Genomic DNA, 113,921 nt, shown 5'->3' with positions numbered 1-113,921 from the left:
GCTGATTGTGCAGCACAAGTCATTTTTTTCGTCGTGAAACGACTGCGACCAGCCGTGTTCCATCCTGTGATTTTGAAGCGCACTCCACATGAGCGGTGTCTTCGAGAAGGCTTTCCTGCTCCAGAGAAATGGCAGCATGGACTTGTGGCAGTATTCGGTTATCGGATCATTTGCGCTGAAATTGTTTTGATATTCCTCATTCCAAGCCGGTGTGAAGTTGTTGATACAAAAGGGTTTGAATGACGTAGTGCCAGGTCGCGAGACTTTAATGCCGCAATACTGGAATCCAATATTGTTGGCAAAATTTCTTAAAATCGGGAAAGCGTTATCGATTTCCTTCGCGCGAGTAATCTGTTCTATCTGGGACTCCTTCCACCTTTCCATTTTGGGATGTTCTCCATAAACCAGTTCGCGGGAGTGTCTATTGGATCCAAAGGGACGGACACGCAGACGAGTGTAGGACGCTTCTTACGAGTCGCTTGGATTTTTTTGTTCTTGGAGAGTGAATCTGTTTGGAATATCTATACCAGTCGTTTATATGGGGTTGTTCATATAAATGTTTGACCTTCAAGTTAGTAAGGTCTCTGTAATAGTGGCACTTTGAAATGCCATTACAAACTGTCGGTGTTCCATTACGTAATTATGAGTAACAATCGGTTCATTGTTGATGGAGTGAATCGATGACCGCCAGCAGCGAAAAATTCAGCCGCCAGACATTGCTCGATGTACAACCGCTGACCCCGAACCTGTTCACCCTGCGTACCACGCGCGATGCCGGTTTCCGCTTTCGCGCCGGCCAATTCGCCCGGATTGGCGTGACGCGCGCGGACGGCAGCACGGTGTGGCGCGCCTACTCGATGGTGTCTTCGCCGTTCGACGAGTTTCTTGAATTCTTTTCCATCGTAGTGCCGGGTGGTGAGTTCACCAGCGAACTGAGCCGGCTGAAGGCAGGGGATAGCTTGCTGATCGAGCGCCAGGCCTTTGGTTATCTGACGCTGGATCGCTTCATTGATGGCCGCGATCTGTGGCTGTTATCCACAGGCACGGGGGTGGCACCGTTTCTGTCGATCCTTCAGGACTTCGAAGTCTGGGAAAAGTTTGAACGAATCATTCTGGTCTACAGCGTGCGAGAGGCTCGAGAGCTGGCTTATCAAACACTGATTGCCGAGCTGACGCAGCGTGACTACCTGACCGAATATGCACACAAATTCCAGTTCATTCCGGTGGTCACCCGTGAACCGTATGCGGGCGCCCTCAACGGACGCATCACCACGCTGATCGAAAATGGCGAGCTGGAGAGGGTGGCAGGCGTCGAGCTGACCCCGGCGCATTCGCGGGTCATGCTTTGCGGTAATCCCCAGATGATCGATGACACCCGGGCCTTGCTGAAGCAACGCGGCATGACCTTGAGTCTGACGCGGCGACCGGGACAGGTGGCGGTGGAAAACTACTGGTAAGAAAACGGCGCCCTCGGGCGCCGTTTAAGTGTTCAAGGCCGATTGTTCTGGGCCTTGAGCAGATCGCGGATCTCGCCCAGCAGTTCTTCTTCCTTGGTCGGTACCGGCGGCAGGGTAGGCGCCACGGCTTCTTCGCGCTTCAGGCGGTTGATGGCTTTGACGCCCATGAAAATCGCGAAGGCTACGATCACGAAGTCAAGAACGCTCTGGATGAATTTGCCGTAGGCCAGCACCACCGCAGGGGCAGTGCCCTCGGCAGCTTTCAGCGTAATGGCCAGGTCACTGAAATCCACCCCGCCAATCAGCAGGCCGATGGGCGGCATGATCACGTCGCCGACGAACGACGAAACGATCTTGCCGAAGGCTGCGCCGATGATGATACCGACGGCCATGTCGACCACATTGCCTTTGACCGCGAAGGCCTTGAACTCGCTGAGCACGCCCATAGTTATTTCCTTGTTACAGATGAGTTTGGTGTACGCAGTGTAAATCAGCATAACGCGTCCTGCGCGTAACACCTTCTTACAAAGCCCGTTTTTATCGACACACCATTTCGCGATTAGTTTGCAAAGTGCCACTAATCGCGCGCGGAATACGCCTCAAACCGCTGATTCCGAAGAAAAAATATTCAATCACGGCGTTGTGATCTTTCTATTTAGGTTTGGCGAATCGAGCTTCTAGCCTCTGTCTGGCGCACCTGGATGCGCCTCAAAAAAACAGAGGAACCTGAAATGAATTCCACGCTTGGTTCAGGGGTTATTCCCCGTCGCACCGTTGGTGTATTGGCCGCCAGCCTGTTGACCCTTTCCGTGAATGCCGCGCCGCTGACCCGTGACAACGGTGCGGCAGTCGGTGACAACCAGAACTCGCAAACCGCCGGCGCCAACGGCCCGGTACTGTTGCAGGACGTGCAACTGATCCAGAAGCTGCAACGCTTCGACCGCGAGCGCATTCCCGAACGCGTTGTGCATGCCCGAGGCACTGGTGCCCATGGTACGTTCACTGCGACCAACGATCTGAGCGATCTGAGCAAGGCCAAGGTGTTTACCGCCGGCCAGGTCACGCCGGTGTTCGTGCGTTTCTCGGCGGTGGTTCACGGCAATCACTCTCCGGAAACCCTGCGTGACCCACGGGGTTTCGCGACCAAGTTCTACACCGCTGACGGTAATTGGGATCTGGTGGGTAACAATTTCCCGACGTTTTTCATCCGCGATGCGATCAAGTTCCCGGACATGGTGCACGCCTTCAAGCCCGATCCGCGTACCAACCTTGACGATGACTCGCGTCGCTTCGATTTCTTCTCCCATGTACCGGAAGCCACTCGCACATTGACGGAGCTGTATTCCAACTCGGGAACCCCGGCCAGTTATCGGGAGATGGATGGCAATAGTGTGCACGCCTACAAGTTGGTCAATGCCAAGGGCGATGTGCACTATGTGAAGTTTCACTGGAAAAGTTTGCAGGGCATCAAGAATCTCGATCCGCAACAAGTTGTGCAAGTTCAGGGCCGGGATTACAGTCACATGACCCACGATTTGGTAACAAATATTAACAAAGGTAATTTTCCCAAGTGGGACTTGTACGTCCAAGTCTTGAATTCGCAAGATTTGTCCAAGTTTGATTTCGATCCTCTTGATGCAACCAAGATCTGGCCAGGTATTCCTGAGCGAAAAGTTGGACAAATGGTCTTGAACCGCAATCCTGCGAATGTCTTCCAGGAAACCGAACAAGTGGCCATGGCACCATCGAATGTGGTGCCGGGCATCGAGCCTTCGGAAGACCGTCTGCTGCAAGGCCGGATATTTGCCTATGCCGATACACAAATGTATCGCCTCGGCGCCAACGCCCTGCAATTGCCGATCAATGCTGCCAAAACCGCCGTCAACAATGGCAATCAGGATGGCGCGATGAATGTTGGTGCGAGCAGCTCGGGTGTCAACTATCAGCCAAGCCGTCTGCAACCTCGTGAAGAGACGCCAAGTGCGCGATACAGCCAGATCGCGCTGCAGGGCAGCACGCAACAGGCGAAGATCCAGCGTGAGCAGAACTTCAAACAGGCCGGTGATCTGTATCGCTCGTTCAGCAAGAAGGAACGTCAGGATCTGATCGAGAGCTTCGGCGGTTCGCTGGCGGGCGCCGATGACGAGAGCAAGCACATCATGCTGTCCTTCCTCTATAAGGCGGATCCGGAATACGGCGCCGGTGTGACCAAAGTGGCCAAGGGTGATCTGGATCGGGTCAAGGCCCTGGCGGCCAAACTGGTCGACTGACAGCGGCCCTTTCAAGCCCGGCAATTGCCGGGGACTGACCGGCAGCAGCGCCGCGCGTCTGGCCAGCGGAGAAATCCGTCCCGGCGCGCCGCGCTGATCGGCGATGGCTGCGTTATCATCGCGGTTTTTGCCGGGGGTTCAGATGGCCAAGGCCAAGCGCATGTACGGCTGCACCGAGTGCGGCGCAACCTTTCCCAAGTGGGCCGGGCAGTGCGGCGAATGCGGCGCCTGGAACACCCTGACCGAAACCATGGTCGAGAGCGGCGGTGCCGCCGCCCCGAGCGGGCGTACCGGCTGGGCCGGGCAGCAGGCCCAGATCAAGACCCTGGCCGAAGTCAGCATCGAAGAGATTCCGCGTTTTTCCACAGCCTCCGGCGAGCTCGACCGAGTGCTCGGCGGTGGTCTGGTGGACGGTTCGGTGGTGCTGATCGGCGGCGACCCCGGCATCGGTAAATCGACGATTCTGTTACAGACCCTGTGCAACCTCGCCAAGAGCATGCCGGCGCTGTATGTCACCGGTGAGGAATCCCAGCAACAGGTCGCCATGCGCGCACGCCGCCTGGGCCTGCCGCAGGATCAACTGCGGGTCATGACCGAAACCTGTATCGAAACCATCATCGCCACCGCCCGTCAGGAAAAACCCAAGGTTATGGTGATCGACTCGATCCAGACGATTTTCACCGAACAACTGCAATCGGCCCCGGGCGGCGTGTCCCAGGTACGCGAGAGTGCGGCGTTGCTGGTGCGTTACGCCAAGCAAAGTGGTACGGCGATTTTCCTGGTCGGCCACGTGACCAAGGAAGGCGCGCTCGCAGGGCCGAGGGTTCTGGAGCACATGGTCGATACCGTGCTGTATTTCGAAGGCGAGTCCGACGGTCGGTTGCGTTTGCTGCGGGCGGTGAAAAACCGTTTCGGCGCGGTCAACGAGCTGGGCGTTTTCGGCATGACTGACAAGGGCCTGAAAGAAGTCTCCAACCCGTCGGCGATTTTTCTCACGCGCGCTCAGGAAGAAGTCCCGGGCAGTGTGGTGATGGCGACGTGGGAAGGCACCCGGCCGATGCTGGTGGAAGTCCAGGCGCTGGTGGACGACAGTCACTTGGCCAATCCGCGCCGGGTCACGCTGGGTCTGGATCAGAATCGTCTGGCGATGTTGCTGGCGGTGCTGCACCGGCATGGCGGCATTCCGACCCACGATCAGGACGTGTTCCTCAACGTGGTCGGCGGGGTGAAAGTACTGGAAACCGCGTCCGACCTGGCCTTGATGGCCGCCGTCATGTCGAGCCTGCGTAACCGGCCGTTGCCCCATGACTTGCTGGTGTTCGGTGAAGTCGGCCTGTCCGGCGAAGTGCGCCCGGTGCCGAGCGGTCAGGAGCGATTGAAGGAAGCCGCCAAGCACGGCTTCAAGCGTGCGATCGTGCCCAAGGGCAACGCGCCGAAGGAAGCACCGCCAGGCTTGCAGATCATTGCGGTGACACGTCTGGAGCAGGCGCTGGACTCGTTGTTCGAGTGATCAGACGTCTATCAGCGCCCCGAGCTCGCGTTCCAGTTCGGTTTCGTCGGCCAGATTGAGTTCGATCAAGCGGCGCAGGCGCTGAATCGACTCCAGGCTGATATGCCGGCACACGAAACCGAGCTGGCCGTGATCTTCATGAGCCAGTTGCACATCCATCTCGATGTGTACGTCCTCGCTCAAATGAATGTCGACGAAAAAATCCTGCTCGGGATTGCCCAGCCAGGGCTCGGGCCGCTCGATCAACAGCCCCTTGAGCGACAGGTCGGTCAGCTTCACCGGCCAGATGTACTCGCCCTGGCTCAATTCGGTTCTGGCATCGAACGCGATACGTTTGAAGCGGCGACGCTCGGACGGGTGCTCGCTCATGGCGCAATCCTCAGGAAGGTCAGCTGACTATAGACCCGACCGGCGGGGTGATGCCAACGAATGGACTGTCTAGACCAATGTCGGGGTATGGCCTTTGCCGTCAGTAGCGCTAAACTCGGGGTGGCTGTCTTTCTTGTCCACCCTGGCTGGAATAATAAAATGAAAAATAATAATAGCCTGCTACGCCACTTACCCTGGCTGCTGCTGGCAATCGTAGGAGCGTGCGCCCTTGGCGTAGTGGCATTGCGCCGAGGCGAGGCGATCAACGCCTTGTGGATTGTGGTCGCCGCCGTGGCCATTTATCTGGTTGCGTACCGTTACTACAGTCTGTTCATCGCTAACAATGTGATGCAACTCGATCCGCGTCGGGCCACCCCCGCCGTGCTCAACAACGACGGTCTGGACTACGTTCCAACCAACAAACACATTCTCTTCGGTCACCACTTCGCGGCCATCGCCGGCGCAGGTCCGCTGGTCGGCCCGGTACTGGCGGCGCAGATGGGCTATCTGCCCGGTACGCTGTGGCTGATCGCCGGCGTGGTGCTGGCGGGCGCGGTGCAGGACTTCATGGTCCTGTTCATGTCGACCCGTCGCAACGGCCGTTCCCTGGGCGACATGGTGCGAGAAGAAATGGGCCGTATCCCCGGCACCATCGCGCTGTTCGGCTGCTTCCTGATCATGATCATCATCCTCGCGGTGCTGGCGCTGATCGTGGTGAAAGCCCTGGCTGAAAGCCCGTGGGGCATCTTCACCGTGATGGCGACCATCCCGATCGCGATGTTCATGGGCATCTACATGCGCTACATCCGTCCGGGCCGCATCGGCGAGATCTCGGTAGTCGGCGTGTTGCTGCTGCTGGGTTCGATCTGGCTGGGTGGGCAGATTGCCGCCGATCCGGTCTGGGCCAAGGCCTTCACCTTCACTGGCGTGCAGATTACCTGGATGCTGGTCGGTTACGGTTTCGTCGCCGCTTCGCTACCGGTGTGGCTGATTCTGGCGCCACGTGACTACCTCTCCACTTTCCTCAAGATCGGTACCATCGTCGCCCTGGCGATCGGCATCCTGGTGACCATGCCCGAGCTGAAAATGCCGGCCCTGACCCAGTTCGTCGACGGCACCGGCCCGGTGTGGAAGGGCGGTCTGTTCCCGTTCCTGTTCATCACCATCGCTTGCGGTGCGGTCTCCGGTTTCCACGCGCTGATCTCTTCCGGGACCACGCCGAAGCTGCTGGATAACGAAACCAACGCCCGTTACATCGGTTACGGCGGCATGCTGATGGAATCGTTCGTGGCCATCATGGCCATGGTCGCTGCCTCGGTGATCGAGCCAGGCGTGTACTTCGCCATGAACAGCCCGGCCGCCGTGGTCGGCGGTGATGTGGTGTCCGTGGCAACCGCAGTCAGCAACTGGGGCTTTGCAATTACCCCAGAAGCCCTGCAAGCCGTGGCGCATGACATCGGCGAAACCACCATCCTGGCCCGTGCCGGTGGTGCGCCGACCCTGGCGGTCGGTATCGCGCAGATCCTGCACAGTGTGCTGCCGGGTGAAAACACCATGGCGTTCTGGTACCACTTCGCGATCCTGTTCGAAGCGCTGTTCATCCTGACCGCAGTCGATGCCGGTACCCGTGCCGGTCGCTTCATGCTGCAGGACCTGCTCGGCTCCTTCGTACCGGCGCTGAAACGTACCGAATCCTGGTCCGCCAACCTGATCGCCACCGCCGGTTGTGTGGCGATGTGGGGCTGGTTGCTGTATCAGGGCGTGGTCGATCCACTGGGCGGGATCAATACCTTGTGGCCGCTGTTCGGCATCTCCAACCAGATGCTTGCCGGTATCGCGCTGATGCTCGGCACCGTGGTCCTGATCAAGATGAAGCGCCAGCGCTACATCTGGGTCACCCTGCTGCCGGCCACCTGGCTGCTGATCTGCACCACGACCGCTGGCTTCATCAAGCTGTTCGACGCCAACCCGGCGATCGGCTTCCTGTCGCTGGCCAAAAAGTACAGCGATGCACTGGCCAACGGTCAGGTGCTGGCGCCGGCGAAAAGCGTCGAGCAGATGCAGCACGTGATTTTCAACGCCTACACCAACGCTACATTGACCGCGCTGTTCCTGTTCGTGGTATTCAGCATCCTGTTCTATGCGCTCAAGGTCGGCATCGCCGCCTGGGGCAAAAAAGAGCGTACGGACAAAGAATCGCCATTCCAGGCCCTGCCGGACGCGTAACCAGAGGATTGCAGCATGTTCAATGACCTGAGTCGCCTCGGTAAATACCTCGGTCAGGCCGCGCGCCTGATGGTCGGCATGCCCGACTACGACACCTACGTCGAGCATATGCAGACCAAACACCCGGACAAACCGGTGATGAGCTACGAGATGTTCTTTCGCGAACGTCAGGAAGCCCGTTACGGTGGCAAGGGTGGGCCGAAGTGCTGCTGAGCCGCTGATCGCGGTTTCAGCAGAGTTGAGGTGGGAGCAGGTCTTTCGGCCTGCTCCCATTTTTATTTGTGCAATTGAAGGAGATCGAGTTTGTCTTCTCCCATCCCGGTCACGGTGCTCAGCGGTTTCCTCGGCGCCGGCAAGACCACCTTGCTGCGCCATCTGTTGAAAGCCGAGCACGGCCTGAAAATCGCCGTGATCGAAAACGAATTCAGCGACGCCGGTATCGACACCCAATTGCTGGGCGACGAGCCGGTGCAAGTCATGACCCTGGCCAACGGCTGCGTCTGCTGCACCATCCACACCGATTTGACCAAGGCCTTGTACCTGCTGCTCGAACGGCTGGACAGCGGCGAAATCGCCTTCGATCGGCTGGTCATCGAATGCACCGGCCTGGCCGACCCGGCCCCGGTGGCACAGACCTTTTTCATCGACGAAGAACTGCGCGAGCGTTACCTGCTCGACGGCATCATCACCCTCGTCGACGCGGCCCACGCCGAACTGCACCTGACCCAGACCATCGCCCAGGCGCAGATCGGTTTTGCCGACCGCTTGCTGGTGAGCAAGACCGATCTGGTGGACGAGGCCGCGTTCACGGCGCTCAGCGAACGACTGACCCGCATCAACCGCCGTGCACCGATTCGCGTGGTCGAACACGGCAATATCGATCTGGCTGAATTGCTCGATGTGCGCGGTTTCAATCTGAACGCCGATCTCGGCGGCGGTGTGAGTCTGCGGCCCGTGAGCAAGGCGCCGTCCATCGACCGGATTTCCAGTTTGGTGCTGCGCACCGATCAGCCGCTGGATATCGATCAGCTCAGCGAGTTCATGAATGAATTGCTGGAAGAGCACGGCAAGCAACTGCTGCGCTACAAAGGCGTGTTGAACATTGCCGGTGAAGATCGGCGGCTGGTGTTTCAGGGCGTGCTGAAACTCTACGGCTTTGACTGGGACACGGAGTGGGCGGAAGGCGAGGAGCGGGAAAGCGTGATCGTGTTTATCGCCGACGATTTGCCGGAAGAGAAAATCCGGGCGGGGTTTGCCAAAGTAGCGGCGAACTGAGTCCGCCGCGCTTTCAGTGCGTGGAGCTGCTGAGAATCGTCTGCTCCAGGTGATCCAGATGACGGTTCATCAGCGACACCGCCTCGGCAGCATCATCACGCTCGATCGCCTCGACGATTCGGGCGTGATCCTGCCAGCCGCAACAGCTGTGCGTGGTTTCTGTGCATCGCGCAATCGCCAGTGAGGTCAGCGGCACCAACGTGCCGAGAAAATGCGCCAACGGTGCATTCCGCGCCATTTTCGCTACCTGCAAATGAAACTCTCCGGACAGACGAATCGCCGCCCCGCGCCGATCTTTATCCACGGCCTGACGCTCGCGTTCGATCAACGCTCGCAGGCGCTTCAAATCTTCAGCCTGCGCATGCTGACAAGCCAGCCGCACCAGCGTGCTCTCGGCCAGACGCCGGGCGTGCAGTGCCTGACGTGTCTGCTCGGCATCCGGCGCGGCCACTCGCGGTCGGTGGTTGGCCCGCAGCACGATGATCTGTTCGTGGGACAGCTGGGTCAGCACCCGACGCACATCGGCGCGGCTGACGCCGAACATCTGCTTGAGACTTTCTTCGGTGAAACGGCTGGCGGCATCGATGCGTTGCTCGAGAATCGCGTCGAGCAGGCGTGGATACAGATCGTCCACCGGCGCGTGCAGGCGGGAGAAGGGCAGGGCCGTCGAGGTCGGGCGAGGGTGCGACGGCGTGGCAAGACTGTTCATGGCCGGTCTCCAGTGTGAGGCGTTTCAGTGGCTCAGGTTGTCATCCGGAATATTCAGTTCGATGCCCATCCGTTGACCTTCGCGCAGGATGTGCCGGCGCATTTCGGCGCTGGCCTGGGCGCTGTTCTTGCTGCGGATCGCGCGCACCACGGCTTCGTTTTCTTCAAGGCGTTCGGCCAGGTGCTCCGGCGAATTGCGCAGTACTTCGGCGCTTTGCTTGAGGGCGTTGCTGGTCTGTTGCACCACGCTCTGGAAAATCGGGTTCGAGGTCAGGGTGAACAGTTCTTCGTGGAACGCGATGTAGGCGCTGACCCCGGCCTCGCTGTCGCCCGCTTCGAGGGCTTCGCGCATGTCCATCAGGGTCAGGCGCAGTTGCCCGACTTCCTTGCTGCTGATCGACTGCGCCACCAGACCAACGATGAACGGCTCGAGGGTGTAGCGCAGTTGCAGCACGTCTTCGAGGCTGGCGCCGGCCACTGCGCTTTCGTGGCTTTGACTGTCACTGGCCTGCGCGTCGAGGACCACCACGCCTTTGCCTGGCATTGAGCGCACCAGGCCGAGGGTTTCCAGTACGATCACCGCTTCGCGCAGGCTTGGGCGGCTGATGCCCAGTTGCTCGGCCAGCTCGCGCTGACCCGGCAGCATCTCGCCGGAGCGCCACTGACCACGGGCCAGCGCGGCCCGGAGTTTTTCCACCACTGAGTTGACGACGGTTGATGTAGTTATCACGTGTTCGCTCCATGAGCCGTGCCTGCATTGGCGCAGGCACGGCGCTCATTCAGAATTCTTTGGCCGCCGCTTGAGCGACCGTTTTTCTCGGCTGAAAGTTATAGCCCTGCTCGCCGTTGAGCACCTTGTTCGCCCGCTGCACGTCGATGTCTTTTTCCCAACGGGCGATGGCCACGGTGGCGACGCAGTTGCCAATCAGGTTGGTCAGCGCGCGACCGATGCCCATAAACCAGTCCACCGCCAGCACCAGCACCAGACCGACCACCGGAATCGCCGGGATGGCCGTCAGCGTGGCCGCCAGAATCACCAGCGCCGAACCCGGAATGCCGTGGGCACCTTTCGAGGTAATCAGCGACACCAGCAAAATCGTCAGCAGATCGGTCATGGCCAGCGGCGTACCGGTGGCGTTGGCGATGAACACGATGGCCAGGGTCAGGTAAATCGAAAAGCCGTCGAGGTTGAACGAGTAACCGGTCGGAATCACCAGCCCGACAGTCGAGCTGCCGATGCCCAGATGTTCAAGCTTGCGCATGATCTGCGGCAGCACGGCATCGGAGGAGGCGGTGCCCATGACGATCAGCAGTTCTTCACGCAGGTACTTGAGCAGCGGCCACATGCGCAGGCCAGACAGACGCATCACCAGACCGAGAATCAGCGCGACGAAGGCGATGCAGGTCAGGTAGAACAAGCCGACCAGGCTGCCCAGGTGTTGCAGGGAATCGAGGCCGTATTTGCTGGTGGTGAAGGCGATGGCGCCGAACACGCCGATCGGCGCCAGACGCACGATCATGCCCATGATCCGGAAGATCACATGGCTGAGCTCGTTGATCAGCCGCGAGATCCCGGAAGCCGCTTCACCCACCAGATTCAAGGCGCTGCCGAACAGCACCGAGAACAGCAGCACTTGCAGAATGTTGTTGTCAGCGAAGGCGCCGAGTACCGAGGTGGGGATCAGGTCCATCAGGAACTGAGTGGTGGTGTGCATGTGCTGGCCGCGTTCGGCGATGTCGCCCATGTCGGCGGCGGACAACTGCTCCAGATGGATGTTGGCGCCACTGCCGATTCCGGTGCTGAACGCGAACACCAGACCGATCACCAGCGCGATGGTGGTCAGCACTTCGAAGTAGATCACCGACTTGAGGCCGATGCGCCCGACCTTCTTCAGGTCGCCGGCGCCGCTGATGCCGCTGACCACCACGCAGAACACGATCAGGCCGATGAGCATCTTGATCAGTTTGATGAAACCGTCGCCGAGCGGTTTGAGCTGGGCCGAGTATTCAGGAAGGGTCAGCCCGCAGACGATGCCGAGCACCAGTCCGAGAACCACTTGGAGGAAGATTGAACGCGAGCACCATCTGAGCATGGGAGGAATCCTGGTCGGTGTCCTGGCTGCCGTGCGCAAGGCGCATCAGATTCAGGACTTAATTATTGTGGTCTTACCGGTATGTCCAGTGCGGGTGCAGTCTAGGCGCTGTTTTTTACGGATCGCAAGTGAAAAATGACGAATTGGCATGACCGGTCTGACCAGTTGGGCGCAAGGCCCCGACCTTGAGCCATTTAGCGTTCGAAACTTTTTTGCGGGCGAAAAAAAACCGGCCAATCACTTGGCCGGTTTTTCATGCTGCGGTTTTAACGTCGCAATTAAGCGCCGTATACCGGCAGTTTCTTGCAGATGGCTTTGACTTTCTCACGAACGGCGTCGATCACCGCTTCGTTGTTCAGGTCAGCCAGGATGTCGCAGATCCAGCCAGCCAGCTCTTTGCACTCAGCCTCTTTGAAGCCGCGAGTGGTCACAGCCGGAGTACCGAAACGCAGGCCGGAAGTGACGAACGGGGAACGTGGGTCGTTTGGCACGGAGTTCTTGTTCACGGTGATGAACGCTTTGCCCAGAGCGGCGTCGGCGTCTTTACCGGAGATTTCCTGCTTGATCAGCGACAGCAGGAACAGGTGGTTTTCAGTACCGCCGGAAACCACGTCGAAACCGCGCTCGATGAACACGCCGGCCATGGCCTGGGCGTTTTTCACCACTTGTTGCTGGTAAGCCTTGAACTCAGGCTGCAGTGCTTCCTTGAAGCAGATCGCTTTGGCGGCGATCACGTGTTCCAGCGGGCCACCCTGGGCGCCCGGGAATACGGCGGAGTTCAGCTTCTTCTCGATGTCGGCGTTGGCCTTGGCCAGGATCAGGCCACCACGTGGACCGCGCAGGGTCTTGTGGGTGGTGGTGGTCACGACGTCAGCGAACGGAACCGGGTTCGGGTAGACGCCAGCGGCGACCAGACCGGCCACGTGAGCCATGTCGACGAACAGGTAGGCGCCAACCTTGTCGGCGATGGCGCGGAAGCGTGGGAAGTCGAGGATCTGCGAGTAGGCAGAGAAACCGGCCACGATCATTTTCGGCTTGTGTTCAACAGCCAGACGCTCGACTTCGTCGTAGTCGATCAGGCCGTTGGCGTCAATGCCGTACTGGATGGCGTTGTACAGCTTGCCGGAGGAGGAAACGCTGGCGCCGTGGGTCAGGTGACCGCCGTGAGCCAGGCTCATGCCCAGGATGGTGTCACCGGCCGACAGCAGGGCCAGGTAAACAGCGGCGTTGGCTTGGGAACCAGCGTGCGGCTGAACGTTGGCGTAGTCGGCGCCGAACAGTTCCTTGGCGCGGTCGATGGCCAGTTGCTCAACGACGTCGACGTACTCGCAACCACCGTAGTAGCGCTTGCCCGGGTAGCCTTCGGCGTACTTGTTGGTCAGTACCGAGCCTTGAGCTTCCATCACCGCTGGGCTGGTGTAGTTCTCCGAAGCGATCAGCTCGATGTGTTCTTCCTGGCGCTGGGCTTCTTGCTCCATGGCGGCAAAAAGATCGGCGTCGTACTTGGCAATAGTCAAATCACGGCTGAACATGGCGGTCCTCAAGGATCGGGGGCAGAAAAGGGGGGCATTCTAACCCATCGGGTTTTGGATGGCATATGAAACGACATCATGTCGCAGACAAGTGGCGTTCATGACCAGATATGTGGCGTCCGTGCCGGCCTTCGCTGACCAGCCGGTTCGCACAATAACCGAGGCCGGCCCGCGATTTTGTGATCGACATCAATCCCTGTGGAAGCGAGCTTGCTCGCGAAGATCACGCCGCTGATCTTCAGTCGAACATGAACAGCGCATCATTGCTGAACTGCGCCTCGAACCGTCCCGCCGGCATCGGCCGCCCGAACAGATAGCCCTGAACCTCGTCGCAACCATGCTCGCGCAGGAAGTCCAGTTGTTCATGGGTTTCCACGCCCTCGGCGATCACCGCCAGATTCAGGCTGTGGGCCATGGCGATGATCGCCCGGGCGATCTGCGCGTCCTGCTCGCCGGACGGCAGGCCGTCGACGAAGGTGCGGTCGATCTTCAGCACGTCGATCGGGAATTGCTTGAGGTAGTTCAGCGATGAGTAACCGGTGCCGAAGTCGTCGACCGCGATGCTCAGGCCGAGGTTCTTCAGGCCTGCAAGGATCTGCATCGCCTCGCTGACTTCGCGCATCAGGATACTTTCGGTCAGTTCCAGCTCCAGGCACGCCGGCGGCAGGCCGGTTTCCTTGAGGATGGTAGCAATCCGCGTGCCGAGCTGGCCGTCGGAGAACTGCCGGGCGGAAATGTTCACCGAGACCTTCGGCACGCGCACGCGGCTCTGGTGCCAGGTCTTGAGCTGACGGCAGGCCTCGCTGATCACCCAGTCGCCGACGTCCACCACCAGCCCGAGTTCTTCGAGTACCGGGATGAAATCCCCCGGCGGCACCAGCCCGCGACGCGGATGACGCCAGCGCAGCAGGGCTTCGGCGCCGGTCAGGCGTTTGCCGTCGCCGCTGAACTGCGGCTGGTAATACAGCACGAATTCGTTTTGCTCGAGGGCATGGCGCAGATCGCTTTCCAGTTCCAGTCGTTCCAGCGCACTGGCGTTCATGTCGGCCTGGTAGAACTGGAAGTTGTTCTTGCCGCGTTCCTTGGCGTGGTACATCGCGGTGTCGGCGTTCTTCATAAGCTGGCTGAGTTCGTTGCCGTCCTGCGGGCTCAGGGCGATGCCGATACTGGCGGTGACGAAGAACTCGCGACCCTCCAGCACGAACGGTCGCACCAGACTGGCGAGGATTTGTTCGGCCACGTGGATCGCACGGTTCAGCGCCATCTCGCGGCTGGAGCGGTGTTGCAGCAACAGGGTGAATTCGTCGCCGCCCATCCGCGCCACGGTGTCGTCATCGTCGACGCAGGCCAGCAATCGCGTGGCCATGTCCTTGAGCATGCGGTCGCCGGCGGCGTGGCCGAGGGAGTCGTTGATCGGTTTGAATCGGTCGAGGTCGAGGAACATCAGCACCACCCACGACTTCTGCCGCTCGGCCGATTGCAGCGCGGTGTGCAGACGATCCTGGAACAGCGTGCGGTTTGGCAGGTGGGTCAGGGCGTCGTAGTAGGCGAGGCGGTGAATCCGCTGCTCGCTGGCCTTGCGCTCGCTGATGTCGCTGAAGAAGCACACGTAACTGGCCAGATCGCCCTCGTCATCGAGCACGGCGGTGATGCCGACCCACGCCGGGTAATGCTCGCCGTTGCGACGCTTGAGCCAGACTTCACCTTCCCAGGTGCTGTGCTGATGCAACTGCTTGAGCACGTAGCGCAGGTGCGCGTCCTGCTGTTCGTCGACGGTCAGCATGTTCGGCAACTGGTCGAGCACTTCGCTCACCGCGTAGCCGCTGACCCGGCTGAACGCCTCGTTGGCCTGGACGATGTAACCGGCCGGGTCGGTGATCAGGATCGCCGAGGTCGAGTGCTCGAATACCGTGGCCGCCATGCGCAGGTCTTTCTCGGCGCGGCGCTGCTGGCTGATGTCGCGACCGACCCCGAGCACGCCTTCGAAGGCGCCATGTTCGTCCCACACCAGCACCAGACGCAGTTCGATCGGGATCTTGCGGCCGTCGGCGCGCAGGCAGTCGAACAGGAACATCTGGGTCTGCACCTGGCTGCGCAAAATCACCAGTTGCTCGGGTTTGCCCAAGGCTTTGCTGACCCGATCCATCAGGTGATAGATGCCGCTCAGTTGCTGCGGGTTGGCGATGGTCGACTGCCAGCCGTTCTGGAAAATCCATTCGGCGTCATAGCCCAGCACCGCTTGCACCGACGGGCTGACGTAATTGAGCGACAGCTGGCTGTCGGTGGAGAAAATCACGTCGCTGATGCTTTCGGCGAGCATCCGGTAGCGCTGTTCGCTGTCGCGCAGGGATTCGCTGGCTTCGATCTGCTCGGTGATGTCCTTGGCCACGCCGATGATCCGCGTGACCTGATCGTGCTTGTCCCGGGCCAGCGCCTGTTCGCGAATGTCGAAGCGCCGCCACTTGCCGTCGCGATGACGGAAGCGCAGTTGGCATTGCAACAACTGGCTGTAACCGGCGTGACGCTGCATCTGCCGCGAGCGGTGGTAATAGTCGGCGTCTTCCGGGTGCAGGAGGATTTCCCAGAAGTACTCGCCCATCTGATGCAGTTCAGTACGGTTGTAACCGAGGGTCTGGCCGAGGTGGTGGTTGCTGAAAATCATCCGCTGGCTGATCACGTCCTGCACGTACAGATGATCCGGCACGGTGCGCACCACGTCCGACCAGAAACCTTCGCGCTCCAGCAGCGACAGCTCGATCAGCTTGCGACTGGTGATGTCGTTGATGCTCAGGATCACGGCCTTGTAGTCGTGCTGTTCCTGCGGCAGGCGCAGCACCAGCCACAGGTGCTGGTCGCGGCCATTGATGTCCGGCAGCTTGATTTCCAGTTCCAGCTGCTTTTGCTGCTGGAGCACGGCGTCGAGCACCTGATTGCCGATCGCGCACTGACTGTGTGGCTGACCGTCGATCAACAGTTGCCAGGCGTGGTCGCAGGAATTGACGTTGAGCAGTTGCAGCGCGACCTGGTTGACCTCGGTGACCCGCAGTTCGTGGAGCAATTGCTGGCGCTGCGCCGGCTGGTCGAGCCAGGCCTTGAGCTGGTCGCTGGTCTGGATCTGGGCCTTTTCGAAAACCTGCTTGAGCCCCGAAAGATCCAGTACGCACAACGCCACGCCGGTGCCTTCGAAAATATCCTGATATCGCCGACGCCCTTCATGCACCTGACGCTGACGGCGACGCATGTTGAGCAGCGCGATAAACGGCAGCAGCGAGAGTGCCAGGCCCAGCAGGCATTTGCCGATGAACGCCGGCAGCAGTTGTTCGAGCACATGCTGGCGGTCGAACAGGCCACGCAGTTGCCAGTCGCTGCTGCTCAGCGGCACGGTCAGCACGCTGTTGGCCAGATCGTCCGGGGTCAGGGTGCTGGTCTTGGAGGAAGGCAGGGCTTCGTCGCGGCTGATGATCTGATGGTTGACGCGGTTTTCCACCAGCCATAGCGGACGGATACCGCTGTCGCCTTGTTTGGTCAGTGCGTCGAAGAAGGTCGGCGTCAGGCGCAGCGCCCAGTAACCGCGAGTGCTACCGCTGGCCTGATGCAGCAACAGATGCACCACCGAACCGTCGTCGGCGTTGCTGAAGTAGTGGGCCTGAGCGCGACTGCGGCGTACCAGATCGCTGAGGTAATCGGCGTCGTGGCTGTCAGTGGCGCTGTCGCTGAGGATTTTTCCGGACGGGCTGAGCAGGGCCAGGCTGCGCAGGTCAGGCAGCGATTGCTGAAGCTTGCGCAGCAGCGCCTGCTGTTCGTCGGCCGACTGGGGCTGTTCGACGATCGGTAGCAGATTGAGGGCGATCTGCGCGTTCAGCGCCATGTTCAGGCTGACCTGAGCGGCGAGGTCGGCGGTGTAGTCGATGGTGTACTGACGCTGGTTTTTCTGGGTTTCGCGCAGTTGATCGAGCAGTTGCCAGAACAGCAACGCGAGCAGTAACAGCACCAGTGTCGCCAGCGCGCCTTTCAATGTTCCGCGCAGGGACGAGCCGGGCGCCGGTTGGGTGCTGCTCACAGAGGCTGGCGGAGTGACGTTGGACAAGCTGTAATCCTGCGGTCTGGCTGGACTGGCGCGACGTGCACTATAAGCCGGACGCCCAAGGGGCGGCTAGCATGCCTTGAGTTGTGGCGAAGTGCCAGCCCCACTCGGCTGGACTGCCTTCCGTCATTAAGGTAGCTTTGCCGGTTACGCGGGAGCGTTCCAGCTCCTAGACTCAGACTTTTTCAGCGCGCACGCATTGATGACCATCAAGTGAACGACGCGCATCGGTCTGGCCGGGCATCGCCTGCGCTCCAATCATTCATCTGTCACTGACCCAAGGTTCTCCATGGCTCAATACGTCTTCACCATGCATCGGCTGGGCAAAGTTGTTCCGCCGAAGCGGGAAATCCTGAAAAACATTTCGCTGTCTTTCTTCCCCGGCGCCAAGATCGGCGTACTCGGCCTCAACGGTTCGGGTAAATCCACGCTGCTGAAAATCATGGCCGGCGTCGACACCGAGTTCGAAGGCGAAGCGCGCCCGATGCCGGAGCTGAACATCGGTTACCTGCCGCAAGAGCCGCAACTGGATCCGACCAAGACCGTGCGTGAAGTGGTCGAGGAAGCGGTCAGTGTGATCAAGGATGCGCAAGCGCGTCTGGACGAGGTCTACGCCGCTTACGCCGACCCGGACGCCGACTTCGACAAGCTGGCCGCCGAACAGGCCAAGCTCGAAGCGATTCTGCAGGCCAGCGACGGTCACAACCTGGAGCGCCAGCTGGAAGTCGCCGCCGATGCGCTGCGTCTGCCGGCCTGGGACGCCAAGGTCGAGCACCTGTCCGGTGGTGAAAAACGTCGTGTGGCCCTGTGCCGTCTGCTGCTGTCCGCCCCGGACATGCTGCTGCTCGACGAACCGACCAACCACCTGGACGCCGACTCCGTTGCGTGGCTCGAACACTTCCTGCACGACTTCCCGGGCACTGTGGTAGCGATCACGCACGACCGTTACTTCCTGGACAACGTTGCTGGCTGGATTCTGGAACTCGACCGCGGCGCGGGCATTCCTTACGAGGGCAACTACTCGGGTTGGCTGGAAGCCAAGTCCGATCGTCTGGCCCAGGAATCCAAGCAGCAATCGGCTCACGAAAAAGCCATGAAGGAAGAACTGGAGTGGGTGCGCAAAGGCGCCAAGGCCCGCCAGTCGAAATCCAAGGCTCGTCTGCAACGCTTCGAAGAAATGCAGTCGCAGGAATTCCAGAAGCGTTCGGAAACCAACGAGATCTACATCCCGGCCGGTCCACGCCTGGGCGACAAGGTCATCGAATTCAAGAACGTCACCAAGGGCTACGGCGATCGCGTGTTGATCGACAACCTGTCGTTCTCCATGCCGAAAGGCGCCATCGTCGGCGTGATCGGCGGTAACGGTGCCGGTAAGTCGACCCTGTTCCGCATGCTGATGGGCAAGGAAACCCCGGACTCCGGCAGCATCGAGATCGGCGAAACCGTGCAACTGGCCTGCGTTGACCAGAGCCGTGAAGACCTGGACGGCAGCAAGACCGTGTTCCAGCAGATCTCCGACGGTTCCGACCAGATCCGCATCGGCAACTACGAGATCCCGTCGCGTACCTACGTCGGTCGCTTCAACTTCAAGGGCGGCGATCAGCAGAAGTTCGTCAAGGACCTGTCCGGTGGTGAGCGCGGTCGTCTGCACCTGGCGCTGACCCTGAAGGAGGGCGGCAACGTCCTGCTGCTCGACGAACCGTCCAACGACCTCGACGTTGAAACCCTGCGTTCCCTGGAAGAAGCCCTGCTGGACTTCCCGGGCGCCGCCATTGTGATCTCTCACGATCGGTGGTTCCTTGACCGCGTCGCGACTCACATCCTGGCGTACGAAGACGACTCGCAAGCAGTGTTCTTCGAGGGCAACTACACCGAGTACGAAGCCGATCGCAAAAAGCGCCTCGGCGAAGCAGCGGCCCAGCCACACCGGGTACGCCACAAGAAACTGGCCTGATAACAGGTTGGTTGCATGAAAAAGCGGGGCCTTCGGGCTCCGCTTTTTTTTGCCTGCAATGCAGACTGTTTTATAGCGTGTGTACTATTTGTTTGCATAAATGCGACATTTTTGTCTGTTGCTGTGTACATGTCGTTTGTTACAGTCCGGCTCAATCTCCTCCAACGACAACAAATTTGCCGAGACTTTTCCCATGATCGAATCCGTCGAATCCTTCCTCGCCCGTCTGAAAAAGCGCGATCCGGATCAACCCGAATTCCACCAGGCCGTCGAAGAGGTCCTGCGCAGCCTGTGGCCGTTTCTCGAAGCCAATCCGCACTATCTGACCTCGGGGATTCTGGAGCGCATTTGCGAGCCGGAGCGGGCGGTGGTGTTCCGGGTGTCGTGGGTCGACGATCAGGGCAAGGTCCAGGTCAATCGCGGTTTCCGCATCCAGATGAACAGCGCCATCGGGCCGTACAAGGGCGGCTTGCGCTTCCACCCTTCGGTGAACATGGGCGTGCTGAAATTCCTCGCCTTCGAACAGACCTTCAAGAACTCCCTGACCTCGTTGCCTATGGGCGGCGGCAAGGGCGGTTCGGACTTCGATCCGAAGGGCAAGAGCGACGCCGAAGTCATGCGTTTCTGCCAGGCGTTCATGAGTGAGCTGTACCGCCACATCGGTGCCGACGTGGACGTGCCGGCCGGAGATATCGGTGTCGGCGCACGGGAGATCGGATTCCTGTTCGGCCAATACAAACGCCTGAGCAACCAGTTCACCAGCGTGCTGACCGGCAAGGGCATGACCTACGGCGGCAGCCTGATCCGTCCGGAAGCCACCGGTTTCGGTTGCGTGTACTTCGCCGAGGAAATGCTCAAGCGACGCGAGCAGGCCGTCGAAGGCAAACGCGTGGCGATCTCCGGTTCCGGCAACGTTGCGCAATACGCGGCTCGCAAAGTGATGGATCTGGGCGGCAAGGTGATTTCCCTGTCTGACTCTGAAGGCACGCTGTATTGCGAGGCGGGTCTGAGCGAAGAACAGTGGCTGGCGCTGCTGGAACTGAAGAACGTCAAGCGCGGGCGGATCAGCGAATTGGCGGCTGCATTCGGCCTGGAGTTCCGCGCCGGTCAACTGCCATGGTCGTTGCCGTGCGACATCGCGCTGCCTTGCGCCACCCAGAACGAACTCGACGCGGAATCCGCCCGCACCTTGCTGCGCAACGGCTGCATCTGCGTGGCCGAGGGCGCGAACATGCCGACCACCCTCGATGCTGTGGATATCTTTATCGAGGCCGGCATTCTGTTCGCGCCGGGCAAGGCATCGAATGCCGGCGGCGTGGCGGTCAGCGGTCTGGAGATGTCGCAGAACGCCATGCGCCTGCTCTGGACCGGCGGCGAGGTGGACAGCAAGCTGCACGGAATCATGCAGTCGATCCACCACGCCTGCGTGCATTACGGTGAGGAAAACGGCCGGATCAACTACGTCAAGGGCGCGAACATCGCCGGCTTCGTCAAAGTCGCCGACGCGATGTTGGCGCAAGGCGTGGTTTAAGCAACGGGGCTCAAGAGCGCTCGATGCGGATCACTTCGATCAGTTGATCGCCAGCCGGGCGTTGCCACAGCACTTCATCGTTGAGCCGCGCGCCAAGCAGCGCACGGCCCAGCGGTGAGGCCCAGTTGATCAGGCCGTTGGCGGCATCGGCCTGATCTTCACCGACCAGTTGCACCCGGCGCTCGGTGTCGTGTTCGTCGGCGTAGGTCACCCAACTGCCGATCTGCACTTTGTCGTTCGACGTCGGGGCCGGGGCGACCTGCGCGCTGCCGACCCGTTGATTGAAATAACGCAAATCCCGTTCGAGATCGGCCAGCCGCTGCTTGTCGGCCTGTTCGCCCTTGGCGGACTGTTCGGCGTGCAGGGTTTGCAGCTCGGCGACTTTCGCCTGCAACTGGGCAAGGCCTTGCGGCGTGACGTAGTTGGGCTGCGTGCTGACCTGCCGTTCGACCGGCTGATCGGCTTGCGCAGCGGCATTGTCTTCGTTGACGAAAGCGCGACTCATGGTGGGCTCCTGTTATAGCCGTTGGGCCATGGTCGCAGGCAAAAGGTTTCGCTGGATGTCTGGAAGCGACCTACTGCGAACGATAAGCCCGCGCGGCGCCCTGATCCTTCTCCTGCTGCCAGGCGCGTTCGCGCTCGTCCCAGTGCTCGTTGCGATACTGTTCGCGATCCTTGTTTTCCAGCATCGCCTGGCACTGCCGAAAGCCATCGCTCCAGCCTTCGGCGTATTGCTTGTCCTTGAGATAGCGCGGCACGTTCTTGCGAAACTCGCCGCTGATCGAACCGGCCGCTTGCCGACCGCTGATGCAACCGTCATCGAAACCGTCGGCGAACGCCGGTGGATAACCCTTGGCAATCAGATCTTCGTGGGTGCTCTGACAGCCACCCAGCACCAGCAACACGCCCGCAAAAACCGCACACCGCCACATCACACTCTCCCGGGCCGTCAAACGGCTGATAGGGAAAGTCTAGAAGCGGATTCGTCGATGGGGCGTGAAAGAAAGATCAAAACCTCAGTAGTGATACCACTTCACTTCCAGCATCACCTCGGTCTCCGGCGTTGCCAGGTGGCTGAACTCGCGCTGGGCGCTCAGGCGCAGGCCGAGGTTGCGCGACAATTCCCACTGCTGATTCAGACTCAGGCTGCGGCGAACTTCACCATTGAAGAAGTAATCGCCTTTGGCCTCCAGGCTGAGATTGCCCAGCGGGTTTTTCCACAACACACCGGTATTGAAACCGCCTGCGGGTGAAACGAACTCGGCGAAATCATTGTTGTGTTCAACGCGCACCGTGCCGAGGGCAAAACCCAGCACATCGTCACCCAGCGCCCAGGTGCCGCCACCGCCACCATTGACGTGGCTGACCAACGTCTCGTCATCATGCTTGCCCGGTACACGTTCAAGACCACCGGTGACTTGCCACGACAGCGGCTGCAACAGCGCATTGCGCGGCGTCAGCGAGCGGATGGTCGCCAGGTCCAGTTGCTGGAATTGCCAGTGATTGCCTTCGTACTGGCGCAGCTTCATCTGCAGGATTTCGATCTGTGCGCCGAGGGGGAAACTCTCGGTGTTGTCGTTGAGGTCGTGATAGGCCATGCGCAAACCGTACTCGCCGAATGCGCGGTCACCGCGTGTGCCGAGACCGGCTTGCCAGGTGCGCGATTCATGGCCGTCTTCCGGCAGGCCCGGTTGTGGAATCTGCAGCTCCGGCGCCGGATTCTTGTTGATCGCCCGCAGCAATTCGAAACTGCGCTGGGCCCGTTGCGGATCACGTTCCTGGCCGTTGGCGCGGTAGCGCTCCAGTCTGTACGCGGCGTCGATGATCAGCGCTTGTCGGTCGCGGGGCAGGGCCTGGAAGGCAGGTTCCTGAAGTTGCTGCTGGTCGGCGCTGACTTTCAGCACCCAGTCCTGTTCTTCGCCGCTCAAGGGCTCGGCGCGGCTGAGCAGTTCGCGCTCGCGGGACGGGCGATACTCGATGTGCTCGACCAGCCCTGCTTCTTTCACCGCTTTGACGGTGTCGGTCGGGATCGCGGTCAGCGGGAATTGTTCGGTCAGGCGCAGGCTCGGGCGCGCCACCTGCAGCAGTTCGAGCAGGCGATAGGAGCAGTTTTCGTCGAAGAAGAAGTAGTCGAACTGGATCTGCTTCAACTCCCACACATGCTCGACCATGCGCGCGGTTTCGGCTTGCGTCAGATTGAGCCGGTATTCCCACAGGTCGCGGTTTTCCAGGCTGCGGTATTCCGAGAGTTTTTCCTGATAGGGCACCAGCGCGAACAGCCCCGGATAGCCGCCCATCAGGCCTTTCCAGGCGTACAGGATGCTGTTGTCCGAGCCTTCGATGTAGGCGCCGAAGTTGATCGCATAACTGAGCAGTGAAGTCTTGTCGCTCTGCACGTCAGCCTGGTCGATGCGCAGCAGGGTGTGGCCGAACATCGACGACGGGCTGTTGAGGTAGGCCGCCGGGAAAATCATCACCGCGCTGTGGGGCGAGACGTCCTTGAACCACTTCTTGAATTCGGCGCAGTCCGGCGTCGGCAGATCGGTCAGGTTGAGTTGATCCTTCAACCAGCGGGTGCGTGCCGGGTAGACGCACTGGGCGTGTTGCTCACCGAGACTGGCGGGGGCGTACAGCGCTTGCACGGTGGCCGCCAGTTCATGGTCGGGGTGTTCGTTGCCGTCGGCGGCAAGAAAGAATTTTTTGTCACTGACGTAGCTGCGCCAGCCTCCGAGCTTGGCGGTTTCGTAATGACCGAGGGAAATCCAGAAGCGGTCGTTGGCCAGTTGCTGCAAACGTTGAGGGTCAATGTGAGGCGCGGCGGACAGCGGGGCGCAGACACACAGCGCCAGCCAGGCAAGGCGTTTGAGCATAAATGGCAACTTAAGTCGAAAGAAACAAAGACCCAAGAAGGGCGGGTCGAAAAAATAAAACCCGCTTCCCGAAAGAAGCGGGTGGGTCGAGCTTAAGCCTGAGTCGCGTACTTGGCCAGACGTGGGTCTGCCTTCAGGACGGCCAGGGTGTTGGTATGCACGTCTTCGGCGGTCACGTCAGCCTTGCTGAAGATCTGCTGGAAGTGCTCGTGAGTGACGGCGGCGAAGTGCGCACGGTCTTCCGGCGCCACGCCCAGTACCACGGCATAGGTCGTCAGCGCTTCGCCGTTGCCCTTTGCCATGTCTTCGGACAGCTCGTTCATCATGCCATTCATGGCAAACCAGGACTTGCCGCCGTAGGTCAGCGATGCGTTGGTGGAGCAACCGTTGGTGCCGGACGTCATGCCGAACGTGGCGTTGCCGGAGGTGCCGTTGGTGGTGGATGCCAGGAAGTGAGCCGGGGTGCCACGCTGACCTTCGAACAGCATGTTGCCCCAACCGCAATCCGGGCCGCCTGGAGCTTGCGCCATTGCGTTGATGGATACAGCGGTGAAGAGAGTACCGAGAAGAATCCGTTTCATAGCTTTGTTCTCTTTGTGTGCATACCAATGGACAGGGTTCTGGCCCCCCAAGCTCTGTAGAAACAGATCCAAACGAAGCCAGTGGGCCGGTATTAGTTCCAGCCGCGCAGTTTGGAGTTTAGGCACGTTCCCGGGGTTCCGTGATTTTTTACAAAAGATTTGGCGATACCCCCGGTTTCACTGGGGCTGCGTCAAGGTTGGCCGGTTGTCTATGCTTTGTCGTATGGCGCGCCTTGCCAGTGGGGCTCGGGCAGCGCCAGAATGCCGCTATCTGCCCCGCCTGATTGTTAAGGAAGCCCGATGCCTGATCCTGTTGCTGCCAGCTTGCGTCTAGCGCCCGAAGCGCTGACCCGTCCGTTTTCCGCTGAACAGTTCAGCTTCACTACCACCAATGATCTGGAGCCCTTTCGCGGTGTGCTTGGCCAGGAACGTGCGGTCGAAGCCTTGCAGTTCGGTGTGGCCATGCCACGCCCCGGTTACAACGTATTCGTCATGGGCGAGCCCGGCACCGGCCGTTTCTCGTTCGTCAAACGCTACCTGAAGGCCGAAGGCAAACGCCTGCAGACCCCGGCGGACTGGGTCTACGTCAACAATTTCGATGAGCCGCGCGAGCCCCGCGCCCTGGAACTGCCGTCGGGCACTGCCGGTGCTTTCATCGGCGATATCAACGGCTTGATCGACAATCTGCTGTCGACCTTTCCGGCGGTGTTCGAACACCCGTCCTACCAGCAGAAGAAGAGCGCCATCGACCGCGCCTTCAACCAGCGCTACGACAAGGCGCTGGACGTCATCGAACGTCTGGCCCTGGAAAAAGACGTCGCCCTGTACCGCGACAGCAGCAACATCGCGTTTACTCCGATGCTTGAAGGCAAGGCGCTGGACGAAGCCGAATTCGCCCAGTTGCCGGAGGCCGAGCGCGAGCGTTTCCACGAGGATATTTCCGGCCTCGAAGAGCGCCTGAACGAAGAGCTCGCCAGCCTGCCGCAATGGAAGCGCGAGTCGAGCAACCAGCTGCGTCAGCTCAACGAAGAAACCATCACCCTGGCCCTGCAGCCTTTGCTCGCACCGCTGTCGGAAAAGTACGCGGAAAACGCGGCCGTCTGCGGTTACCTGCAAGCGATGCAGGTCTATCTGCTGAAAACCGTGGTCGAGCAACTGGTCGATGACAGCAAGACCGACGCTGTCGCGCGCAAGCTGCTGGAAGAGCAATACGCCCCGAGTCTGGTGGTTGGTCATCCGGCCAGCGGCGGTGCGCCGGTGGTGTTCGAGCCGCATCCGACCTACGAAAACCTGTTCGGCCGCATCGAGTACACCACCGATCAGGGCGCGCTCTACACCACCTATCGCCAGTTGCGTCCGGGTGCGTTGCACCGCGCCAACGGCGGTTTCCTGATCCTTGAAGCGGAAAAAATGCTTGGCGAGCCGTTCGTATGGGATGCGCTCAAGCGCGCCCTGCAATCGCGCAAGCTGAAGATGGAATCGCCGCTGGGCGAGATGGGCCGTTTCGCCACCGTGACGCTCAACCCGCAGCACATTCCGCTGCAGGTCAAAGTGATCATCATCGGCGCCCGTCAGCTGTATTACACGCTGCAGGACCTCGATCCGGACTTCCAGGAGATGTTCCGCGTTCTGGTGGACTTCGACGAAGACATCCCGATGGTCGACGAAAGCCTGGAGCAGTTCGCCCAGTTGCTGAAAACCCGCACTTCCGAAGAAGGCATGGCGCCGCTGACCGCCGACGCGGTAGCGCGTCTGGCGACTTACAGCGCGCGTCTGGCCGAGCATCAGGGGCGCTTGTCGGCGCGGATCGGCGATCTGTTCCAGCTGGTCAGCGAGGCGGATTTCATCCGGCACCTGGCCAACGATGAAATGACCGACGCCGGCCACATCGAGCGTGCGCTCAAGGCCAAGGCCACCCGCACCGGTCGTGTTTCGGCGCGGATTCTCGACGACATGCTGGCGGGGATCATCCTGATCGACACCGACGGCGCGGCGGTCGGCAAGTGCAACGGGCTGACCGTGCTCGAAGTCGGCGACTCGGCGTTTGGTGTGCCGGCGCGGATTTCCGCCACGGTGTACCCGGGCGGCAGCGGCATCGTCGACATCGAGCGCGAGGTCAACCTCGGTCAGCCGATCCACTCCAAAGGCGTGATGATTCTCACCGGGTATCTGGGCAGCCGTTACGCTCAGGAATTCCCGCTGGCGATTTCCGCGAGCATCGCGCTGGAGCAATCCTACGGCTACGTCGATGGCGACAGTGCGTCGCTGGGCGAGGCGTGCACGCTGATTTCGGCGTTGTCGAAAACCCCGCTCAAGCAATGCTTCGCGATTACCGGCTCGATCAACCAGTTCGGCGAAGTGCAGGCGGTGGGCGGGGTCAACGAGAAGATCGAAGGCTTCTTCCGTCTCTGCGAAGCGCGCGGGCTGACGGGCGAGCAGGGCGCGATCATTCCGCAGGCCAACGTCGCCACCTTGATGCTCGACGAGAAGGTGCTGGCAGCGGTGCGTGCCGGGCAGTTCCACGTTTACGCGGTGCGTCAGGCCGACGAAGCGTTGAGCCTGCTGGTGGGCGAGCCGGCCGGTGAGCCGAACGAAGAGGGCGAATTTCCGGAAGGCAGCGTCAACGCGCGGGTAGTGGAGCGCCTGCGAGTGATTGCCGAGATGATCAGCGAAGAGGATCTGAAAGAGGCCGAGAAGGAACTGGCGCAGGAGGCGCTGGCGGAGGCCAAACCGGCTTAAGCCAGGCAGCCTTCAAAAAAAACGGGAGCCTGGTGCTCCCTTTTTTGTTTTGTCGCGAACGTCGGCAAAAGTGCCATCACTCTGGCGTCAATATTCACACAATGACCATTCGGCGCCTTCTGGTTCTGTGCGGCTTGCGCGGCGGACTTTTCTTCTATTCTCTGCTCAAGGACATCGACAGTATCACTGGATCGAAACAGCTCTTCAGCAAGGGCTGAACACCGGCTTTACCGAGGGTCGCCGCCATGTCGCGCAACCTCTGCCTCACCCGTCAATGCCTGGGTCTCGTGACCCGTATCGAATGCGCCATCAAACCGTTGGCCGGCGATAACGGCATGTGGACGTTGCTCTTCGCCGCCGGCATGGCCGGTGAACAACCTTCCGCCATCAAGGCCCAGGGCCCGTTCCACGGGCCGATCGCCGCCGAGTCGATTCTCGACACCATCGTTGAAAGCCTGACGATGCACGGCTATGAACTGGCCAATGATCCACAGATCTGGTCGTTGCATCTGCAGGCGCAGTTGCGGCAGATCAACGGTGGGCGCGGACGCAGCATCGGCACTTTCGATCACTAGATCTCAGCGCCGACCATTAGCGTCGATCAGGGCGCAGCGCCCTGGGTCTGCGCCTTGTCGAGTTTGACCTCAAAGCCGTATTGCACGGTGGCGAGGTCGGTTCGCTGATAGGTTTCCACGCGCGTCGGACGGCCGTAGAAATAATGCACGCCGAATAACGCTGGCCCTTCTGCGCTTGCGTCGTGGCTGACCGACAGAATCTGTTTCAGATAATGACCGCTGTCGTCCTTGACGAAGAATCGCCATTCGTTGGCGGGGTATCGCTTCAAATCCACCACCAGCGCGTTGTTTCTGATTTCCAAACCTTTGGGCAGGGCCTTGGCTTCGTAAGCCTGTTTGTCCACCGTGGCCAGGAACAACGGCATCGAGCCGACGGCAATCGCCGGGGTTTCCGGGAACAGGTTCAGGTCGTAGGTGATGGTTGCCTGTAGCGGGTCGACCTGATACGCCTCGGGCGGCAGTTCGATTGGCTCGTCGAGTTTGCCGTTGTGCTTTTCAGTGAAGAACGTCACCGGGCTTTCGCCGGGGCTGAAGTCGTCGCCGAGCATTTCATCGTTGAAAGTTTTGCGATGGTCGAACTCGATGCGCGCGGCGCTCGGCTCTTCAACCGACTGGCGGATATGAACGCCGCTTTTCAGCTGTTCTTCAGTGAGGGACGCGCCTTTGAGCCAGTCGGGCGCCTGGTCGTCGTAGACGGTGATCGGCAGGTCGAGCGGCTGCACGGTTTTTTCCGTGGTGTGCGGATCGAACTCGCGCACGGGCAGATCCAGCGCCTTGCGGGTGACGGTCGCTTCGGAAAAATCCAGCAGGCTGACTTCGAGGGTATCGATCGGGCCGTTGAAGTACACCTTGTTGTAGTGGTGCGGATGCTGCTGTTCGAATGTCTGCTGTTCATCGTCCAGCTTTTTTTCCAGCGCCTCGCTCCAGGCTTTTTGCTGTTGCAGGTACGCCAGCTGCTTTTGATAGAACGCCACCTGCTCGGGGTTTTCGTTGATGGCGCCGGCACGCACCAGATACTGGCCCGTTGAATCGCGGGCCTGGACGATCAACGGATTGAGCCGGGTGTTGGCGACTTCCGGGGCGAGCGGCAGCTTATTGCTGAACTCAAGTTCGGCGTAGTGCGTGTCCAGTTTCAGCAGGGTTACGCTGAGGTTGCCGTCGGAGCGGGTCTGGCCGACGTCCTTTTTATCCAGATTGAAACTGTGCAGGCGTTTCGGGGCGATGACTTCCACCTGGCCTTGCAGGCTGACCGGGCGCGGCAGGTTCTTCTTGTCGACATTCAACCCTTCGATGAACGGGTAGGTGACGGTCAGGTCGTCGGGGTTGGTGACGTTGGAGCTGGACGGACTCAACTGAATGCCCGGATCGGTTTCCGACCATTCCGGCTGATAGGTGATGACCCGTTTGTTGCTCAGGGTCACCGATTGCCATTCCACGCCATGGGGGAACAGAAAGCCGCCGGGGATGTTGAGCACGAAGGGGAACACCGGTTGCAGGTCGGTGAGGTAATCGGAACTGGAATCCTTGTGCAGCACAAACAGGCCGTTGATGAAGGTGTCGACCAGCGCCTGCGGTGTCGGGTAATGCCGGAGTACGCCGAGGGCGTCTTCGCCGTATTCGGTCCGGGACGGTTTGTTGTCGAGTCGCTGTTGCGCGCGTTCGAGCAACAGCAGCGAGCCGCCGAGTTCGGTCACGGCGTCCTTGAGTTTCGGGTCGGTGATGGCGTCCAGCGATTGCTCGAACTGCGCGGTCTTTTCTTCGAGACTGACGACGGGTTTTTCATCGCCGGGCGAACACCCGCCCAGCAACAGGGCGAAGCAAATTCCGGCAGTCGTTATCGGCAATCGCACATCCATTTCCAGTCGTCCTGTCCACTGTCGCTGGGCTGTCAATGGTTTGGACACTAGCAGAAAAACTTTGACACACACACGCAGGTGGCGGATTTCCGGGCGGTTTCTGGCTGTCATGGGCGACTGGTATACTCGCCGCCGATTTCAACCCTTCTTGTGTGAGAGTCAATGGAACGCTTTATCGAAAATGCAATGTACGCCACGCGCTGGCTGCTGGCGCCGATCTACATCGGGCTGTCCCTCGGGCTGCTGGCGCTGGCATTGAAATTCTTCCAGGAAGTGTTTCATGTCATTCCCAACGTCTTCTCCATGGCCGAGTCCGAGCTGATTCTTGTGCTGCTGTCGCTGATCGACATGGCGCTGGTCGGCGGCTTGCTGGTGATGGTGATGATTTCCGGCTACGAGAACTTCGTGTCCGAGCTGAACATCGATGAAGGCAAAGAGAAGCTCAGCTGGCTGGGCACCATGGACTCCTCGTCGCTGAAGATGAAAGTGGCGGCGTCGATCGTGGCGATCTCCTCGATCCACCTGCTGCGGATCTTCATGGACGCCAAGAACGTCGATCCCGAGCACCTGATGTGGTACGTGATCATCCACATGACCTTCGTGATCTCGGCGTTCGCCATGGGTTATCTGGACAAGCTCACCAAGCACTGATGAGCTGACGATTGCTGTAACAAAACCGCCCGTCTGTTGCGAAACAGACGGGCGGTGTCGTTTGTGGCTTGTACTTTGATCGGCCGAGGCATATCCCTGTAGGTCTCAAGGCTCGCCACCGTGTGAGGTGCGTTCATGAACCTGCAAGAGTTGAATGCGTTTGCCGTCGCCAGAAAGGTCGACGAACTGAACCTGATCTCCATGGAAGGCGGGATCTACCTGCTTGAAGCCCGCATGCATGGTGCGGCGTATCCGCTGAGCGACCCGCAGGGGAAAATGCTGATGCTGCGTTCGGTCGAGCATGCCCGGGATGTGCTGCATAACTTTCCGGTGCTGCCGTTCAACCTGGTGCACACCTCGGTGCACGATGAAATGTGCGGTCTTGGCGCCAGTGGCGAAGAAAGCCTGAAGGTGCCGCTGGCCTGGCGATCCGCGCTGTAGGCCCGAGGGCCTGATCAATGCCGGAACATCTGTGCTAGTCTGCTCGCCCTTTTGGTTCCGGGCGCGCCGGGACGCGCTGTGTACGCACGGCATGTCCTGAGGCCGTCCGCACAGCGGAGCAGTGTCATGTCCGAAGTAAATCTGTCCACCGACGAAACCCGCGTCAGCTACGGCATCGGCCGTCAGCTGGGTGACCAGCTGCGCGACAACCCGCCACCGGGTGTCAGCCTGGACGCCATCCTGGCTGGTCTGACCGACGCATTCGCCGGTAAGGAAAGCCGTGTAAGCCAGGAAGCCATGTCCGCCAGCTTCAAGGTGATCCGCGAGATCATGCAAGCCGAAGCCGCTGCCAAAGCTGAAGCCGCTGCTGGCGAAGGCCTGGCATTCCTGGCTGAAAACGCCAAGAAAGAAGGCATCACCACCCTGGCTTCCGGCCTGCAGTTCGAAGTGCTGACTCAAGGTGAAGGCGCCAAGCCGTCCCGTGAAGACACCGTGCGTACTCACTACCACGGCACGCTGATCGACGGCACTGTGTTCGACAGCTCCTACGAGCGTGGTCAGCCGGCTGAATTCCCGGTTGGCGGCGTTATCGCTGGCTGGACCGAAGCCCTGCAACTGATGAATGCCGGCAGCAAATGGCGTCTGTACGTGCCGAGCGAACTGGCTTACGGCGCTCAAGGCGTTGGCAGCATCCCGCCGCACAGCGTTCTGGTGTTCGACGTCGAGCTGCTCGACGTTCTGTAATCCCGTTACCCTGCACAAGCGTGGCTTGTGCAGGGTTTCTCCGTCGTTCTCATACTTCGATCTTGTTGTGCAGTTCACTGGTCGGGCGCAAGGCCCGGGCATAGCAGAACAGGAACAGATTGCGCACCAGCTCCTTGAGCACCAATGGCTCGCTGGAACTCAGGCCGCTGACGTCCAGATCCCCTTGATCCTGCAACTCGTGCAGGGCTTCTTCTTCCAGTATCGCGCAGACTTCACCGGTTTCCCGATGCAGGATCCTGAGGTACGGGTGCGGGCGATCCAGCCAGGCGTCGATCAAATAAGTCATGGGTCTCATCTCCATTGAAAGGGTTTCAATGAGAATAATTCTTATTCGTCAAATAGCAAGCGCCTATTGGCGGTTTGTGATTTTTTGCGGGTAAAGATTGCGTAAGGTCAAAACGGCTGGCGTTTGGCTATCGCGAGGATTTGTTGGGGATTGCGGGGGAGGGCGAAGCTCCATCCCACGGCGGGCGCGGGATGGAAGACGGCAGAATCAGACTTTTCTGACGAACTCGGATTTGAGTTTCATCGGGCCGATGCCGTCGATCTTGCAGTCGATGTCGTGATCGCCATCGCACAGGCGGATGTTCTTGACCTTGGTGCCGACCTTGACCACCAGCGAGGTGCCCTTGACCTTCAGGTCCTTGATCACGGTGATGGTGTCGCCGTCCTGCAGGACGTTACCGACCGAATCCTTTTTCACGACATCGTCGGATGCCACTTCGGCTTCACCGCCGGCAGACCACTCGTGGGCGCACTCCGGGCACACCAGTTGGGTGCCGTCTTCGTAGGTGTATTCGGAATTGCATTTCGGGCAGGGTGGCAACGTGCTCACTAAGGCTCCTTGGAGAGGGGATCGCTAAAAGTCGCACATTGTATAGGGTTTTAGCCGCTGATGGCAGGCAACAAAAAACCGCAGGCTCCGACGGAGGCTGCGGTTTTTTATGATGCGGCGTTGATCAGTGCGTGCGGGCGACCGCGAACTCGCTCAGCTCAACCAGTGCATCGCGGTATTCGCTGGCCGGCAGCGCGTCGAGGCACTTGATCGCGCGGGCCACGTAGTCACGGGCCAGTTGCGCGGTGTATTCCAGGGAGCCGGAGGCTTCCACGGCGATGCGGATGCTTTCCAGGTCTTCGATCCCGCCTTTCTGGATCGCCTGGCGTACCAGTGCAGCTTGCTCTGGCGTGCCTTCGCGCATGGTGTAGATCAGCGGCAGGGTCGGCTTGCCTTCGGCCAGATCGTCACCGACGTTCTTGCCCAGGGTTTCGGCGTCGCCCTTGTAGTCGAGCAGGTCGTCTACCAGCTGGAATGCCACGCCCAGGTGGTCACCGAAGGTACGCAGCGCTTCGCTCTGCTCGGCGGTGGCACCGGCCAGCGCGGCGGCGCTGTGGGTCGAAGCCTCGAAGAGCATCGCGGTCTTGCCGCGGATGACTTCCATGTAGGTTTCTTCAGTGGTGCTGGCGTCGCGAACCTTGGACAGCTGCAGCACTTCGCCTTCGGCGATGATGCGCGTGGCCTGGGACAGGATCTTCATTACCGGCATCGAGCCCAGTTCGACCATCATCTCGAACGAGCGCGAGTACAGAAAGTCGCCGACCAGTACGCTCGGGGCGTTGCCCCACATGGCGTTGGCAGTCGAACGGCCACGGCGCATGCCGGACATGTCGACCACGTCGTCATGCAGCAGGGTCGCGGTGTGCAGGAATTCGATGGTGGCGGCCAGCAGGCGCATGTCGTCGCCTTCGCGACCCAGGGCCTTGCCACACAGCAGCACCAATAAAGGACGCAGGCGTTTGCCGCCGGCCGACGTGATGTAATCGCCGATTTTCGATACCAGCGGCACTCGGGAAGTCAGCTGCTTCTTGATGATGCCGTCGACGGCGCTAAAATCGTCCGCCACCGCGCGGTAGAAAGCTTGGGGTTGCATCAGCGACAGGTGCTCCAGAAGGGTTGCGCGGCATGCTAGGACCCACGTCCGGGCCTGTCAAGGCGCGATGGACGGCCCCTTGCATGACTTCGAAGGCTTGCGTACAATCGCGCACCCTGAACTTCCTGGGCAGCACCTGCCTTACGCAATTGCAAACGGGCCTCCAGCCCATTGCAGCCATGCCAGCCAATACCTCTTCTTATAAAGAGCTGGGTGAGCAGGATTATCGGAGAAATACCATGTCTTATGCAGTAATCGTTACTGGTGGCAAGCAGTACAAAGTTGCACCAGGTGAATACCTGAAGATCGAAAAACTGGAAGTCGCTACTGGCGAATCCGTAACTTTTGATCGCGTTCTGTTGGTTGCCAATGGCGACGACGTGAATATCGGCGCTCCAGTTGTTGCTGGCGCTACCGTTGTGGCTGAAGTGATCTCCCAAGGTCGTCACGATAAAGTCCGCATCATCAAGTTCCGTCGTCGTAAGCACCACATGAAGCGTATGGGCCACCGCCAGTGGTACACCGAGATCAAAATCACCGGTATTCAGGCTTAATTTCAGCCTAATTCCTCACTAGGAGAATTGACTCATGGCACACAAAAAAGCTGGTGGTAGTACCCGTAACGGTCGCGACTCAGAAGCCAAACGCCTTGGCGTGAAGATGTATGGCGGCCAGGTCATCAAGGCCGGCAACATCATCGTGCGTCAGCGCGGCACCCAATTCCACGCTGGCTACGGCGTTGGCATGGGTAAAGATCACACTCTCTTCGCGAAAATCGAAGGCGTGATCAAGTTCGAAGTAAAGGGCGCTTTCAACCGCCGTTACGTGAGCGTAGTCGCGGCTTAATCGCGAGTATGCTGGAGAAGCCCTGTCTTGCGACGGGGCTTTTTCGTTTGTGGGGTGAGTCTCTTGCAAAGCTGTTTGTATGGGCTGTCGGCGTGCGATGCAGGTCGTGAGTTGGGGTCGCTGCGCTCATTTTTGCAAGAGTCTTATGTCTTGATTGTTTTTCGGCTCGTCCGTACGGCGAGAGGCGTTGGTTATGAAGTTTGTTGATGAAGTATCGATCCGCGTAAAGGCTGGTGACGGCGGCAATGGCTGCATGAGTTTCCGTCGGGAAAAATTCATTGAAAACGGCGGCCCGAATGGTGGTGACGGCGGTGACGGCGGTTCCATCTTCATGATGGCCGACGAAAACCTCAACACCCTGGTGGACTACCGTTACACCCGGCACTTCGATGCCGAGCGTGGCTCCAATGGTGGCAGCACCGACTGCACCGGCAAGAAGGGTGAAGACCTGATCCTGCGCGTGCCGGTCGGCACCACCGTGATCGACTCCGCCACCCAGGAAGTCATCGGTGACCTGACCAAGGCCGGTCAGAAACTGATGGTGGTTCAGGGCGGCTGGCACGGTCTGGGCAACACCCGTTTCAAATCCAGTACCAACCGTGCGCCGCGTCAGACAACGCCAGGTAAGCCGGGCGAGCAGCGCGACCTGAAACTGGAAATGAAGGTTCTGGCTGACGTCGGCCTGCTGGGTCTGCCGAACGCCGGTAAAAGTACCTTTATCCGTTCGGTATCGGCTGCCAAGCCGAAGGTCGCCGATTACCCGTTCACCACTCTGGTGCCGAACCTGGGTGTTGTCAGCGTCGATCGCTGGAAAAGCTTCGTCATCGCCGACATTCCGGGTCTGATCGAAGGTGCTTCCGACGGTGCCGGTCTGGGCATTCGTTTCCTCAAGCACCTGGCGCGTACCCGTCTGTTGCTGCACCTCGTGGACATGGCGCCGCTGGACGACAGCAGTGCACCGGACGCCGCTGAAGTGATCGTCAACGAGCTGATCAAGTTCAGCCCGTCGCTGGCCGAGCGTGATCGCTGGCTGGTGCTGAACAAGTGCGATCAGATCCTCGAAGAGGAGCACGAGGAGCGGGTCAAGGAAGTGGTCGAGCGTCTGCAGTGGGAAGGTCCGGTCTACGTGATCTCGGCCATCGCCAAAGACGGCACCGAGCGCCTGACGCGCGACATCATGCGTTATCTGGAAGATCGTGCCGATCGCCTGGCCAATGACCCGGCCTACAAGGAAGAACTGGCCGATCTCGATCAGCGCATCGAAGACGAGGCCCGTGCTCAGTTGCAGGCGCTGGATGACAAGCGTGCCCTGCGTCGCAGTGGCGTGAAGTCGGTCCATGACATCGGCGACGATGACTGGGACGAAGAAGATGTGGATGACGAAGACGGTCCGGAAATCATTTACGTGCGTGACTGATTCGTTGCAGTAAACTTAAGCGCCGCTCAATCGAGCGGCGTTTTAGTATCTGGAAATCGATTGTTGGTCACGAAGAACCACGAATAACGTCACGGGCAGTGCCAGGTCGCGCTGCCCTCAAGCTAAGGTTGAAGATGATGCGGAGCAAGGTGACAGGTGCGCAGCGTTGGGTCGTGAAGATCGGCAGCGCTTTGCTGACAGCGGATGGCAAAGGGCTGGATCGCGCGGCAATGGGTGTCTGGGTCGAGCAGATGGTGGCTTTGCATGAGGCCGGCGTCGAGCTGGTGCTGGTGTCCTCCGGGGCAGTGGCGGCGGGCATGAGTCGCCTCGGCTGGACCGCGCGACCCAGTGCGATGCACGAGCTCCAGGCCGCAGCAGCAATCGGTCAGATGGGCTTGGTGCAAGCCTGGGAATCGAGCTTTGCCGAGCATGGCCGGCACACTGCGCAGATTCTCCTGACTCACGACGACCTGTCCGATCGCAAGCGCTACCTGAACGCCCGTAGCACCTTGCGTGCGCTGGTCGAGCTGAAAGTCATCCCGGTAATCAACGAAAACGACACCGTGGTCACCGACGAAATCCGTTTCGGCGACAACGACACGCTCGCGGCGCTGGTGGCCAACCTGGTCGAAGCTGATCTGCTGGTGATCCTGACGGATCGCGACGGCATGTTCGACGCTGATCCGCGCAATAACCCTGACGCCCAGCTGATTTACGAAGCGCGCGCCGATGATCCGGCGCTGGATGCAGTGGCGGGCGGTACTGGCGGTGCATTGGGTCGTGGCGGCATGCAGACCAAGCTGCGCGCGGCGCGTCTGGCGGCACGTTCCGGTGCTCATACCATCATTGTTGGCGGGCGTCTGGAGCGCGTGCTCGACCGGCTTAAAGCGGGTGAGCGCATTGGTACGTTGCTGTCGCCTGAGCGCGGCATGCTCGCGGCGCGCAAGCAGTGGCTGGCCGGACATCTGCAAACCCGTGGCACGCTGGTGCTGGATGATGGTGCGGTATCCGCGTTGTCGCAAGGCAACAAAAGCCTGCTGCCGGTCGGCGTCAAACTGGTTCAGGGCAGTTTCCGTCGTGGCGAAATGGTGGTTTGCGTGGCGCCGGACGGTCGTGAGATCGCCCGTGGCCTGGCTAACTACAGCGCGCTGGAAGCACAAAAAATCATCGGTCAGTCGTCGGATGCGATTGTCGGTTTGCTGGGTTACATGGCTGAGCCGGAACTGGTTCACCGTGACAACCTGATTCTGGTGTAAGGAAAACGCGATGCGTATGGCAAATGGATTGTTGGGCTTGTTGATGGCGCTGCCATTGCTGGCCTCGGCCGAGGAAATCGGTCAGGTGTCGACGGTATTCAAGTTTGTCGGGCCGAACGATCGGATCGTGGTCGAGGCATTCGATGATCCGAAGGTTGAAGGCGTGACTTGCTACCTGTCGCGCGCCAAGACTGGCGGTGTGAAGGGTGGGTTGGGTCTGGCCGAGGATCGTGCCGAGGCTTCCATTGCCTGCCGCCAGGTCGGGCCGATCAACTTCAAGGGTGAATTGAAGGATGGCGAAGAGGTGTTCAAGGAGCGCACTTCGCTGGTGTTCAAGACCATGCAGGTGGTGCGCTTTCTCGACAAGAAGCGCAATACGCTGGTGTATCTCGTCTACAGCGATCGCCTGATCGAGGGTAGTCCGCAGAATGCGGTGACGGCGATCCCGATTCTGCCGTGGGCGTCAGCTCATTAATCGCGCGTAAAAAAAGAGGAGCCGGCTGGCTCCTCTTTTTTTGCCTGCGATTTGCTGAAGTCAGAGCAAATCGCAGGCAATAAAAAACCGACCCTGAGGTCGGTTTTTTAATGACTACGTCGCTTAGGCAGCTTCTTTCAGTGCCTTGACGTGGCCATTCAGACGGCTCTTATGACGAGCAGCCTTGTTCTTGTGGATGATGCCTTTATCGGCCATACGGTCGATAACTGGCACAGCCAGAACGTATGCAGCTTGAGCTTTTTCAGCGTCTTTTGCGTCGATGGCTTTAACTACATTCTTGATGTAGGTACGAACCATGGAACGCAGGCTGGCGTTGTGGCTGCGACGCTTCTCAGCCTGTTTTGCACGTTTTTTGGCGGAAGGTGAGTTGGCCACCGTCGAGCTCCTCGAAAGACTTTTTAGGAAATAGCAAACAAAATAGGCCGCGAATCATGCCGATGAAGAGATGTCTTGTCAAGGGCGCTTGAGACGTTCCGCTAAGTGGTAGGTATAAAGAGGCGGGATATTTATTTCCGGCGCTTGACCTGTAAACTCGCGAGCTTTGGCTCTGTGCTGTTGCGGCGCGGAGTATCGCACAAGTGGGCGCGTTATTCGCCTGCTGTTTATCGACAGGCACACATTCCTTCAATGAATCTGCTCAAATCGTTGGCCGCCGTCAGCTCTATCACGATGCTTTCCCGGATTCTCGGGTTTGTTCGCGACACGCTCATCGCCCGCACTTTCGGCGCCGGAATGGCGACCGACGCCTTCTTTATCGCCTTCAAACTGCCCAATCTGCTGCGCAGGATCTTCGCCGAGGGGGCGTTTTCCCAGGCTTTTGTGCCGATCCTGGCCGAATATAAAAGCCAGAAGGGCGAAGAGGCGACCCGCACCTTTATTGCCTACGTTTCCGGCCTGTTGACGCTGGTACTGGCGCTGGTCACCGCGCTGGGCATGATCGCCGCGCCCTGGGTGATCTGGGCCACGGCCCCGGGTTTTACCGATACGCCGGAAAAATTCCAGCTGACCTCCGACCTGCTGCGAGTGACCTTCCCCTATATATTGCTGATCTCCCTGTCTTCGCTGGCGGGGGCGATCCTCAATACCTGGAACCGTTTCTCGGTGCCGGCATTCGTGCCGACCCTGCTCAACGTCAGCATGATCGTGTTTTCGCTGTTCCTGACGCCGTACTTCGATCCGCCGGTCATGGCGCTTGGCTGGGCGGTGCTGGTGGGTGGCCTGGCGCAGTTGCTCTATCAACTGCCGCACCTGAAAAAGATAGGCATGCTGGTGCTGCCGCGCCTGAATCTGCGCGATACCGGTGTCTGGCGGGTGATGAAACAGATGTTGCCGGCGATCATCGGCGTCTCGGTCAGCCAGATTTCCCTGATCATCAACACCATTTTCGCCTCGTTCCTGGTGGCGGGCTCGGTGTCGTGGATGTATTACGCCGACCGTCTCATGGAGTTGCCGTCCGGTGTGCTGGGTGTGGCGCTGGGCACAATCCTGCTGCCGACATTGGCCAAGACTTACGCCAGCAAGGATCGTCACGAATATTCGCGGATTCTCGACTGGGGCCTGCGCCTGTGCTTCGTACTGGTGTTGCCATGTGCACTGGCGCTGGGGATCCTGGCCGAGCCGTTGACGGTTTCGCTATTCCAGTACGGCCAGTTCAGCGGGTTTGACGCCGAGATGACTCAGCGGGCGTTGATTGCCTATTCTGTCGGTCTGCTCGGGATTATTGTGATCAAAGTGCTGGCGCCAGGCTTTTATGCGCAACAGAACATCCGTACGCCGGTAAAAATCGCAATCTTCACCCTGGTGGTCACTCAGTTGTTCAACCTGGTGTTGATCGGTCCGCTAGCCCACGCCGGGCTGGCACTGGCGATCAGCGCCGGTGCCTGCTTGAACGCCGGGCTGCTGTTCTATCAACTGCGTAAGCAGCAGATGTATCAACCGCAACCGGGCTGGCTGAAGTTCGGTTTCAAGCTGGTGGTTGCGGTGGCGGTGATGTCGGCGGTGCTGTTGATCGGCATGCATTTCATGCCCGCGTGGGATCAGGGCCACATGCTGGAGCGCTTCCTGCGCTTGGGCGCCTTGGTGGTTGCCGGCGTGATTGCTTATTTCGGCATGTTGCTGCTACTCGGTTTCCGCCTGCGCGACTTCAATCGCAAGGCGTTGAGCTGAGGTTTTTTCCCTGAAAAACGGGCGCGAGCCGGCAGTTTTGTCGGCTCGATCACTTTGGGTTACGGTGTTGCCTGTCGTCGGCCGTCGGGTGTGGTTATAATCGGCCACTTTATGAGCAAGAAGCGCGTTATGCAGCTGGTTCGAGGCCTCCACAATCTGCGCCCCCAGCATCGGGGCTGCGTCGCCACTATTGGCAACTTTGACGGTGTTCACCGTGGTCACCAGGCCATTCTGGCCCGACTGCGTGAGCGTGCGCTCGAGTTGGGCGTACCCAGCTGCGTGGTGATTTTCGAGCCGCAGCCACGGGAATTCTTCGCCCCGGAGACCGCGCCGGCGCGTCTGGCCCGGTTGCGCGACAAACTGCAACTGCTGGCCGCCGAAGGTGTCGACCGGGTTCTGTGCCTGGCCTTCAACCAGCGCTTGAGCAAGCTCAGCGCCAGCGAATTCGTCGATACCATCCTGGTCGATGGCCTCGGCGTGCAGCATCTGGAGGTCGGTGACGATTTCCGCTTCGGTTGCGACCGCCTCGGCGATTTCGATTTCCTTTTGCAGGCCGGGCAGGTCCACGGCTTTACCGTGGAAGCCGCGCAAACCGTCGAGCTGGACGGCATTCGCGTCAGCAGCACCCAGGTGCGCAACGCGTTGGCCGCCGCCGATTTTGCTTTGGCTGAGCGTCTACTCGGTCGCCCGTACCGGATTGCCGGTCGCGTGCTGCATGGCCAGAAGCTGGCTCGCCAGTTGGGTACGCCCACGGCGAACATTCAACTGAAACGCCGTCGCGTGCCGTTCACCGGGGTTTACCTGGTCGATGTCGACATCGACGGCAAGACCTGGCCCGGCGTCGCCAATATCGGCGTGCGGCCCACGGTGCAAGGTGATGGCAAGGCCCACCTTGAAGTTTATCTTTTAGATTTTGCCGGCGATCTGTATGACCGGCGTTTGACGGTGGTTTTCCACCAGAAGCTGCGTGAAGAGCAGCGTTTCGCCTCCCTGGAGGCATTGAAAACGGCGATCAGCGCGGATGTCGCCGCCGCCCGTGCACTAGCCGCACCTAGCGCCCATCGCTAATGAAGAGCCTTAAATGACCGACTATAAAGCCACGCTAAACCTTCCGGACACCGCCTTCCCAATGAAGGCCGGCCTGCCACAGCGCGAACCGCAGATCCTGCAGCGCTGGGACAGTATTGGCCTGTACGGAAAGTTGCGCGAGATTGGCAAGGATCGTCCGAAGTTCGTCCTGCACGACGGCCCTCCGTACGCCAACGGTACGATCCACATCGGTCACGCACTGAACAAGATTCTCAAGGACATGATCATCCGCTCGAAGACCCTGTCGGGCTTCGACGCGCCGTATGTCCCGGGCTGGGATTGCCACGGCCTGCCGATCGAGCACAAGGTTGAAGTGACCCACGGCAAGAACCTGGGCGCGGACAAGACCCGCGAACTGTGCCGTGCCTACGCCACCGAGCAGATCGAAGGGCAGAAGACCGAGTTCATCCGCCTCGGCGTGCTGGGCGACTTCGCCAACCCGTACAAGACCATGGACTTCAAGAACGAGGCCGGTGAAATCCGCGCTCTCGCCGAAATCGTCAAGGGCGGTTTCGTGTTCAAGGGCCTGAAGCCTGTGAACTGGTGCTTCGATTGCGGTTCGGCCCTGGCCGAGGCGGAAGTCGAGTACGAGAACAAGAAGTCCTCGACCATCGACGTTGCCTTCCCGATCGCTGACGAGGCCAAACTGGCCGCCGCGTTCGGTCTGCCGTCGCTGGGCAAACCGGCCTCGATCGTGATCTGGACCACCACCCCGTGGACCATCCCGGCCAACCAGGCGCTGAACGTTCACCCGGAATTCACCTACGCGCTGGTCGACATCGGCGACAAGCTGCTGGTGCTGGCTGAAGAGCTGGTCGAATCCTGCCTGACCCGTTACGGCGTCGAAGGCACCGTATTGGCAACAGCACCGGGTTCGGCGCTGGAACTGATCAATTTCCGCCACCCGTTCTATGACCGTCTGTCGCCGGTGTACCTGGCCGACTACGTGGAACTGGGCGCCGGCACCGGCGTGGTTCACTCCGCCCCGGCCTACGGCGTGGACGACTTCGTGACCTGCAAGAAGTACGGCATGGTCAACGACGACATCCTCAACCCGGTACAGAGCAACGGCGTCTACGTGCCGTCGCTGGAGTTCTTCGGCGGCCAGTTCATCTGGAAGGCCAACCCGGCCATCGTCGAAAAACTGACCGAGGTCGGTGCGCTGCTGCACACCACCGTCATCGAACACAGCTACATGCACTGCTGGCGCCACAAGACCCCGCTGATCTACCGCGCCACCGCGCAGTGGTTCATCGGCATGGACAAGGAGCCGGTCAGCGGCGACACCCTGCGCGTACGCTCGCTCAAAGCCATCGAAGACACCAAGTTCGTCCCGGCCTGGGGCCAGGCGCGCCTGCACTCGATGATCGCCAACCGTCCGGACTGGTGCATCTCCCGTCAGCGCAACTGGGGCGTGCCGATCCCGTTCTTCCTGAACAAGGAAAGCGGCGAGCTGCACCCACGCACCGTCGAGCTGATGGAAGAAGTCGCCAAACGTGTCGAAGTCGAAGGAATCGAAGCCTGGTTCAAACTCGACGCTGCCGAACTGCTGGGCGATGAAGCGCCGCAGTACGACAAGATCAGCGACACCCTCGACGTCTGGTTCGACTCGGGCACCACGCACTGGCACGTCCTGCGCGGTTCGCACCCGATGGGCCACGAGACCGGCCCGCGTGCCGACCTGTACCTGGAAGGTTCGGACCAGCACCGTGGCTGGTTCCACTCGTCCTTGCTGACCGGTTGCGCCATCGACAACCACGCGCCGTACCGCGAGCTGCTGACCCACGGTTTCACCGTGGACGAGTCCGGCCGCAAGATGTCCAAGTCCCTGGGCAACGTGATCGCGCCGCAGAAAGTCAACGACACCCTGGGCGCCGACATCATGCGTCTGTGGGTCGCGTCGACCGACTACTCCGGCGAAATGGCCGTGTCCGAGCAGATCCTGCAGCGCAGTGCGGACGCCTACCGTCGTATCCGTAACACCGCACGCTTTCTGCTTTCCAACCTGACCGGTTTCAACCCGGCCACCGACCTGCTGCCGGCCGAAGACATGCTGGCGCTGGATCGCTGGGCGGTGGATCGCACCCTGCTGCTGCAACGCGAGCTGCAAGAGCACTACGGCGAATACCGTTTCTGGAACGTCTACTCGAAGATCCACAACTTCTGCGTGCAGGAGCTGGGTGGTTTCTATCTGGACATCATCAAGGATCGCCAGTACACCACCGGCGCCGACAGCAAGGCCCGTCGTTCGTGCCAGACCGCGCTGTTCCACATCTCCGAAGCGCTGGTGCGCTGGATCGCGCCGATCCTGGCGTTCACCGCTGACGAGCTGTGGCAATACCTGCCGGGCGAGCGCAACGAATCGGTGATGCTCAACACCTGGTACGAAGGCCTGACCGAGTTGCCGGAAGGCTTCGAGCTGGGTCGCGAGTACTGGGATCGCATCATGGAAGTGAAGGTGGCGGTCAACAAGGAAATGGAAATCCAGCGCGCGGCCAAGGCCGTCGGTGGCAACCTGCAAGCCGAAGTGACGCTGTTCGCCGAAGACGCGCTGACCGCCGACCTGGCCAAGCTGAGCAACGAGCTGCGCTTTGTCCTGATCACCTCGACGGCCACTGTTGCGCCGTTCGTGCAGGCTCCGGCCGACGCTGTGGCCACCGAAGTCAGCGGCCTGAAGCTGAAGATCGTCAAATCCGCCTTCCCGAAATGCGCCCGTTGCTGGCACTGCCGCGAAGACGTTGGCGTGAACCCGGAGCATCCGGAAATCTGCGGCCGTTGCGTGGACAACATCGATGGCGCTGGCGAGGTTCGTCACTATGCCTAATGCCGTTGGCCGTTTCGGACGGCTGAGCTGGCTCTGGTTGAGCTTGCTGGTTCTGGTCATTGACCAGGCCAGCAAGTTCTACTTCGAAGGCAAGCTCGAGATGTATCAGCAGATCGTGGTGATCCCCGATTACTTTAGCTGGACCTTGGCCTACAACACCGGCGCGGCGTTCAGCTTCCTGGCTGACAGCTCTGGCTGGCAGCGCTGGCTGTTCGCCCTGATCGCGATCGTGGTCAGTGCGGTGCTAGTGGTCTGGCTCAAGCGTCTGGGGCGCAACGAAACTTGGCTGGCGGTTGCTTTGGCGTTGGTGCTGGGCGGCGCGCTGGGCAATCTGTATGACCGCATTGCCCTCGGCCATGTGATCGATTTCATTCTGGTGCACTGGCAAAACCGCCACCACTTCCCAGCCTTCAACTTCGCCGACAGCGCCATCACCGTTGGCGCGGTGATGCTGGCACTGGACATGTTCAAAAGTAAGAAAACCGGAGAAACCGTTCATGACTGAACAGGTATTGGCTGAGCAACGCATCGGCCAGAACACGGAAGTCACCTTGCACTTTGCATTGCGCCTGGAGAACGGCGACACGGTCGACAGCACTTTCGACAAGGCACCGGCGACCTTCAAGGTCGGCGACGGCAACCTGCTGCCAGGCTTCGAGGCGGCGCTGTTCGGTTTCAAGGCCGGCGACAAGCGTACCCTGACCGTCGAGCCGGAAAACGCTTTCGGCCAGCCGAACCCGCAAAACGTACAGATCATCCCGCGTTCGCAGTTTGCGGATATGGAGCTGTCGCCGGGTCTGCTGGTGATCTTCAACGATGCGGCCAATACTGAGCTGCCGGGTGTGGTGAAAGAGTTCGACGACGCGCAAGTGACGGTCGACTTCAACCACCCGCTGGCCGGCAAGACGCTGACCTTTGACGTGGAAATCTTCTCCGTCAAAGCGCTGTAATTGCTGTTCTGCAGGAGCCGGCTGACCGGCTCCTGTAATGATCCAATCTTTCGCGCGCAAGACACGAGGCACCGCATGCAAATCAAACTCGCCAACCCCCGTGGCTTCTGCGCCGGCGTGGACCGGGCGATCGAAATCGTCAACCGCGCCCTGGAGGTCTTCGGGCCGCCGATCTATGTGCGTCATGAAGTGGTGCACAACAAGTTCGTGGTCGAAGACCTGCGCAGTCGTGGCGCAATCTTCGTCGAGGAACTCGATCAGGTACCGGACGACGTGATCGTGATCTTCAGTGCCCACGGCGTCTCGCAAGCCGTGCGTACCGAAGCCGCCGGCCGTGGCCTGAAAGTGTTCGACGCCACCTGCCCGCTGGTGACCAAGGTGCATATCGAAGTCGCGAAATACAGCCGCGACGGTCGCGAGTGCATTCTGATCGGCCACGCCGGTCACCCGGAAGTCGAAGGCACCATGGGCCAGTACGACGCCAGCAATGGCGGCGCGATCTACCTCGTCGAAGACGAGAAGGATGTCGCCGAGTTGCAGGTACATAACCCGGACAAACTGGCTTTCGTCACCCAGACCACACTGTCCATGGATGACACCAGCCGGGTCATCGATGCACTGCGTACGCGTTTCCCGGCCATTGGCGGGCCGCGCAAGGACGATATCTGCTACGCCACCCAGAACCGTCAGGACGCGGTCAAGCAACTGGCCGACGAATGCGACGTGGTGTTGGTAGTGGGCAGCCCGAACAGCTCCAACTCCAACCGCTTGCGTGAGCTGGCCGAACGCATGGCCACGCCGGCCTACCTGATCGATGGCGCCGAAGACCTGCAAAAGAGCTGGTTCGACGGTGTCGAGCGTATCGGCATCACCGCCGGCGCCTCCGCTCCGGAAGTCCTGGTGCGTGGCGTGATCCAGCAGTTGCAGGCCTGGGGCGCCACCGGCGCCGATGAACTGGCCGGGCGTGAGGAGAACATCACGTTCTCGATGCCTAAAGAGCTGCGCGTTCGCTCGATCTGATCGCTTTATCCTTTCGGCACAACGCCTGTTCAGTCTTTTGACTGGCCAGGCGTACGCGGCCGGTCGCCGCCAGAACAACTTGAAGCTGGCTGACCGGCTCGCGAGCCGAGCATAGATGTAACGTCCCCGCCTGAAACTTCCGGTCCGGCACCAGTGGTTGGCCCAGGCTGCTGAAGCGTATGTACCGGCTCACCAGCCAGTTGCCGACAATCGGTATCCGTCCGTCACTCGCCTGCTCGATCAGCAATGGATTATCGGCATCCCCCGATCCCTTTCCGCTGATATCCAGAATGATCCGCCAGCCCTGACCCCAATCACCGTTGATGCCATGAATCACCACGCTCTGGTTGCGCGTGATGGCCATGGTCCGGGCATTGCGAATCCCGTCGAGCAAAGACTGCGCGGCCTGTTGCCGCCGGTTTGATTCGGTGAAGTCCGCCAGTGCCGGACTGACCAACGACAGAACAATTGCGCCGATCGCCAGTCCCATTAGCAGTTCGACCAGACTGAAACCCTGTTGCGGCATGTGCGCGTCCTCCCTGGATTGTGCACAGCGGCGCAATCCGTGCGCCGTTCGCGGTAAATCAACCGGCGCATGCCGGTCGAATGTTCTAGGTTTGTACAGGTATAGCCGACGGCAACGGAGGGCATCGATGGATCATCGTACAAAAGGTTTCACGCTGATCGAGCTGTTGGTGGCGCTCGCGGTGTTTGTGATCCTGATCACGATGGCGGTGCCGGCGTTCACCCGTTCGGTGCAGGGCAGCAAGGCCGACACCGAAGTCGGCGACCTGCAACGGGCCCTCAATTACGCAAGGCTCGAGGCGATCAACCGGGGCGTCACTACCCGCTTGCGGCCGAGTGCCGGCGGCACTGTCTGGACCGGCGAACTGTCGGTCTACGACAGTACTGGCACTCCGGCCAATGTATTGCGGGTTGTTCCAGCGATGAGCAGCGGCGCGACTCTGACGCTACCCTCTGGAGTGACCGCGCTGGATTTCAACAACCTGGGCGGACTGGCGGCACCGTCCACGGCGGTGGTCATCAGTTATGTGCTGGGAACGCAAAGCAGGACGCTGAACGTGTGTCTGAACGGACGAATTCAATTGGGTGGAAGTTGCGGATGAGGGCAGGGAGCAAGCACGCACAGGAGGGCATGACGCTGATCGAAGTGCTGGTCGCGTTGTTGATTCTGACGGTCGGGTTGCTGGGCGCGGCGGCGGTTCAGCTCAATGCGCTGAAGTACACCGACAGCTCGCGCATGACCAGCCAGGCGAGTTTCATCGCCTACGACATGATGGACCGGATCCGCGCCAATTCGGGCGCCGACTACACCGTCACGCCGCCGACCACGGGCAACCTGAGTGTCGCCCGGGATCAGGATCTCTACGACTTCACCACCAACATCGTCAATTTCGGCGGCCCGACCGCCACCGGCAGCATCACCCTCAATCAGCGCGTGTACACCATCACCATCACCTGGAGTGACGCGCGCGCCGCCAATACGAGCAGTGCGCCCCGCAGCTTTGTCCTGACCAGCCGCGCCGCAGTCGATCCGGTGGCCACGCCATGAAGCGCCAAAACCTGGGCTTCGGCCTGATCGAAATGCTGGTCGCCCTGGCGCTGGGGCTGATCGTGGTGCTCGGCGTGGTGCAGATTTTCCTGGCGGCGAAAAACACCTACGTCAGCCAGAACAGCGCGGCAGCCATGCAGGAAGATGCACGGTTCGTGCTGAGCAAGATGATCCAGGAGCTGCGCATGGTGGGTATGTTCGGCTGCCTGGGCACGATTACCGATTCAAGCTCGACGGGGGATTTCACTGCGGCCCAGATCACGCCGATCAGCTGGGACAACGCCAACCTCAAGCTGACCCTGGTCACCGCTGATGTCGGCAGCGCGGGCGGGACGCCGACCTGGACCGTGGTTTCAGATTGCCGCAACAGCGCCACCGCTTATACCGGTGCCCGGGCTGCGGCGACGGGGCAGATCGCGTTTCCGATCCGTCGGTTGATCTACAGCTTCAGCAACAACCAGATTCTGATGGGCACCGGCAGCGGTAATCCGGCCCAGCAAGTGCTGGTGAATAACGTCAGTGCGTTCACTGTGATGTTCGGTCTGGCGAGTTCCGCGACCGACGTGGCGGCGTCCACCTACAGCGCCAACCCGGGTGATCCGGCGCGGATCCGCAGTGTGCGCCTGAGTCTGACCCTCACTGACCCGAACAATCGGGTCCGCAATCAAACCTTCAACGTGGTTGCCGCCTTGCGCAACCGCTTGCAGTGAGGGGCGAGCGATGAACGTTTCTCTCCATCGACGACGGTCCCAGGGCGGCATGGTGTTGCTGGTCAGTCTGGTGTTTCTGCTGCTCCTGACGCTGATCGGCCTGTCATCGATGCAAAGCGCCAACCTGCAGGAAAAAATGGCTGGCAGCGTGAGCCTGCGCAATCAATCGTTCCAGACTGCCGAGGCGGCGCTGCGCATCGGCGAAAGCGCGGTGCAGCTGGATAGTTACGCGCTGGCGGTGTGCGCCAGCACCACTCAATGTGCGCCGCCGGCGGAATCCTCGGTGGTCAGCGCGGCGGGGCTCAATTCCACGTCGGGCGTGACCTGGATCGCCGCTGGCAGCGGGTTTTACGGAGTACAAAACATCGGCACGACCCTGACGGCGGTGAACGTGCCGAGCAACACCTCGGCGACCTTGTACCGGGTCACGGCCGTCGGCATCGCCGGTACTTCGCGCAGTGTGGTGGAGAGTGTCTATGCGAAGTATTGAGCGACGCTTCAAGTGGCTGTCGCTGCTACTCGGCATGCTGGCCGGGCTCTATCTGGCCGCGCCGGCGTATGCCTTCACGCCGTCCGATTCGCCGCTGTTGAGCGCGGCTGCGGTGTCCCCGAACGTGATGTTGATGATCGACGACTCGGGCAGCATGAACAGCATCATCTATGCGACAGGATTTGATCCGACCGTGGATCGCACGGCGGCCCGCCAGTGCAACGCGGTCATCGGCCTGTGCCTGAGCTCGACCGCCATTACCGGCGATACGATCTTTCTCTCGAGCCTGCCAACCTCCGGCTGCTCCGGCGGCGCCTATGCGTTCTACAACAACAGCCTGACGCCGCTCTGCCTGAAGCTGCCGGATCCGGTGGGCAGCGGCAACACCCGTTATTCGGCGGATTACATTTCCTACGTGGTCGGTTTGGCGATCAACAACGGCACGCGCGACTTCACCACCGGGGCGATTCCCAACGATTACCGGATCAACGTGGCGCGCAACGTTTCCACCTCACTGGTCACCAGCAACCGCAACCTGCGCATGGGCCTGGCCACCTTCAACCCGGCCACCAGCAACAACCCCGGCAACGGCGGTTTCATTGCGCGCTCCATCAGCGACCTGTCACCGGTCAGCGGCAGCGTGACCCAGGCCCAGGCCGATACCAACTACAACGCACTTATTTCCTCGATCAACGGCCTGAGTGCGGTAGCCAACACGCCACTGGCCGAGACCTATTACGAGATCACTCGATACATGCGCGGGATGGCGCCGTACTACAACAGCACGCCGAGCACTTACACCAGCCCGATCCAGTATCGCTGCCAGAAAAACTACGGCGTGGTCATCACCGACGGTTTGCCGACCTACGACCGCACCTTTCCGAGCAACGATCCGCTGGGTGGCAGCCGCTTGCCGAACTGGGACGGCATCAACAATGACGGGAACAACCTGAACGGGGACGGGGAGGGCGATACGCTGTACCTGGACGATATCGCCAAGTTCGCCTTCGACATCGACATGCGTTCCTCCGGCACTGACGCGGCGGGCAAGAGCTGGAATGCGGTGGATTTTCCCAGGCAGAACATGAACACCTACACCGTGGGTTTCACTGCCTCCAACGACATGCTCTCGGACGCCGCCGATTACGGACAGGGCCGCTACTACCAGGCGACCGACAGCGCCGGCCTCAATTCCGCACTGTCCTCGGCATTAAGCGATATCACTTCCAAGGCCGGCTCCGGCGGTGCGGGTGTGACCAGCAGCACCACGCTGACCGGTAGCAGCAGTTTTTTTCAAACCACCTACGACCCCAAAGACTGGCGCGGCACGATCAAGTCCTTTGGCTTCACCTCGGCCGGGGCGGTCAATACGTCGGCCGTGCTGTGGACCACCGACACGGCCATCGTGCCCGGTGCCACTGCGCCGACCTACCAGTCGTGGAACTCCCTGAACAACGCGGCGGTGACGCTGGCCTACGGCAACTTCTCCCCGGCCCAGCAGACCGTTCTCAGCCAGGGTTTACCCGTCGGCATCAGCGGCATCGACCTGGTCGAATGGAGCAAGGGCACCAACAAGACCGGGCTCAAAGTGCGCAGCGTATTGCTCGGGGACATCATCAACTCGCCGCTCGTATTGGCTTCACCCACGGAAAAAACCGCTTCCGATCTGGCCGGTGACACCACTTACAGCACCTACCTGACCACCAAGGCTTCGAACATGAATGCCAGCCTGGTGGTGAACGCCAACGACGGATTTGTCAGCGTCATCAACTCGGCCAACGGTACCCGGCGCTATGCCTACATGCCGTCCAGCGTATTGCCCTCCTTGCGCCTGATTGCCGATCCGAACTACGTCAACGGCGTCAGCCACAAGTTTCTGGTGGACGGTCAGCTCGGTGTATTTGATGCGCAATTCGGCACGGCCTGGAAAACCCTGGCCATCGGCGGTACGGGTGCCGGCGGCAAGACTTTCTACGGGCTCCAGCTTTTTGACGCCTCGGCGGGCAACGTCATTCGAGCCTTGTGGGAAGTCAGCGCGCCGGCCACCGCCAGTACTTCCAACGCATTTAATGATCTGGGCTACGCCTACGCCCGTCCGGAAGTGGCACGCTTGGCCGATGGTCGCTGGGCGGCGTTCATTGCCAACGGTTACGGCAGCAACTCCGGGGTGGCGGCGCTGTATGTGCTGGATGTGCGTGACGGCTCGCTGATCAAGAAAATCGTTATCGACAGTACGGAAACCACCAACGGTTTGTCCTCGGTGAAGCTGCGGGTCAATTCGCAGAACGTTGTGCAGGCCGCATATGGCGGTGACTTGAAGGGACGGTTGTGGAAATTCGACCTGAGCGCCACCTCGTCCGACAGCTGGGGCGTGGCGTTTTCCGGCAAGCCGTTGTTCACCACTGCTGGCGGGGCTACTCAGCCGATCACCGCGCAACCGTTGCTGGCGGACAACGCTCTGGGCGGCAAACAGATCTTCGTCGGCACCGGTAAATTCAACGAGTCCGCTGACAAGACCAACAAGGATTTGCAGGCGTTCTATTCGGTGTGGGATGCCGACGGCGGTTCCGGGAATTTGACGGTCAGCAGTCTGCAGGCGCAAGCGATTACTGGATCTTTCTCCGGCAGTTCCGGGCAGTTCCTGACCACCACTCAGAACGACACGACGTATCCGACGGAGAAGGGCTGGTATCTGCCGCTGGTATATAACAACGTGCTCACTGGCGAGCGGGTGATCAATCAGGCCAGCATCGTACTCGGGCGCATCGTGTTTACCACGGCCAGTGTCGACACTACCGATCCTTGTGCGAGTTTTGGTACAGGCAAACTGGTCGAACTCGATGCGTTCAACGGTAAGATGCTCAACTACGCGGTGCTCGACACTAACGCTGATGGCGTGGTCAACAGCAGCGACACGATCTCCAGCGGTGTGATATTCACCGGCGGCATCCCGACCTTGAACGCCATCATCAACGCCGGGACGGGCAAACCTGTGACTGAATCCAGTGGCAACATCACCACACTGGTGGAAAAAGGCGGCGGCGGCAGCCGTCGCATAATGTGGCGACAAATACAGTAAGTGAGAGTTGAGGCATGCGCAGATCCAACCGAGGTTTCACCCTGATCGAAATCATGATCGTGATTGCGATCATCGGTATCGTCATCACCATCGGCTATCCGAGCCTCACCGAATACGTGAAGAAGGGGCGCCGTGCCGACGTGGTCAGCACTTTGTCGGAACAGGCACAGATCCTCGAACGCTTCTATTCGAAGAACAACGTCTACACCGGTGTCACCGGGTTGAGCACCGGCAACGATTTCTACACCATCACGCCGACGATCACCGATCAGACCTTCCTGCTGACCGCGACCCGTAAGACCGGCACGGCCATGGCCACTGACAAGTGCGGGGATTTCACCCTCACCAACACCGGTGTCAGAAGCATGAACAACGCGACCACCGGGCTGACCACCAAGGATTGCTGGGGCCGCTGAGCCGCTTTATTTCGGGCGCCATTTGCGCCCACTGTCTTTTTTACGGTTGGATCAAACATGACCAGGCAACAGCAAGTGGTGATTGTCGGTGGCGGGGTGATTGGCCTGCTCACTGCGTACAACCTCGCCTCCGAGGTCGGCAGCGTGGTGCTGCTGGATCGTTCGAACGTCGGCCAGGAATCGTCCTGGGCCGGCGGCGGTATCGTCTCTCCGCTGTACCCGTGGCGCTACAGCCCGGCCGTCACCGCGCTGGCGCACTGGTCGCAGGACTTTTATCCACAACTGGGTGAGCGCCTTTTTGCCGATACCGGGGTCGATCCCGAAGTGCACACCACCGGCCTGTACTGGCTGGACCTGGATGACGAAGCCGAAGCGCTGGCGTGGGCTGCGCGGGAAAACCGTCCGCTGCGGGCTGTGGATATCTCGGCGGCGCATGATGCGGTGCCGGTGCTCGGTGGCGGTTTTTCCCGGGCGATCTACATGGCCGATGTGGCCAACGTGCGCAATCCACGGCTGGTGAAGTCTTTGAAAGCGGCGTTGCAGGCGCTGCCGAACGTGACGATTCATGAGCAGTGTGAAGTCAGCGGGTTTGTCCGTGATGGCGAGCGGGTGGTGGGCGTGCAGACCTCCACGGGTGTGATCACCGGTGATCAGGTCGTTCTCACCGCAGGTGCGTGGAGCGGCGAACTGCTCAAGACCTTGAACCTGTCGCTGCCAGTGGAGCCGGTCAAGGGCCAGATGATTCTCTACAAGTGCGCAGCGGATTTCCTGCCGAGCATGGTGCTGGCCAAAGGGCGGTATGCGATTCCGCGCCGCGACGGGCACATTCTGATCGGCAGTACGCTGGAGCACGAAGGTTTCGACAAGACCCCGACGGACAACGCGCTGGAAAGCCTCAAGGCCTCGGCAGTCGAGTTGTTGCCGGCGCTGGCCGATGCTGAAGTGGTGGGGCATTGGGCCGGGCTGCGACCGGGTTCACCGGAAGGCATTCCTTATATTGGGCGGGTTCCGGGGTTTGACGGTCTGTGGCTGAACTGCGGTCATTACCGCAACGGACTGGTGCTGGCGCCGGCGTCCTGTCAGTTGTTTGCCGATGTGGTGCTGGGGCGCGCGCCGATCATTGATCCGGCGCCGTATGCACCGGCTGGACGGATCTAATCAGTTTTTCTTCCGGTGACTGACAAATCGCCTTCGCGGGCTTGCCCGCGAAGGGGCCCTTAATCCAGCCCCAGTTTCTTCAGCCTGTAGCGCATCGAGCGAAACGAAAGACTCAACCGCTGCGCTGCCGCCGTGCGATTCCAGCGGGTTTCTTCCAGCGCCTGCAGAATCAGTTTGCGCTCGACGCTTTCCAGATAGTCTTCCAAATTGTCGATCTGCGTGAGATCGGCAATGCCGCCTTCAGCGGTGCCATTACCTTCACTCAGGCGTAAATCCTCGGCCTCGATCATGCGGTTTTCACACAGGGTGTGCGCCCGTTCAAGCACGTTCTCCAGCTCCCGCACGTTGCCAGGGAAACGGTAGTTTTTCAGCGCCTCGAGGGCATGGGGATGAAGACGTGCCGCCGGCTGCCCGGTGCCATTGGCCAGGCGCTTGAGCATATGGCCGGCCAGTGCTTCGATGTCCTCGCGACGTTCGCGCAGGGACGGCACACGCAGTTCGATCACGTTCAACCGGTAATACAGATCCTGACGAAAACGCTCGGCAGCCACTTCAGCGTCGAGGTCCTTGTGTGTCGCGCAGAGGATGCGAACATCGACCACGGTTTCCTGTTGGCCGCCGACGCTGCGCACGGCTTTCTCCTGGATCGCCCGCAGCAGCTTGACCTGCATCGGCAGCGGCAGATCCGCCACTTCATCGAGAAACAGCGTGCCGCCGTGAGCAGCCTGGAACAGCCCCGGTTTATCTTCCACCGCGCCGCTGAAACTGCCTTTGCGGTGGCCGAAAAATTCGCTCTCCATCAACTCTGAAGGAATCGCCCCGCAGTTCACCGGCACGAATGGCTGGCTGGCGCGCGGGCCCTGTTCATGAATCAATCGGGCCACCAGCTCCTTGCCACTGCCGGACTCGCCGCTGATGTAGACCGGCGCCTGGCTGCGGGCCAGTTTGTCGATCTGTTTGCGCAGATTGCGCATCGGTGGTGAGTCGCCGAGCAACCGCCGGTCGATCGAAGTGCAGACATTGCCCGGCGTCGGCATGCGCAACGCCGAGCCGACCAGCTCGCGCAGGCGCGTCAGGTCCACCGGTTTGGTCAGGAAGTCGAAAGCCCCGGCTTTCAGGGCGTTGATTGCCGTTTCCAGGCTGCCGTAGGCGGTGATCATCGCCACCGGCAGTTGTGGATAACGTTGCTGAATGTGCTGCACCAGCTCCAGGCCGGTGCCGTCGGGCAGGCGCATGTCGGTCAGGCACAGATCGAAGGTCTCGCGGTGCAGCAGCGCTTGGGCATCTGCGAGATTGCGTGCGCTGAAGGTGTCGAGTTTCATCCGTCCCAGGGTGATTTCCAGGAGTTCGCGGATATCCGGCTCGTCGTCGACGATGAGGATTTTTTGCCGTGGGCTCGTGTTCAACTTTGTTTCCGTCCGTGAGCAAAGGTGATGCGAAAGCAGCCGCCGCCTTGGCGTGATTTGAAGTCTAGGCGCGCTTGATTGCTTTCGCACAGCTCACGGGACAGATAAAGCCCAAGGCCGGTGCCCTGGCTGCTGGTGGTAAAGAACGGTTCGAACAGGTGAGCCTGTTGATCCAGCGGCACGCCGGGGCCGTTGTCCTGCACCTCGAGCACGGCCAGCGTGCTTTCGGGGTCGATCAACAGCGTCAGCCAGACCTCGGCCGGATCGTGCAAAAGGGCGCTGTGGCGCCAGCCGTTGCGTAACAGATTGTCGAGAATCTGCGTGAGCTGGCCGGGATCCATCAAGGTGCGGAAATCCCCCGGGCCGATGTGCAGGTGAATGTGCTGACGCTCGCCGGCCTGTTCGCGGCTCTCGCTGACGAACTGCTCCAGCCACGGTTTGAGATCCAGCCGTTGCGGTGCGCTCTGCTGGCGGCGGGACAGTTGCAGGACGTTTTCGATGACTCGGTTCATGCGCTGGGAGTGGTCTTGAATGATCTGCGTCAGACGCCGATCCGCGCCATCGAGTTCCTCGGATTCCTGCAACAGCTGCGCGGCATGACTGATGGCCCCCAGCGGATTGCGGATTTCATGGGCGATACCGGCGGTCAACCGGCCCAGCGCGGCCAGTTTCAATTGCTGGGCCTGCTGGGCGATCTGGGCGAGGTCTTCGAGAAATACCAGGGTCTGGCGGTTCGGGCTCTGTTCCAGGGCGATGAAACTCGGCTGCAACTCCAGGCCGTTACCGGCGATCTTCAGGCTTTGCGGGCGCAGGGTCGGGTTGTTCAGCCACAGTTGCAGGCGTTCGACCAATGCGCTCGAGTGGTCGTCGATCAAGTCGCCTTCAAGGTGTGTCTGGCCCAGCAGGGTCTTGGCGCTGTGATTGGCGAGTTGCACCCGGCGCTGTTCGTCGAGCACTAGAATGCCGGTGCGCATGCGTTGCAGGATCAGCGCGTTGAGGGCTTCGAGCCCCACCACTTCGCTGGCACGCAGCTCGGCCAGGTTCTCACTGACTTCGAGACGGCGGATCAACCCTTGCACCAGTAATGACGCCGCGAAGCATAGGGCGCCGAGGGTGCCGGCCTGCAGATAGTCGTTGGCGCTCAGTGGATGGCTGAAACTCAGCAGAAAGCTGAGTCCGACGATGCCGAGGGAGGCGACGGCGGCGATCAGCAAGCCGATTCGTCGTCGTAGCAACGTGTTGCTGATGGCCACCGAAACGATCAGCAGGTTGCCGATCGCGCTGGCCACGCCGCCCGCCGCATAGAACACGCCGCACAGCAGCAATATGTCGACCAGTGCCAGGCCGAACAACTGGGCCGGGCGGCGGATGTTCTCCAGGAACACCACCAGCAGGATGTTCAGCACCAGGTACAACCAGCTGCCATTGCGCAGCCACTCGTCGTTGGTCGAGTTAAGCAGGCGGTTGTCCATGTTGCTGGAGATCAGCAACACCAGCGTGATGCCGACACTCAAACGGTACAGATGATAGAGGCGCAGCAGTCGCTGAGCCTGTTTGCTGTCGGCGTTGTCGGCCTCAGCGATCACTGGAACCGGGGCCTTGCTCAAGGTGAGCCTGGCTGCAATACCACTGTTGTTGAAGGTTCAGCGCGCGGTCGCGGGGCAGGTGTACGCCGCAATGGGCGCAACGCACCATCGGCGCGGCATCCTGTTCGCGAGGCGATCGGGCGGACGTGGCGGGGGCCTTGAATTTGCGCCACAACCAGACAGCAGCGGCGATCAAGGCAATCCAGAACAGTAAACGAAGCATGATGGGCGGCTTTTCGGCTAATGATTCGGCAGTTTAGCCAAGGACCCGACAAGCGCACAGCCCAATCACACGCCGCAATAAAAAGGGAGATCCGAAGATCTCCCTTTTTGGCATCACCGAAGTGATCAGTCGAACAGACCGAAGGTCATGTAGCTGAAGATGGAACGGTCGCTGTCGCTCGACTCCGGTTCCGGCTCTTCGATCACGTCGCCGTTTTCGTCTTTTGGCTTGAGCTCGTTCGGGATCGCGTCTTTCGCGTCCTGGAACTGCTTCTGCACGTCCTGGTTGGCGCGCGTTTCTCCCGGCGGCAGCGGCGGACGGGATTCGATCAGACCCAAGGTGGCCTTGCTCAGGAACGAACGGTTGTCGGCTTCGGCAACGCGAGGTACGAACTGGCCGTCCTGCAGAGTCGGGTGGTTCGGGTAGTTGAGCTTCAGGGTTTCCAGGCTGGTGGCCGCCAGATCGTCCAGGTGCAGACGCTGGTAGGCTTCGGTCATCACCGCCAGGCCGTCACCGACCGACGGGGTTTCCTGGAAGTTTTCCACGACATAACGACCACGGTTGGCAGCGGCAACATAGGCCTGACGGGTCAGGTAGTAGTCGGCCACGTGGATTTCGTAGGCGGCCAGCAGGTTGCGCAGGTAGATCATGCGCTGCTTGGCGTCCGGCGCGTAGCGGCTGTTCGGGTAGCGGCTGGTCAGCTGGGCGAACTCGTTGTAGGAGTCGCGGGCGGCACCCGGGTCACGCTTGGTCATGTCCAGCGGCAGGAAGCGCGCCAGCAGGCCGACGTCCTGGTCGAACGAAGTCAGACCCTTCAGGTAGTAGGCGTAATCGACGTTCGGGTGCTGCGGATGCAGACGAATGAAACGCTCGGCAGCGGATTTTGCAGCTTCCGGCTCGGCGTTCTTGTAGTTGGCGTAGATCAGTTCCAGCTGCGCCTGATCGGCGTAGCGACCGAACGGATAACGCGACTCCAGAGCCTTCAGCTTGGCTGTGGCGCTGGTGTAGCTGTTGTTGTCCAAGTCCTGTTGAGCCTGCTGGTACAGCTCGGCTTCACTCAGGTTTTCGTCTACGACTTCCTTCGATGAGCAAGCAGCGGTCAATGCGAGGATGGCGATCAGCAGCAGGTGTTTCACTTGCATGGCGGCTTGCGTCCCTATGACGGCCGCTGTCTTGGGCGGGGCCGTCCTGTTATGATGAGCGCCCCGTTGAAAAGCCCCGGGGCAAAAGACGCCGTATTTAACCACAAGCGCGCAGCCGAAACCAAAGGCTGTAGCCGACGCCCAGTCCGAGCATGTCCGATAAAATTGAACTTCGCGCAGAGGTGCCGTCCGAATTGGGCGGCCAACGCCTCGATCAAGTCGCCGCCCAACTCTTCGCCGAGCACTCGCGCTCGCGCCTTTCCGCCTGGATCAAAGAAGGTCGCCTGACTGTGGACGGGGCGGTCATCCGCCCGCGCGACATCGTTCATGGCGGTGCCATCCTTGAGCTCACTGCCGAGCAGGAGGCCCAGGGTGAATGGGTCGCTCAGGACATCGAACTCGACATCGTCTATGAAGACGACGACATTCTGGTGATCAACAAGCCTGCGGGCCTGGTGGTGCACCCGGCTGCCGGTCACGCTGATGGCACCTTGCTCAACGCCTTGCTGCACCACGTGCCGGACATCATCAATGTCCCGCGCGCCGGTATCGTGCATCGTCTGGACAAGGACACCACCGGTCTGATGGTGGTGGCCAAGACCATTCAGGCGCAGACCAAGCTGGTCGCCCAGCTGCAAAGCCGCAGCGTCAGCCGGATCTACGAGTGCATCGTGATCGGCGTGGTGACGGCCGGTGGCAAGATCAATGCCCCGATCGGCCGCCACGGCCAGCAGCGTCAGCGCATGGCGGTGATGGAAGGCGGCAAGCCTGCCGTCAGCCACTACCGCGTGCTGGAGCGCTTCCGTTCCCACACCCACGTACGGGTGAAGCTGGAAACCGGTCGTACTCACCAGATTCGCGTGCACATGTCGCACATCAACTTCCCGTTGGTCGGCGACCCGGCATACGGCGGTCGTTTCCGCATTCCGCCGGCCGCGAGCCAGACCATGGTCGAATCCCTCAAGCACTTCCCGCGTCAGGCCCTGCACGCGCGGTTCCTTGAGCTGGATCACCCGACCACCGGTGAGCGCATGAGCTGGGAATCACCGCTGCCGGAAGATCTGGTGTGGCTGCTGACCCTGCTCAAGCAGGATCGCGAGGCATTCATCGGATGAACTGGCTGACGCCGGACTGGCCCGCGCCGGCCAGCGTCAAGGCCTGTGTCACCACCCGCGAGGGCGGTGTCAGCGAGGCGCCGTTCGACAGCCTCAACCTGGGCGATCACGTCGATGACCGCCCTGAGGCCGTCGCCGAAAACCGTCGGCGCCTGACCGAACAATTCTCTATAAAGCCTGCCTGGTTGCAGCAAGTGCACGGGATTGCCGTGGCGCATGCGGATCCGTCCGTGGTGGCCACGGCGGATGCCAGCTGGACGGCAACACCGGGTATCGCGTGTGCGGCGATGACTGCCGACTGCCTGCCGGCGCTGTTCTGCGACCGTGCCGGTACTCGCGTGGCAGCGGCTCATGCCGGTTGGCGTGGGCTGGCGGCCGGGGTGCTGGAAGCCACACTCGACAGTCTGGATGTGCCCGCCGAAGACGTTCTGGTCTGGCTCGGCCCGGCCATCGGCCCGCAAGCCTTTGAAGTCGGCCCGGAAGTCCGGGAAGTCTTCATCAATCAATTGCCCGAAGCCGAGACAGCCTTTGTCCCGAGCCACAACGCCGGCAAGTTCATGGCCGACATCTACAAGCTGGCGCGTCTGCGTCTGGCGGTCCGCGGTGTCACCGCTGTTTATGGTGGCGGTTTCTGTACCGTGACCGATCCGCGCTTCTTCTCTTATCGCCGTGCATCGCGCACTGGTCGCTTCGCCTCCCTTGTCTGGCTTGAGGCGCCCAGCCTCACAAATACTGTTTCTTTTTGACGGCGTCTGTTTACGTCATGCTGCGTTGCCGCTCCTCGCCATAGCGGGCTATGACTCGTCGCGGCGCCTTGCCTGACGAAAACAGCCACTCGCCAAAAGAGAAACGTATTTGCGAGGCTGGGCGCCCGCTAAGCTTGTCTGACCTGCATCAACTCCCTGACGCTTGAATCTTCCAGAATCGACCGCATCTATAGCGGTATCTGGCAGGTTTCTTTATTCAGGATGGTTTTTTAGGTCCGGCCTGCTCAAAAGGAAGGTGACCCATGCGTATAGACCGTTTAACCAGCAAATTGCAGTTGGCGTTGTCCGATGCCCAATCCCTGGCTGTCGGCCACGATCATCCGGCCATCGAGCCGGCGCATTTGATGCAAGCCATGCTTGAACAGCAGGGTGGTTCGATCAAACCCCTGTTGATGCAGGTGGGCTTCGACGTCAACAGCTTGCGTAAAGAGCTGACCAAAGAGCTCGATCAATTACCGAAAATCCAGAACCCGACCGGCGACGTGAACATGTCGCAGGATCTGGCGCGTCTGCTCAACCAGGCCGACCGTCTGGCCCAGCAGAAGGGCGACCAGTTCATTTCCAGCGAGCTGGTGCTGCTCGCCGCGATGGACGAGAACAGCAAGCTTGGCAAGTTGCTGCTCGGCCAGGGCGTGAGCAAAAAAGCGCTGGAGAACGCGATCAACAACCTGCGCGGTGGCGAGGCGGTGAATGACGCCAACCACGAAGAGTCGCGTCAGGCGTTGGATAAATACACCGTCGACCTGACCAAGCGCGCCGAAGAAGGCAAGCTCGACCCGGTGATCGGCCGTGACGACGAGATCCGTCGCACCATTCAGGTTCTGCAACGCCGCACCAAGAACAACCCGGTGCTGATCGGCGAGCCTGGCGTAGGTAAAACCGCGATTGCCGAGGGGCTGGCCCAGCGCATCATCAATGGTGAAGTGCCGGATGGCCTGCGTGGCAAACGTCTGCTGTCCCTCGATATGGGTGCGCTGATTGCCGGTGCCAAGTATCGCGGCGAGTTCGAAGAGCGCCTGAAAGCGCTGCTCAACGAGCTGTCGAAGCAGGAAGGGCAGATCATTCTGTTCATCGACGAACTGCACACCATGGTCGGCGCCGGCAAGGGCGAAGGCTCGATGGACGCCGGCAACATGCTTAAACCGGCCCTGGCCCGTGGTGAGCTGCATTGCGTCGGCGCGACCACGCTCAACGAGTACCGCCAATATATAGAGAAGGACGCGGCCCTCGAGCGGCGCTTCCAGAAAGTGCTGGTGGACGAGCCGAGCGAAGAAGACACCATCGCGATCCTGCGTGGCCTCAAGGAGCGTTACGAGGTTCACCACAAGGTGGCGATCACCGACGGCGCGATCATCGCGGCGGCCAAGCTCAGCCATCGCTACATCACTGACCGGCAGTTGCCGGACAAGGCGATCGACCTGATCGACGAAGCGGCCAGCCGCATCCGCATGGAGATCGACTCCAAGCCGGAAGTGCTGGATCGTCTGGAACGGCGCCTGATTCAACTAAAGGTGGAATCTCAGGCGCTGAAGAAAGAAAGCGACGAAGCGGCGATCAAGCGCCTGGAAAAACTCCAGGAAGAAATCGTCCGTCACGAGCGTGAGTATTCGGATCTGGAAGAAATCTGGAACTCGGAAAAAGCCGAGGTGCAGGGTTCTGCGCAGATTCAGCAAAAGATCGAACAGTCCCGTCAGGAACTGGAAGCCGCGCGCCGTAAAGGCGACCTGAACCGCATGGCCGAGTTGCAGTACGGGGTGATCCCGGATCTGGAGCGCAGCCTGCAAATGGTCGACCAGCACGGCAAGAGCGAAAACCAGTTGCTGCGCAGCAAGGTGACCGAAGAGGAAATCGCCGAAGTCGTTTCGAAATGGACCGGTATTCCGGTGTCGAAAATGCTCGAAGGCGAGCGCGACAAGCTGATGAAGATGGAAAGCCTGTTGCACCAACGCGTGATCGGCCAGGACGAAGCAGTGGTTGCCGTGGCCAACGCGGTGCGGCGCTCCCGTGCCGGGTTGTCCGACCCGAATCGTCCGAGCGGCTCGTTCATGTTCCTCGGCCCGACCGGTGTCGGTAAAACCGAGTTGTGCAAGGCGCTGGCCGAATTCCTCTTCGATACGGAAGAGGCGATGGTGCGGATCGACATGTCCGAGTTCATGGAGAAACATTCCGTGGCTCGGCTGATCGGTGCGCCACCGGGCTACGTCGGCTACGAAGAGGGCGGTTATCTGACTGAAGCGGTACGGCGCAAGCCTTACTCGGTGATCCTGCTGGACGAAGTCGAGAAGGCGCACCCGGACGTGTTCAACATCCTGCTGCAGGTGCTGGAGGATGGTCGCCTGACCGACAGCCACGGCCGCACGGTGGACTTCCGCAATACCGTGATCGTCATGACCTCCAACCTCGGTTCGATGCAGATCCAGGAACTGGTAGGCGATCGTGAAGCACAACGGGCAGCGGTGATGGATGCGATTTCCACCCACTTCCGTCCGGAGTTCATCAATCGGGTCGACGAAGTGGTGATCTTCGAGCCATTGGCGCGGGATCAGATCGCAGGCATTACCGAGATCCAGCTGGGCCGTCTGCGCAGTCGTCTGGCCGAGCGCGAGCTGAAGCTGGAGCTGAGCCCGGAAGCGATGGACAAGCTGATTGCCGTCGGCTACGACCCGGTCTATGGCGCACGGCCGCTGAAGCGGGCGATCCAGCGCTGGATCGAGAACCCGTTGGCGCAGTTGATCCTGTCGGGACGTTTCCTGCCGGGCGAGACCGCGACCGGCGTCGTGGAGAACGACGAGATCACGTTCAACTGACCCTCGACGGTGTTGAAGTAATCAAGGCCTCGCACTGCGAGGCCTTTTTTTTCGTTAGGCTGTTGAACTCAAAGGAAAAGGCTTGTAAAGTGCGCCCCGCAGTCAGTCACCAACACGGTTTCAGCTCACTGGGCAGAAATCTGAAATAAGTTGCAAATCATTAACTTGAAAGCAATTTAGGGGGTTGACAGAGGTGTTCTAGGTTGTAGAATAGCGCGCCTCAGACACACGAACGCAGCGATGCGAAAACGGTGTCGAGAAGCTGCAAGTTTCACCGTTGTAAATTGAAATATGTAGTTCCGTGATAGCTCAGTCGGTAGAGCAAATGACTGTTAATCATTGGGTCCCAGGTTCGAGTCCTGGTCACGGAGCCAATTTCAAGCCGGGGTATAGCGCAGTCCGGTAGCGCGCCTGCTTTGGGAGCAGGATGTCAGGAGTTCGAATCCCCTTACCCCGACCATTTTTGGGTCGTTAGCTCAGTTGGTAGAGCAGTTGGCTTTTAACCAATTGGTCGTAGGTTCGAATCCCACACGACCCACCATTTTTGAAACCAGTTAACGCTGGGATCGAATCTTAAGATCAGAGGCCAAAAGCGCTGATCGAAGAAGGCGATCTTTGAAAGGTCGCCTTTTTTTTACCGGGGTATAGCGCAGTCCGGTAGCGCGCCTGCTTTGGGAGCAGGATGTCAGGAGTTCGAATCCCCTTACCCCGACCATATTAAAAATCCTCGTATCGAAAGATACGGGGATTTTTTTTGCCCTCCGGAAATGTTTCATTCAAGTCGTCATACAACTTGCCGATAGCCCGCTAACTAAAGGGGCCTGCCATCGATCGCCCCTTGCATCCGGCCAATACAAGAAAAAGGGCGTTCGTCATGTTGCTTCGTCAGTTGAATATTGCTCCCCGTGCCGCCCTGGGCTTTGCCCTGATCGCGGTGCTGGTGGCGTTGCTCGGGGTGTTTGCGCTGGGGCAGATGTCGAGCATCCGCGACAGTGAAGTGGCGGTGGAGACACAGTGGCTGCCGAGCATTCGCGGCGGCGACGAGATTCGCGAGATCATGCTGCGCATCCGCACCATCTCCCTGCGCATGGCGCTGGATCAGGATCCGGCCAACATCGCCACGTACCGCAGCCAGATGGACACCCGCGACAAGGAGCTGAGCGAAAAAATCGCCGCCTACGACCGGCTGGTAACAACCCCGGAAGGGCAGCAGTTGTACGATCAGTTCAAGAAAACCTTTGCTGCCTACCGCACCGGCATCGCCCAGTCGTTCACCCTCGCCGAGCAAGGCAAGCGCGATGAGCTGACCAAGCTGCTGCTGGTCGACATGAAAACCGTGGTCGACGGCTCCGGCAAACAACTCAATGACCTGGCCGACCTGTTCGCCCGCCAGGTCGCCGCCGAAAGCCAGAACTCTGCCGCCCATTACGAAACCTCGCGCACCATCGTAAGTCTGTTCATCGCTCTGGCGGCGTTGGCAACCGTGGCCCTGGCCATGTTGCTGACCCGCAGCATCGTCCGTCCCCTGAGCGCCGCCGTCGACGCTGCTGAACACGTCGCCAGAGGCGATCTGACCCGTCCGATCGAAACCCACGGCAACGATGAGGTCAGCCGGTTGCTCAAGGCGTTGGCGACCATGCAGCAGAACCTGCGCGAAACCCTGCAGGGCATCAGCGGCTCGGCCACGCAACTGGCGACCGCTTCCGATGAACTGAGCGCGGTTACCCATGACAGCACGCAAGGGCTGCAACAACAGAACAACGAAATCGAACAGGCTGCCACCGCCGTTAACGAGATGACCACGGCGGTCGAGGAAGTTGCCCGCAATGCGGTGTCGACGTCCGACGCCACCCGCCAGTCCAGTGAATCCGCGCAGTTGGGCCAGGAGCGGGTCAGCGAAACCGCCGGCGCCATCAACGCCCTGGCCAGCGAAGTCGAACACACCGGCGAGCTGGTGCAATCACTGGCCAATCAGTCGCAGGACATCGGCAAAGTGCTGGACGTGATCCGAGCGATCGCCGAACAGACCAACCTGCTGGCGCTCAACGCTGCCATCGAAGCGGCCCGGGCCGGGGAGAGTGGACGCGGGTTTGCGGTGGTCGCCGACGAAGTCCGCGCACTGGCTTATCGCACGCAACAATCGACCCAGGAAATCGAGCAGATGGTGCAGGGCATGCGCAGCGGGTCGAGCCTGGCGCTGGAGTCGATGCAGGCCAGTGCCTCGCGCGCTGCCACCACGTTGGTGCTGGCCGAGCGGGCCGGTGAAGCGTTGCAGACGATCACGGCCTCGGTAAACGAAATCCACGAGCGCAATCTGGTGATCGCCAGCGCCGCCGAAGAACAGGCGCAAGTGGCGCGTGAAGTGGATCGCAATCTGGTGAACATTCGCGATCTGTCGGTGCGTTCGGCGGCGGGTGCCGATCAAACCAACGCGTCGAGCCATGAACTGTCGCAACTGGCCAACGCCCTGCAAGGCATGGTGCGGCGCTTCCAGCTGTAATCATGCAGGCGTGAAAAAGCCGCGCTTCTCGTCAGAGAAAGCGCGGCTTTGTTTTGTCGGGCGTCTGAAAAATCAGGCACCGTCCTGGTCTTTCAGGTGTTCGAACAGACCTTTCGGCATTTTCTTGCCATTGGCTTCGAAGTTGGCTTTGACGTTGTTGTACGCCTCTTGCTCGTCGATGAAGCCGTCGTGGTTGGTGTCGATCTTGTCGAAGTCGGACTTCGGCGCGACCTTCAGGAACTCGGCGCGCGAAACCTTGCCGTCGCCATCGGTGTCGGTCTTGGCCATCGACGCATCGCCGCATTTGCCTTCACCGCATTTGCCTTCCGGGGTTTTTACCGAGGTTTCGGCCGAAGCGACCATGTAGCCCTGGGCCAGCGGTTGTGCGGCGAACACCGAGCCGGACAGCATCAGGCCGCCGGCCAGTACGGCACCGACCAGGCCAAGGGAGTTTTTGCCGATTTTCGAAGTACGGGACATTGCATTCTCCTTCGGTTGCACTGCGCAACCACACGTTAAGGGCGATCAAGCCGGAGCAGGTGTGCTCGGGTGTGGCCATTAAGCGGTGGCGGTGTATCGCGTCTGTGTCGAGGAGCGGGGCGTTTGTAAGCGAAGGTGGGGAAAGCGAGGGCAGATACAGTAGAAAACAAAACACCGTGAGGGCGAGCCCGCCCCCACGGTGTTTTTTACATCAGTGCAGCTTCAGGCGCGGCTCGGTGCCGCGTCCGATCTTGCTGCCCAGCATCAGCATCGCCGTGCGGAACGGCCCGTACAGCGCCATCTGGTGCATGCGGTACAGCGACACGTAAAACATCCGCGCCAGCCAGCCCTCAAGCATCACGCTGCCGGTCAGGTTGCCCATCAGGTTACCCACCGCCGAAAAACGCGACAGCGAAATCAGCGAGCCGTAGTCGGTGTACTTGTACTCCGGCAGGGTCTTGCCTTCGATCCGCAGTTTCAGCGATTTGGCCAGCAGCGACGCCTGTTGGTGCGCAGCCTGGGCCCGTGGTGGAACGTTGCGATCCGAGCCCGGTTGCGGGCAGGCGGCGCAGTCACCGAAGGCGAAAATGTTTTCGTCGCGGGTGGTCTGCAGCGTTGGCAGCACTTGCAGCTGATTGATGCGGTTGGTTTCCAGACCGTCGATGTCCTTGAGGAAACCCGGTGCGCGGATCCCGGCAGCCCAGACTTTCAGACTGGCCTTGATCTCGTTGCTGTCGGCGGTGATCAGGCTGTCGGCGGTGACCTGGCTGACCGAGGCATTGGTCATCACGTTGACCCCGAGTTTCTCCAGAGTCTTGTGTACCGGCCCGCTGATCCGCTCCGGCAGGGCTGGCAGCACTCGTGGCCCGGCTTCGATCAGGGTGATGTGCATGTTTTCCGGTTTGATCCGGTCCAGACCGTAAGCCGCGAGCTCATGGGCGGCATTGTGCAGCTCGGCCGCGAGCTCGACACCCGTGGCACCGGCACCGACGATGGCCACGCTGATCTGCTGGACCACATCAGTCTGCCCGGCGTGAGCACGCAGGTAGTGGTTGAGCAGTTGCTGATGGAAGCGCTCGGCCTGTTTGCGGGTGTCGAGGAACAGGCAGTGTTGCGCGGCGCCCTGGGTGCCGAAATCGTTGGTGGTGCTGCCGACCGCGATCACCAGCGAGTCGTAGGGCACTTCCCGCGCCGGGACCAGCTCAACGCCGTTTTCGTCGTAGGTGGCAGCCAGCTGGATCTTCTTCTGCTCACGATCGAGTCCGCTCATGCGCCCCAGCTGGAACTCGAAGTGGTTCCATTTGGCCTGGGCGACATAGTTGAGTTCGTCTTCGGAAGAGTTCAGCGATCCGGCGGCCACTTCGTGCAGCAGCGGTTTCCAGATGTGCGTGAGGTTCGCGTCGACCAGCATGATGCTGGCGGTGCCGCGTTTGCCCAGAGTCTTACCCAGACGGGTAGCCAACTCCAGACCGCCGGCGCCGCCGCCGACAATGACAATACGATGGGACATAGGGATAGCTCGCAAGGTTTTGAAAGGAAATCGGTACGGCTACCCGAGCGAGCGCGATGCAGCTCATAGCGTCAGGTAACTGATAAATCGGCTCAACAGGCCCAGACCAATGGTCACTGCCAGCACCAGCACCAGGAGCATCCACGGCCGGAATGGCCGGCGCTCGACACGGTGTTGGGACAACTGCAGGTACTCTTCGACATGCTTCTGGTCTTCGGGGTTCAGGCGGCTGGTCATAAAGGCCTCGTCAGGTAGACGTTACTGAATGAGAACACGCTACAGCGGTTTTCAACCGGGATTGAACGCAGCATAGCCACTGTCCGGGACCGGTTCGACAGACACACTGTCCCCGAGGCGAATGATCCCGCTTTGTAACACTCGCGCGGTGATTCCGCCATGCCCTCGCACGGCCTGGAACGTTCCGGGGCCAAGGTTGTTTTGCAGGCGCGCACACGGCTGGCACCAGCCTGTAGTTTCGAAAATCGCCTGACCAATGCGAAAGCGCCGCCCCTTGAGGCTGAACAGGTTGATCCCGCTTATAACGAGATTGCGCCGCAGATCTTCAGGTGTGACCGGTTGTTCGGCCGACCGGCCCATCAGGGCGCTGATCACGGCCAGATGCTCCCACTGAATCAGCGTCACCTGCCGCGCATTGCGCACACCGGGCCGAGCGTGATCACCGGTGAGCCCGGCTTCAAGCCGCGCCTCCACCGCATCGAGCGCGAGCATCGGCCCCCGTGATTCGGGGCGCACGCCAATCCAGCGCACGCATCCGGTCTGCGGGACATCAGCAATCAATTGTTGAAGCGGCGTCACAGGCTGATCCCGACATCGAACACGATGCTGCGGCCCAGGTTGCCGCGCAGAAAATCCGGGGCATCGGGATGAGCGAACAACACCCGGGCAAAGGTCGGCCCGACCAGCGACAGTGAGCGCCAGCCCTGACGCAGGTACTCGGTGGGCGGAGGAAAGTGGCTGTTCAGATCGAGCACTTCGCGCTTGAGGCTGGCGAAGGCAATGATGTCCAGCTCGCCCAGATCCATCCCGCGTTCCTTGTAGTTGTGCGCTTTCTTGCGCAAGGTCGGCGCCAGTCTCAGCAGAAACTCATTGGCCGGAATCCGCCGCGGCTTGGCTTCACGCCGTACCAGTTGGCTGAGGGAAAACGCACTGCGTCGCCGTTGCAGCTCATCGCGCCATTCGTCGTTGAGCCGACGTCCCTCGTCGAGGACGAAAAACACTTCGAAGTTGGCGTCGCGAAACAACACGTCCGGCGGCTCACCGGCGGGGGCGAATTCGTCGGCACGATAAGGAATATTCAAGCCTTGCAGCAGGCGCTGGCAGACCCAACGCTCACGCTCCCATTTGCGGGCATTGGACAGGAAGGCGTTGGCTTGCTCGGCCGCGATGGTCAGCAGGCGTAAATAATCTGAGTCATCCATAGGCCCAAGCTTAGCGTTCAATTGCGACAAGCAGAAAGCTTTGCATCGGCAGATGTCCCGCCGTGCAGGTGTAGACTTCGCCGCAGGAGCGCCAATCAAAGGAGTCTGCGGTGCGAATGAAGGTGATGGGATCATGATCGGTGCAGAATTGCTGTCATCGACGAGTCTGACTCTCGGCTGGCTGATTTACCTGCCGGTGTTGCTCTGGGCGATTGTTCGCGCACCGTGGGTCGAACTGTTCAGCGACAACCGTCGTCAGCATTTGCTGTTCGGCACGGTGTTCGCGTTGTTTCTGCTGTGGCTGGTGCGCAGGGATTTCGACACCGGGGTGTCTTACCACTTCATCGGCATGACAGCGGTGACGCTGCTGCTGGACTGGCCGCTGGCGATCGTCGGCGGACTGGTGGCGCAACTGGGACTGGTGCTGTTGGGGCGTCAGGATCTGGTGGCCGTCGGGGTCAACGGCGCCTTGCTGATCCTGTTGCCGGTGCTGATCACCGAATGCGTGGCGATCCTGGTCGAGCGTGCGCAGCCGCGCAATCCGTTCGTGTACATCTTCTGTTCCGGCTTTTTCGCCGCGGCGCTGTCGGCGTTGTTCTGCCTGACGCTGAGCCTGACGTTGCTCTGGTACGACGGCCTCTTTGCCATGCCGGAATGGTTGGAGGATTTCATCGGTTACCTGTGGTTGCTGATTTTTCCCGAAGCCTTCATCAACGGCATGGTGGTCAGTGCCTTGGTGGTGTTCTGCCCGGAATGGCTGGAGACCTTCAACCGCACCCGCTACCTTTCGGCGCCGTGGAAGGACGACGATCCCAAGTCTTGATCCACATCAAATCCACCCAGCGCGCGGCATTTCATGCTCGGCCAAATCCCTTCAGGAGCAGCGGCATGAGCGTGTACGAGTGGGCGAGGCAGGAAACCCGGCAGAGTCTGGAGATGGCACAGGAGGTGGGATTTGATCCGGGCCTGAGCCTGCGCGCCTTGCTCAGTGCAGTGGTGCAGCAGAGCAAGGCGGTGCGCAACGCCGAAGACCTGGCCGACGAGTTGCGCTTTCTGGCGGAAAACCTCGACGACGATCAGGACTACGGCTTCATGCGGCCCTGAGCGGGATCAGTGACGCGGGTCGAAATCGCCGGAAAACAGTTCGTCCTCGGCATCCGGGGCCACGGGAATCTTGTGTTCTTCCGACGCCCAGGCGCCGAGGTCGATCAGTTTGCAGCGGTCCGAGCAGAACGGACGGTATTTGTTTTCCGGGGTGAATTCCACGGGCGCGCCGCAAGTCGGGCAGTTGACGGTAGGGGTCTGGCTCATGATTGGCCTCCGGATAAAGTCAGGTAAAAGTGATGCAGGCGCTCGACCTCGCTGTGCAGCCAGGCGAGGTCGCGGTCGTTGACCACCACGTCGTCGGCACGGCTGACGCGGTCTTCGCGGCTGGACTGGGCCTTGAGGATCGCCTGGACCTGCTGTTCGCTGGTCTGGTCACGCTGCAAGGTGCGTTCGATCTGCAGTTGTTGCGGGGCGTCGATCACCAGGATTCGCTGAGTCATCGCGTATTGCCCGGATTCGATCAGCAGCGGCGAGACCAGAATCGCGTAAGGCGATTGTGCCAGCGCCAGATGATGGGCGATTTCCTCGGCGATCAGCGGATGCAGCAGCGCTTCGAGCCAGCGCCGTTGCTCCGGCACCTCAAAGATCAGTTTGCGCAGGGCTGCACGATCCAGCGTGCCGTCGGCCTGCAACACATCGGGGCCGAAGTGTTCGGCGATCTTCGCCAGCGCCGGACGGCCCGGTTCGACCACCCAGCGCGCCGCGTGGTCGGCGTCCACCACGTGGATACCAAGGTCGATGAAGTGCTGGGCGGCGGCGCTTTTGCCGCTGCCGATGCCGCCGGTCAGGCCGAGAATCCAGGGTTTTTCCACAGGGGTATTCATTTCAAACCGACAAACTGCCAATAGAAGCCGGTTATTTGACCACCCCAGAGCAAGGCAATCCAGCCGGCAATTGTCAGATACGGGCCGAAGGGGATCGGCGTCGAGGTTTTCTGGTCACGCAGCTTGAGCAAAATCACCCCGAGCACGGCGCCCACCAGCGAGGACAAAAGAATGGTCAGCGGCAAAATCTGCCAGCCGCCCCAGGCCCCGAGCAGCGCCAGCAGCTTGAAATCGCCGTGACCGATGCCGTCCTTGCCAGTGATCAGTTTGAACAGCCAGAACACCGACCACAGCGCCATGTAACCCAGCACCGCGCCCCACAGGGCATCGTGCAGCGGCACGAACAGCTCGAAGCTGTTGACGATCAGCCCCAGCCACAGCAGCGGCAGCACCAGCACGTCGGGCAGCAACTGATGCTCGGTGTCGATCAGGCTCATGGCCAACAGGCCCCAGGTCAGCACGATCAGCAGGCACGCCGGCCAGCCGAAACCCAGGTGCCAAGCGATGAACGCCGAGAGCATGCCGCAGGCCAGCTCGGTCAGCGGGTAACGCTTGCTGATCGGTGCGCTGCAACTTGAACAGCGCCCGCGCAGGAACACGTAACTCAACACGGGAATGTTTTCCCACGCGCGGATCCGGTGGCCACAGTGCGGGCACTGCGAGTGCGGCAGCATCAGGTTGTAGGTGGGCAACGGCGCTTCACCGGGCAGCCCCAACACATCGTGAGCCTGCTGGCGCCATTCCCGCTCGAGCATTTTCGGCAGGCGCCAGATCAACACGTTGAGAAAACTGCCGACCACCAGCCCCAGCAGCAGGGCGGTGAAAACAAAGGCCAGCGGATAGAGACTGAAGAGTTCGTCGATAGGCATGTCAGATCGCTGAGCCGAGTTGGAAGATCGGCAGGTACATCGCCACTACGAGACCGCCGACGATCACCCCGAGCACCACCATGATGAACGGCTCCATCAGGCTGGTGAGGTTGTCGACCATGTTGTCCACTTCGTCCTCATAGAACCCCGCGACCTTGTCGAGCATCTCGTCCAGTGCGCCGGACTCTTCGCCGATGGCGGTCATCTGCACCGCCATGTTCGGAAAGATGCCGGTGGAGCGCATCGAGAAATTCAGCTGCATGCCGGTGGAAACGTCCTGGCGGATGCGCAGCACGGCGCGCTTGAACACCACGTTGCCGGTGGCCCCGGCCACCGAGTCCAGCGCTTCCACCAACGGCACACCGGCTGCGAAGGTGGTCGACAGGGTCCGGGCAAACCGCGCCACGGCGGACTTGTACATCAGCGTGCCCACCAGCGGCAGCTTGAGAAACCAGGTGTCACGTCGGTCGCGCATGGCCTGGGATTTTTTCAGGGCATGGCGGGTGCCGAAAAAACCGGCCACCAGCAAACCGAGAATCGCCCACCACCATTGCTGCATGAATTCGGACAGGCTGATCACCATCAGCGTGAAGGCCGGCAGTTCGGCGCCGAAGCCAGAGAACACCGACTGGAACTGCGGCACCACCTTGACCAGCAGAATCCCGGTAACCACCGCCGCCACCAGCACCACGGCGGACGGATAGGTCATGGCCTTCCTGATCTTGGCTTTGAGACTTTCGCTCTTTTCCTTGTAGGTCGCGACCCGCTCCAGCAGGGTGTCGAGCGCGCCGGACTGCTCACCGGCATCCACCAGGTTGCAGTACAACTCGTCAAAATACTGAGGCTTCTTGCGCAGCGCGGCGGCGAAGCTGTTGCCGGCGGCGACTTCCTGTTTCACCTCGTCGACCAGCTTGCGCATGGCCGGGTTCTCGAAGCCTTCGCCAATGATGTCGAATGACTGCAACAGAGGCACGCCGGCCTTCATCATGGTCGCCATCTGCCGGGTGAACAGGGCAATGTCCTGGGCCTTGATGCGCTTGCCGAAGCTCAGCAGCGAGGCGGATTTCTTGCGTACCTTGCCCGGGTTGATGCCTTGCTTGCGCAATTGGGCCTTGACCAGTGCGGGGTTCTGGCCGCTCAGCTCGCCGGTCACCTTGCTGCCTTTGCGGTCCGTGCCTTCCCAGGCGTAGACACTGATTTTCGCTGCCTTGACCGCCATGTTCAGTCCTTGGTGACCCGGTTGATTTCTTCAAGGCTGGTGATGCCTTGCATGGCCTTGATCAGGCCCGAGGTGCGCAGGTCGTTGAAGCCGTCCCGGCGCATCTGGGTATCGATTTCCAGTGAGTTGCCCTCGGCCATGATCAGCCGTTGCAGCTCGGGGGTGTTCTTCACCACTTCATAAATCCCCACGCGACCCTTGTACCCGCCGTTGCAGTGATCGCAACCAGAGGGCTCATAGATCGTGAAATGGCCGATGCGTTCCTCGGGGAAACCTTCCTTGATCAGGGTCTCCCGGGGGATCTCGATGAGTTTCTTGCAGTGGCTACAGAGTTTTCGCGCCAGGCGCTGGGCAATGATCAGGCTCACCGAGGTCGCGATGTTGAAGCCGGGAATGCCCATGTTGTGCAGGCGGGTCAGCGTTTCTGCTGCGCTGTTGGTGTGCAGGGTAGACAACACGAGGTGCCCGGTCTGGGCGGCCTTGATCGCGATTTCGGCGGTTTCGAGGTCGCGGATCTCGCCGACCATGATCACGTCCGGGTCCTGACGCAGGAACGAGCGCAGGGCCTGGGCAAAGTCCAACCCCTGACGTGGATTGACGTTGACCTGGTTGATGCCTTCCATGTTGATCTCCACCGGGTCTTCGGCGGTGGAGATGTTGATGTCGACGGTATTGAGGATGTTCAGCCCGGTGTACAGCGACACGGTTTTGCCCGAACCGGTGGGGCCGGTTACCAGAATCATGCCTTGCGGCTGCTTGAGGGCGGCCATGTACAGGTCTTTCTGCTCCGGCTCGTAACCGAGGGCATCGATGCCGATCTGGGCACTGGACGGGTCGAGGATCCGCATCACCACTTTCTCGCCCCAGAGCGTGGGCAGGGTGTTGACCCGGAAATCGATCGATTTGCTCTTCGACAGACGCATCTTGATCCGCCCGTCCTGGGGTTTGCGCCGTTCTGAAATGTCGAGGCTGGCCATGACCTTCAGGCGCGCGGCAATGCGCCCGGCGAGCTGAATCGGCGGCTTGGCCACTTCGCGCAGGATGCCGTCGGTACGCACCCGCACCCGATAGTTCTTTTCGTAAGGCTCGAAATGCAGGTCGGATGAGCCGCTCTTGATCGCGTCCAGCAGCATCTTGTGTACGAAGCGCACCACCGGGGCATCGTCGGCGTCGATCCCGCCAAGTGTGTCCTGTCTGCTGTCGTCGGCCGACTCGATGTCCAGGCCGTCGAGGTCGACATCGGCCATCTCTTCCAGGCCGGTGGCGTGGGTGTCGAAGAATTTTTCGATGGCGTCGGTGAGCTTGTCGTCCTCGACCAGAATGGCTTCGGTGCTCAGCCCGGTGCTGAACTGAATGTCATTGATCGCCTGATGGTTGCTCGGGTCGGAAATCCCCACGAACAGTTTGTTCCCGCGCCGCCAGAGGGGCAGGGCGTGGTGCTGGCGCACCAGTTTTTCACTGACCAGGCCCTTGGGCTGGGTTTCCTTGTCGAGGCAGTTGAGGTCGAGAAATGCCATGCCGAAATGCTCCGAGGCTATTTCGGCGACCTGCCAGCTCTTCACCAGTTTGTTCTGCACCAGGTAACTGACCAGCGACAGGCGATTGCGCTGCGCCTGTTGCCAGGCTTGCTGGGCACTCTTTTCCGTGAGCAATTCGGCCTGGACCAGTTGTTTGGCCAGACCGCTCAGAGCGATGTCATTCATGGGGTTTCCACATGCTTGCCGTTCATGACTTATAGCCTAGTCAAGTGACAGCGCCAAACACCCGGGGTGCAGGTGACAAAAAGTGTCAGATAGTGCGGTTACGGGTTGTAGGAATCGGCACGACGTCCGGTTCATACCCAGCAGGCCGGGGCTGCGAGCGCTTGGCACGGGCTGTGCTGAGTCCTGTTCAGATCATGAGATTCCGACTCATGCATGGAGCGTGTCTATGAAGAAACAACAAGGTTTCACTCTGATCGAGCTGCTGATCGTTGTGGCGATCATCGGGATTCTGGCGACAATTGCCTTGCCGCAGTATTCCAAATATCAGGCGCGGGCCAAGGTCACGGCGGGGATTGCCGAAGCGTCGGCGCTGAAGGTCAACTTTGAAGACGTCATCAATGCAGGCTCTACTGATCCGAGCATTACTAACGTCAATGCGGGTACGACTGCGACACAAAATTGCACGCTGGCGGCGAGCGGTAAAGTTGCCGACGGCACAGGGACCATCACCTGCACCTTGCTCAACGCTCCGGCGCCTGTGTTGGGGCAAACCGTCACCCTGACCCGTACGGCGGCAGCAGGTTGGTCGTGCAAGTTCTCGGGTTCGAAAGACTATTCGACCACCAGTTGCCCGGGCGTTTGATCCACAACGCTTAAAGCTGGCTGCTCTATAAAGAATGCCCCGCGCCGCGGGGCATTTTTTTATGGCTTTCTGTTTAATAAAAGCTTCAATAATTTCAGCGAGTTAGGAACTTTCAGAAAAACCGCAACTTGCATGTCTTTTTGCACAAGGTCATGCAAATTGCATGATTCCGGAAATTTCTATAATTCTTAAGATGTTGATTTATAACGATTTATTGAGTTTTTAAAAGTTGGCACAGCGTTCGCAATATCTCCGGTAACCCTGCTGACAAGACAACCAGCAGACTTTCCAGAAAAACAGGAGTTACTCGTATGAAGAAGTTCGCTATCACTGCCGCTGCTGCTACCGCGCTGACCCTGACCATGGCTTCCGGTGCATTTGCTCAATCGACTCAGACCACTCAGGCGCCAATGACCCTGGCTGCCGGTGAAGTCACCAAGGCTAAAGAAGCTACTTCCGATACCTGGATCACTACCAAAGTCAAAAGCGACCTGGTAACCGAAAAAGGCATTCCTGGTACCGACATCAAAGTCGAAACCAACAAAGGTGTGGTTTCCCTGTCCTCTGAGGTCGCCATCACCGAAGCCCAGAAAACCACCGCAGTGAACATCACCAAGAAAATCAAAGGCGTCAAAGCGGTCTCCGCTGACGGCCTGAAAGCCGAGTAAGGCAAGACTTCTCGCCTGAACCGGGAGAAGACGCGACAGGCGGGCCGAGCAATACGTCTGCCGCACTTTAGAGTTCATGCGAACGGCCACACGGAATGTGGCCATTACAGGCCCCGGCATTCATGTCGGGGCCTGTTCTATTTCAGGGGAGGAAAAAGTGGGGGAGGTCAGTTGCCGCGTTTGCTGTTGATCTGCTTCAGGCGATTGCCTTCAAAACGCAGGTATTGATACATGCCGTTGCTCGGGCCGTAGGTCCATTCCTCGACCTGAAACTCTTCACGACGGTTGGCGCTGCGCTTGTAACCGAGCAGATCGCGACTGACCGGCTCACCGCACTTTTGCAGCACCTCGCTGGCGCGGTCGCCAAGGCTCACCAACTGGCTGCCGCAGCGCAGGGTATCGGACGCCGCAGCCTGGCTGGCGATCAACGCCAGCCCCAGTGCAGTCAGCCACTTTGGGTTCATCACTCGGCATCCAGATGCATTTGTGTCACCACCCGGCCATCGCTTTCCGCTTCGCCGAGGTTGGCGTCGATGAAGTACACGCGATCGTCGGCCAATTGGCCCTTGTCCACCAGGTAATCCTTGATGCTGCTGGCCCGGTCCTGACCGAGCTGGCGCAGCAGCACATCGCTGGAGCTCCAGAACTTGATCACATCGGCGCGCATTTTCGCGGTGCGTTCTTCCTTGCCCAGATCCTTCCATTCGGCCGGTGGCTGGGTTTTCAGGCGAGTGCGGTAGATGCCCTCAAGCAGCGGGCCTTTTTCGTTATCCGGTACCTGAATCAGCGAAGCCTGAGCCGGCACCTTGTCGCCCCGGCGCTGGAGCATCTTGTAGTAGTTGTACTGGTATTCGCGTTCCAGGCGCTGTTCGGCGAGCAACGGACCGTCACTGCTTTTTGCCGCGGTGCCTTCGATTTCCAGACGCAGGGCCGGCCGCTCCTTCAGCGCTTGTGACAGTTTCACCAGCGCCGCTTCGGCATCTTTGCTCAGATCGCTGGAACCCGGTGCGAAGGACACGGTGCCGAGGTCTTCCGAGCCACCACCACTGACCAGTCCGCCAATCAGCTTGAACGGTGCGGCGGCGGCCTTGACGATCAGGTTGCGCAGGGTCTGCCAGACAATCGGCATCACGCTGAACTGCGGGTTGTTCAGATCTCCGGTCACCGGCAGCTCGATTGAGATCTTGCCGTCGACGTCCTTGAGCAGCGCGATCGCCAGTTTCAGCGGCAGGCTCACGGCGTCCGGGCTGTCGACTTTCTCACCCAGTTGCAGTTGCTCGACCACCACCTTGTTCTCGGCTTTGAGCTGGCCCTTGGTGATCAGGTAATGCAGGTCGAGGTTGAGCCGGCCCTTGCGGATCCGGTAGCCGGCGAACTTGCCGGAGTAGGGCGTCAGGGTGGTCAGCTCGACCCGTTTGAAACTGGTGGCGATGTCGAGGCTGGCCATCGGATCGAACGGGTTGACCGCGCCCTTGATGGTCACCGGCGCATAGCGGTCGACCTTGCCTTTGACGTCGACGCTGGCGGGCTTCGCCTGACGGCTGTCGATGGTGCCGATCTGGCCGTTGAGCTGCTGGATCGCGGTGGCAAAGTTCGGGGTCAGGCTGAAGTCGGCGAAGTTGGCCGAGCCGTCGTTGATCGCGATGCCGCCGATGTGAATGCCCAGCGGTTTGTCATTGCTCGCCGGTTTCGCCGCAGCGGTCTTCGCCCCGGAATCGGCCGGTTGCGGGATCAACAGGTCGTCGATGTTGGTGGTGCGGTCATCGTTGATCATGAACCGCGCATACGGCTGGAACAGGTTGACCTTGTCGATCGACAGGCTGTCGCCGTGCTGATAGTTCAGGCCTTCGACCACCACTTGCTGCCACTTGAGGAAGTCGCGGGTTTTCAGGGTGTCGAGGGTGTGCAACTGATCGACCTGAGCGCGACCGGTGACGCTGAGGGCCAGCGGGTCAGTGCTTTTCAGGTTCACTTTCAGGTCGCTGCCGAGCATGCCGCTGCGTAGTTCGAGGCGAATGAACGGGTTGATGTAGGACTGGGCGACCCGCAGGTCGATGTCCTGGGTTTTCACGTTGAGCTGCGCGGTGACCGGGGCCAGATTGACCACGCCGTCGGCGCTGATCTTGCCTTGCTTGCCCAGCCCGCTGTCGAGTTTTAGGTTGAAAGGCGAGCCGTTGAGGCTGTCGAAATTTTGCAGATCGACGTTCAGCGGGGTGACATCCAGGGTGACTTCGGGCTTCGCCGAGCGGTCGGCCAGATGCACTTTATAGTCACGCAGTTGCACGTCCTTGAGCAGCACTTGCCATGGCTTGCTCGGCGCGGTCGGCTCGGGTTTCGGCGAATCCGCCGCGGCTGGTGTGCTTGCCGGTTCCGCCGCTGCTTTGGCGGCAGGTTTCGATGGCTGGCTGGCAAACAGTTTCTGCCAGTCCAGTTGTCCATCCGCTTCAAGCGCAGCCCAGGTTTCCAGTTTCTGGCTGCGGATCTTGCCGACCACCACTTGCTGTTTGGCCAGGTCCACGGTGGTGTCGCTGACGTCGAGACGCTCGAGTTTCGCCAGCTGCCGTCCGTCCGGCGCCTTGATGGCGAACGGCGCGATGTTGACCGCGACGTTGCTCAGCAGCAGTTCGGTTTCCTTGGACAGGTTGAGCTTGTAGTCGGTGCTCAGGCTGACGACACCCTCTTCCAGCACCAGTGGCACGGCGTCGCGCACGTAGGGCCAGAAGGCTTTCATCTTGCCGTCGGTGATCTTGAGGGTGCCTTCGGAGGCGATCGGAACCAGGCTGAAATTGCCTTTCCAGTCGATCTGCCCACCGGCCGGGCCGATCGCGACGAGGGTCATGTCGGCGTTGTCTTCAGGCAGGGTGCTGAGGTTTTTCAGCTCGAAATCGAGCTTGTCGTAAACGAATTCGATCGGCTCGCTGGGACGCGCATCCACAAAATGCAGGTTGCCGCCGGCCAGCTGGATCCGGTCGATGCGCAGCGGAAACGGTTTGGCGTCGGGATCGGCGGGGGTTGGCTCGCTGGCCGGGAGCTTGAACAGACCTAGAAGGTTGAGTTGGCCGTCCTTGGCGAACAGGATCTCGGTCTTGGATTTTTCCAGTTCGATATCGGACAGATGCAGGGCTTTGGTCCACAGGCTGTCGAGTTGCAGGTTGGCGTACAGACGTTCGAAGCCGACCTGTTCTTTGCCCGGCTCGCCGATCACCAGGCCCCACAGCGTGAGTTCAAGGCTGAACGGGTTGAGTTCGATGCGCTGCAGATGCGCCGGCACCGTGGCGTAGTTGGCCAGTTGCTGATTTACCACCCTGAGCGCAATGCCCGGCAAAATCAGGAACCCCAGCAGGCTGTAGAGGGCCAGGGCAGTCAACAGGGCGCCAATCGCGCGAATCAATCCTTTGGGCATGTGCGGCTTCATCTGTCTGAATCGGAGTGCCTTGGAGTATGGCACGCGATTCCGGTTCCGAAGTACATCGCGCGAGACAGGATTGTTCAGATTTGTCTGCAATTTCTGTAGGAGCTTCCGAAGGCTGCTCCTGCAGGGGTAAGGATCAGAACTGCAAAATCAGTGTCTTCAACGGCGGTTGTTGATCCCGCGAAGGGAAGTCGGCACCTGGCGTCATCACGCTCCATTCACGCACCGGCCGCCCGGCTTTTTCGGCGCAGCGCAGCACCTGTTCGCGCCAGTCATCCATGCTGACTTTCGCCAGATTGTTGCAGCAGATCAGCACGCCATTCTCGGCGGTGGTCAGCAGGGCCGGCTTGAGCAGGCTTTGATAATCGCGCAGCAGGTCGACGGTGCCGAACGCACTCTTGGCCCATGCGGGCGGGTCGAGCAGCACGAGGTCGTACTGGCGCTGTTCGAGGCGCTGATAGCTCGGCAGTTTCTGCCCGCGACGCTGACTGATCGGCAGGCCGGCCAGTTGGCGGATCGCCGGGAAGTAGTCGGACTGGATGAAGTCCATGGTTGGCAGTTGCGGATTGAGCAAACCATTCTCGCGCCCCACCGCCAGATTGCCCTCGGCGAAATCCAGGTTGCACACTTCGCGTGCACCGCCAGCCGCTGCGCTCAGACCGACGCCGCAGGTGTAGGCAAACAGGTTGAGCACGCTTTTGCCCTTGGCGTGATCCTTGACCCAGCCGCGGGTGTTGCGCAGGTCGAGGAACAGCAGCGGATCCTGCCCAGCGTGGCGTCCGCGCACACGATAATTCAGGCCCCATTCGTGGCCGACCAGATCGGCCAGCGCGGCGTCGTCGGCGCGGTAGACGCTGTCTTCACGATCGATCCGCGAGTTGCCACGGGAGCGGTCGTTGTAGACCAGCAGGGTTTCAAGGCCCAGGGTCTGGTTGACCATGGCGTGCAGTTGCAGCAGGTCTTCGCGCGCCAGGGTCTGGTGGAAACTTTGCACCATCAGTTGCGGGCCGTAGCGGTCGATGGTCAGGCCGCCGGCGCCTTCCTGGCTGCCGTGGAACAGCCGATAGCAGTCGGTGCCCTGACTGTGCAGCTCGGCGAGCAGATCCTGGCGTTGATCGAGGGCGGCGCGCAGCGCCAGGTTCAAGGAAGACATGCGGGCGCCTTGCTGGAGGGAATCGGGGCGCGGGAGTTTAGCAGCAACTCGGCTGCAAGCGGCGAGCTTCAGGCTTGAGGCTCGCCGCTTGCAGCTGCGCTTACTGGTTCAAGCGTTTATCGATCAAACCCTGCACCACGCTCGGATCCGCCAGCGTCGAGGTGTCGCCGAGGCTGTCGAGTTCGTTGCAGGCGATCTTGCGCAGGATTCGCCGCATGATCTTGCCCGAGCGGGTCTTCGGCAGGGCCGGGGCCCACTGGATCAGGTCCGGTTTGGCGAAGCTGCCGATTTCCTTGCTGACGTGGGTCAGCAGTTCCTTTTTCAGCTCGTCGTTGGGCTCGGTGCCGTTCATCGGTGTGACGAACGCATAAATCCCCTGACCTTTGACATCGTGGGGATAACCGACCACGGCGGCCTCGGCGATGCTGTCGTGCAGCACCAGCGCACTTTCCACCTCGGCGGTGCCGATACGATGGCCGGAGACATTGATCACGTCATCGATGCGCCCGGTGATCCAGTAATCGCCGTCCTCGTCGCGGCGGGCGCCGTCGCCGGTGAAGTAGTAACCGGGATAGGGCTTGAAGTAGGTGTCGACCATGCGCTGCGGATCGCCGTAGACGCTTCGGATCTGTGCCGGCCAGCTCGACTTGATCGCCAGCACGCCGCTGCCGGCGCCTTTGATTTCCTTGCCGTGCTCATCGAGCAGCACCGGTTGCACGCCGAACATCGGCTGGGTGGCGCAGCCCGGTTTGATTCGCTGGGCGCTGACCAGCGGGCTGAGCATGATGCCGCCGGTTTCGGTCTGCCACCACGTATCGACTATCGGGCAGCGCTGTTCGCCGACCACGTTGAAATACCATTCCCACGCTTCCGGGTTGATCGGCTCACCGACACTGCCGAGCAATCTGAGGCTTTGTCGCGAAGTTTCCTGCAAGGGGCCGGCGCCTTCACGCATCAACGCGCGCAGGGCGGTGGGGGCGGTGTAGAAGATGTTGACCTTGTGTTTGTCGATCACCTGCCAGAACCGCGAAGTGCTCGGGTAGCTCGGCACGCCTTCGAAGATCAGTGTGGTGGCGCCGTTGGCCAGCGGGCCGTAGACGATATAGCTGTGGCCGGTGACCCAGCCGACGTCGGCGGTGCACCAGAACACTTCGCCGTCGCGATAGTCGAGCACGTACTTGAAGGTCATCGCCGCTTGCAGCAGGTAACCGCCGGTGGTGTGCAGTACGCCCTTGGGTTTGCCGGTGCTGCCGGAGGTATAGAGGATGAACAGCGGGTCTTCTGCGTCCATCGGTTCCGGCGGGCAATCGTCGCTGACGTCGCGCACGGCCTGGTGATACCAGAGGTCGCGGCCTTCGACCCAGTCGACTTTGTTCTGGGTGCGCTCGACCACCACGACGGTGCTGACATTCGGACAACTCTGCAGGGCTTTGTCGACGTTCTGTTTCAGCGGCACGAATTTGCCACCGCGCACGCCCTCGTCGGCGGTGATCACGGTGCGGCAGTCGGCGTCGAGAATGCGGTCGCGCAATGAGTCCGGGGAGAAACCGCCAAACACTACCGAGTGAATCGCGCCGATCCGTGCGCAGGCGAGCATGGCGTAGGCGGCTTCGGGGATCATCGGCATGTAGATGCACACCCGGTCGCCTTTTTTCACGCCACGGCTTTTCAGCACGTTGGCCAGGCGGCAGACGTGGTGATGGAGTTTGCTGTAGGTGATTTGCGTCGATTCGGCGGGGTCGTCGCCTTCCCAGAGGATGGCGGTCTGATCGCCGCGCGTTTCCAGATGGCGGTCGATGCAGTTGTAGCTGACGTTCAGCTTGCCACCGGCAAACCAGGCGGCGTCGCCGGTCTTCAGGTCATAGCGCTGGACGGTCTGCCACGGCGTGCTCCAGTCGAGGAAGCGGGTGGCCTGTTCGGCCCAGAAGGTGCTGGGGTGTTCAATGGATTCGCGGTACAGGTGCTGGTAGTCGTCCTGACTCAACTGTGCAGCCCGGCGGACGGCATCGGCTTTGGGGAACGTGCTGATATCGAACATGACGGTTCCTTATTCTTGTTGTGCGACAAGGATAAAGATGCGCCGAGAGCGGTGAGGGTTCAATACCTGTAAACAAACACCCCCTCATGGCGAGGGGGTGTGTTCAGGGCTGGATCAGCCGCGGTGACGGCCGCGGAAGTAGTTGATCAGGCCTTGGGTGGACGGGTCTTCAGCGGCGGTTTCTTCGCTGCCGACCAGACGGTTGTAGACGCCCTTGCCCAGTTCCTTGCCCAGTTCCACGCCCCACTGGTCGAAGGCGTTGATGCCCCAGACCACGCTTTGCACGAAGACTTTGTGTTCGTACATCGCCACCAGTGCGCCGAGACGACGCGGGCTGATGCGCTCGACCACGATGGTGTTGCTCGGACGGTTGCCCGGGATCACCTTGTGCGGTGCGATTTTCTGCACCTGGTCTTCGCTCATGCCTTTGTCGCGCAGTTCCGCTTCGGCTTCCGGCAGGGTCTTGCCGAGCATCAGCGCCTGGCTCTGCGACAGGCAGTTGGCGTACAGCCACTGGTGGTGGTCGGAGACCGGGTTGAAGCTGACGATCGGCACAATGAAGTCGGCCGGAATCAGTTGGGTGCCTTGGTGCAGCAACTGGTGGTAAGCGTGCTGACCGTTGCAGCCGACGCCGCCCCAGATCACCGGGCCGGTATCGGTCGACACCGGGGTGCCGTCCTGACGTACGCTCTTGCCGTTGGATTCCATGTCCAGCTGTTGCAAGTGCTTGGTGATGTTACGCAGGTAGTGGTCGTACGGCAGGATCGCGTGGCTTTGCGCGCCCCAGAAGTTGCCGTACCACACGCCGAGCAGGGCCAGCAGTACCGGCATGTTCTGTTCGAACGGCGCGCTCTGGAAATGCTGGTCCATGGTGTAGGCACCGGACAGCAGCTCCTTGAAGTTGGACATGCCGATGGCCAAGGCGATTGGCAGGCCGATGGCCGACCACAGCGAGTAACGACCGCCGACCCAGTCCCACATCGGGAAGATGTTTTCTTCGCGGATACCGAAGGCCACGGCGGCGGCATTGTTGCTCGATACGGCGATGAAGTGGCGATACAGCTCGGCTTCCGAACCGCCCTGAGCCAGGTACCAGGCACGTGCGGCCTGGGCGTTTTTCAGGGTTTCGAGGGTGTTGAACGATTTCGACGAAACGATGAACAGTGTGGTCTCGGCGCGCAGTTTCTGCGTCAGCTCGTGGAATTCGCTGCCGTCGATGTTCGCCAGATAGTGGCAACGCACGCCTTTCTGGGCGTAGGACAGCAGGGCTTCGGAGACCAGCTCGGGGCCGAGGAACGAGCCACCGATGCCGATGTTCACAACGTCAGTGATCGGCTTCTCGGTGTAGCCGCGCCACAGACCGTCGTGGATGCGGCCCACGAGATCGGTGATCTGGTTCAGCACCTTGTGTACTTCAGGCATCACGTTGACGCCGTTGACCGACAGCTTGTCGCCGACCGGGCGACGCAGGGCGGTGTGCAGCGCCGGGCGGCCTTCGGAGGAGTTGACGATTTCGCCGTCGAACAGCGCCTTGATCGCGCCCTTGAGATCGACTTCATTGGCCAGACCCACCAGCAGGTTGCGGGTCTCGGCGTTGATCAGATTCTTCGAATAGTCGAGAAACAGTCCGCAGCTGCTGAGAGTGAACTGATTGAAGCGCTGCGGATCGGCGTTGAAGGCTTCGCGCATGCTGAAATCCTGCATGGCTTGGCGGTGATCTTTCAACGCTTGCCAGGCAGGCAGAGCGGTAACGTCATGAGGAGTGCGGTAGTACGCCATCGCTGCGGTTTTCCTTTTTACTTGAACGGCCTTTTGAACTCTGAAAAGACCTCCCCGCCATGTTTGGGCGAGGGGGCAACTGCGTCGACACGATTACTTTGGCGCAGGGCGAATACAGTAAACCCAGCGCCGCGATCTGTCTTGGCTTTGTCTGACCTGTTTTCGGTACTTTTTTAACATTGATAACAGACGGGGCCGACAAACGGCGGGTAATGCGAGCAGTCCCTGCTATTGGTGTCGAGTCGAACGGCGGGCAGTTTGCCCGATGGGCAGGTGCTCAGCAATACGGTCTGGAAGTGCGTGCAGACGCTGTGGGAGCGGGGTTGCTCCCACAGCGTTTGCCGGTGTTCAGGCGGGGATATCGAGATTCAGGTGCAGGTTGTCGATCAACCGGGTGGTGCCGAGGAAGGCCGCGACCAGAATCACCAGATCGCGATCGTCCGCCGTTGCCGGACGCAGGGTCAGGGCGTGGCGGATTTCCAGGTAGTCAGGACGCAGGCCGGCGGCTTCCAGTTGCTGGCGTTGCGCCTGGATCAGGGCAGGGAAGTCGCGTTCACCCTGCTTGATAGACTCGGCAATGCTGCTCAGGGTGCGATAGACCACCGGCGCCACGGCGCGCTGTTCTTCACTGAGGAATCCGTTGCGCGACGACAGCGCCAGACCGTCGGCGGCGCGTACGGTCGGTTCGCCAATGATCTGGATCGGCATGTTCAGGTCGTGCACCAGCGCGCGGATCACCGCCAGTTGCTGGAAGTCTTTCTGGCCGAAGATCGCCAGGTCCGGCTGGACCATGTTGAACAGCTTGCTGACTACCGTCGCCACGCCTTCGAAATGCCCCGGACGGCTGGCGCCGCACAGGCCTTCGGACAGTTGGGGCACGCTGACCCGGGTCTGGCCGGCCATGCCGTCGGGGTACATTTCCTCGACGGTCGGGGCGAACAGCAGATCGCATCCGGCTTCCAGCAGTTTTTCCTGATCCGCCGCCAGGGTGCGCGGGTACTTGTCGAGGTCTTCGCCGGCGCCGAACTGCAGTGGGTTGACGAAAATGCTCGCGACCACGAAGTCCACACGCTGGGTGGCCTTGGTGATCAGGGCAATGTGGCCGCTGTGCAGGTTGCCCATGGTCGGCACGAAGCCGATGCGCTTGCCTTCACTGCGGGCGCGCGCCACGGCGGCGCGCAGTTCACGTACGGTTTTGACGGTGTTCATGCAGAGAATCCGTGTTCGATTCCGGGGAAAGTGATGGCTTTGACTTCACTGACGTAAGCTTTCAGCGCGGACTGGATGCTGTCCTGACCCTGCATGAAGTTCTTCACGAATTTCGGCACGCGGCCGCTGATCGACAGGCCGAGCATGTCGTGCAGTACCAGCACCTGACCGTCAGTGTCGCTGCCGGCGCCAATGCCGATCACTGGGATCTTCACGGCCTGGCTGATTTCAGCCGCCAGTTCGCTCGGCACACATTCGAGCAGCAGCATGGCTGCACCGGCCTGCTCCAGCGAGATCGCGTCGGCGCGCATCTGGCGTGCCTGGTTCTCGTTGCGGCCTTGCACTTTATAGCCACCGAGAATGTTCACGGCTTGCGGGGTCAGGCCCATGTGGGCGCAGACCGGCACACCGCGTTCGGCCAGCAGGCGGATCGAGTCCGCCAGCCACAAGGCGCCTTCGACCTTGACCATGTGTGCGCCGGCCTGCATCAGCAGGGCGCTGTTGGTCATGGTTTGCTCGAGGGTGGCGTTGGCCATGAACGGCAGGTCGGCCAGGATCAGGGCATCAGAGTTGCCGCGTTTGACGCTGGCAACGTGGTAGGCCATTTCTGCGGTGGTCACCGGCAGGGTGCTGTCGTGACCCTGCAGGACCATGCCGAGGGAGTCGCCCACCAGCAGCACTTCGACACCGGCCTCGTTGCAGGCGTGGGCGAAGGTCGCGTCATAGCAGGTCAGCATGGTGATCTTTTCACCTTTCTGCTTGAGGCTCTGGAGCGTGGTCAGGGTGATGGCTGGCATGTAAGAAATCCTCGTTCAGGCGCTTTGGAAACTACTGCGAGTAACGCGCGTGATTCGTCATCTATTCAGGCGCACGCTCTTTTGTCGTGCTTATAAGGCCTGGATTGCGCCCTTGTATGCCGGGTTGGCGGCAGCGGGACGCCTATAGTCGTGATGAGGCCTCAGGAAGTCAATTGCATGTGTTACCGCATTGTTACGAGGGGAGTGTTACCGGCGTTACTGATGCGATTCAGCGGGCCGGCGGGCCTGATCTGCGGGGTTTTTGTCCTACAAGAACGCAAAATGCGGGAGCCGGTTGGCTCCCGCATCAGCGGTGTGTGTCAGGCGTGAGAGAGGCGTTCGAGGCCGACGAACGGGCAGGCTGCGAGAAGATCGGCAAGGGTGCGGCCATCGGCCAGACTCAGATCTTCGGGCGCCAGTTCGGCCAGCGGATAGAGAACGAACGCGCGTTCCTGCATGTGGTAATGCGGGACTTTCAGGCGCGGTTCATCGATCAGGCGATCACCGAACAGCAGAATGTCCAGATCCAGCGTGCGCGGGCCCCAGCGCTCCAGGCGTTCGCGGCCCTGATCGTTTTCGATGGCTTGCAGGGCGTCGAGCAGTTCCAGCGGGGCAAGTGTGCTGTCGAGTGCGGCAACCGCGTTGGTGTAACGCGGTTGGCCCGGCAGCAGCGAGTCGCTCTGGTAGAAGGCAGACACGCCGACCAGTTCGGTGTCGGGCAATTGCCCCAGCGCGTCGACCGCGCTGCGCAGTTGTTCGGCCGGGTCAGCCAGGTTGCTGCCCATGCCGATGTAGATGCGTTCCATGCCTTATTCGCCCGTGGCGCTCGGTGCGCCAGCGCGTTTGCGTTTGGAACCGCTGCTGCGGCGACGCTTGCGCGGTGCGCCACTGGCGTCATCACCCTTGCCGCTGAGGTCGCGGATCATGTCGCGACGTTCGCTGTCGTTGGCGTCCTGATAATCGGTCCACCATTCGCCCAGGCCATCGGTCTGCTCACCGGCGCTCTCACGCAGCAGCAGGAAATCGTAGCCGGCGCGGAAGCGCGGATTGTCCAGCAGCAGGTCGGCACGTTTGCCGCTGCGGCGTGGCAGACGTTCCTGCATGTCCCAGATCTCGCGGATCGGCATGGTGAAGCGTTTTGGAATCGCGATGCGCTGGCACTGTTCGGCGATCAGTTCGTGAGCGCCTTCCTGCATGGCCGGAATCGGCGGCATGCCGCGCTCTTGCAGACGCAACACACGGGCCGGCAGGGCAGGCCACAGCAGCGCGGCGAACAGGAACGCCGGGGTTACCGGTTTGTTCTGCTTGATCCGCAGGTCGGTGTTGGTCAGTGCTTCGCTGATCAGCGTGTGGGTGTATTCCGGGTTGTGTTCCAGCGCATCGGCACTGGCCGGGAACAGCGGCGCGAACAGTTGCAGGTCGACCAGCATCTCGAAGGTGATGGCACCGTGACCGGAGAGGAACAGCTTGAGCACTTCCTCGAACAGGCGGGCCGACGGAATCTCGCGCAGCATTGGCGCCAGTTCGCGGATCGGCTGGACGGTGTGCTTCTCGATACCGAAATTGAGCTTGGCGGCGAAACGCACGGCCCGCAGCATCCGCACCGGGTCTTCCTGGTAACGTTGTTTCGGGTCGCCGATCAGGCGGATCAGGTGATTGCGGATGTCGTGCACGCCGTTGGCGTAGTCGAGGATGCGCTCGCTGACGGGGTCGTAATACAGGGCGTTGATGGTGAAGTCGCGGCGTTGCGCGTCTTCTTCCAGGGTGCCGTAGACGTTGTCGCGCAGAATGCGCCCGCTCTCGTTGCGCGAAGACTGGTTGCTGTCTTCGTCGTCTTCGTTTTGCGGGTGATTGGCGCGGAAGGTCGCGACTTCAATGATTTCGCGACCGAAATGGATGTGTACCAGCTTGAAGCGGCGACCGATGATCCGCGCATTGCGGAATTCGGCACGAACCTGCTCGGGGGTGGCGCTGGTGGCGACGTCGAAGTCTTTGGGCGTGATGCCCAGCAGCATGTCTCGCACGCAACCGCCAACCAGGTAGGCCTGGTAGCCGGCGCCCTGCAGACGTTCGACGATGTTGACCGCGTAACGGCTGAATTGCGCCTTCTGCAGCGAGTGTTGGCCGCTGTTGAGGACTTCAGGCGTGCTACGGATGTGTTGCGTACGACGCAGGGGAGTTCGGAATGACTGGAACAGCTTCTTCAGCATGGGATGCACTGTTTGAAGGAATGTTCGGCCATACCAGAGAATGACCGCATGATGGGCCGGGATTCTAGCATTTAGTCGAGGGATGGTGTAGGACGCTGCCGTTTTGCGCTGCAAGCCGCAGGCTAGAGGGGGTGAAGATACGTCAGAAGGGGGGATTTGCCGTGAAGGAGAAACTACAAGGGGAGCCGAAGCTCCCCAAGAAGTAGTTGCGTGCTCTTTTTATTATTGATTCGGGCTTCTTGTTTTTGTTGAGTGCCCTCGCCATGAAGCTTTTCCTTCATGACCCTCCCAATCGGGAGCCAAGAGCAAACGGATTGCTTTGGTCGCTGTGTTGCAGTGATCTTGCGATCCAACCAGTACAGGCTCTGTCTTAAGACAGTTTTTGTTGTTCTCGGCCTGGTCGTGGGGCTAGCCCCAAATACAACGCCTCTCCAAAAGAATCAGTTAGCTGCGCCTCTCGCCGTCTTGTTTTTATTGTGCGTGAGTCGATTCGTCTTATTTTTATTGTCTTGTGCATTGCTTGTTATTGTTCTTGTACCAAACATATAGCAGGTGCCGTGCCAACTTTTGCGAACCCCAATAAAACAAGGGGTTAGGTCGATATAACCGTTTTCGCAGGGCGAAAAAAAGCCGGGGTTTCGTTACCGATAACCCCGGCTTCTGTTACGTGAAAAGACTGAGGTAACAGTTTTTTCACATCCTCAACCGTTACCCGCCCACTCGACAGGTAACGTTCAGCTCTCGCTGGCGACCCCGGTCTTGCGCCGTGGAATGCCCAGACGCTGACGGCGTTCCCACAGGCATTTGCGGCTGACGCCCAGTTTGCGCGCCAGTTCGGTCTCGGTCATGTGGTCCTGATGCTCGAGTACGAAATGCTGGAAGTAGTCTTCCAGTGACAGGTCTTCAGTCGGTTCGTGGCTGCTGTTGCTGGCGTTACCGGGCTGTTGAGCCGGCAGACCGATGAATTCGTCGTCCTCCAGGTCGCCCAGCTCGATGTCGATGCCCAGCAGGTCGGCAGAGATTTCCGGGCTTTCGCTCAGAATCACCGCGCGCTCGACGGCGTTTTCCAACTCCCGCACGTTACCCGGCCAGGAATAGTGCCGGATCGCCTGTTCGGCATCGGCGGCAAATTTCAGGTCGGTGCGGTTGATGCGGGCGCTCTGGCGAGCAAGAAACGCATTGGCGATTTCGTTGACGTCGGCGCCACGCTCGCGCAGGGCCGGCAGTTTCAACGCGATCACATGAAGGCGATAGTACAAGTCTTCACGGAACTGACCGATTTTCGCCAGGCTCTTGAGGTCCCGGTGGGTTGCAGCAATCAACCGGACATCGACCTTCTGCGACTGCACGGAACCAACCCGGCGAATTTCGCCTTCCTGCAATACGCGCAACAGGCGAGCCTGGGCTTCCAGTGGCAATTCACCGATCTCGTCGAGGAACAGCGTGCCGCCGTCCGCCGCTTCCACCAGACCGGCGCGACCGGCGCTGGCACCGGTGAACGCACCTTTCTCGTGACCGAACAGTTCGGACTCGATCAGGCTTTCCGGGATGGCTGCGCAGTTCACCGAGATCATCGGCGCCTTGGCGCGTTTCGACAGGTTGTGCAGGGCACGGGCCACCAGTTCTTTACCGGTACCGGATTCGCCCTGGATCAGCACATTGGAATCGGTCGGAGCCACTTTACGGATCTTGCCGTAAAGGTCCTGCATCGGCGGGCACGAGCCGATGATGCCGATTTCGCCATTGCTGTTGTCGATGGCGGATTTGCCGTTGCCATTGGCCGATTTGGCAGGAGCTGCTTCGCCGGCAGCAGGCGCCGACTGGCGATCGCGCAGGATCCGCGCGACAGCCTGAAGCATTTCATCGTGGTCGAAAGGCTTGGCGATGTAATCCACCGCGCCCATCTTCATCGAGTCGACCGCCGAGCGCAGGCTGGCGTAGCTGGTCATGATCAGCACCGGCGTGCCCTGGCCGAGCTTGATCAGTTCGGTGCCCGGAGCACCCGGCAGACGCAGGTCGCTGACGATCAGATCGAATGTGGGAATACTGAAGCGTTCTTGTGCTTCCTGCACTGAACCGGCTTCGCTGACCTGGTACTGGTTGCGTTCCAGCAGGCGGCGCAAGGCGGAGCGGATAATGGTTTCGTCTTCGACGATCAAAATGTGCGGCATTGATTCGATACTCTCGACGGTCTCAGTTCACAGCGGACGTCGCTTCGACATGGCGCGGCAATGTCACCCGGATACGGGTGCCGCGCTGGCTCTGAACATCAGCCGGGCTGTCGATGGTGATTTGTCCATAATGCTCTTCAACGATGGAATAGACCAGTGCAAGGCCCAGGCCGGTGCCTTCGCCAGGATCCTTGGTGGTGAAGAAGGGTTCGAACAATCGGTCCATGATGCTCGACGGAATACCGCTGCCTTCGTCTTCGACGATCAGATCGACCGTGTGTTCGCCGGCTTCGCTCTTGACCCGCACCGCACTGCCGGCAGGCGAGGCGTCACGGGCGTTGGAGAGCAGATTGATCAGCACCTGGGCGAGCCGCTGCGGGTCGCCTTCGACCCAGTGATCGGGATCGCACAGGTTGTAGAACTGGACTTCGAAATTGCGCCGGTTCAGCGCCAGCAGGCCGATGGCGTCCTGGGCGACTTCCGCCAGACAAACGGGCTCGTCACTGTGCTGATGGCTGCCGGCGTGGGCGAAGCTCATTAACGACTGGACGATGCGTGACACGCGTTTGGTCTGTTCGAGGATCTGGCCGCTGATTTCTGTCAGCTCACCATCTTCTTCGCGCTCTTCCCGCAGGTTTTGCGCCAGGCAGGCGATGCCGGTGATCGGGTTACCGATTTCGTGAGCAACACCCGCTGCGAGTCGACCGATGCTGGCCAGGCGCTCGGAATGCACCAGTTTGTCTTCGAGCATCTGGGTTTCGGTCAGGTCTTCCACCAGCAGCACCAGGCCGCTGTTGCCCGGTGCCAGCGGCTCGTCGATGGCCGCTTTGTGCAGGTTCAGCCAGCGGGTCTGGCCGTCGAGGGCCAGGTGCTGCTTGTGCAAGTGCTCGTCGGGCAGGTGGATGAAGCCTTGCAGCAGGTCTTTCCATGGATTGGCGATGGTGCTCAGGCGCGAACCGACCACCCGTTGCGCGGCAATCCCGGTCAATTCTTCCATGGCCTTGTTCCACATCAGGATCTCCTGATCCTTGGCCAGCGAGCAGACGCCCATCGGCAGTTCCTGCAGGGTCTGGCGGTGGTAGCGGCGCAAGGCGTCGAGTTCGGCGGCCAGCCCGGTCAGACGCGAGTGGTAATCCTCGAGGCGGCTTTCAATGAAATGGATGTCTTCGGTGACGTAGTTTTCGCCGCCGGCCTTGTACGGCAGGAAGGTTTCCACCATGTCCTGGGCGACGCTCGGTCCCATCAGGCCGGACAGGTTGGCTTCGATCCGGTCGCGCAGGCGGCGCAAGGCATAAGGGCGGCGCTCGTCGAATGGCAGATAAAGGTCGCGCAGGGCCTGTTCGACTTCTTTCTGCGCAGCCTTGGCGCCCAGCGGCTTGGCCAGTTGCGTGGCGAACTCTTGCGGGGAGGCTGCGTGCAATTCGCGGCGTTGCGGACGGCGCACGTTATCCACAGCGCAGGCTTCGGCAGCGCTGGCCTCTTCCGGGCTGGCATTGGTAAACAGCGAAATCAGCGTGAACATCAGGACGTTGGCTGCGAGCGAGGCGATGGCCGCCATGTGCCAACTGGTGTCGTCCAGCACGTAGATCATGTTCAGCAGCGGAATATAGAAACCCTGCAGATTGCCGACCAGCGGCAACAGCATGGTCACCACCCACACCACAATCCCCGCCAGCAGACCGGCGATGAAACCGCGGCGATTGGCGGTCGGCCAGTACAGTACCGACAGCACACCCGGCAGGAATTGCAGGGTGGCAACGAAGGCGACGATGCCGAGGTTGGCCAGATCCTGCTCGGCGCCCAGCATCAGATAGAAGCAGAAACCGGCCATGATGATCGCGACGATCAGCGCCCGGCGGGTCCATTTCAACCAGCGATAGATATTGCCTTCGGCCGGCGGCTGGTAGAGCGGCAGCACCAGATGGTTCAGGGCCATGCCCGACAGCGCCAGCGTGGTGACGATGATCAGGCCGCTGGCCGCCGACAGTCCGCCGACATAGGCCAGCAACGCCAGCGACTTGCTGTTGGCGGCGATACCGATGCCGAGGGTGAAGTATTCCGGATTGGTGGTGGCGCCGAGTTTCAGGCCGGCCCAGAGAATCAGCGGCACGGCCAGGCTCATTAACAGCAGGAACAGCGGCAGGCCCCAGCTCGCGCTGACCAGCGAGCGTGGGTTGAGGTTTTCGGTGAAGGTCATGTGATACATGTGCGGCATCACGATCGCCGAGGCGAAAAACACCAGCAGCAACGTGCGCCACGGGCCTTCCTGCAATGGTGTATGCAGGGCGGCGAGGGCGGTCTGGTTCTGCAGCAGCCACAGTTCGAGCTGTTGCGGGCCGTCGAACACGCCGTACAGCGCGTAGAGGCCGACGCCGCCGAGGGCGGCCAGTTTGATCACCGATTCGAAAGCAATCGCGAACACCAGCCCTTCGTGCTTTTCACGGGTGGCGATATGGCGCGAGCCGAAGAAGATCGTGAACAGGATGATCAGCGCACAGAACGCCAGGGCCACGCGATTCTGCACCGGTTCGCCGGTGAGGATGCCGATGGAATCGGCCACGGCCTGGATCTGCAACGCCAGCAACGGCAATACGCCGATCAGCATGAAAATCGTGGTCAGCGCACCGGCCCAGGTGCTGCGAAAGCGGAAGGCGAACAGGTCTGCCAGCGACGACAGTTGATAAGTGCGGGTGATCTTCAGAATCGGATACAGCAACACCGGCGCCAGCAGAAACGCGCCGGATACCCCGAGATAACTGGACAGAAAACCGTAGCCGTACTGATAGGCCAGACCCACCGTGCCATAGAACGCCCACGCACTGGCGTAGACCCCCAGCGACAGGGTGTAGGTCAACGGATGGCGAATGATCGCCCGGGGGATCATGCCCCGTTCACTGATCCAGGCCACGCCGAACAACGCGGCCAGGTAGGCGGCGCTGATCAGCAGCATCTGGGTCAGGCTAAAGCTCATCGGCATCTTTTTGGCTCTGCAGGATGAAGGTCACGACAATCAGGATCAGCCAGAGCAGATAAGGGCGATACCAGGCGCCCGTAGCGTCGATCCACCAATCCATGATGGCGGGAGAAAACAGGTAGATCCCCACGACCAGAAGCAGGACCAAGCGATAGATGTACATCCCGGCCTCTCTTTTTTATGCGCGTGCCCGAAAACGTGCGGCGATGGTAACGGATGGGCGCGCCACTGCAAGTGTCGTCACAGCAGTTGCGCTTCGGGCAGAGTCAGTGTGCGCGGGATTTTCAAGGCATCCCAGTGGGCGCTGCCCCAGTTCAACAACTCTTGCGGCGAAGCGTGGGCCAGTTCTGGGCCCGGGTTTTGCCCCAGTGCGCGCAGGGCCCGCAGCAACAATGGCGTGGCCTGATCGGCTTCCAGCGGTGGCGAGCGATAGGACTTGCCGAGCTTGTTGCCGTCCGGCTGGGTAATCAGTGGCAGATGCAGATAGCGCGGTTGGCGCAGGCCCAGCAATTCCTGCAGGTAGAGCTGGCGCGGCGTGGAGTCGAGCAGATCGGCACCGCGCACGATGTCGGTGATGCCCTGCCACGCGTCGTCCAGTACCACCGCCAGTTGATAGGCGTAGAGACCGTCGCGGCGGCGGATCACGAAATCACCCACGTCGCGGCCCAGATGCTGGCGGTATTGGCCCTGCACCCGGTCGATGAAGTGGTATTCCAGCTCCGGCACGCGCAGACGAATCGCCGCGTCTTCCTGGCCGTGGCCGGCATTGCGGCAAAGTCCCGGATAAATGCCGTGATACGGCTCCAGTTGTTTGCGTGAGCAGGTGCAGGCGTAGGCGAGGCCGTGATTGAACAGGCTGTCGAGCACTTGCGCGTAGGCCTCGTGCCGATCGCTCTGGCGAACCATCTCGCCGTCCCATTCGAAACCGTAGCTTTCCAGCGCTTTGAGAATCGCCGCTTGCGCGCCCGGTTCCTCGCGAGGCGGATCGAGGTCTTCCATGCGCACCAGCCAACGGCCATTCACCGAGCGGGCATCCAGATAAGAAGCGAGCGCCGCTACCAGCGAGCCAAAGTGCAGGTGTCCACTGGGGGTCGGAGCAAAGCGGCCAATGTAGGCGGGGGAGGTGTTGGCAGTCATGAGGGCGATGTTACTTGAGAGTCAGAAAACAGCAGAAACAAAAACGGAGCGTTCGCACGCTCCGTTTTTCGTTCAGGCCGGGATTATTTGCCGACCTGCTTTTCCTTGATTTCCGCCAGGTTCTTGCAGTCGACGCACATGTCGGCAGTCGGGCGGGCTTCAAGGCGCTTGACGCCGATCTCGATGCCGCAAGAGTCGCACCAGCCGTACTCTTCGTCTTCGATCAGTTGCAGGGTCTTGTCGATCTTCTTGATCAGTTTGCGCTCGCGGTCGCGGGCGCGCAGCTCGAGGGCGAACTCTTCTTCCTGGCTGGCACGGTCGGCCGGATCAGGAAAGTTGGCCGCTTCGTCTTTCATGTGATCAACAGTGCGGTCGACTTCCTGCATCAAGTCCAGTTTCCACTTGGTCAGGATCTTGGTGAAGTGCGCGCGCATTGGAGCGCCCATGTACTCTTCGCCCGCTTTCGGGACGTAGGGTTCGAAACCGCTGAGTGTCTGACTTGCCTGTTGCTTTGCTTGGGTGGGCATGAAATGGACCGCCTCTACTCTTGTAATCCATTGCGCAGGATTGCTCCATCACCGACACCTGCCGGCCCTGCGGCTGCAAGCGGGCGAACTTACCAGATCAATTCGGCCCGCGCTACTCCCGGATGTCGAGCGCGCGGCCGGTGGGGCTTGCAAATGTTTGCCAAGCCATGTCCGGTGATGTTGCAGACCTGCTCAATCACTGATTTTAGTCAATCCTGGAGCGTACGCCCGGGTCGTTACAGTCCAGTGTTCTTGAGGCTGTGACCGTTGCGGGTTCTCGCTCGTTCCGGCAGATGGGTAGAATCGTTTCTTTTCCCTCGTTGAAGGAAGGCCAATGGCTCAGCCCTACAGTGCGCGCAGTCGTGCGATCGAACCGTTCCATGTGATGGCGTTGCTGGCGCGGGCCAATGAATTGCAGGCCGCCGGCCACGACGTGATCCACCTGGAAATCGGCGAGCCGGACTTCACCACTGCCGAACCGATCATCCGCGCCGGCCAGCAAGCCCTGACGAACGGGAAAACCCGTTACACCGCGGCCCGTGGCATTCCCGAGCTGCGCGAGGCGATTTCCGGCTTCTATCAAGCGCGCTACGGCCTGAACATCGATCCTCGACGGATTCTCATCACGCCGGGCGGCTCCGGCGCGTTGCTGCTGGCCAGTGCGTTGCTGGTGGACCCAGGCAAACACTGGCTGCTGGCCGACCCCGGCTATCCTTGCAACCGGCATTTTCTGCGGTTGGTCGAGGGCGCGGCGCAGCTTGTGCCGGTCGGCCCGGACGTTCGCTATCAACTGACGCCGGACCTGGTGGCGCGCCACTGGGATCACGACAGCGTCGGCGCGCTGGTCGCTTCGCCAGCCAACCCGACCGGTACGATTCTGACCCGCGATGAGCTGGCCGGTTTATCCACAGCCATCAAGGCGCGTCACGGGCATCTGGTGGTGGACGAGATCTATCACGGCCTGACTTACGGCACCGACGCAGCCAGTGTGCTGGAAGTCGATGACAGTGCGTTTGTCCTCAACAGTTTCTCCAAATATTTCGGCATGACCGGATGGCGCCTCGGCTGGCTGGTGGCGCCGGATGCGGCGGTCAGTGAGCTGGAAAAACTCGCGCAGAACCTCTACATCAGCGCACCAAGCATGGCCCAGCACGCGGCGCTGGCCTGTTTCGAGCCGGACACCATCGCGATTCTCGAAGAGCGCCGCGCCGAGTTCGGCCGCCGTCGTGACTTCCTGCTGCCGGCACTGCGGGAACTGGGCTTCAACATCGCCGTAGAGCCGGAAGGCGCGTTCTATTTGTATGCCGATATCAGCCAGTTCGGCGGCGATGCCTTCGCGTTCTGCCGGCATTTTCTCGAAACCGAACATGTAGCCTTCACTCCGGGGCTGGATTTCGGTCGCTATCAGGCCGGCCATCATGTGCGCTTTGCCTACACGCAAAACCTCCCTCGCTTACAGGAAGCGGTGGAACGCATCGCCCGTGGCTTGAAGAGCTGGCAAGGCTGATGCGCTTTCATCCTCCTCTTGAAGAAGGCCGGTTGATCCGCCGTTACAAGCGTTTTCTCGCCGATATCGAAACCGTTGGCGGCGAGTTGCTGACCATTCATTGCCCGAACACCGGCTCGATGCTCAATTGCCAGGTTGAGGGCGGGCAGGTCTGGTTCAGCCGTTCCAATGACCCCAAGCGCAAATTGCCTGGCACCTGGGAAGTCGGAGAAACTCCACAGGGGCGGCTGTTTTGCGTGAACACCGGGCGCGCCAATGCACTGGTCGAAGAAGCCTTGCAGGCCGGCGTCATCAGTGAGCTGAACGGATTTACCGGGCTCAAGCGCGAAGTGGCATACGGACAGGAAAAGAGCCGGATCGATTTTCGCCTCGACTATCCGACGGGCCCGGCCTACGTGGAAGTGAAAAGTGTCACGCTGGGTTTTGACGGCACGGCAGTGGCGGCGTTTCCCGATGCGGTGACAGAGCGCGGCGCCAAGCATTTGCGTGAGCTGGCGCATCTGGCCCGGGACGGGATTCGCGCGGTGCAGCTGTACTGCGTCAATCTCACGGGTGTCGAAGCGGTGCGTCCTGCCGAGGAAATCGACTCGGCCTACGCCGCTGCGTTGCGCGAGGCGGTGGCATGCGGAGTCGAGGTCCTGGCGTACGGCGTGCGTTTGAGCCATGAAGAGATAGTGATCGACCGGCGCCTGGACGTGCTGCTCAACGGTTAAACATCGATCCATAGCCCTTGCGCGTCTTCACGGCAAGGGATGGCCGTCAGCGATTGCCCGGCGCACGGGCCGGCGACGCATTCACCGTCCTCGATCAGAAACAGTGCGCCGTGGGTGGCGCACTGGATCAGGCTGTTGCTCGGGTCGAGAAACTGGTCGTGCTGCCATTCCAGGCCAACGCCCCGATGCGGGCAACGATTGAGATAGACGTAAGCCCGCCCCGCGCGGCGCACGGCAAACAGTTTTTTCCCGTCGATATCGAAACCGCGACTGCCGTCCTCAACCAGATCGGCACCCGCGCAAAGAAACTTCATGGCTATCCTCAAATGTCGGCTCGTGTCTGGATATGTCCGAGCTTGACGTTCAAATGCAAACAATTATCAAATGGCCGCCTTCGCCCGTGGCGAGGTGACCGCTGCCGAGGATACTTGGCCTGCCGTTCCGATGCCCGGGAAAACCTTTCAAGGAAGCTGTCTATGCGCCTGAGTACCCGCGTTGCCGTGCTGTGTGTCGGACTTTTGGTCAGCCACCAGGCTGCAGCGGCCGAGTTGCCGCAACGTTGGGTCAGCGCCGGCGGCGCGTTGTCGGAGTGGGTGAGTGCGCTGGGTGGCGAGGCGAAACTGGTGGGCGTCGATACCACCAGTCAGCACCCTGACTCTCTCAAGTCGCTGCCGAGCATCGGCTATCAGCGCAGCCTGTCGGCCGAAGGCATCCTCAGCCTGCGCCCGGACATCCTGATCGGCACCGAAGAAATGGGCCCACCGCCAGTGATCTCGCAGGTCCGCAGCGCCAAGGTGCAGGTGGAATTGTTCTCGGCTCAGCCGGATCTGCCGACACTGGAAAAAAACGTTACTCATCTCGGGCAGTTGCTAGGGGCCGAAAGTCAGGCCGCGCAATTGCTGCAGAGTTATCAACAGCAACTCGATGCGCAAAAGGCGCGAGTGGCTGAAGCGCAAACCCAGCAAAAAGCGCCGGGCGTGTTGTTGCTGCTCGGGCATGCCGGCGGCAAGCCACTGATCGCCGGCAAGGACACCGCCGCCGACTGGCTGCTGCAGCAGGCGGGCGGGCATAACCTCGCGACGCACACCGGTTACAAGCCGTTTTCCGTGGAGTCCCTGGCCAGTCTCGATCCTGAAGTGCTGGTGTTCGCTGACCGTGCGCTGACCGGCGACGCGGCGAAAGCGGCGCTGTTCAAGGAAAACCCGATCCTCAATTCCAGCCGTGCGGCCAAGACCGGACGGGTGCTGGAGCTGGACCCGACGCTGCTGGTGGGCGGGCTCGGGCCGCGTTTGCCGGCAGCGCTGAAGACCCTGACTGACGGTTTCTACCCGGCCCAGAGCGGCCAATGACCACGCTGGTCAAACCCCGTGGCTTGTTTATCGGCCTGATCCTGCTGTGTCTGCTGGCGATCTGGCTGTCGCTGGCGCTGGGGCCGGTCAGTCTGCCGTTATTCGATACCTTGCGCGCAGCACTGCGCATGATTGGTGTGCCGCTGGCGCCGGACGGGCTGGAACAGGCTGAACTGATTCTCGGGCAGATTCGTCTGCCGCGTACGTTGCTGGGGCTGGCCGTCGGTGGCGTGCTGGCGCTGTCCGGGGTGGCGATGCAGGGGCTGTTTCGTAATCCGCTGGCCGATCCGGGGTTGGTCGGCGTCTCGAGCGGCGCGGCGTTGGGCGCGGCGGTGGCGATTGTCGGCGGTTCGTTTTTCGGCGGTCTCCCGGAGTGGTTCGGGCCTTATCTGCTGTCGGTTTGCGCGTTTCTCGGTGGCCTTGGCGTAACGGCGTTGGTCTATCGGCTCGGCCGCCGTAATGGGCAGACCAATGTCGCGACCATGTTGCTGGCGGGTATCGCTCTGACGGCGCTGGCCAGCTCGGCGGTGGGGCTGTTTACCTATCTGGCTGATGACGCGACATTGCGCACGTTGACGTTCTGGAACCTGGGCAGCCTCAACGGCGCGAGCTATGCACGGTTGTGGCCGCTGCTGATCATCACCGCCGGTGTTGCACTGTGGCTTCCGCGTCGGGCGAAGGCGCTCAATGCGTTGCTGCTCGGCGAATCGGAAGCCGGGCATCTGGGGATCGATGTCGAGCGGCTCAAGCGCGAACTGGTGTTCTGCACGGCGCTGGGTGTCGGCGCGGCGGTGGCAGCGGCGGGCATGATCGGCTTTGTCGGGCTGGTGGTGCCGCATCTGGTGCGCTTGCTCGCAGGGCCGGATCATCGGATATTGCTGCCGGCATCGGTGCTGGCCGGCGCGAGTCTGTTGCTGCTGGCGGATCTGGTGGCGCGGCTGGCGCTGGCGCCGGCGGAACTGCCGATCGGCATCGTCACCGCGTTCATCGGTGCGCCGTTCTTCCTTTATCTGTTGCTGCGAGGGCGTGCCTGATGTTGCGTGCGCACAATCTGCACATCCGCCGTGGCCGCAAGACCGTTCTGGCCGATGTCAGCCTGCAACTCGAACCGGGCGAAGTGCTTGGCGTGTTGGGGCCGAATGGCGCCGGCAAAAGCACCTTGCTCGGTGCGTTGTGCGGTGAGTTGAGTGCGCACGAGGGGGAAGTGCTGCTGGACGGTGAGGCCTTGAGTCATTGGAGCGGCACTCAGCGCGCCCAGCGGCTGGCGGTATTGCCGCAGGTGTCGACCCTGGATTTTGCCTTTCGTGTTGAGGAAGTCGTCGGCATGGGGCGTCTGCCTTATCAGAGCGGACGGGTGCGCGATGACGAGATTGTCGCTGCCGCATTGCGGGCGGCGGATGCCGGGCATCTGAGTGGCCGCAGTTATCTGGCGCTGTCCGGCGGCGAGCGTCAGCGGGTGCATCTGGCGCGGGTGCTGACACAGCTTTGGCCGGGTCAGGCAGGGCAGACGTTACTGCTCGACGAGCCGACCTCGATGCTCGATCCGCTACATCAACACACGACGCTGCAAGCGGTGCGCGAATTTGCCGATCGTGGCGCGGCGGTGCTGGTGATCCTGCATGATCTGAATCTGGCGGCGCGCTATTGTGATCGCATCCTGCTGCTGCAGGGCGGGCGCCCGGTGGCGCTGGATACGCCGCAACAGGTGTTGCGCCCGGAATCGCTGAAGGCGGTTTTCGGTCTGGAAGTATTGGTGCAGCCGCACCCGGAGCGCGGGCATCCGCTGATCATCGCCCGCTGATGTCGTCATCGAGGTGAATGTATGCGCGGGATTTTGCTGTTGGCGGTGTTGTGGCTTGCAGGTTGCCAGCATGTTGCGGCGCCGCCGGTCGTGGGCGAGATCCGTGATCTGCGTAGCGGCGAGAGTCTGACGGCGCAGCAATTACTGACGCAACTGAGCAGGCCGACGCGGCTAATCATTGGCGAACAGCATGACAACGCCGATCACCATGCCCTTCAATTGTGGTTGTTGCAGAACCTCGAAGAAACGCGACCCCAAGGCAGTCTCCTGTTGGAAATGCTGACGCCCGATCAACAGTCGCGCGTCGATGACGTGCGCCATGCCGCAACGCCACCGGTTGATCTTCCCGCTGCATTGGCCTGGCAGGACGGTTGGGACTGGAATCTCTACGGCCCGATTGTGCGGTTCGCCCTGACGCAATCCTGGCCGTTGCTGGCAGCCAACCTCGATAACATCGAAATTCGTGCGTTCTATCGCGATCCTCCGGTTTTGAGCGGTGAGCACAGCAACGCCAAATCCGTGAAAGAGACGCTGTTGGAGCAGATCGGCGATTCTCACTGCGGCTTGCTGCCGTCATCACAAATGCCGGCGATGCTGGCCGTTCAACAACAACGGGATCGGCGCATGGCCTCGCATTTGTTGGCGGCGCCTGCGCCTGCGTTGTTATTGGCGGGCGCGTATCACGCGCGCAAGGATGTGGGTGTGCCGCTGCATGTGCTGGATTTGGGCGCGCCCGAAGCGCCGGCGGTGCTGATGCTGGCGGAGCAGGGCAGTCAGATTACGGCGGCGATGGCTGATTATGTCTGGTACACACCCGCCACCCCGAAACCGGATTATTGCGCCGAGATGCGTAAACAGTTCAGTAAAAAATGACTTTTCCACAGGCAAAAAAAGACCCGGTAAAAACCGGGTCAAATAACCGTGATTAGCCTGATGAGGAGATAATCTGAGAGTCCGAACCAAGGGCTTTTCAGAATATCGACTGATCTCGCGACCAGTTGTGATAATCATAGCGATTCTCATTACCAAGTCAACTGCTGTTTTTTCATTTCTGTCGTTTTGTCCCGGCAATGGCGTAAACGCCCGGTGAATCCGGGCGTCAGATCTGGGCTGTGAGCTGCTTGTTGAGCTGGTCGATACGCCTCGCCATGCTTTCGATCAGGCTGTGGGCGATTTTCGGATTGGTGCGGGTCATGCTCAGAAACTGATCGCCGGGAATCAGCATTACGGTGCTCGCCTCCCGGGCAATGACCGTCGCGTTGCGCGGCTCGCCAGTAAACACAGCCATTGCACCGAATATTTCATCCTTGGGCACGTCGCCTACCTTGTGCCCGTTAACAAACGCTTCGGCGTGTCCTTCGATAATCACGAACACATGGTCGGCGTCATCGCCCTCGCGGATCAGAACGTCCCCAGCTTCAACCCGCTTGAAACCGTTGGTGCTGCGAAACTCGCGCGGCTTGAACTCGGCGACTGCGTGCGCCAGCAACGCCATCTGCCCGAGCAGGTAGCGCAGAAACTGCTCCGAGCGCGACGTTTCGCCGTACACATGTTGAAACAAATCGCTTCGGCGATAGGGCAGTAACGTCAACGGGTTGTCCGTGTGTAGCGTGCAATCCGCCCATTCCGGACCCTGTTGCAGGCCGATCAAATCGCCCTCATGCCAATAGAACAGACCGCGTCCACCCAGCCGGCCGGTGATGACACCCTGCGTGAGCAAGAACAACTGGTCGTCCGGCAAACGTGCCAACAGATCATCCGTGGCTTCCAGTTCCAGCGCTGGTCCGCACGGCGCCAGGCCTTCGAGCCATTGCGCAGGCAAGCTCTGCAAGTGGTTGATCAATGCATCGGCCTGGGCCGATTGTTCCCCGAGCAGGTACATGGCGTTCAGTGCCCGTTAGTTCTTGTGGCGAGAGGAAATGGCTTCCAGCTGCTTGTTCAGCGCATCCTTGCGTTCGGCGGGAATGTCGTTCCAGTGCACATCCATCAACGCCCCTTCGATCGCGTACAACAACACCTTCGACGCCCGGAACCCGCGAGTGCGCACCGCCCGGTAGGCATCCACCGCGCCCAGGCGACGCAAGTCGGAGGCGCTATGGATGCCCACGGCATGCAGCCATTGCGCCGACGTCTTGCCAAGATTCTTCAGGTGTTGCAGTTCATCATTCATCAAGCCTCCTTGCGACGGCCGAATGGTGCGTGGGCGAGCTTCTCAGGAGTGTAGCCATCAGTAGGAAAAGCGTGGTTGTTTGGTCGGATTCAACGCAAACGCTTCTAAGAAACGTCAGTTTCCGTTGATGAATCAGGATGGGAGGGCGAGGGAGAATTACCAATAGCACGCAGTCCAGCGCAAAGCGGGGGCGCTGGACGGTTCAGGTTTTTAAAAGCTTCAGCGAGTGCGATAACGCAGGCGCGTACCGAAATTCATCGACATCAGGATTTCGTCGGCACTCAGCTCCGGCGGGAAGTAGGCCCCGGAAATCTGCGCATGAGCCAGGCTCGCGCCTTCCAGCGAGGCGTTGCGAAAGTCGATGCCGCGCAGGTCGGCGGAACGGAAGTAGGCGTCCCGGAAATCCACGCCATCGGCGTTCAGTTCGCGCAGGTCGAGGCCACGAAAATCACCGCCAACCATGTCGATCGGGCCGTCTTTCGGGCGTTCATTGTTGAAACCTGTGATGTCGTCTTTGTGCAGCAAGGCATAAAGCGGGGTGTCGAGAAGTTTCGGCTGGCTCATGTCAAATCACCTGTTGGTTTTATGACGCCAGTATAGTGCCACTATTTGACGGCCGTGAAGCGAGCGAGGGCTTCACGGCCGAAATAGTTTCTTACAGACCTGGCAGGCGCTGACGGATCTGCGCCACGACGGTATCCAGGGTGCCGGATTCATTGGTCTGCACGCGTTTGCTGCGCAGGATTTCTTCCGGCGTCAGGGCTTCGCGGTTGGCCTGTTGTGCTTCGATCACGGCGAGGGTCGCGTCGGACGGATCCTTCTTGTCCGCCTGACGAATCGCCAGCCAGCTCTCGATCACGGCCTGCGGAGCATTGCAGTCGAGAATCAGGAATGGCGCGCCAGTGGCTTCGGCGACCTTGGCGGCGTTGTCGCGTTGTTCGCGCTTGAGGTAAGTGGCGTCGATCACCACCGGGAAACCGGCGTGCAGGATCACTTCGGCGATTTCATGCAGACGAGCATAAGTCGCAGTGCTGGCATCGGCGCTGTAGATCCCGGCCTGAACATCATTGGCAACGGTTTGCTCGCCGAACAGACGTTTGCGCTCGACATCGGAGCGCAGACGGATCGCGCCCAGCGCTTCGACCAGGCGCATGGCCACATGGCTTTTGCCTACAGCGGACACGCCGTGGGTAATCGCCATGAAGCGCGAAGGAATGGTGCTGTAGCTTTCAGCCAGGTTCGCGTAGTTGCGGTACTGGCGCAGGGTGGTGGCGCGCTGCACCGGAGTGGCATCGGCCGGCATGCTGAACAGTGCGACTTTCGCACGTACCAATGCGCGGTAAGCCTTGTAGAAGTTCAGCACTTCCAGGCCTTGATAGTCGCCGGTCAGTTCCAGGTACTGGCTGATGAAGCGACGGGCCAGGGATTTCAGGCCACGGTCTTCCAGGTCCATTGCCAGGAAACCGGTGTCGGCCCAGACGTCGGTGAAGCGGAATGGCTCGTTGAATTCGATGCAGTCGAAGATCACGACTTTGCCGTCGATCAGCGTGGCGTTGCCCAGGTGAATGTCACCGTGGCATTCGCGAGTTAAGCCGTCTGCCTTGCGCTTGGCGAACAGCGGTTTCAGGCGATCGAAGCTGCTTTCAGCCCACGCTTGCAGGGCGTCGAGTTGCAGCAGGTCGTTTTTGTCGCTGAGGAACGGCAGGATCTGTTCGAAGTTCTGGCGCACCGGCGCCATTACGCTTTCAGGCGTGCCGGCATCGTGCTCGGCCGGAACTTTCGGCGCGTTGAGGTGGAAGCGGGCGATCTGTTCGGCCATTGCGTCGACATGCGCGGTGGTCAGCTCGCCGTTGGCTTGCAGGGTGCTAAGCAGGCCGCTCTGCGGGAACTGGCGCATTTTCAGCAAGTATTCGATGGCCGGGCCTTCGCCGCCCAGTTGCGGAGCTTCGGCACTGCCGGTTACGGGAATCACTTCCAGATACAAATCTTCGGTCAGGCGCTGGTTCAGGCGCAGCTCTTCACCGCAGAAGTGTTCACGGGAATCGAGGCCGGTGAAATCAAGGAAACCGAAATTCACCGGCTTCTTCACTTTATAGGCGTAGGGGCCGGTGAGCAGTACCCACGAGATATGGGTTTCGATGACCTGGAACCCTTCGACGGGATGCGGGTAGAGGGCCGGGTTTTGCAGGGCAGCGATCAGGGACTGGCTCACGGACGATCCTTCAGAGACTGGGGGAAATTCAAGGCGCTCATTATGGCCGCTCGCCAGCCCGACGCAAACCTCGGAGCGCTCCTGTTGAGTATGAATAAAGTGCGTATAATCCGCCGCCATGACTCGTACTCGATCCCCCCGTACCCCTAAAAAACCAGCTTCCCGGGGCCTGCGCCCATGGTTGAGCTGGGCCCTTAAACTCAGTCTGGTCGGCCTTGTGGTGCTGGCCGGCTTCGCCGTTTACCTCGATGCCGTGGTGCAGGAGAAGTTCTCCGGCAAGCGCTGGACCATCCCGGCCAAGGTGTACGCGCGTCCGCTCGAGCTGTTCGTCGGACAGAAGCTGAGCAAGGACGATTTCCTCACCGAACTCGATGCCCTGGGCTATCGCCGCGAAGCCGTGAGCAACGGTCCCGGCGCCGCGGCGGTCAATGGCAACACGGTCGATCTGAATACCCGTGGCTTCCAGTTCTACGAAGGCCTCGAGAAACCGCAGCCGGTGCGCGTGCGTTTCTCTGGCGATTACGTGGCCGAACTCTCGGCGACCAACGGTTCGAAGCTCTCCGTGGTACGCCTGGAGCCGCTGATGATCGGCGGTATCTACCCGAAAAACCTCGAAGACCGGATTCTGATCAAGCTCGATCAGGTGCCGCCGTATCTGCTGGAAACCCTGGTCGCCGTGGAAGACCGGGATTTCTACAGCCACTGGGGCGTGTCGCCGAAATCGATTGCCCGTGCCGTTTGGGTCAACACTTCGGGCGGCAAGATGACCCAAGGCGGCAGTACGCTGACCCAGCAACTGGTCAAGAACTTCTACCTCACCAACGAACGCAGCCTGACCCGCAAGCTCACCGAAGCGATGATGGCGATGCTGCTTGAGTTGCATTACGACAAAAAGGAAATCCTTGAGGCTTACCTCAACGAAGTCTTTGTCGGTCAGGACGGCCAGCGTGCGGTGCACGGTTTCGGTCTGGCCAGCCAGTTCTTCTTTGCTCAGCCTTTGTCTGAGCTGAAGCTGCACCAGGTAGCGTTGTTGGTCGGCATGGTCAAAGGTCCGTCCTATTACAACCCGCGTCGCAACCCGGAGCGGGCGCTGGAGCGACGTAATCTGGTGCTCGACGTGCTTGAGCAGCAGGGCGTTGCTTCCGCCGAACAAGTGGCCGCCGCGAAGAAAATGCCGCTGGGCGTGACCACGCGCGGCAAGCTGGCCGACAGTTCTTTCCCGGGCTTCATCGATCTGGTCAAACGCCAGTTGCGTGAAGACTACCGCGACGAAGACTTGACCGAGGAAGGCCTGCGGATCTTCACCAGTTTCGATCCGATCCTGCAGATGAAAGCCGAAGCGTCGGTCAACGACACCTTCAAGCGCCTGTCCGGTCGCAAGGGTTCCGACGACGTGGAAGCGGCGATGGTCGTGACCAACCCGGAAACCGGTGAAGTCCAGGCCATGATCGGCAGCCGTCAGGCGAGTTTTGCCGGCTTCAACCGCGCATTGGATGCCGTGCGGCCGATCGGCTCGCTGATCAAGCCGGCGGTTTATCTGACGGCGCTGGAGAAACCGAGTCAGTACACGCTGACCAGTTGGCTGTCGGACGACCCGCTTTCGATCAAAGGCGCAGACGGACAGGTCTGGAAACCGCAGAACTATGATCGTCGCTCCCACGGCACAGTGTTCCTGTATCAAGGGTTGGCACATTCCTACAACCTGTCGACCTCGCGTCTCGGTCTGGCGGTTGGTGTTCCGAATGTCCTGAAGACATTGGCGCGCTTGGGCGTGACCCGCGAGTTTCCGGCGTTCCCGTCGATGTTGCTCGGCGCTGGCGGCATGACCCCGATCGAAGTCGCGACCATGTACCAGACCCTGGCCAACGGTGGCTTCAACACGCCGATGCGCGGGATTCGCAGCGTGCTGACTGCCGATGGCGAGCCGCTCAAGCGTTATCCGTTCCAGATCGAGCAGCGTTTCGATCCGGCCTCTATCTACCTGATCCAGAACGCCATGCAGCGGGTCATGCGTGAAGGCACCGGCAGTTCGGTTTATAACGTGTTGCCAAGGACCCTGACACTGGCGGGCAAGACCGGTACCAGTAACGATTCGCGCGACAGCTGGTTCGCCGGTTTCAGCCAGGATCTGCTGGCGGTGGTCTGGCTCGGCCGTGACGACAACGGAAAGACGCCGTTCACCGGCGCTACCGGCGCGTTGCAGGTCTGGACCAGTTTCATGCGCAAGGCCGATCCGCTGCCGCTGGACATGCCGCAACCGGATAACGTGGTGCAGGCCTGGGTCGATTCGCGTACCGGTCAGGGCTCCGATGCCAACTGTCCGGGCGCCGTGCAGATGCCGTATATTCGCGGCAGCGAACCGCCACCCGGCGCCTCCTGCGCGGGCGAAAGCCCGGCATCGGGCGAGTCGGTGATGGATTGGGTCAAGGGCTGGATGAATTAAGCAAAGAGGGTTTCAAGTGAACAAGTTGTTGATTCCAGCGGTGACCGCCGTGGCTTTGCTCAGCGGCTGCTCCACCGTACAGCGTGGTTCGATTCCGGTTGTGGACTCCGGCACTGCCGTATCCAACAGCGAGCGCATTTCGGCCAATGGCGGTTTCCGTCAAACGACGGTGAAACGTCCTGCACAGGCCCAGACCCAGGCGATCCCGCAAGGCGATACCGGTGTGGTGGTGATGGTGCCGGGCGGCGCAGCGGCTTCGGCACCGATCAGCACTTCGCCGATCGTTCCGGGCCCGGCGTCCGGCGGCATCACGCCGGGACCGTATAACCCGTCGGCGGTCGAGTCGGCACCGATCAGCTCCGGCAGCTACAGCATGCCTTCGACGCCGAGCGGCATTCCTTCGGCCAGCAGTGGCGGTGGGCTGTCTGCCGATGAACAACTGGACGGCCCGGTTCTCGCACTGTTGAGTACAGCGCAACAGCAGCAGGCCGGTGGCGACCTCAACGGCGCATCTTCCAGCCTGGAGCGTGCACAGCGTGTAGCGCCGCGCGAGCCGCAAGTGCTTTACCGTCTGGCGCAGGTGCGCATGGCCCAGGGCGATGCGCCGCAAGCCGAGCAGACCGCTCGCCGTGCACTGACCATGGCCAATGGTCGTCCGGACTTGCAGGCCAGTCTGTGGGAATTGATCGCTCAGGCACGTGAGAAGCAAGGTGATTCCGCCGGCGCCACTCTGGCCCGTCAGAAGGCCAAGGTTTCGCTGTGATGGACAGTCGTTTCTCCAAGGTCGCCGATCAATTGCTGTTGATCGAGCGTGAACTGCGCGCCCAGGGCTGGTGGGATGACGTCCAGCCCTCGGTCGAAGCCCTGAGCAGTGTCGAGCCATTTTCGGTCGACACCCTCGATTTCGAGCAGTGGCTGCAATGGATCTTCCTGCCGCGGATGAAGATGATCCTCGAACAGGATCTGCCATTGCCCAATGCCTCGGGCATTCAGGAAATGGCCGAGATGGTTTTTGCCCAGCGCAATCTGCAGGGCAAGGATCGGCAGCTTCAGGTATTGCTCAAAGAGTTCGACCTGCTGATCACCGCTTCGCGCTGAACCGGAAACTGCCAGTGGTTACTGGCAGTTTTCCGCAATCTGTTTTTGTGCCTCCGCAGTACGTTGCTGGCGCTGGTCGTCGCTCAGCCGCCGCAATTCTCCCTCTACTTCCTCCCTCAAACGCGGATTGTTCTGCAGTTGCGCGAGATTCGTGCGCGCCTGTTCGCAAAATGCCTTGAGCTGATTCTGTTGCTCGGCCACTTGCTTCTTGACCTTGTCATCGATGGCTTTCTGGTCGCCCAGCGCGCCGCTGCCAGGCAATGCGGCCGGTATTGGTGCGGGAGAGGAGGGCGTCTTAACGGAGGTGGATGACTGCCCTTGTGGTGGCTGTTGATCGAAATGGGTGACGCCCTGGGCATCGACCCATTTGTAGATCTGACCGGCCATACACCATGGGCTGGCGCCGATTAGCAGAGTTAAGAGAAGCGTTCGCATGCTGATTCCTTGGCAAAACTGCGCAATTGAAGCTAACAGAGTAGCGGTTTCCAGGTTTTTTCTTGCGTTCTCATGTGCTTACCCACAATTAAGCACATAGACGGCTTGACTTGCAGAGGGCGAAACAGAAGAATCCAAAGTCCGCTGTACAGGGACTGCCAGAAGCAGACCCTCTCGGCAGATCATGAGGCGCATATCCGCGTCGACCTGTTACACCCGCAACGCGTTACCTCGCGCTGGGTGGGAAAGGCCCGCAACACTTGGGACGATCCCAATACTTGCTCAGTCAGTGCTGACGTAGTCGGCGACCACCGTCGCTCATGCTCTGCCGAGAAGTAAACCTATTAAGACCCGTTCGCTTTTTTGTGGACGGTATTCTGGCGTTTTAGAGGTGAACAACGTGGAGCTTTTATCTGGCGGTGAGATGCTCGTCCGCTTTTTGCGTGACGAAGGCGTCAAATATATCTACGGGTACCCGGGTGGTGCTCTCCTTCATGTTTACGATGCCCTGTTCAAAGAACCGGAAGTGACCCACATCCTGGTTCGTCACGAACAAGCGGCTACCCATATGGCTGACGGCTACGCCCGTGCCACCGGTAAAGCCGGCGTGGTATTGGTGACTTCCGGTCCAGGCGCCACAAACGCCATCACCGGTATCGCCACCGCTTATATGGATTCGATTCCAATGGTGATCATTTCCGGTCAGGTGCCAAGCACCATGGTTGGCACCGACGCGTTCCAGGAAACCGACATGATCGGTATCTCCCGGCCGATCGTGAAGCACAGCTTCATGATCAAGCACGCGTCCGAAATCCCGGAAGTCATGAAGAAGGCCTTCTACCTGGCGCAATCCGGTCGTCCGGGCCCGGTCGTGGTCGATATCCCGAAAGACATGACCAACCCGGCCGAGAAGTTCGAATACATCTTCCCGAAGAAAGCCAAACTGCGTTCCTACAGCCCGGCCGTTCGCGGTCACTCCGGGCAAATCCGCAAGGCGGCAGAAATGCTCCTGGCGGCCAAGCGTCCCGTGCTGTACTCCGGCGGTGGCGTGATCCTCGGCAACGGCTCCGCGCCGCTGACCGAACTGGCGCAAATGCTCAACCTGCCGGTTACCAATACCTTGATGGGCTTGGGTGGCTACCCTGGCACTGATCGTCAGTTCATCGGCATGCTCGGCATGCACGGCAGCTACACCGCGAACCTGGCGATGCACCATGCCGATGTGATCCTGGCAGTCGGCGCGCGTTTCGACGATCGCGTGATCAACGGCGCGCCGAAGTTCTGCCCGAACGCCAAGATCATTCACATCGACATCGACCCGGCTTCGATTTCCAAGACCATCAAGGCCGACGTGCCAATCGTTGGTCCGGTGGAGAGTGTTCTGACCGAAATGGTCGCGATCCTCAAGGAAATCGGCGAAACCCCGAACAAGGAAGCGGTCGCCAGCTGGTGGAAGCAGGTTGATGAGTGGCGCGGTGATCGCGGCCTGTTCCCTTACGACAAGGGCGACGGCAGCAAGATCAAGCCACAGACCGTGATCGAAACCCTGTGCGAAGTGACCAAGGGCGACGCCTTTGTGACCTCCGACGTGGGCCAGCACCAGATGTTTGCTGCGCAGTACTACAAGTTCAACAAGCCGAACCGCTGGATCAACTCCGGTGGCCTGGGCACGATGGGCTTCGGTCTGCCGGCCGCGATGGGTATCGCTCTGAGCTTCCCTGACACCGATGTTGCGTGCGTCACCGGTGAAGGCAGTATCCAGATGAACATCCAGGAACTGTCGACCTGCCTGCAATACGGTTTGCCGGTCAAGATCGTGATCCTGAACAACGGTGTTCTGGGCATGGTTCGTCAGTGGCAGGACATGAGTTACGGCAGCCGTCACTCGCACTCCTACATGGAATCGTTGCCTGACTTCGTCAAGCTGGCTGAAGCCTATGGCCACGTCGGCGTGCGCATCACCGAATCGAAAGATTTGAAGTCGAAGATGGAAGAGGCGTTCGCCATGAAAGATCGCCTGGTGGTGATCGATATTTCGGTCGATACCAGCGAGCACGTCTATCCGATGCAGATCAAAGACGGCTCCATGCGCGATATGTGGCTGAGCAAGACGGAGCGTACCTAATCATGCGGCACATTATTTCCTTGCTTCTGGAAAACGAACCCGGTGCTTTGTCTCGCGTAGTCGGCCTGTTCTCGCAGCGCAACTACAACATCGAAAGCCTGACCGTGGCGCCAACCGAAGACCCGACCCTGTCGCGTCTGACGCTGACCACTGTTGGCCACGATGAAGTCATCGAGCAGATCACCAAAAACCTGAACAAGCTGATCGAAGTGGTCAAGCTGGTGGACCTGTCGGAAAGCGCTCACATCGAACGCGAACTGATGCTGGTCAAGGTCAAGGCCACTGGCGCCCAGCGCGCCGAGATCAAACGCACCACCGATATTTACCGTGGACAGATCGTCGACGTCAGCGCCAGCGTGTATACCGTTCAACTGACCGGTACCAGCGACAAGCTCGACAGCTTCATTCAGTCCATCGGCACCGCATCGATTCTGGAGACCGTCCGCAGTGGCGTCACCGGTATTGCCCGCGGCGACAAAGTACTCAGCATCTAAACCAAATTAGCGAATGGCCTGAACGGCCTGGATATAAAGGGGAAATTCATGAAAGTTTTCTACGATAAAGACTGCGACCTGTCGATCATCCAGGGCAAGAAAGTTGCCATCATCGGTTACGGCTCCCAGGGCCACGCCCAAGCGTGCAACCTGAAAGATTCCGGTGTCGACGTTACCGTCGGTCTGCGTAAAGGTTCGGCTACCGTTGCCAAGGCTGAAGCCCACGGCCTGAAAGTGACCGACGTGGCTGCCGCAGTTGCTGGCGCCGACCTGGTCATGATCCTGACCCCGGACGAGTTCCAGTCCCAGCTGTACAAGAACGAAATCGAGCCGAACATCAAGAAAGGCGCCACCCTGGCCTTCTCCCACGGCTTCGCGATCCACTACAACCAGGTTGTTCCGCGTGCGGACCTCGACGTGATCATGATCGCGCCGAAAGCCCCGGGCCACACCGTACGTTCCGAGTTCGTGAAGGGCGGCGGTATCCCTGACCTGATCGCGATCTACCAGGACGCCTCGGGCAACGCCAAGAACGTTGCGCTGTCCTACGCCGCCGGCGTTGGTGGCGGTCGTACCGGCATCATCGAAACCACCTTCAAGGACGAGACCGAAACCGACCTGTTCGGCGAACAAGCCGTTCTGTGCGGCGGTACCGTCGAGCTGGTAAAAGCCGGTTTCGAAACCCTGGTTGAAGCTGGCTACGCGCCGGAAATGGCCTACTTCGAGTGCCTGCACGAACTGAAACTGATCGTTGACCTCATGTACGAAGGCGGTATCGCCAACATGAACTACTCGATCTCCAACAACGCTGAATACGGCGAGTACGTGACCGGCCCGGAAGTGATCAACGCCGAATCCCGTCAGGCCATGCGCAACGCCCTGAAACGTATTCAGGACGGCGAATACGCCAAAATGTTCATCAGCGAAGGCGCAACCGGCTACCCTTCGATGACCGCCAAGCGTCGTAACAACGCCGCTCACGGTATCGAAATCATCGGCGAGCAACTGCGCTCCATGATGCCGTGGATCGGTGCCAACAAGATCGTCGACAAAGCCAAAAACTAAGTCGTTGAACCTTGTATGAAAAAACGCGGCCTCGGCCGCGTTTTTTCGTATGGGCGGGCGGTTCTGGTATAAAGCTGCATCGTTTGTGGCCGAACCGTCGTCCCAGACACCTGTCGAAAATGTCCAATCCGTTGCAAGGTACTGTCCATGAGCGAACGTCCCGAAGAGCCGAACCAGGCTTCCGACGCCGAAAGCCTGCTGCCCATCGATGAGCACATCGAAGAAGGGCATGACGCAGAAGGCCGTAAAGTCCGGCATCGTGGTATCTATCTTCTGCCGAATCTGTTCACCACTGCGAACCTGTTCGCAGGGTTCTATTCCATCATCAACTCGATGAGTGCCCAGGCTGCGTTGAGCGCCGGGGATGCCGCGAATGCGAGCAAGTACTTCGCCTTTGCTGCCATCGCGATTTTCGTCGCGATGGTGCTCGACGGCCTTGATGGTCGCGTAGCGCGCATGACCAATACCCAAAGCGCCTTCGGCGCCGAGTACGACTCGCTGTCGGACATGGTCGCCTTTGGTGTCGCGCCGGCATTACTGGCTTTCGGCTGGGCGCTGGGTGACATGGGCAAGGTCGGCTGGATGGTTGCCTTCATTTATGTGGCGGGTGCGGCATTGCGTCTGGCGCGCTTCAACACTCAGGTAGGTACCGCCGACAAGCGCTACTTCATCGGCCTGGCCAGCCCGGCTGCTGCTGGTGTGGTCGCGGGTATTGTCTGGGCGTTCAGTGATTACGGGATCCAGGGTTCGAAGATGTCATTCCTGGTTGCACTGATGGTGGCGGCTGCCGGCATGCTGATGGTCAGCAACATCAAGTACAACAGCTTCAAGGAGCTGGACTTGAAGGGGCGCGTGCCTTTCGTGGCGATCCTTGCAGTGGTGCTGGTCTTTGCCGTGGTGTTCAGCGATCCGCCTCGCATTCTGCTGCTGGTGTTCCTCGCCTATGCCGCTTCGGGCCCGGTGCAGTATCTATTGCATCTTCGTCGTCACAAACACACCGAGTGATGTAATTTCCCTCATACTCCGCAGTCTATGGTGCATCTGTCCTCCAAAGCTGCGGAGTTGCCATGCTGATCAAAGTCCCCAAAACGTCCGACTGCCATGAGTCGGGCGTCACGCCTGAATCCATTTATCTCTCTCGCCGACAATTGCTCGGAGCGACTGCAGCCGGTTTGGCCATGAGCAGTCTGCCGCGTTGGGCCAGTGCCGAAGAGGCTGCCCGCTATGCCGATGTCGACGCCGGAAAGGCGCCCGCCTGGTTTGCCGAGAAGCTGCCCTCTGTCAAATGGGGCGCGGTGAACGTCAAGGATGAGGCGATCACACCTTTCAAGGACGCGACCCATTACAACAACTTCTATGAGTTCGGCACCGACAAGGGTGACCCGGCGGCCAATGCCGGTTCGTTGAAAACCGAACCGTGGAGTGTTGTCGTGGACGGGGAGGTGGGTAAACCGGGGCGTTATGCTCTGGAAGACTTCATGAAGCCTTACCAGCTGGAAGAGCGTATTTATCGCCTGCGCTGTGTCGAGGCGTGGTCGATGGTGATTCCCTGGATCGGTTTTCCCATTTCGGCACTGTTGAAGCAGGTAGAACCTACTTCCAATGCCAAATACATTCGCTTCGAAACCTTGCAGGATCCGAAGAGCATGCCCGGACAGCGTTCGGGATTTGCCCTGATCGACTGGCCTTATGTAGAAGGTTTGCGTCTGGATGAGGCGATGAATCCCTTGGCTATTCTGGCGGTGGGCATGTATGGCCGCGAATTGCCAAACCAGAACGGTGCGCCGTTGCGTTTGGTGGTGCCGTGGAAGTACGGCTTCAAGAGCGTCAAATCCATCGTGCGGATCAGTCTGGTCAGCGAACAGCCGAAGACAACCTGGCAGAGCATTGCCGCGGATGAGTATGGGTTCTATGCGAATGTGAACCCTACTGTCGACCATCCACGCTGGACTCAAGCGCGGGAGCGGCGACTGCCTAACAGTCTGTTCAAGCCGAATGTGCGTGATACGCAGATGTTCAACGGCTATTCGGATGAGGTCGCTTCTTTATATACAGGGCTCGATCTGCGGAAGAACTACTGATGCGATATCCGATCTGGCGCGTAGGCGTTTTCCTGGCTACGGCGATCTGGCCGCTGTTGTGGTTCTATCAGGCTTTTGCGGATCTGCTTGGGCCAGATCCGGGGAAGG

At 60.4% G+C, this 113,921-nt stretch carries 106 protein-coding genes and 4 tRNA genes (2 of these 110 only partly in view); 58 read left to right on the top strand and 52 right to left on the bottom strand.

Features of this window, described 5'->3' with window-relative positions; genetic code table 11:
• Positions 1-384 carry the 5' portion of an autoinducer binding domain-containing protein gene (locus tag AC0R79_RS26405; protein ID WP_127800020.1) on the bottom strand. It extends 324 nt beyond the left edge of the window, so only the first 384 of its 708 coding nucleotides appear in the window; its start codon is at positions 382-384; the stop codon falls past the left edge of the window.
• Between the two features lie 296 nt (positions 385-680).
• Here AC0R79_RS26405 and AC0R79_RS26400 point away from each other — a divergent pair, with 296 nt between their 5' ends.
• Positions 681-1,457, top strand: a complete 777-nt coding sequence (locus tag AC0R79_RS26400; RefSeq protein ID WP_474732348.1) for a ferredoxin--NADP reductase — start codon at positions 681-683, stop codon at positions 1,455-1,457.
• Between the two features lie 32 nt (positions 1,458-1,489).
• On the opposite strand, the gene mscL is transcribed toward AC0R79_RS26400, so the two are convergent.
• Complete coding sequence (gene mscL, locus AC0R79_RS26395) at positions 1,490-1,903, bottom strand: large-conductance mechanosensitive channel protein MscL (RefSeq protein WP_085608712.1); 414 nt, start codon at positions 1,901-1,903, stop codon at positions 1,490-1,492.
• 285 nt (positions 1,904-2,188) lie between these two features.
• Between mscL and katB the strand changes: the two genes are divergently transcribed.
• Together katB and radA are read left to right on the top strand one after the other, a co-directional pair.
• Positions 2,189-3,727, top strand: coding sequence for a catalase KatB (gene katB, locus AC0R79_RS26390; RefSeq protein WP_474732343.1), 1,539 nt, complete (start codon positions 2,189-2,191; stop codon positions 3,725-3,727).
• Positions 3,728-3,869: 142 nt separating this feature from the next.
• Complete coding sequence (radA, locus tag AC0R79_RS26385) at positions 3,870-5,237, top strand: DNA repair protein RadA (protein WP_007950985.1); 1,368 nt, start codon at positions 3,870-3,872, stop codon at positions 5,235-5,237.
• On the opposite strand, the gene AC0R79_RS26380 is transcribed toward radA, so the two are convergent.
• Positions 5,238-5,606: a PilZ domain-containing protein gene (locus tag AC0R79_RS26380; protein WP_474732339.1), complete on the bottom strand. Its 369-nt coding sequence runs from the start codon at positions 5,604-5,606 to the stop codon at positions 5,238-5,240.
• Positions 5,607-5,765: 159 nt separating this feature from the next.
• Here AC0R79_RS26380 and AC0R79_RS26375 point away from each other — a divergent pair, with 159 nt between their 5' ends.
• The 3 genes from AC0R79_RS26375 (at position 5,766) to yjiA (ending at position 9,107) form a co-directional block, all read left to right on the top strand.
• Positions 5,766-7,832, top strand: coding sequence for a carbon starvation CstA family protein (locus tag AC0R79_RS26375; protein ID WP_007950983.1), 2,067 nt, complete (start codon positions 5,766-5,768; stop codon positions 7,830-7,832).
• A 15-nt stretch (positions 7,833-7,847) separates the two neighbouring features.
• Entirely contained in the window at positions 7,848-8,045 is a 198-nt protein-coding gene (locus AC0R79_RS26370; protein ID WP_003228401.1) for a YbdD/YjiX family protein, read from the top strand.
• 90 nt (positions 8,046-8,135) lie between these two features.
• Positions 8,136-9,107 carry a GTPase gene (gene yjiA, locus AC0R79_RS26365; protein ID WP_474732334.1) on the top strand — a complete coding sequence of 324 codons (972 nt, stop codon included), beginning with the start codon at positions 8,136-8,138 and terminating at the stop codon, positions 9,105-9,107.
• Positions 9,108-9,120: 13 nt separating this feature from the next.
• On the opposite strand, the gene AC0R79_RS26360 is transcribed toward yjiA, so the two are convergent.
• The 5 genes from AC0R79_RS26360 to morA all read right to left on the bottom strand — a co-directional run bounded on the left by AC0R79_RS26360 (position 9,121) and on the right by morA (position 17,527).
• Complete coding sequence (locus AC0R79_RS26360) at positions 9,121-9,816, bottom strand: GntR family transcriptional regulator (RefSeq protein ID WP_474732331.1); 696 nt, start codon at positions 9,814-9,816, stop codon at positions 9,121-9,123.
• A 24-nt stretch (positions 9,817-9,840) separates the two neighbouring features.
• Positions 9,841-10,545 carry a FadR/GntR family transcriptional regulator gene (locus tag AC0R79_RS26355; protein WP_474732328.1) on the bottom strand — a complete coding sequence of 235 codons (705 nt, stop codon included), beginning with the start codon at positions 10,543-10,545 and terminating at the stop codon, positions 9,841-9,843.
• 49 nt (positions 10,546-10,594) lie between these two features.
• Entirely contained in the window at positions 10,595-11,908 is a 1,314-nt protein-coding gene (locus tag AC0R79_RS26350) for a C4-dicarboxylate transporter DctA (protein WP_085608708.1), read from the bottom strand.
• A 278-nt stretch (positions 11,909-12,186) separates the two neighbouring features.
• Positions 12,187-13,440: a serine hydroxymethyltransferase gene (gene glyA / locus AC0R79_RS26345; protein ID WP_007950978.1), complete on the bottom strand. Its 1,254-nt coding sequence runs from the start codon at positions 13,438-13,440 to the stop codon at positions 12,187-12,189.
• A gap of 238 nt (positions 13,441-13,678) precedes the next feature.
• Positions 13,679-17,527, bottom strand: coding sequence for a cyclic di-GMP receptor MorA (morA, locus tag AC0R79_RS26340; RefSeq protein WP_474732325.1), 3,849 nt, complete (start codon positions 17,525-17,527; stop codon positions 13,679-13,681).
• Between the two features lie 286 nt (positions 17,528-17,813).
• Between morA and ettA the strand changes: the two genes are divergently transcribed.
• Together ettA and gdhA are read left to right on the top strand one after the other, a co-directional pair.
• Entirely contained in the window at positions 17,814-19,478 is a 1,665-nt protein-coding gene (gene ettA / locus AC0R79_RS26335; RefSeq protein ID WP_007950976.1) for an energy-dependent translational throttle protein EttA, read from the top strand.
• A 193-nt stretch (positions 19,479-19,671) separates the two neighbouring features.
• Positions 19,672-21,009, top strand: coding sequence for an NADP-specific glutamate dehydrogenase (gdhA, locus tag AC0R79_RS26330; RefSeq protein ID WP_474732323.1), 1,338 nt, complete (start codon positions 19,672-19,674; stop codon positions 21,007-21,009).
• Positions 21,010-21,019: 10 nt separating this feature from the next.
• Here gdhA and AC0R79_RS26325 read toward each other — a convergent pair whose 3' ends face one another.
• The 4 genes from AC0R79_RS26325 to AC0R79_RS26310 all read right to left on the bottom strand — a co-directional run bounded on the left by AC0R79_RS26325 (position 21,020) and on the right by AC0R79_RS26310 (position 24,460).
• The gene (locus AC0R79_RS26325; protein ID WP_007950974.1) at positions 21,020-21,514 is read right to left on the bottom strand and encodes a GreA/GreB family elongation factor; all 495 of its coding nucleotides are present in this window, start codon (positions 21,512-21,514) and stop codon (positions 21,020-21,022) included.
• Positions 21,515-21,584: 70 nt separating this feature from the next.
• Complete coding sequence (locus AC0R79_RS26320; RefSeq protein WP_102686324.1) at positions 21,585-21,941, bottom strand: hypothetical protein; 357 nt, start codon at positions 21,939-21,941, stop codon at positions 21,585-21,587.
• An 84-nt stretch (positions 21,942-22,025) separates the two neighbouring features.
• A complete protein-coding gene (locus tag AC0R79_RS26315) occupies positions 22,026-23,879 on the bottom strand; it encodes an Lnb N-terminal periplasmic domain-containing protein (protein ID WP_474732318.1) in 1,854 nt (617 codons plus the stop codon).
• A gap of 92 nt (positions 23,880-23,971) precedes the next feature.
• A complete protein-coding gene (locus AC0R79_RS26310; protein WP_007950971.1) occupies positions 23,972-24,460 on the bottom strand; it encodes a DUF3015 domain-containing protein in 489 nt (162 codons plus the stop codon).
• Positions 24,461-24,760: 300 nt separating this feature from the next.
• Between AC0R79_RS26310 and AC0R79_RS26305 the strand changes: the two genes are divergently transcribed.
• Positions 24,761-27,199, top strand: a complete 2,439-nt coding sequence (locus AC0R79_RS26305) for a Lon protease family protein (RefSeq protein WP_127800006.1) — start codon at positions 24,761-24,763, stop codon at positions 27,197-27,199.
• A gap of 245 nt (positions 27,200-27,444) precedes the next feature.
• Entirely contained in the window at positions 27,445-27,774 is a 330-nt protein-coding gene (locus tag AC0R79_RS26300) for a PA4575 family protein (RefSeq protein ID WP_007950969.1), read from the top strand.
• Between the two features lie 26 nt (positions 27,775-27,800).
• Here AC0R79_RS26300 and AC0R79_RS26295 read toward each other — a convergent pair whose 3' ends face one another.
• The gene (locus AC0R79_RS26295) at positions 27,801-29,630 is read right to left on the bottom strand and encodes a hypothetical protein (protein ID WP_474732311.1); all 1,830 of its coding nucleotides are present in this window, start codon (positions 29,628-29,630) and stop codon (positions 27,801-27,803) included.
• A gap of 162 nt (positions 29,631-29,792) precedes the next feature.
• Between AC0R79_RS26295 and AC0R79_RS26290 the strand changes: the two genes are divergently transcribed.
• The 3 genes from AC0R79_RS26290 to AC0R79_RS26280 all read left to right on the top strand — a co-directional run bounded on the left by AC0R79_RS26290 (position 29,793) and on the right by AC0R79_RS26280 (position 31,466).
• Positions 29,793-30,281, top strand: coding sequence for a TIGR00645 family protein (locus tag AC0R79_RS26290; RefSeq protein ID WP_007950967.1), 489 nt, complete (start codon positions 29,793-29,795; stop codon positions 30,279-30,281).
• Positions 30,282-30,416: 135 nt separating this feature from the next.
• Positions 30,417-30,722: a DUF6482 family protein gene (locus AC0R79_RS26285; protein WP_085608703.1), complete on the top strand. Its 306-nt coding sequence runs from the start codon at positions 30,417-30,419 to the stop codon at positions 30,720-30,722.
• A 126-nt stretch (positions 30,723-30,848) separates the two neighbouring features.
• Positions 30,849-31,466 (top strand): FKBP-type peptidyl-prolyl cis-trans isomerase, encoded by a 618-nt coding sequence (locus AC0R79_RS26280; RefSeq protein WP_007950965.1) that lies wholly within the window; start codon positions 30,849-30,851, stop codon positions 31,464-31,466.
• A gap of 49 nt (positions 31,467-31,515) precedes the next feature.
• Here the strand turns inward: AC0R79_RS26280 and AC0R79_RS26275 are convergent, their stop codons facing one another.
• The 3 genes from AC0R79_RS26275 to AC0R79_RS26265 all read right to left on the bottom strand — a co-directional run bounded on the left by AC0R79_RS26275 (position 31,516) and on the right by AC0R79_RS26265 (position 33,415).
• Positions 31,516-31,773 (bottom strand): PA4570 family protein, encoded by a 258-nt coding sequence (locus AC0R79_RS26275; RefSeq protein ID WP_474732306.1) that lies wholly within the window; start codon positions 31,771-31,773, stop codon positions 31,516-31,518.
• A 207-nt stretch (positions 31,774-31,980) separates the two neighbouring features.
• Positions 31,981-32,322 (bottom strand): zinc ribbon domain-containing protein YjdM, encoded by a 342-nt coding sequence (locus AC0R79_RS26270; RefSeq protein WP_474732303.1) that lies wholly within the window; start codon positions 32,320-32,322, stop codon positions 31,981-31,983.
• A 124-nt stretch (positions 32,323-32,446) separates the two neighbouring features.
• Positions 32,447-33,415 (bottom strand): polyprenyl synthetase family protein, encoded by a 969-nt coding sequence (locus AC0R79_RS26265; RefSeq protein WP_007950962.1) that lies wholly within the window; start codon positions 33,413-33,415, stop codon positions 32,447-32,449.
• Positions 33,416-33,654: 239 nt separating this feature from the next.
• On the opposite strand from AC0R79_RS26265, the gene rplU reads away from it, so the two are divergent.
• The 5 genes from rplU to AC0R79_RS26240 all read left to right on the top strand — a co-directional run bounded on the left by rplU (position 33,655) and on the right by AC0R79_RS26240 (position 37,409).
• Positions 33,655-33,969: a 50S ribosomal protein L21 gene (gene rplU / locus AC0R79_RS26260; RefSeq protein ID WP_007950961.1), complete on the top strand. Its 315-nt coding sequence runs from the start codon at positions 33,655-33,657 to the stop codon at positions 33,967-33,969.
• 34 nt (positions 33,970-34,003) lie between these two features.
• The gene (rpmA, locus tag AC0R79_RS26255; protein ID WP_007950960.1) at positions 34,004-34,261 is read left to right on the top strand and encodes a 50S ribosomal protein L27; all 258 of its coding nucleotides are present in this window, start codon (positions 34,004-34,006) and stop codon (positions 34,259-34,261) included.
• Between the two features lie 193 nt (positions 34,262-34,454).
• Complete coding sequence (cgtA, locus tag AC0R79_RS26250; RefSeq protein ID WP_127800000.1) at positions 34,455-35,678, top strand: Obg family GTPase CgtA; 1,224 nt, start codon at positions 34,455-34,457, stop codon at positions 35,676-35,678.
• Between the two features lie 137 nt (positions 35,679-35,815).
• Complete coding sequence (gene proB / locus AC0R79_RS26245; protein WP_207983978.1) at positions 35,816-36,934, top strand: glutamate 5-kinase; 1,119 nt, start codon at positions 35,816-35,818, stop codon at positions 36,932-36,934.
• Between the two features lie 10 nt (positions 36,935-36,944).
• Positions 36,945-37,409 (top strand): CreA family protein, encoded by a 465-nt coding sequence (locus AC0R79_RS26240; protein ID WP_474732297.1) that lies wholly within the window; start codon positions 36,945-36,947, stop codon positions 37,407-37,409.
• A 123-nt stretch (positions 37,410-37,532) separates the two neighbouring features.
• Here AC0R79_RS26240 and rpsT read toward each other — a convergent pair whose 3' ends face one another.
• On the bottom strand, positions 37,533-37,805 hold the full coding sequence (gene rpsT, locus AC0R79_RS26235) for a 30S ribosomal protein S20 (RefSeq protein ID WP_003228351.1): 273 nt from the start codon (positions 37,803-37,805) through the stop codon (positions 37,533-37,535).
• A 252-nt stretch (positions 37,806-38,057) separates the two neighbouring features.
• On the opposite strand from rpsT, the gene murJ reads away from it, so the two are divergent.
• The 6 genes from murJ to ispH all read left to right on the top strand — a co-directional run bounded on the left by murJ (position 38,058) and on the right by ispH (position 45,479).
• Entirely contained in the window at positions 38,058-39,596 is a 1,539-nt protein-coding gene (gene murJ, locus AC0R79_RS26230; protein ID WP_085608700.1) for a murein biosynthesis integral membrane protein MurJ, read from the top strand.
• Between the two features lie 129 nt (positions 39,597-39,725).
• Entirely contained in the window at positions 39,726-40,664 is a 939-nt protein-coding gene (ribF, locus tag AC0R79_RS26225) for a bifunctional riboflavin kinase/FAD synthetase (RefSeq protein ID WP_474732293.1), read from the top strand.
• 13 nt (positions 40,665-40,677) lie between these two features.
• Positions 40,678-43,509, top strand: coding sequence for an isoleucine--tRNA ligase (gene ileS / locus AC0R79_RS26220; protein WP_474732290.1), 2,832 nt, complete (start codon positions 40,678-40,680; stop codon positions 43,507-43,509).
• Entirely contained in the window at positions 43,502-44,014 is a 513-nt protein-coding gene (gene lspA, locus AC0R79_RS26215) for a signal peptidase II (RefSeq protein WP_085608698.1), read from the top strand. The genes ileS and lspA overlap by 8 nt, the downstream gene beginning before the upstream one ends.
• Positions 44,015-44,021: 7 nt before the next feature.
• On the top strand, positions 44,022-44,459 hold the full coding sequence (gene fkpB / locus AC0R79_RS26210; protein WP_170928297.1) for an FKBP-type peptidyl-prolyl cis-trans isomerase: 438 nt from the start codon (positions 44,022-44,024) through the stop codon (positions 44,457-44,459).
• A gap of 75 nt (positions 44,460-44,534) precedes the next feature.
• Positions 44,535-45,479: a 4-hydroxy-3-methylbut-2-enyl diphosphate reductase gene (gene ispH, locus AC0R79_RS26205; RefSeq protein WP_007959549.1), complete on the top strand. Its 945-nt coding sequence runs from the start codon at positions 44,535-44,537 to the stop codon at positions 45,477-45,479.
• Here the strand turns inward: ispH and AC0R79_RS26200 are convergent.
• Positions 45,451-46,005 carry a GspH/FimT family pseudopilin gene (locus tag AC0R79_RS26200; protein ID WP_085608697.1) on the bottom strand — a complete coding sequence of 185 codons (555 nt, stop codon included), beginning with the start codon at positions 46,003-46,005 and terminating at the stop codon, positions 45,451-45,453. The two genes, ispH and AC0R79_RS26200, sit on opposite strands and share 29 nt — an antisense overlap.
• Positions 46,006-46,132: 127 nt before the next feature.
• On the opposite strand from AC0R79_RS26200, the gene AC0R79_RS26195 reads away from it, so the two are divergent.
• From AC0R79_RS26195 to thiO, 7 genes are read left to right on the top strand one after another with little or no spacing between them, the layout of a single operon-like run.
• Positions 46,133-46,606 (top strand): GspH/FimT family pseudopilin, encoded by a 474-nt coding sequence (locus tag AC0R79_RS26195; protein ID WP_085608696.1) that lies wholly within the window; start codon positions 46,133-46,135, stop codon positions 46,604-46,606.
• Complete coding sequence (pilV, locus tag AC0R79_RS26190) at positions 46,603-47,052, top strand: type IV pilus modification protein PilV (protein WP_007959555.1); 450 nt, start codon at positions 46,603-46,605, stop codon at positions 47,050-47,052. Before AC0R79_RS26195 ends, pilV begins: the two co-directional genes overlap by 4 nt.
• Positions 47,049-47,762, top strand: coding sequence for a PilW family protein (locus tag AC0R79_RS26185; protein ID WP_127799994.1), 714 nt, complete (start codon positions 47,049-47,051; stop codon positions 47,760-47,762). The genes pilV and AC0R79_RS26185 overlap by 4 nt, the downstream gene beginning before the upstream one ends.
• A gap of 10 nt (positions 47,763-47,772) precedes the next feature.
• Positions 47,773-48,252, top strand: coding sequence for a pilus assembly PilX family protein (locus AC0R79_RS26180; RefSeq protein WP_221534797.1), 480 nt, complete (start codon positions 47,773-47,775; stop codon positions 48,250-48,252).
• Positions 48,239-51,331, top strand: coding sequence for a pilus assembly protein (locus AC0R79_RS26175; protein ID WP_474732283.1), 3,093 nt, complete (start codon positions 48,239-48,241; stop codon positions 51,329-51,331). The genes AC0R79_RS26180 and AC0R79_RS26175 overlap by 14 nt, the downstream gene beginning before the upstream one ends.
• A 14-nt stretch (positions 51,332-51,345) precedes the next feature.
• Positions 51,346-51,747: a type IV pilin protein gene (locus AC0R79_RS26170; protein ID WP_085648738.1), complete on the top strand. Its 402-nt coding sequence runs from the start codon at positions 51,346-51,348 to the stop codon at positions 51,745-51,747.
• A gap of 57 nt (positions 51,748-51,804) precedes the next feature.
• Positions 51,805-52,905, top strand: a complete 1,101-nt coding sequence (thiO, locus tag AC0R79_RS26165) for a glycine oxidase ThiO (RefSeq protein WP_474732278.1) — start codon at positions 51,805-51,807, stop codon at positions 52,903-52,905.
• A gap of 59 nt (positions 52,906-52,964) precedes the next feature.
• Here the strand turns inward: thiO and AC0R79_RS26160 are convergent, their stop codons facing one another.
• From AC0R79_RS26160 to AC0R79_RS26145, 4 genes are all read right to left on the bottom strand, one after another.
• The gene (locus AC0R79_RS26160) at positions 52,965-54,311 is read right to left on the bottom strand and encodes a sigma-54-dependent transcriptional regulator (RefSeq protein WP_474732275.1); all 1,347 of its coding nucleotides are present in this window, start codon (positions 54,309-54,311) and stop codon (positions 52,965-52,967) included.
• Positions 54,308-55,897, bottom strand: coding sequence for a sensor histidine kinase (locus tag AC0R79_RS26155; protein ID WP_127800969.1), 1,590 nt, complete (start codon positions 55,895-55,897; stop codon positions 54,308-54,310). Before AC0R79_RS26155 ends, AC0R79_RS26160 begins: the two co-directional genes overlap by 4 nt.
• Positions 55,887-56,120 carry a PP0621 family protein gene (locus tag AC0R79_RS26150; protein WP_262159847.1) on the bottom strand — a complete coding sequence of 78 codons (234 nt, stop codon included), beginning with the start codon at positions 56,118-56,120 and terminating at the stop codon, positions 55,887-55,889. The genes AC0R79_RS26155 and AC0R79_RS26150 overlap by 11 nt, the downstream gene beginning before the upstream one ends.
• A gap of 125 nt (positions 56,121-56,245) precedes the next feature.
• Entirely contained in the window at positions 56,246-57,262 is a 1,017-nt protein-coding gene (locus tag AC0R79_RS26145; RefSeq protein ID WP_127799984.1) for an outer membrane protein assembly factor BamD, read from the bottom strand.
• A 152-nt stretch (positions 57,263-57,414) separates the two neighbouring features.
• Here AC0R79_RS26145 and rluD point away from each other — a divergent pair, with 152 nt between their 5' ends.
• The 8 genes from rluD (at position 57,415) to AC0R79_RS26105 (ending at position 64,451) form a co-directional block, all read left to right on the top strand.
• Entirely contained in the window at positions 57,415-58,377 is a 963-nt protein-coding gene (gene rluD / locus AC0R79_RS26140) for a 23S rRNA pseudouridine(1911/1915/1917) synthase RluD (protein WP_007959567.1), read from the top strand.
• Complete coding sequence (pgeF, locus tag AC0R79_RS26135) at positions 58,374-59,123, top strand: peptidoglycan editing factor PgeF (RefSeq protein WP_474732270.1); 750 nt, start codon at positions 58,374-58,376, stop codon at positions 59,121-59,123. The genes rluD and pgeF overlap by 4 nt, the downstream gene beginning before the upstream one ends.
• A gap of 263 nt (positions 59,124-59,386) precedes the next feature.
• The gene (gene clpB / locus AC0R79_RS26130; RefSeq protein ID WP_007959569.1) at positions 59,387-61,951 is read left to right on the top strand and encodes an ATP-dependent chaperone ClpB; all 2,565 of its coding nucleotides are present in this window, start codon (positions 59,387-59,389) and stop codon (positions 61,949-61,951) included.
• Positions 61,952-62,249: 298 nt separating this feature from the next.
• A tRNA-Asn gene (locus tag AC0R79_RS26125) sits at positions 62,250-62,325 on the top strand.
• A 9-nt stretch (positions 62,326-62,334) separates the two neighbouring features.
• A tRNA-Pro gene (locus AC0R79_RS26120) sits at positions 62,335-62,411 on the top strand.
• A gap of 5 nt (positions 62,412-62,416) precedes the next feature.
• Positions 62,417-62,492, top strand: a tRNA-Lys gene (locus AC0R79_RS26115).
• A gap of 97 nt (positions 62,493-62,589) precedes the next feature.
• Positions 62,590-62,666: transfer RNA gene (locus AC0R79_RS26110), tRNA-Pro, on the top strand.
• 159 nt (positions 62,667-62,825) lie between these two features.
• The gene (locus AC0R79_RS26105) at positions 62,826-64,451 is read left to right on the top strand and encodes a methyl-accepting chemotaxis protein (RefSeq protein WP_375747902.1); all 1,626 of its coding nucleotides are present in this window, start codon (positions 62,826-62,828) and stop codon (positions 64,449-64,451) included.
• Positions 64,452-64,523: 72 nt separating this feature from the next.
• Here AC0R79_RS26105 and AC0R79_RS26100 read toward each other — a convergent pair whose 3' ends face one another.
• From AC0R79_RS26100 to AC0R79_RS26080, 5 genes are all read right to left on the bottom strand, one after another.
• Positions 64,524-64,931 (bottom strand): HvfA family oxazolone/thioamide-modified RiPP metallophore, encoded by a 408-nt coding sequence (locus AC0R79_RS26100; RefSeq protein ID WP_007959573.1) that lies wholly within the window; start codon positions 64,929-64,931, stop codon positions 64,524-64,526.
• Positions 64,932-65,142: 211 nt separating this feature from the next.
• Positions 65,143-66,441 carry an NAD(P)/FAD-dependent oxidoreductase gene (locus AC0R79_RS26095; protein ID WP_474732267.1) on the bottom strand — a complete coding sequence of 433 codons (1,299 nt, stop codon included), beginning with the start codon at positions 66,439-66,441 and terminating at the stop codon, positions 65,143-65,145.
• 63 nt (positions 66,442-66,504) lie between these two features.
• Complete coding sequence (locus AC0R79_RS26090; protein WP_007909875.1) at positions 66,505-66,678, bottom strand: DUF3094 domain-containing protein; 174 nt, start codon at positions 66,676-66,678, stop codon at positions 66,505-66,507.
• Positions 66,679-66,729: 51 nt separating this feature from the next.
• Positions 66,730-67,257 carry an MOSC domain-containing protein gene (locus AC0R79_RS26085; RefSeq protein ID WP_102686306.1) on the bottom strand — a complete coding sequence of 176 codons (528 nt, stop codon included), beginning with the start codon at positions 67,255-67,257 and terminating at the stop codon, positions 66,730-66,732.
• Positions 67,254-67,880 carry a DUF1780 domain-containing protein gene (locus AC0R79_RS26080; protein ID WP_007959580.1) on the bottom strand — a complete coding sequence of 209 codons (627 nt, stop codon included), beginning with the start codon at positions 67,878-67,880 and terminating at the stop codon, positions 67,254-67,256. Before AC0R79_RS26080 ends, AC0R79_RS26085 begins: the two co-directional genes overlap by 4 nt.
• A 133-nt stretch (positions 67,881-68,013) precedes the next feature.
• Between AC0R79_RS26080 and AC0R79_RS26075 the strand changes: the two genes are divergently transcribed.
• Both AC0R79_RS26075 and AC0R79_RS26070 read left to right on the top strand, forming a co-directional pair.
• On the top strand, positions 68,014-68,703 hold the full coding sequence (locus AC0R79_RS26075) for an energy-coupling factor ABC transporter permease (RefSeq protein WP_115079246.1): 690 nt from the start codon (positions 68,014-68,016) through the stop codon (positions 68,701-68,703).
• Positions 68,704-68,768: 65 nt separating this feature from the next.
• Positions 68,769-68,984, top strand: coding sequence for a hypothetical protein (locus tag AC0R79_RS26070; RefSeq protein WP_007959584.1), 216 nt, complete (start codon positions 68,769-68,771; stop codon positions 68,982-68,984).
• A 6-nt stretch (positions 68,985-68,990) separates the two neighbouring features.
• Here the strand turns inward: AC0R79_RS26070 and yacG are convergent, their stop codons facing one another.
• The 5 genes from yacG to pilB are packed head-to-tail and all read right to left on the bottom strand — an operon-like array spanning position 68,991 to position 73,602.
• A complete protein-coding gene (yacG, locus tag AC0R79_RS26065) occupies positions 68,991-69,191 on the bottom strand; it encodes a DNA gyrase inhibitor YacG (RefSeq protein WP_011335983.1) in 201 nt (66 codons plus the stop codon).
• Positions 69,188-69,811, bottom strand: a complete 624-nt coding sequence (gene coaE, locus AC0R79_RS26060; RefSeq protein WP_007959586.1) for a dephospho-CoA kinase — start codon at positions 69,809-69,811, stop codon at positions 69,188-69,190. The genes yacG and coaE overlap by 4 nt, the downstream gene beginning before the upstream one ends.
• The gene (locus AC0R79_RS26055) at positions 69,808-70,680 is read right to left on the bottom strand and encodes a prepilin peptidase (RefSeq protein ID WP_474732266.1); all 873 of its coding nucleotides are present in this window, start codon (positions 70,678-70,680) and stop codon (positions 69,808-69,810) included. Before AC0R79_RS26055 ends, coaE begins: the two co-directional genes overlap by 4 nt.
• A 1-nt stretch (position 70,681) precedes the next feature.
• On the bottom strand, positions 70,682-71,899 hold the full coding sequence (locus AC0R79_RS26050) for a type II secretion system F family protein (protein ID WP_127799970.1): 1,218 nt from the start codon (positions 71,897-71,899) through the stop codon (positions 70,682-70,684).
• 2 nt (positions 71,900-71,901) lie between these two features.
• Positions 71,902-73,602 carry a type IV-A pilus assembly ATPase PilB gene (pilB, locus tag AC0R79_RS26045; protein WP_474732265.1) on the bottom strand — a complete coding sequence of 567 codons (1,701 nt, stop codon included), beginning with the start codon at positions 73,600-73,602 and terminating at the stop codon, positions 71,902-71,904.
• 226 nt (positions 73,603-73,828) lie between these two features.
• On the opposite strand from pilB, the gene AC0R79_RS26040 reads away from it, so the two are divergent.
• Together AC0R79_RS26040 and AC0R79_RS26035 are read left to right on the top strand one after the other, a co-directional pair.
• Complete coding sequence (locus AC0R79_RS26040; RefSeq protein WP_011335978.1) at positions 73,829-74,245, top strand: pilin; 417 nt, start codon at positions 73,829-73,831, stop codon at positions 74,243-74,245.
• Between the two features lie 311 nt (positions 74,246-74,556).
• Positions 74,557-74,913, top strand: a complete 357-nt coding sequence (locus tag AC0R79_RS26035) for a BON domain-containing protein (RefSeq protein ID WP_085608680.1) — start codon at positions 74,557-74,559, stop codon at positions 74,911-74,913.
• Positions 74,914-75,080: 167 nt separating this feature from the next.
• On the opposite strand, the gene AC0R79_RS26030 is transcribed toward AC0R79_RS26035, so the two are convergent.
• From AC0R79_RS26030 to dksA, 14 genes are all read right to left on the bottom strand, one after another.
• On the bottom strand, positions 75,081-75,377 hold the full coding sequence (locus AC0R79_RS26030; RefSeq protein ID WP_375747899.1) for a DUF2845 domain-containing protein: 297 nt from the start codon (positions 75,375-75,377) through the stop codon (positions 75,081-75,083).
• Complete coding sequence (locus tag AC0R79_RS26025) at positions 75,377-78,328, bottom strand: DUF748 domain-containing protein (RefSeq protein WP_474732262.1); 2,952 nt, start codon at positions 78,326-78,328, stop codon at positions 75,377-75,379. Before AC0R79_RS26025 ends, AC0R79_RS26030 begins: the two co-directional genes overlap by 1 nt.
• 133 nt (positions 78,329-78,461) lie before the next feature.
• A complete protein-coding gene (locus tag AC0R79_RS26020) occupies positions 78,462-79,478 on the bottom strand; it encodes a class I SAM-dependent rRNA methyltransferase (protein ID WP_474732259.1) in 1,017 nt (338 codons plus the stop codon).
• 100 nt (positions 79,479-79,578) lie between these two features.
• Complete coding sequence (gene acs, locus AC0R79_RS26015) at positions 79,579-81,516, bottom strand: acetate--CoA ligase (RefSeq protein WP_474732257.1); 1,938 nt, start codon at positions 81,514-81,516, stop codon at positions 79,579-79,581.
• A gap of 114 nt (positions 81,517-81,630) precedes the next feature.
• A complete protein-coding gene (gene pgi / locus AC0R79_RS26010) occupies positions 81,631-83,295 on the bottom strand; it encodes a glucose-6-phosphate isomerase (protein WP_375747895.1) in 1,665 nt (554 codons plus the stop codon).
• Positions 83,296-83,643: 348 nt separating this feature from the next.
• Complete coding sequence (gene panC / locus AC0R79_RS26005; protein WP_474732253.1) at positions 83,644-84,504, bottom strand: pantoate--beta-alanine ligase; 861 nt, start codon at positions 84,502-84,504, stop codon at positions 83,644-83,646.
• Complete coding sequence (panB, locus tag AC0R79_RS26000) at positions 84,501-85,301, bottom strand: 3-methyl-2-oxobutanoate hydroxymethyltransferase (RefSeq protein ID WP_273897804.1); 801 nt, start codon at positions 85,299-85,301, stop codon at positions 84,501-84,503. Before panB ends, panC begins: the two co-directional genes overlap by 4 nt.
• 320 nt (positions 85,302-85,621) lie before the next feature.
• On the bottom strand, positions 85,622-86,107 hold the full coding sequence (gene folK, locus AC0R79_RS25995; protein WP_127799956.1) for a 2-amino-4-hydroxy-6-hydroxymethyldihydropteridine diphosphokinase: 486 nt from the start codon (positions 86,105-86,107) through the stop codon (positions 85,622-85,624).
• 3 nt (positions 86,108-86,110) lie between these two features.
• Positions 86,111-87,511, bottom strand: a complete 1,401-nt coding sequence (locus tag AC0R79_RS25990) for a polynucleotide adenylyltransferase PcnB (RefSeq protein ID WP_007959609.1) — start codon at positions 87,509-87,511, stop codon at positions 86,111-86,113.
• 734 nt (positions 87,512-88,245) lie between these two features.
• Positions 88,246-89,682 (bottom strand): sigma-54-dependent transcriptional regulator, encoded by a 1,437-nt coding sequence (locus AC0R79_RS25985; RefSeq protein ID WP_474732250.1) that lies wholly within the window; start codon positions 89,680-89,682, stop codon positions 88,246-88,248.
• A gap of 22 nt (positions 89,683-89,704) precedes the next feature.
• Complete coding sequence (locus AC0R79_RS25980) at positions 89,705-92,659, bottom strand: sensor histidine kinase (RefSeq protein WP_007959612.1); 2,955 nt, start codon at positions 92,657-92,659, stop codon at positions 89,705-89,707.
• Entirely contained in the window at positions 92,643-92,819 is a 177-nt protein-coding gene (locus AC0R79_RS25975; RefSeq protein ID WP_003176118.1) for a hypothetical protein, read from the bottom strand. Before AC0R79_RS25975 ends, AC0R79_RS25980 begins: the two co-directional genes overlap by 17 nt.
• Before the next feature lie 77 nt (positions 92,820-92,896).
• The gene (gluQRS, locus tag AC0R79_RS25970; RefSeq protein ID WP_127799952.1) at positions 92,897-93,793 is read right to left on the bottom strand and encodes a tRNA glutamyl-Q(34) synthetase GluQRS; all 897 of its coding nucleotides are present in this window, start codon (positions 93,791-93,793) and stop codon (positions 92,897-92,899) included.
• An 83-nt stretch (positions 93,794-93,876) separates the two neighbouring features.
• Complete coding sequence (gene dksA, locus AC0R79_RS25965; protein WP_007959616.1) at positions 93,877-94,320, bottom strand: RNA polymerase-binding protein DksA; 444 nt, start codon at positions 94,318-94,320, stop codon at positions 93,877-93,879.
• A gap of 334 nt (positions 94,321-94,654) precedes the next feature.
• Between dksA and AC0R79_RS25960 the strand changes: the two genes are divergently transcribed.
• Together AC0R79_RS25960 and sfsA are read left to right on the top strand one after the other, a co-directional pair.
• Entirely contained in the window at positions 94,655-95,827 is a 1,173-nt protein-coding gene (locus AC0R79_RS25960; protein WP_127799950.1) for a pyridoxal phosphate-dependent aminotransferase, read from the top strand.
• The gene (sfsA, locus tag AC0R79_RS25955) at positions 95,827-96,540 is read left to right on the top strand and encodes a DNA/RNA nuclease SfsA (protein WP_474732246.1); all 714 of its coding nucleotides are present in this window, start codon (positions 95,827-95,829) and stop codon (positions 96,538-96,540) included. The genes AC0R79_RS25960 and sfsA overlap by 1 nt, the downstream gene beginning before the upstream one ends.
• Here sfsA and AC0R79_RS25950 read toward each other — a convergent pair.
• Positions 96,537-96,854, bottom strand: a complete 318-nt coding sequence (locus AC0R79_RS25950; RefSeq protein WP_474732244.1) for a Rieske (2Fe-2S) protein — start codon at positions 96,852-96,854, stop codon at positions 96,537-96,539. The two genes, sfsA and AC0R79_RS25950, sit on opposite strands and share 4 nt — an antisense overlap.
• A 162-nt stretch (positions 96,855-97,016) precedes the next feature.
• On the opposite strand from AC0R79_RS25950, the gene AC0R79_RS25945 reads away from it, so the two are divergent.
• From AC0R79_RS25945 to AC0R79_RS25930, 4 genes are read left to right on the top strand one after another with little or no spacing between them, the layout of a single operon-like run.
• A complete protein-coding gene (locus AC0R79_RS25945; RefSeq protein WP_474732242.1) occupies positions 97,017-97,889 on the top strand; it encodes a heme/hemin ABC transporter substrate-binding protein in 873 nt (290 codons plus the stop codon).
• 50 nt (positions 97,890-97,939) lie between these two features.
• The gene (locus tag AC0R79_RS25940) at positions 97,940-98,923 is read left to right on the top strand and encodes a FecCD family ABC transporter permease (protein ID WP_474735193.1); all 984 of its coding nucleotides are present in this window, start codon (positions 97,940-97,942) and stop codon (positions 98,921-98,923) included.
• Entirely contained in the window at positions 98,923-99,690 is a 768-nt protein-coding gene (locus tag AC0R79_RS25935; protein ID WP_474732240.1) for a heme ABC transporter ATP-binding protein, read from the top strand. The genes AC0R79_RS25940 and AC0R79_RS25935 overlap by 1 nt, the downstream gene beginning before the upstream one ends.
• A 21-nt stretch (positions 99,691-99,711) precedes the next feature.
• The gene (locus tag AC0R79_RS25930; protein ID WP_474732237.1) at positions 99,712-100,563 is read left to right on the top strand and encodes a ChaN family lipoprotein; all 852 of its coding nucleotides are present in this window, start codon (positions 99,712-99,714) and stop codon (positions 100,561-100,563) included.
• A 226-nt stretch (positions 100,564-100,789) separates the two neighbouring features.
• On the opposite strand, the gene AC0R79_RS25925 is transcribed toward AC0R79_RS25930, so the two are convergent.
• From AC0R79_RS25925 to AC0R79_RS25910, 4 genes are all read right to left on the bottom strand, one after another.
• Positions 100,790-101,572, bottom strand: a complete 783-nt coding sequence (locus tag AC0R79_RS25925) for a Crp/Fnr family transcriptional regulator (RefSeq protein WP_375747887.1) — start codon at positions 101,570-101,572, stop codon at positions 100,790-100,792.
• A gap of 15 nt (positions 101,573-101,587) precedes the next feature.
• A complete protein-coding gene (locus AC0R79_RS25920) occupies positions 101,588-101,860 on the bottom strand; it encodes a TfoX/Sxy family protein (RefSeq protein WP_003228231.1) in 273 nt (90 codons plus the stop codon).
• Between the two features lie 219 nt (positions 101,861-102,079).
• Positions 102,080-102,424, bottom strand: a complete 345-nt coding sequence (locus AC0R79_RS25915) for a pentapeptide repeat-containing protein (RefSeq protein ID WP_007959639.1) — start codon at positions 102,422-102,424, stop codon at positions 102,080-102,082.
• 91 nt (positions 102,425-102,515) lie between these two features.
• Complete coding sequence (locus tag AC0R79_RS25910) at positions 102,516-104,072, bottom strand: bifunctional aminoglycoside phosphotransferase/ATP-binding protein (protein ID WP_474732234.1); 1,557 nt, start codon at positions 104,070-104,072, stop codon at positions 102,516-102,518.
• 118 nt (positions 104,073-104,190) lie between these two features.
• Here AC0R79_RS25910 and mrcB point away from each other — a divergent pair, with 118 nt between their 5' ends.
• The 3 genes from mrcB to AC0R79_RS25895 are packed head-to-tail and all read left to right on the top strand — an operon-like array spanning position 104,191 to position 107,613.
• Positions 104,191-106,515, top strand: a complete 2,325-nt coding sequence (mrcB, locus tag AC0R79_RS25905; RefSeq protein ID WP_474732231.1) for a penicillin-binding protein 1B — start codon at positions 104,191-104,193, stop codon at positions 106,513-106,515.
• Positions 106,516-106,531: 16 nt separating this feature from the next.
• A complete protein-coding gene (locus AC0R79_RS25900) occupies positions 106,532-107,278 on the top strand; it encodes a tetratricopeptide repeat protein (protein ID WP_474732228.1) in 747 nt (248 codons plus the stop codon).
• Positions 107,278-107,613, top strand: coding sequence for a YqcC family protein (locus AC0R79_RS25895; protein WP_064599443.1), 336 nt, complete (start codon positions 107,278-107,280; stop codon positions 107,611-107,613). The genes AC0R79_RS25900 and AC0R79_RS25895 overlap by 1 nt, the downstream gene beginning before the upstream one ends.
• 18 nt (positions 107,614-107,631) lie before the next feature.
• Here the strand turns inward: AC0R79_RS25895 and AC0R79_RS25890 are convergent, their stop codons facing one another.
• Positions 107,632-108,048: a DUF4124 domain-containing protein gene (locus AC0R79_RS25890; protein WP_474732226.1), complete on the bottom strand. Its 417-nt coding sequence runs from the start codon at positions 108,046-108,048 to the stop codon at positions 107,632-107,634.
• 400 nt (positions 108,049-108,448) lie between these two features.
• Between AC0R79_RS25890 and AC0R79_RS25885 the strand changes: the two genes are divergently transcribed.
• From AC0R79_RS25885 to msrQ, 6 genes are all read left to right on the top strand, one after another.
• Positions 108,449-110,173 (top strand): acetolactate synthase 3 large subunit, encoded by a 1,725-nt coding sequence (locus AC0R79_RS25885; protein ID WP_085608788.1) that lies wholly within the window; start codon positions 108,449-108,451, stop codon positions 110,171-110,173.
• 2 nt (positions 110,174-110,175) lie between these two features.
• On the top strand, positions 110,176-110,667 hold the full coding sequence (gene ilvN / locus AC0R79_RS25880) for an acetolactate synthase small subunit (RefSeq protein WP_003176102.1): 492 nt from the start codon (positions 110,176-110,178) through the stop codon (positions 110,665-110,667).
• 48 nt (positions 110,668-110,715) lie between these two features.
• Complete coding sequence (ilvC, locus tag AC0R79_RS25875) at positions 110,716-111,732, top strand: ketol-acid reductoisomerase (protein WP_007959661.1); 1,017 nt, start codon at positions 110,716-110,718, stop codon at positions 111,730-111,732.
• Positions 111,733-111,879: 147 nt separating this feature from the next.
• Positions 111,880-112,737 carry a CDP-diacylglycerol--serine O-phosphatidyltransferase gene (gene pssA, locus AC0R79_RS25870; protein ID WP_127799932.1) on the top strand — a complete coding sequence of 286 codons (858 nt, stop codon included), beginning with the start codon at positions 111,880-111,882 and terminating at the stop codon, positions 112,735-112,737.
• A 62-nt stretch (positions 112,738-112,799) separates the two neighbouring features.
• Complete coding sequence (gene msrP / locus AC0R79_RS25865) at positions 112,800-113,813, top strand: protein-methionine-sulfoxide reductase catalytic subunit MsrP (protein ID WP_127799930.1); 1,014 nt, start codon at positions 112,800-112,802, stop codon at positions 113,811-113,813.
• A protein-coding gene (gene msrQ / locus AC0R79_RS25860) for a protein-methionine-sulfoxide reductase heme-binding subunit MsrQ (RefSeq protein ID WP_127799928.1) crosses the window boundary here: on the top strand, positions 113,813-113,921 show its 5' end (the start). The gene runs 515 nt beyond the window's last position; only the first 109 of its 624 coding nucleotides appear in the window; it begins with the start codon at positions 113,813-113,815; its stop codon lies beyond the right edge, outside the window. The genes msrP and msrQ overlap by 1 nt, the downstream gene beginning before the upstream one ends.

Source organism: Pseudomonas sp. HD57-3 (assembly GCF_056113135.1).
This window is presented reverse-complemented; position numbering and strand designations above follow the sequence as displayed.

Coding starts and splice junctions, on each gene's coding strand:
- AC0R79_RS25890 (WP_474732226.1), bottom strand. CDS start 108,048: ATGCGAACGCTTCTCTTAACTCTGCTAATCGGCGCCAGCCCATGGTGT.
- clpB (WP_007959569.1), top strand. CDS start 59,387: ATGCGTATAGACCGTTTAACCAGCAAATTGCAGTTGGCGTTGTCCGAT.
- thiO (WP_474732278.1), top strand. CDS start 51,805: ATGACCAGGCAACAGCAAGTGGTGATTGTCGGTGGCGGGGTGATTGGC.
- AC0R79_RS25950 (WP_474732244.1), bottom strand. CDS start 96,854: ATGAAGTTTCTTTGCGCGGGTGCCGATCTGGTTGAGGACGGCAGTCGC.
- AC0R79_RS26315 (WP_474732318.1), bottom strand. CDS start 23,879: ATGCTCAAACGCCTTGCCTGGCTGGCGCTGTGTGTCTGCGCCCCGCTG.
- gdhA (WP_474732323.1), top strand. CDS start 19,672: ATGATCGAATCCGTCGAATCCTTCCTCGCCCGTCTGAAAAAGCGCGAT.
- ettA (WP_007950976.1), top strand. CDS start 17,814: ATGGCTCAATACGTCTTCACCATGCATCGGCTGGGCAAAGTTGTTCCG.
- AC0R79_RS26310 (WP_007950971.1), bottom strand. CDS start 24,460: ATGAAACGGATTCTTCTCGGTACTCTCTTCACCGCTGTATCCATCAAC.
- sfsA (WP_474732246.1), top strand. CDS start 95,827: ATGCGCTTTCATCCTCCTCTTGAAGAAGGCCGGTTGATCCGCCGTTAC.
- pgeF (WP_474732270.1), top strand. CDS start 58,374: ATGAACTGGCTGACGCCGGACTGGCCCGCGCCGGCCAGCGTCAAGGCC.
- AC0R79_RS26195 (WP_085608696.1), top strand. CDS start 46,133: ATGGATCATCGTACAAAAGGTTTCACGCTGATCGAGCTGTTGGTGGCG.
- AC0R79_RS26020 (WP_474732259.1), bottom strand. CDS start 79,478: ATGTCTTCCTTGAACCTGGCGCTGCGCGCCGCCCTCGATCAACGCCAG.
- lspA (WP_085608698.1), top strand. CDS start 43,502: ATGCCTAATGCCGTTGGCCGTTTCGGACGGCTGAGCTGGCTCTGGTTG.
- AC0R79_RS26180 (WP_221534797.1), top strand. CDS start 47,773: ATGAACGTTTCTCTCCATCGACGACGGTCCCAGGGCGGCATGGTGTTG.
- AC0R79_RS26170 (WP_085648738.1), top strand. CDS start 51,346: ATGCGCAGATCCAACCGAGGTTTCACCCTGATCGAAATCATGATCGTG.
- pgi (WP_375747895.1), bottom strand. CDS start 83,295: ATGGCGTACTACCGCACTCCTCATGACGTTACCGCTCTGCCTGCCTGG.
- AC0R79_RS26050 (WP_127799970.1), bottom strand. CDS start 71,899: ATGGCGGTCAAGGCAGCGAAAATCAGTGTCTACGCCTGGGAAGGCACG.
- AC0R79_RS26025 (WP_474732262.1), bottom strand. CDS start 78,328: ATGAAGCCGCACATGCCCAAAGGATTGATTCGCGCGATTGGCGCCCTG.
- proB (WP_207983978.1), top strand. CDS start 35,816: ATGCGGAGCAAGGTGACAGGTGCGCAGCGTTGGGTCGTGAAGATCGGC.
- AC0R79_RS26360 (WP_474732331.1), bottom strand. CDS start 9,816: ATGAACAGTCTTGCCACGCCGTCGCACCCTCGCCCGACCTCGACGGCC.
- AC0R79_RS26305 (WP_127800006.1), top strand. CDS start 24,761: ATGCCTGATCCTGTTGCTGCCAGCTTGCGTCTAGCGCCCGAAGCGCTG.
- coaE (WP_007959586.1), bottom strand. CDS start 69,811: ATGAATACCCCTGTGGAAAAACCCTGGATTCTCGGCCTGACCGGCGGC.
- AC0R79_RS26035 (WP_085608680.1), top strand. CDS start 74,557: ATGAAGAAGTTCGCTATCACTGCCGCTGCTGCTACCGCGCTGACCCTG.
- AC0R79_RS25990 (WP_007959609.1), bottom strand. CDS start 87,511: ATGCTGAAGAAGCTGTTCCAGTCATTCCGAACTCCCCTGCGTCGTACG.
- AC0R79_RS25960 (WP_127799950.1), top strand. CDS start 94,655: ATGGCTCAGCCCTACAGTGCGCGCAGTCGTGCGATCGAACCGTTCCAT.
- AC0R79_RS25945 (WP_474732242.1), top strand. CDS start 97,017: ATGCGCCTGAGTACCCGCGTTGCCGTGCTGTGTGTCGGACTTTTGGTC.
- AC0R79_RS26040 (WP_011335978.1), top strand. CDS start 73,829: ATGAAGAAACAACAAGGTTTCACTCTGATCGAGCTGCTGATCGTTGTG.
- AC0R79_RS26300 (WP_007950969.1), top strand. CDS start 27,445: ATGTCGCGCAACCTCTGCCTCACCCGTCAATGCCTGGGTCTCGTGACC.
- yacG (WP_011335983.1), bottom strand. CDS start 69,191: ATGAGCCAGACCCCTACCGTCAACTGCCCGACTTGCGGCGCGCCCGTG.
- AC0R79_RS25920 (WP_003228231.1), bottom strand. CDS start 101,860: ATGAATGATGAACTGCAACACCTGAAGAATCTTGGCAAGACGTCGGCG.
- AC0R79_RS25975 (WP_003176118.1), bottom strand. CDS start 92,819: ATGTACATCTATCGCTTGGTCCTGCTTCTGGTCGTGGGGATCTACCTG.
- AC0R79_RS26200 (WP_085608697.1), bottom strand. CDS start 46,005: ATGCCGCAACAGGGTTTCAGTCTGGTCGAACTGCTAATGGGACTGGCG.
- dksA (WP_007959616.1), bottom strand. CDS start 94,320: ATGCCCACCCAAGCAAAGCAACAGGCAAGTCAGACACTCAGCGGTTTC.
- AC0R79_RS25930 (WP_474732237.1), top strand. CDS start 99,712: ATGCGCGGGATTTTGCTGTTGGCGGTGTTGTGGCTTGCAGGTTGCCAG.
- pssA (WP_127799932.1), top strand. CDS start 111,880: ATGAGCGAACGTCCCGAAGAGCCGAACCAGGCTTCCGACGCCGAAAGC.
- msrP (WP_127799930.1), top strand. CDS start 112,800: ATGCTGATCAAAGTCCCCAAAACGTCCGACTGCCATGAGTCGGGCGTC.
- AC0R79_RS26175 (WP_474732283.1), top strand. CDS start 48,239: ATGCGAAGTATTGAGCGACGCTTCAAGTGGCTGTCGCTGCTACTCGGC.
- AC0R79_RS26280 (WP_007950965.1), top strand. CDS start 30,849: ATGTCCGAAGTAAATCTGTCCACCGACGAAACCCGCGTCAGCTACGGC.
- murJ (WP_085608700.1), top strand. CDS start 38,058: ATGAATCTGCTCAAATCGTTGGCCGCCGTCAGCTCTATCACGATGCTT.
- AC0R79_RS26370 (WP_003228401.1), top strand. CDS start 7,848: ATGTTCAATGACCTGAGTCGCCTCGGTAAATACCTCGGTCAGGCCGCG.
- glyA (WP_007950978.1), bottom strand. CDS start 13,440: ATGTTCAGCCGTGATTTGACTATTGCCAAGTACGACGCCGATCTTTTT.
- AC0R79_RS26265 (WP_007950962.1), bottom strand. CDS start 33,415: ATGCAACCCCAAGCTTTCTACCGCGCGGTGGCGGACGATTTTAGCGCC.
- cgtA (WP_127800000.1), top strand. CDS start 34,455: ATGAAGTTTGTTGATGAAGTATCGATCCGCGTAAAGGCTGGTGACGGC.
- AC0R79_RS26350 (WP_085608708.1), bottom strand. CDS start 11,908: ATGCTCAGATGGTGCTCGCGTTCAATCTTCCTCCAAGTGGTTCTCGGA.
- AC0R79_RS26070 (WP_007959584.1), top strand. CDS start 68,769: ATGAGCGTGTACGAGTGGGCGAGGCAGGAAACCCGGCAGAGTCTGGAG.
- AC0R79_RS26320 (WP_102686324.1), bottom strand. CDS start 21,941: ATGTGGCGGTGTGCGGTTTTTGCGGGCGTGTTGCTGGTGCTGGGTGGC.
- AC0R79_RS26380 (WP_474732339.1), bottom strand. CDS start 5,606: ATGAGCGAGCACCCGTCCGAGCGTCGCCGCTTCAAACGTATCGCGTTC.
- AC0R79_RS26095 (WP_474732267.1), bottom strand. CDS start 66,441: ATGTCCCATCGTATTGTCATTGTCGGCGGCGGCGCCGGCGGTCTGGAG.
- panB (WP_273897804.1), bottom strand. CDS start 85,301: ATGCCAGCCATCACCCTGACCACGCTCCAGAGCCTCAAGCAGAAAGGT.
- acs (WP_474732257.1), bottom strand. CDS start 81,516: ATGTTCGATATCAGCACGTTCCCCAAAGCCGATGCCGTCCGCCGGGCT.
- ispH (WP_007959549.1), top strand. CDS start 44,535: ATGCAAATCAAACTCGCCAACCCCCGTGGCTTCTGCGCCGGCGTGGAC.
- AC0R79_RS26325 (WP_007950974.1), bottom strand. CDS start 21,514: ATGAGTCGCGCTTTCGTCAACGAAGACAATGCCGCTGCGCAAGCCGAT.
- AC0R79_RS26375 (WP_007950983.1), top strand. CDS start 5,766: ATGAAAAATAATAATAGCCTGCTACGCCACTTACCCTGGCTGCTGCTG.
- mscL (WP_085608712.1), bottom strand. CDS start 1,903: ATGGGCGTGCTCAGCGAGTTCAAGGCCTTCGCGGTCAAAGGCAATGTG.
- folK (WP_127799956.1), bottom strand. CDS start 86,107: ATGGAACGCATCTACATCGGCATGGGCAGCAACCTGGCTGACCCGGCC.
- AC0R79_RS26030 (WP_375747899.1), bottom strand. CDS start 75,377: ATGAACCCAAAGTGGCTGACTGCACTGGGGCTGGCGTTGATCGCCAGC.
- AC0R79_RS26145 (WP_127799984.1), bottom strand. CDS start 57,262: ATGCAAGTGAAACACCTGCTGCTGATCGCCATCCTCGCATTGACCGCT.
- AC0R79_RS25935 (WP_474732240.1), top strand. CDS start 98,923: ATGTTGCGTGCGCACAATCTGCACATCCGCCGTGGCCGCAAGACCGTT.
- mrcB (WP_474732231.1), top strand. CDS start 104,191: ATGACTCGTACTCGATCCCCCCGTACCCCTAAAAAACCAGCTTCCCGG.
- ribF (WP_474732293.1), top strand. CDS start 39,726: ATGCAGCTGGTTCGAGGCCTCCACAATCTGCGCCCCCAGCATCGGGGC.
- gluQRS (WP_127799952.1), bottom strand. CDS start 93,793: ATGACTGCCAACACCTCCCCCGCCTACATTGGCCGCTTTGCTCCGACC.
- katB (WP_474732343.1), top strand. CDS start 2,189: ATGAATTCCACGCTTGGTTCAGGGGTTATTCCCCGTCGCACCGTTGGT.
- rluD (WP_007959567.1), top strand. CDS start 57,415: ATGTCCGATAAAATTGAACTTCGCGCAGAGGTGCCGTCCGAATTGGGC.
- pilB (WP_474732265.1), bottom strand. CDS start 73,602: ATGAATGACATCGCTCTGAGCGGTCTGGCCAAACAACTGGTCCAGGCC.
- AC0R79_RS26185 (WP_127799994.1), top strand. CDS start 47,049: ATGAAGCGCCAAAACCTGGGCTTCGGCCTGATCGAAATGCTGGTCGCC.
- AC0R79_RS26295 (WP_474732311.1), bottom strand. CDS start 29,630: ATGGATGTGCGATTGCCGATAACGACTGCCGGAATTTGCTTCGCCCTG.
- AC0R79_RS26075 (WP_115079246.1), top strand. CDS start 68,014: ATGATCGGTGCAGAATTGCTGTCATCGACGAGTCTGACTCTCGGCTGG.
- AC0R79_RS26090 (WP_007909875.1), bottom strand. CDS start 66,678: ATGACCAGCCGCCTGAACCCCGAAGACCAGAAGCATGTCGAAGAGTAC.
- radA (WP_007950985.1), top strand. CDS start 3,870: ATGGCCAAGGCCAAGCGCATGTACGGCTGCACCGAGTGCGGCGCAACC.
- AC0R79_RS25980 (WP_007959612.1), bottom strand. CDS start 92,659: ATGCCGATGAGCTTTAGCCTGACCCAGATGCTGCTGATCAGCGCCGCC.
- AC0R79_RS25925 (WP_375747887.1), bottom strand. CDS start 101,572: ATGTACCTGCTCGGGGAACAATCGGCCCAGGCCGATGCATTGATCAAC.
- AC0R79_RS25915 (WP_007959639.1), bottom strand. CDS start 102,424: ATGAGCCAGCCGAAACTTCTCGACACCCCGCTTTATGCCTTGCTGCAC.
- AC0R79_RS26150 (WP_262159847.1), bottom strand. CDS start 56,120: ATGCTTCGTTTACTGTTCTGGATTGCCTTGATCGCCGCTGCTGTCTGG.
- AC0R79_RS26275 (WP_474732306.1), bottom strand. CDS start 31,773: ATGACTTATTTGATCGACGCCTGGCTGGATCGCCCGCACCCGTACCTC.
- ilvC (WP_007959661.1), top strand. CDS start 110,716: ATGAAAGTTTTCTACGATAAAGACTGCGACCTGTCGATCATCCAGGGC.
- ilvN (WP_003176102.1), top strand. CDS start 110,176: ATGCGGCACATTATTTCCTTGCTTCTGGAAAACGAACCCGGTGCTTTG.
- rplU (WP_007950961.1), top strand. CDS start 33,655: ATGTCTTATGCAGTAATCGTTACTGGTGGCAAGCAGTACAAAGTTGCA.
- AC0R79_RS25895 (WP_064599443.1), top strand. CDS start 107,278: ATGGACAGTCGTTTCTCCAAGGTCGCCGATCAATTGCTGTTGATCGAG.
- AC0R79_RS26240 (WP_474732297.1), top strand. CDS start 36,945: ATGCGTATGGCAAATGGATTGTTGGGCTTGTTGATGGCGCTGCCATTG.
- AC0R79_RS26080 (WP_007959580.1), bottom strand. CDS start 67,880: ATGGATGACTCAGATTATTTACGCCTGCTGACCATCGCGGCCGAGCAA.
- rpmA (WP_007950960.1), top strand. CDS start 34,004: ATGGCACACAAAAAAGCTGGTGGTAGTACCCGTAACGGTCGCGACTCA.
- ileS (WP_474732290.1), top strand. CDS start 40,678: ATGACCGACTATAAAGCCACGCTAAACCTTCCGGACACCGCCTTCCCA.
- AC0R79_RS26100 (WP_007959573.1), bottom strand. CDS start 64,931: ATGTCCCGTACTTCGAAAATCGGCAAAAACTCCCTTGGCCTGGTCGGT.
- panC (WP_474732253.1), bottom strand. CDS start 84,504: ATGAACACCGTCAAAACCGTACGTGAACTGCGCGCCGCCGTGGCGCGC.
- AC0R79_RS26400 (WP_474732348.1), top strand. CDS start 681: ATGACCGCCAGCAGCGAAAAATTCAGCCGCCAGACATTGCTCGATGTA.
- AC0R79_RS26290 (WP_007950967.1), top strand. CDS start 29,793: ATGGAACGCTTTATCGAAAATGCAATGTACGCCACGCGCTGGCTGCTG.
- AC0R79_RS26105 (WP_375747902.1), top strand. CDS start 62,826: ATGTTGCTTCGTCAGTTGAATATTGCTCCCCGTGCCGCCCTGGGCTTT.
- AC0R79_RS26055 (WP_474732266.1), bottom strand. CDS start 70,680: ATGCCTATCGACGAACTCTTCAGTCTCTATCCGCTGGCCTTTGTTTTC.
- AC0R79_RS26285 (WP_085608703.1), top strand. CDS start 30,417: ATGAACCTGCAAGAGTTGAATGCGTTTGCCGTCGCCAGAAAGGTCGAC.
- AC0R79_RS25985 (WP_474732250.1), bottom strand. CDS start 89,682: ATGCCGCACATTTTGATCGTCGAAGACGAAACCATTATCCGCTCCGCC.
- pilV (WP_007959555.1), top strand. CDS start 46,603: ATGAGGGCAGGGAGCAAGCACGCACAGGAGGGCATGACGCTGATCGAA.